Source organism: Hylemonella sp. GW821-FHT10B10 (genome assembly GCF_059415585.1).
Genome location: NZ_JBWKNN010000002.1, coordinates 54,027 through 164,108 on the forward strand (window position 1 = coordinate 54,027; position 110,082 = coordinate 164,108).

The 110,082-nt window shown below is 65.1% G+C and carries 113 protein-coding genes, 1 tRNA gene and 1 pseudogene (2 of these 115 running past the window's edge); 53 read left to right on the forward strand and 62 right to left on the reverse strand.

The genetic code is table 11. The features are described 5' to 3' along the window. A protein-coding gene (locus tag AC07NT_RS10385; protein WP_498599101.1) for a MipA/OmpV family protein crosses the window boundary here: on the reverse strand, positions 1-198 show its 5' portion. The gene continues 582 nt to the left of window position 1, outside the view; only the first 198 of its 780 coding nucleotides appear in the window; its start codon is at positions 196-198; the stop codon falls past the left edge of the window. A gap of 93 nt (positions 199-291) precedes the next feature. Here AC07NT_RS10385 and AC07NT_RS10390 point away from each other — a divergent pair, with 93 nt between their 5' ends. Both AC07NT_RS10390 and AC07NT_RS10395 read left to right on the forward strand, forming a co-directional pair. Continuing rightward, positions 292-1,551, forward strand: coding sequence for a putative Na+/H+ antiporter (locus AC07NT_RS10390; protein ID WP_498599100.1), 1,260 nt, complete (start codon positions 292-294; stop codon positions 1,549-1,551). Between the two features lie 23 nt (positions 1,552-1,574). Continuing rightward, entirely contained in the window at positions 1,575-2,000 is a 426-nt protein-coding gene (locus AC07NT_RS10395) for a VOC family protein (RefSeq protein WP_498599099.1), read from the forward strand. Here AC07NT_RS10395 and AC07NT_RS10400 read toward each other — a convergent pair. From AC07NT_RS10400 to AC07NT_RS10415, 4 genes are all read right to left on the reverse strand, one after another. After that, complete coding sequence (locus AC07NT_RS10400; RefSeq protein ID WP_498599098.1) at positions 1,997-2,302, reverse strand: hypothetical protein; 306 nt, start codon at positions 2,300-2,302, stop codon at positions 1,997-1,999. The genes AC07NT_RS10395 and AC07NT_RS10400 overlap by 4 nt on opposite strands. Positions 2,303-2,358: 56 nt before the next feature. Then, positions 2,359-2,922 carry a restriction endonuclease gene (locus tag AC07NT_RS10405; protein ID WP_498599097.1) on the reverse strand — a complete coding sequence of 188 codons (564 nt, stop codon included), beginning with the start codon at positions 2,920-2,922 and terminating at the stop codon, positions 2,359-2,361. A gap of 7 nt (positions 2,923-2,929) precedes the next feature. After that, a complete protein-coding gene (locus AC07NT_RS10410) occupies positions 2,930-3,745 on the reverse strand; it encodes a ZIP family metal transporter (RefSeq protein WP_498599096.1) in 816 nt (271 codons plus the stop codon). 82 nt (positions 3,746-3,827) lie between these two features. Further along, positions 3,828-4,724, reverse strand: coding sequence for a dienelactone hydrolase family protein (locus AC07NT_RS10415; RefSeq protein WP_498599095.1), 897 nt, complete (start codon positions 4,722-4,724; stop codon positions 3,828-3,830). 107 nt (positions 4,725-4,831) lie between these two features. Between AC07NT_RS10415 and dbpA the strand changes: the two genes are divergently transcribed. Next, the gene (dbpA, locus tag AC07NT_RS10420; RefSeq protein WP_498599094.1) at positions 4,832-6,223 is read left to right on the forward strand and encodes an ATP-dependent RNA helicase DbpA; all 1,392 of its coding nucleotides are present in this window, start codon (positions 4,832-4,834) and stop codon (positions 6,221-6,223) included. A 16-nt stretch (positions 6,224-6,239) separates the two neighbouring features. Here dbpA and AC07NT_RS10425 read toward each other — a convergent pair whose 3' ends face one another. The 5 genes from AC07NT_RS10425 to AC07NT_RS10445 form a co-directional block, all read right to left on the reverse strand. Further along, on the reverse strand, positions 6,240-6,629 hold the full coding sequence (locus AC07NT_RS10425; protein WP_498599093.1) for a thiol-disulfide oxidoreductase DCC family protein: 390 nt from the start codon (positions 6,627-6,629) through the stop codon (positions 6,240-6,242). After that, complete coding sequence (locus tag AC07NT_RS10430) at positions 6,626-7,177, reverse strand: DUF4166 domain-containing protein (RefSeq protein ID WP_498599092.1); 552 nt, start codon at positions 7,175-7,177, stop codon at positions 6,626-6,628. Before AC07NT_RS10430 ends, AC07NT_RS10425 begins: the two co-directional genes overlap by 4 nt. A gap of 92 nt (positions 7,178-7,269) precedes the next feature. Continuing rightward, the gene (locus AC07NT_RS10435; protein WP_498599091.1) at positions 7,270-7,512 is read right to left on the reverse strand and encodes a hypothetical protein; all 243 of its coding nucleotides are present in this window, start codon (positions 7,510-7,512) and stop codon (positions 7,270-7,272) included. A gap of 132 nt (positions 7,513-7,644) precedes the next feature. Beyond that, complete coding sequence (locus tag AC07NT_RS10440; protein ID WP_498599090.1) at positions 7,645-8,520, reverse strand: ice-binding family protein; 876 nt, start codon at positions 8,518-8,520, stop codon at positions 7,645-7,647. Between the two features lie 182 nt (positions 8,521-8,702). Further along, entirely contained in the window at positions 8,703-9,527 is an 825-nt protein-coding gene (locus AC07NT_RS10445) for an ice-binding family protein (protein WP_498599089.1), read from the reverse strand. A gap of 85 nt (positions 9,528-9,612) precedes the next feature. On the opposite strand from AC07NT_RS10445, the gene AC07NT_RS10450 reads away from it, so the two are divergent. Continuing rightward, positions 9,613-10,077, forward strand: coding sequence for a hypothetical protein (locus tag AC07NT_RS10450; RefSeq protein WP_498599088.1), 465 nt, complete (start codon positions 9,613-9,615; stop codon positions 10,075-10,077). Positions 10,078-10,207: 130 nt separating this feature from the next. Here the strand turns inward: AC07NT_RS10450 and AC07NT_RS10455 are convergent, their stop codons facing one another. The 7 genes and pseudogenes from AC07NT_RS10455 to polA form a co-directional block, all read right to left on the reverse strand. Continuing rightward, entirely contained in the window at positions 10,208-10,471 is a 264-nt protein-coding gene (locus tag AC07NT_RS10455) for a DUF3297 family protein (protein WP_498599087.1), read from the reverse strand. 16 nt (positions 10,472-10,487) lie between these two features. Continuing rightward, positions 10,488-11,509 (reverse strand): annotated as a pseudogene (locus tag AC07NT_RS10460) (LLM class flavin-dependent oxidoreductase). A 59-nt stretch (positions 11,510-11,568) separates the two neighbouring features. Further along, on the reverse strand, positions 11,569-12,267 hold the full coding sequence (locus tag AC07NT_RS10465; protein ID WP_498599086.1) for a lytic transglycosylase domain-containing protein: 699 nt from the start codon (positions 12,265-12,267) through the stop codon (positions 11,569-11,571). A 142-nt stretch (positions 12,268-12,409) separates the two neighbouring features. After that, the gene (locus AC07NT_RS10470; protein WP_498599085.1) at positions 12,410-12,886 is read right to left on the reverse strand and encodes a DUF2269 family protein; all 477 of its coding nucleotides are present in this window, start codon (positions 12,884-12,886) and stop codon (positions 12,410-12,412) included. Beyond that, positions 12,883-13,251: a DoxX-like family protein gene (locus AC07NT_RS10475; protein WP_498599084.1), complete on the reverse strand. Its 369-nt coding sequence runs from the start codon at positions 13,249-13,251 to the stop codon at positions 12,883-12,885. Before AC07NT_RS10475 ends, AC07NT_RS10470 begins: the two co-directional genes overlap by 4 nt. 26 nt (positions 13,252-13,277) lie before the next feature. After that, positions 13,278-14,399, reverse strand: a complete 1,122-nt coding sequence (locus tag AC07NT_RS10480) for a saccharopine dehydrogenase family protein (RefSeq protein ID WP_498599083.1) — start codon at positions 14,397-14,399, stop codon at positions 13,278-13,280. A 49-nt stretch (positions 14,400-14,448) separates the two neighbouring features. After that, on the reverse strand, positions 14,449-17,232 hold the full coding sequence (polA, locus tag AC07NT_RS10485; RefSeq protein ID WP_498599082.1) for a DNA polymerase I: 2,784 nt from the start codon (positions 17,230-17,232) through the stop codon (positions 14,449-14,451). Between the two features lie 53 nt (positions 17,233-17,285). Here polA and AC07NT_RS10490 point away from each other — a divergent pair, with 53 nt between their 5' ends. The 3 genes from AC07NT_RS10490 to AC07NT_RS10500 are packed head-to-tail and all read left to right on the forward strand — an operon-like array spanning position 17,286 to position 19,400. Further along, entirely contained in the window at positions 17,286-17,621 is a 336-nt protein-coding gene (locus tag AC07NT_RS10490) for a hypothetical protein (protein ID WP_498599081.1), read from the forward strand. 4 nt (positions 17,622-17,625) lie between these two features. Further along, positions 17,626-18,615 carry a homoserine kinase gene (locus tag AC07NT_RS10495; RefSeq protein WP_498599080.1) on the forward strand — a complete coding sequence of 330 codons (990 nt, stop codon included), beginning with the start codon at positions 17,626-17,628 and terminating at the stop codon, positions 18,613-18,615. Beyond that, a complete protein-coding gene (locus AC07NT_RS10500; RefSeq protein WP_498599079.1) occupies positions 18,612-19,400 on the forward strand; it encodes a BPSS1780 family membrane protein in 789 nt (262 codons plus the stop codon). Before AC07NT_RS10495 ends, AC07NT_RS10500 begins: the two co-directional genes overlap by 4 nt. Before the next feature lie 14 nt (positions 19,401-19,414). On the opposite strand, the gene AC07NT_RS10505 is transcribed toward AC07NT_RS10500, so the two are convergent. Further along, positions 19,415-20,251: an IclR family transcriptional regulator gene (locus AC07NT_RS10505; RefSeq protein ID WP_498599078.1), complete on the reverse strand. Its 837-nt coding sequence runs from the start codon at positions 20,249-20,251 to the stop codon at positions 19,415-19,417. A gap of 178 nt (positions 20,252-20,429) precedes the next feature. Here AC07NT_RS10505 and AC07NT_RS10510 point away from each other — a divergent pair, with 178 nt between their 5' ends. Next, positions 20,430-21,572 carry an ABC transporter substrate-binding protein gene (locus AC07NT_RS10510; RefSeq protein WP_498599077.1) on the forward strand — a complete coding sequence of 381 codons (1,143 nt, stop codon included), beginning with the start codon at positions 20,430-20,432 and terminating at the stop codon, positions 21,570-21,572. A 150-nt stretch (positions 21,573-21,722) separates the two neighbouring features. After that, positions 21,723-22,436, forward strand: coding sequence for a YebC/PmpR family DNA-binding transcriptional regulator (locus AC07NT_RS10515; protein WP_174251519.1), 714 nt, complete (start codon positions 21,723-21,725; stop codon positions 22,434-22,436). A 74-nt stretch (positions 22,437-22,510) separates the two neighbouring features. Here the strand turns inward: AC07NT_RS10515 and AC07NT_RS10520 are convergent, their stop codons facing one another. Genes AC07NT_RS10520 through AC07NT_RS10530 form a run of 3 tightly spaced genes read right to left on the reverse strand, consistent with a single transcriptional unit; the run spans position 22,511 to position 25,541 of the window. Further along, a complete protein-coding gene (locus tag AC07NT_RS10520) occupies positions 22,511-23,356 on the reverse strand; it encodes a citryl-CoA lyase (RefSeq protein ID WP_498599076.1) in 846 nt (281 codons plus the stop codon). Beyond that, the gene (locus AC07NT_RS10525; RefSeq protein ID WP_498599075.1) at positions 23,353-24,555 is read right to left on the reverse strand and encodes a CaiB/BaiF CoA transferase family protein; all 1,203 of its coding nucleotides are present in this window, start codon (positions 24,553-24,555) and stop codon (positions 23,353-23,355) included. The genes AC07NT_RS10520 and AC07NT_RS10525 overlap by 4 nt, the downstream gene beginning before the upstream one ends. A gap of 5 nt (positions 24,556-24,560) precedes the next feature. Continuing rightward, entirely contained in the window at positions 24,561-25,541 is a 981-nt protein-coding gene (locus AC07NT_RS10530; RefSeq protein ID WP_498599074.1) for a Bug family tripartite tricarboxylate transporter substrate binding protein, read from the reverse strand. A gap of 143 nt (positions 25,542-25,684) precedes the next feature. Between AC07NT_RS10530 and AC07NT_RS10535 the strand changes: the two genes are divergently transcribed. Then, positions 25,685-26,407, forward strand: coding sequence for an IclR family transcriptional regulator (locus AC07NT_RS10535; protein ID WP_498599073.1), 723 nt, complete (start codon positions 25,685-25,687; stop codon positions 26,405-26,407). Between the two features lie 121 nt (positions 26,408-26,528). Here the strand turns inward: AC07NT_RS10535 and AC07NT_RS10540 are convergent, their stop codons facing one another. From AC07NT_RS10540 to AC07NT_RS10550, 3 genes are all read right to left on the reverse strand, one after another. Beyond that, positions 26,529-28,931 carry a UvrD-helicase domain-containing protein gene (locus AC07NT_RS10540; protein WP_498599072.1) on the reverse strand — a complete coding sequence of 801 codons (2,403 nt, stop codon included), beginning with the start codon at positions 28,929-28,931 and terminating at the stop codon, positions 26,529-26,531. A gap of 43 nt (positions 28,932-28,974) precedes the next feature. After that, positions 28,975-29,202, reverse strand: a complete 228-nt coding sequence (locus AC07NT_RS10545) for a hypothetical protein (protein ID WP_498599071.1) — start codon at positions 29,200-29,202, stop codon at positions 28,975-28,977. Positions 29,203-29,428: 226 nt separating this feature from the next. Next, on the reverse strand, positions 29,429-30,286 hold the full coding sequence (locus AC07NT_RS10550; protein WP_498599070.1) for an alpha/beta hydrolase: 858 nt from the start codon (positions 30,284-30,286) through the stop codon (positions 29,429-29,431). An 87-nt stretch (positions 30,287-30,373) separates the two neighbouring features. Here AC07NT_RS10550 and AC07NT_RS10555 point away from each other — a divergent pair, with 87 nt between their 5' ends. From AC07NT_RS10555 to AC07NT_RS10570, 4 genes are all read left to right on the forward strand, one after another. Continuing rightward, the gene (locus tag AC07NT_RS10555) at positions 30,374-31,243 is read left to right on the forward strand and encodes an NAD(P)-dependent oxidoreductase (RefSeq protein ID WP_498599069.1); all 870 of its coding nucleotides are present in this window, start codon (positions 30,374-30,376) and stop codon (positions 31,241-31,243) included. 138 nt (positions 31,244-31,381) lie between these two features. Continuing rightward, positions 31,382-31,858: a VOC family protein gene (locus tag AC07NT_RS10560; protein ID WP_498599068.1), complete on the forward strand. Its 477-nt coding sequence runs from the start codon at positions 31,382-31,384 to the stop codon at positions 31,856-31,858. Positions 31,859-32,081: 223 nt separating this feature from the next. After that, entirely contained in the window at positions 32,082-32,462 is a 381-nt protein-coding gene (locus tag AC07NT_RS10565; RefSeq protein ID WP_498599067.1) for an ArsR/SmtB family transcription factor, read from the forward strand. Beyond that, the gene (locus tag AC07NT_RS10570; protein ID WP_498599066.1) at positions 32,459-32,899 is read left to right on the forward strand and encodes an SRPBCC family protein; all 441 of its coding nucleotides are present in this window, start codon (positions 32,459-32,461) and stop codon (positions 32,897-32,899) included. The genes AC07NT_RS10565 and AC07NT_RS10570 overlap by 4 nt, the downstream gene beginning before the upstream one ends. Positions 32,900-32,967: 68 nt before the next feature. Here AC07NT_RS10570 and AC07NT_RS10575 read toward each other — a convergent pair whose 3' ends face one another. The 11 genes from AC07NT_RS10575 to AC07NT_RS10625 all read right to left on the reverse strand — a co-directional run bounded on the left by AC07NT_RS10575 (position 32,968) and on the right by AC07NT_RS10625 (position 44,644). Continuing rightward, positions 32,968-33,312 (reverse strand): P-II family nitrogen regulator, encoded by a 345-nt coding sequence (locus tag AC07NT_RS10575; RefSeq protein ID WP_498599065.1) that lies wholly within the window; start codon positions 33,310-33,312, stop codon positions 32,968-32,970. 12 nt (positions 33,313-33,324) lie between these two features. Beyond that, on the reverse strand, positions 33,325-36,411 hold the full coding sequence (locus AC07NT_RS10580) for an efflux RND transporter permease subunit (protein ID WP_498599064.1): 3,087 nt from the start codon (positions 36,409-36,411) through the stop codon (positions 33,325-33,327). 4 nt (positions 36,412-36,415) lie between these two features. Then, on the reverse strand, positions 36,416-37,567 hold the full coding sequence (locus tag AC07NT_RS10585) for an efflux RND transporter periplasmic adaptor subunit (RefSeq protein WP_498599063.1): 1,152 nt from the start codon (positions 37,565-37,567) through the stop codon (positions 36,416-36,418). A 19-nt stretch (positions 37,568-37,586) separates the two neighbouring features. Then, positions 37,587-38,885: a TolC family protein gene (locus AC07NT_RS10590; protein WP_498599062.1), complete on the reverse strand. Its 1,299-nt coding sequence runs from the start codon at positions 38,883-38,885 to the stop codon at positions 37,587-37,589. A gap of 92 nt (positions 38,886-38,977) precedes the next feature. Next, positions 38,978-39,376: a hypothetical protein gene (locus AC07NT_RS10595; protein WP_498599061.1), complete on the reverse strand. Its 399-nt coding sequence runs from the start codon at positions 39,374-39,376 to the stop codon at positions 38,978-38,980. Between the two features lie 121 nt (positions 39,377-39,497). Then, the gene (locus tag AC07NT_RS10600) at positions 39,498-40,208 is read right to left on the reverse strand and encodes an ABC transporter ATP-binding protein (protein WP_498599060.1); all 711 of its coding nucleotides are present in this window, start codon (positions 40,206-40,208) and stop codon (positions 39,498-39,500) included. After that, positions 40,205-40,774 (reverse strand): hypothetical protein, encoded by a 570-nt coding sequence (locus tag AC07NT_RS10605; RefSeq protein WP_498599059.1) that lies wholly within the window; start codon positions 40,772-40,774, stop codon positions 40,205-40,207. The genes AC07NT_RS10600 and AC07NT_RS10605 overlap by 4 nt, the downstream gene beginning before the upstream one ends. After that, a complete protein-coding gene (locus AC07NT_RS10610; RefSeq protein ID WP_498599058.1) occupies positions 40,774-41,532 on the reverse strand; it encodes an ABC transporter ATP-binding protein in 759 nt (252 codons plus the stop codon). The genes AC07NT_RS10605 and AC07NT_RS10610 overlap by 1 nt, the downstream gene beginning before the upstream one ends. Beyond that, positions 41,529-42,500, reverse strand: a complete 972-nt coding sequence (locus AC07NT_RS10615) for a branched-chain amino acid ABC transporter permease (RefSeq protein ID WP_498599057.1) — start codon at positions 42,498-42,500, stop codon at positions 41,529-41,531. Before AC07NT_RS10615 ends, AC07NT_RS10610 begins: the two co-directional genes overlap by 4 nt. Further along, positions 42,493-43,413 carry a branched-chain amino acid ABC transporter permease gene (locus tag AC07NT_RS10620; RefSeq protein ID WP_498599056.1) on the reverse strand — a complete coding sequence of 307 codons (921 nt, stop codon included), beginning with the start codon at positions 43,411-43,413 and terminating at the stop codon, positions 42,493-42,495. Before AC07NT_RS10620 ends, AC07NT_RS10615 begins: the two co-directional genes overlap by 8 nt. Positions 43,414-43,441: 28 nt before the next feature. Next, positions 43,442-44,644, reverse strand: coding sequence for an ABC transporter substrate-binding protein (locus AC07NT_RS10625; protein ID WP_498599055.1), 1,203 nt, complete (start codon positions 44,642-44,644; stop codon positions 43,442-43,444). Between the two features lie 75 nt (positions 44,645-44,719). On the opposite strand from AC07NT_RS10625, the gene AC07NT_RS10630 reads away from it, so the two are divergent. Beyond that, positions 44,720-45,433 carry a hypothetical protein gene (locus AC07NT_RS10630; RefSeq protein WP_498599054.1) on the forward strand — a complete coding sequence of 238 codons (714 nt, stop codon included), beginning with the start codon at positions 44,720-44,722 and terminating at the stop codon, positions 45,431-45,433. A 53-nt stretch (positions 45,434-45,486) separates the two neighbouring features. Beyond that, positions 45,487-45,562: transfer RNA gene (locus AC07NT_RS10635), tRNA-Ala, on the forward strand. Between the two features lie 64 nt (positions 45,563-45,626). On the opposite strand, the gene AC07NT_RS10640 is transcribed toward AC07NT_RS10635, so the two are convergent. Beyond that, positions 45,627-46,646: a LacI family DNA-binding transcriptional regulator gene (locus AC07NT_RS10640; RefSeq protein ID WP_498599053.1), complete on the reverse strand. Its 1,020-nt coding sequence runs from the start codon at positions 46,644-46,646 to the stop codon at positions 45,627-45,629. A gap of 304 nt (positions 46,647-46,950) precedes the next feature. Here AC07NT_RS10640 and AC07NT_RS10645 point away from each other — a divergent pair, with 304 nt between their 5' ends. The 5 genes from AC07NT_RS10645 (at position 46,951) to AC07NT_RS10665 (ending at position 53,911) form a co-directional block, all read left to right on the forward strand. Continuing rightward, positions 46,951-48,225 (forward strand): ABC transporter substrate-binding protein, encoded by a 1,275-nt coding sequence (locus tag AC07NT_RS10645; RefSeq protein ID WP_498599052.1) that lies wholly within the window; start codon positions 46,951-46,953, stop codon positions 48,223-48,225. A gap of 154 nt (positions 48,226-48,379) precedes the next feature. Then, positions 48,380-49,369, forward strand: a complete 990-nt coding sequence (locus tag AC07NT_RS10650) for a carbohydrate ABC transporter permease (RefSeq protein ID WP_498599051.1) — start codon at positions 48,380-48,382, stop codon at positions 49,367-49,369. 11 nt (positions 49,370-49,380) lie between these two features. Continuing rightward, the gene (locus AC07NT_RS10655) at positions 49,381-50,436 is read left to right on the forward strand and encodes a carbohydrate ABC transporter permease (RefSeq protein WP_498599050.1); all 1,056 of its coding nucleotides are present in this window, start codon (positions 49,381-49,383) and stop codon (positions 50,434-50,436) included. A 17-nt stretch (positions 50,437-50,453) separates the two neighbouring features. Continuing rightward, positions 50,454-51,455: an ABC transporter ATP-binding protein gene (locus AC07NT_RS10660; protein ID WP_498599049.1), complete on the forward strand. Its 1,002-nt coding sequence runs from the start codon at positions 50,454-50,456 to the stop codon at positions 51,453-51,455. Between the two features lie 35 nt (positions 51,456-51,490). Further along, positions 51,491-53,911, forward strand: a complete 2,421-nt coding sequence (locus AC07NT_RS10665; RefSeq protein ID WP_498599048.1) for a glycoside hydrolase family 31 protein — start codon at positions 51,491-51,493, stop codon at positions 53,909-53,911. A 43-nt stretch (positions 53,912-53,954) separates the two neighbouring features. Here the strand turns inward: AC07NT_RS10665 and AC07NT_RS10670 are convergent, their stop codons facing one another. Further along, a complete protein-coding gene (locus AC07NT_RS10670) occupies positions 53,955-54,563 on the reverse strand; it encodes a glutathione S-transferase family protein (RefSeq protein WP_498599047.1) in 609 nt (202 codons plus the stop codon). Positions 54,564-54,676: 113 nt separating this feature from the next. On the opposite strand from AC07NT_RS10670, the gene AC07NT_RS10675 reads away from it, so the two are divergent. Beyond that, positions 54,677-55,648, forward strand: a complete 972-nt coding sequence (locus AC07NT_RS10675) for a helix-turn-helix transcriptional regulator (protein WP_498599046.1) — start codon at positions 54,677-54,679, stop codon at positions 55,646-55,648. Here AC07NT_RS10675 and AC07NT_RS10680 read toward each other — a convergent pair. Genes AC07NT_RS10680 through AC07NT_RS10705 form a run of 6 tightly spaced genes read right to left on the reverse strand, consistent with a single transcriptional unit; the run spans position 55,634 to position 61,948 of the window. Beyond that, complete coding sequence (locus AC07NT_RS10680) at positions 55,634-56,716, reverse strand: CobW family GTP-binding protein (RefSeq protein ID WP_498599045.1); 1,083 nt, start codon at positions 56,714-56,716, stop codon at positions 55,634-55,636. The genes AC07NT_RS10675 and AC07NT_RS10680 overlap by 15 nt on opposite strands. Then, the gene (locus AC07NT_RS10685) at positions 56,709-57,962 is read right to left on the reverse strand and encodes an LVIVD repeat-containing protein (protein ID WP_498599044.1); all 1,254 of its coding nucleotides are present in this window, start codon (positions 57,960-57,962) and stop codon (positions 56,709-56,711) included. The genes AC07NT_RS10680 and AC07NT_RS10685 overlap by 8 nt, the downstream gene beginning before the upstream one ends. A gap of 43 nt (positions 57,963-58,005) precedes the next feature. Next, complete coding sequence (locus AC07NT_RS10690) at positions 58,006-58,983, reverse strand: Bug family tripartite tricarboxylate transporter substrate binding protein (RefSeq protein ID WP_498599043.1); 978 nt, start codon at positions 58,981-58,983, stop codon at positions 58,006-58,008. A 59-nt stretch (positions 58,984-59,042) separates the two neighbouring features. Beyond that, positions 59,043-59,465, reverse strand: coding sequence for a cupin domain-containing protein (locus AC07NT_RS10695; protein WP_498599042.1), 423 nt, complete (start codon positions 59,463-59,465; stop codon positions 59,043-59,045). A gap of 30 nt (positions 59,466-59,495) precedes the next feature. Further along, a complete protein-coding gene (locus AC07NT_RS10700; protein ID WP_498599041.1) occupies positions 59,496-60,872 on the reverse strand; it encodes an NAD-dependent succinate-semialdehyde dehydrogenase in 1,377 nt (458 codons plus the stop codon). Then, positions 60,869-61,948 carry an Ldh family oxidoreductase gene (locus AC07NT_RS10705; protein WP_498599040.1) on the reverse strand — a complete coding sequence of 360 codons (1,080 nt, stop codon included), beginning with the start codon at positions 61,946-61,948 and terminating at the stop codon, positions 60,869-60,871. The genes AC07NT_RS10700 and AC07NT_RS10705 overlap by 4 nt, the downstream gene beginning before the upstream one ends. Positions 61,949-62,185: 237 nt before the next feature. On the opposite strand from AC07NT_RS10705, the gene AC07NT_RS10710 reads away from it, so the two are divergent. Continuing rightward, positions 62,186-63,097 carry a LysR family transcriptional regulator gene (locus AC07NT_RS10710; protein WP_498599039.1) on the forward strand — a complete coding sequence of 304 codons (912 nt, stop codon included), beginning with the start codon at positions 62,186-62,188 and terminating at the stop codon, positions 63,095-63,097. Between the two features lie 11 nt (positions 63,098-63,108). On the opposite strand, the gene AC07NT_RS10715 is transcribed toward AC07NT_RS10710, so the two are convergent. Then, entirely contained in the window at positions 63,109-64,185 is a 1,077-nt protein-coding gene (locus AC07NT_RS10715; RefSeq protein ID WP_498599038.1) for a Kelch repeat-containing protein, read from the reverse strand. Between the two features lie 283 nt (positions 64,186-64,468). Between AC07NT_RS10715 and AC07NT_RS10720 the strand changes: the two genes are divergently transcribed. The 4 genes from AC07NT_RS10720 (at position 64,469) to AC07NT_RS10735 (ending at position 67,661) form a co-directional block, all read left to right on the forward strand. Further along, positions 64,469-65,503 carry an ABC transporter substrate-binding protein gene (locus AC07NT_RS10720; RefSeq protein ID WP_498599037.1) on the forward strand — a complete coding sequence of 345 codons (1,035 nt, stop codon included), beginning with the start codon at positions 64,469-64,471 and terminating at the stop codon, positions 65,501-65,503. A gap of 63 nt (positions 65,504-65,566) precedes the next feature. Beyond that, positions 65,567-66,397, forward strand: coding sequence for an ABC transporter ATP-binding protein (locus AC07NT_RS10725; RefSeq protein ID WP_498599036.1), 831 nt, complete (start codon positions 65,567-65,569; stop codon positions 66,395-66,397). Between the two features lie 10 nt (positions 66,398-66,407). After that, positions 66,408-67,175 (forward strand): ABC transporter permease, encoded by a 768-nt coding sequence (locus AC07NT_RS10730; RefSeq protein WP_498599035.1) that lies wholly within the window; start codon positions 66,408-66,410, stop codon positions 67,173-67,175. 6 nt (positions 67,176-67,181) lie between these two features. Continuing rightward, entirely contained in the window at positions 67,182-67,661 is a 480-nt protein-coding gene (locus AC07NT_RS10735) for a nucleoside deaminase (protein WP_498599034.1), read from the forward strand. Between the two features lie 12 nt (positions 67,662-67,673). On the opposite strand, the gene AC07NT_RS10740 is transcribed toward AC07NT_RS10735, so the two are convergent. The 3 genes from AC07NT_RS10740 to uraH all read right to left on the reverse strand — a co-directional run bounded on the left by AC07NT_RS10740 (position 67,674) and on the right by uraH (position 70,347). After that, the gene (locus AC07NT_RS10740; protein WP_498599033.1) at positions 67,674-68,666 is read right to left on the reverse strand and encodes an isopenicillin N synthase family dioxygenase; all 993 of its coding nucleotides are present in this window, start codon (positions 68,664-68,666) and stop codon (positions 67,674-67,676) included. Between the two features lie 131 nt (positions 68,667-68,797). Next, entirely contained in the window at positions 68,798-69,994 is a 1,197-nt protein-coding gene (locus AC07NT_RS10745) for a urate hydroxylase PuuD (protein ID WP_498599032.1), read from the reverse strand. Then, entirely contained in the window at positions 69,994-70,347 is a 354-nt protein-coding gene (gene uraH / locus AC07NT_RS10750; RefSeq protein ID WP_498599031.1) for a hydroxyisourate hydrolase, read from the reverse strand. The genes AC07NT_RS10745 and uraH overlap by 1 nt, the downstream gene beginning before the upstream one ends. Positions 70,348-70,425: 78 nt before the next feature. Between uraH and AC07NT_RS10755 the strand changes: the two genes are divergently transcribed. Genes AC07NT_RS10755 through AC07NT_RS10770 form a run of 4 tightly spaced genes read left to right on the forward strand, consistent with a single transcriptional unit; the run spans position 70,426 to position 75,102 of the window. Then, entirely contained in the window at positions 70,426-71,091 is a 666-nt protein-coding gene (locus AC07NT_RS10755) for a GntR family transcriptional regulator (RefSeq protein WP_498599030.1), read from the forward strand. Further along, on the forward strand, positions 71,088-72,038 hold the full coding sequence (gene puuE, locus AC07NT_RS10760) for an allantoinase PuuE (RefSeq protein ID WP_498599029.1): 951 nt from the start codon (positions 71,088-71,090) through the stop codon (positions 72,036-72,038). The genes AC07NT_RS10755 and puuE overlap by 4 nt, the downstream gene beginning before the upstream one ends. Positions 72,039-72,058: 20 nt before the next feature. Then, the gene (gene uraD / locus AC07NT_RS10765; RefSeq protein WP_498599028.1) at positions 72,059-73,828 is read left to right on the forward strand and encodes a 2-oxo-4-hydroxy-4-carboxy-5-ureidoimidazoline decarboxylase; all 1,770 of its coding nucleotides are present in this window, start codon (positions 72,059-72,061) and stop codon (positions 73,826-73,828) included. Between the two features lie 23 nt (positions 73,829-73,851). Then, on the forward strand, positions 73,852-75,102 hold the full coding sequence (locus tag AC07NT_RS10770) for a M20/M25/M40 family metallo-hydrolase (RefSeq protein WP_498599027.1): 1,251 nt from the start codon (positions 73,852-73,854) through the stop codon (positions 75,100-75,102). Positions 75,103-75,145: 43 nt separating this feature from the next. Here the strand turns inward: AC07NT_RS10770 and AC07NT_RS10775 are convergent, their stop codons facing one another. Continuing rightward, positions 75,146-75,292 (reverse strand): hypothetical protein, encoded by a 147-nt coding sequence (locus AC07NT_RS10775; RefSeq protein WP_498599026.1) that lies wholly within the window; start codon positions 75,290-75,292, stop codon positions 75,146-75,148. 71 nt (positions 75,293-75,363) lie between these two features. Between AC07NT_RS10775 and AC07NT_RS10780 the strand changes: the two genes are divergently transcribed. Continuing rightward, on the forward strand, positions 75,364-75,822 hold the full coding sequence (locus tag AC07NT_RS10780; protein WP_498599025.1) for a hypothetical protein: 459 nt from the start codon (positions 75,364-75,366) through the stop codon (positions 75,820-75,822). Positions 75,823-75,881: 59 nt separating this feature from the next. Here the strand turns inward: AC07NT_RS10780 and AC07NT_RS10785 are convergent, their stop codons facing one another. Next, positions 75,882-77,768 carry a DEAD/DEAH box helicase gene (locus tag AC07NT_RS10785; protein ID WP_498599024.1) on the reverse strand — a complete coding sequence of 629 codons (1,887 nt, stop codon included), beginning with the start codon at positions 77,766-77,768 and terminating at the stop codon, positions 75,882-75,884. A 253-nt stretch (positions 77,769-78,021) separates the two neighbouring features. Next, positions 78,022-78,591 carry an oligoribonuclease gene (gene orn / locus AC07NT_RS10790; RefSeq protein WP_498599023.1) on the reverse strand — a complete coding sequence of 190 codons (570 nt, stop codon included), beginning with the start codon at positions 78,589-78,591 and terminating at the stop codon, positions 78,022-78,024. A 37-nt stretch (positions 78,592-78,628) separates the two neighbouring features. On the opposite strand from orn, the gene AC07NT_RS10795 reads away from it, so the two are divergent. From AC07NT_RS10795 to rsgA, 3 genes are read left to right on the forward strand one after another with little or no spacing between them, the layout of a single operon-like run. Then, positions 78,629-79,939, forward strand: a complete 1,311-nt coding sequence (locus tag AC07NT_RS10795; RefSeq protein ID WP_498599022.1) for a M48 family metallopeptidase — start codon at positions 78,629-78,631, stop codon at positions 79,937-79,939. Then, on the forward strand, positions 79,936-80,262 hold the full coding sequence (locus AC07NT_RS10800; RefSeq protein WP_498599021.1) for a 4a-hydroxytetrahydrobiopterin dehydratase: 327 nt from the start codon (positions 79,936-79,938) through the stop codon (positions 80,260-80,262). Before AC07NT_RS10795 ends, AC07NT_RS10800 begins: the two co-directional genes overlap by 4 nt. Continuing rightward, positions 80,223-81,179 carry a ribosome small subunit-dependent GTPase A gene (gene rsgA / locus AC07NT_RS10805; protein WP_498599020.1) on the forward strand — a complete coding sequence of 319 codons (957 nt, stop codon included), beginning with the start codon at positions 80,223-80,225 and terminating at the stop codon, positions 81,177-81,179. The genes AC07NT_RS10800 and rsgA overlap by 40 nt, the downstream gene beginning before the upstream one ends. A gap of 2 nt (positions 81,180-81,181) precedes the next feature. Here the strand turns inward: rsgA and AC07NT_RS10810 are convergent, their stop codons facing one another. The 6 genes from AC07NT_RS10810 to rpsP all read right to left on the reverse strand — a co-directional run bounded on the left by AC07NT_RS10810 (position 81,182) and on the right by rpsP (position 85,073). After that, positions 81,182-82,153: a CobD/CbiB family protein gene (locus AC07NT_RS10810; protein WP_498599019.1), complete on the reverse strand. Its 972-nt coding sequence runs from the start codon at positions 82,151-82,153 to the stop codon at positions 81,182-81,184. A 48-nt stretch (positions 82,154-82,201) separates the two neighbouring features. Continuing rightward, entirely contained in the window at positions 82,202-82,903 is a 702-nt protein-coding gene (locus AC07NT_RS10815) for a CoA pyrophosphatase (RefSeq protein WP_498599018.1), read from the reverse strand. Positions 82,904-82,975: 72 nt separating this feature from the next. Next, complete coding sequence (gene rplS / locus AC07NT_RS10820; protein WP_498599017.1) at positions 82,976-83,350, reverse strand: 50S ribosomal protein L19; 375 nt, start codon at positions 83,348-83,350, stop codon at positions 82,976-82,978. Between the two features lie 120 nt (positions 83,351-83,470). Next, the gene (gene trmD, locus AC07NT_RS10825) at positions 83,471-84,229 is read right to left on the reverse strand and encodes a tRNA (guanosine(37)-N1)-methyltransferase TrmD (RefSeq protein ID WP_498599016.1); all 759 of its coding nucleotides are present in this window, start codon (positions 84,227-84,229) and stop codon (positions 83,471-83,473) included. A 17-nt stretch (positions 84,230-84,246) separates the two neighbouring features. Beyond that, positions 84,247-84,810, reverse strand: coding sequence for a ribosome maturation factor RimM (gene rimM, locus AC07NT_RS10830; RefSeq protein ID WP_498599015.1), 564 nt, complete (start codon positions 84,808-84,810; stop codon positions 84,247-84,249). Between the two features lie 8 nt (positions 84,811-84,818). Continuing rightward, positions 84,819-85,073, reverse strand: a complete 255-nt coding sequence (rpsP, locus tag AC07NT_RS10835) for a 30S ribosomal protein S16 (RefSeq protein WP_460488366.1) — start codon at positions 85,071-85,073, stop codon at positions 84,819-84,821. Positions 85,074-85,292: 219 nt separating this feature from the next. On the opposite strand from rpsP, the gene AC07NT_RS10840 reads away from it, so the two are divergent. Then, complete coding sequence (locus AC07NT_RS10840; protein ID WP_498599172.1) at positions 85,293-85,739, forward strand: TM2 domain-containing protein; 447 nt, start codon at positions 85,293-85,295, stop codon at positions 85,737-85,739. Between the two features lie 60 nt (positions 85,740-85,799). Here AC07NT_RS10840 and AC07NT_RS10845 read toward each other — a convergent pair whose 3' ends face one another. The 6 genes from AC07NT_RS10845 to AC07NT_RS10870 form a co-directional block, all read right to left on the reverse strand. Continuing rightward, positions 85,800-86,813: an inorganic phosphate transporter gene (locus tag AC07NT_RS10845; RefSeq protein ID WP_498599014.1), complete on the reverse strand. Its 1,014-nt coding sequence runs from the start codon at positions 86,811-86,813 to the stop codon at positions 85,800-85,802. Between the two features lie 18 nt (positions 86,814-86,831). Further along, positions 86,832-87,479 carry a DUF47 domain-containing protein gene (locus AC07NT_RS10850; protein WP_498599013.1) on the reverse strand — a complete coding sequence of 216 codons (648 nt, stop codon included), beginning with the start codon at positions 87,477-87,479 and terminating at the stop codon, positions 86,832-86,834. A gap of 80 nt (positions 87,480-87,559) precedes the next feature. Beyond that, a complete protein-coding gene (locus AC07NT_RS10855) occupies positions 87,560-87,928 on the reverse strand; it encodes a DMT family protein (RefSeq protein ID WP_498599012.1) in 369 nt (122 codons plus the stop codon). Between the two features lie 78 nt (positions 87,929-88,006). Beyond that, positions 88,007-90,592, reverse strand: coding sequence for a bifunctional aconitate hydratase 2/2-methylisocitrate dehydratase (gene acnB, locus AC07NT_RS10860; protein WP_498599011.1), 2,586 nt, complete (start codon positions 90,590-90,592; stop codon positions 88,007-88,009). A 41-nt stretch (positions 90,593-90,633) separates the two neighbouring features. Next, on the reverse strand, positions 90,634-91,713 hold the full coding sequence (locus AC07NT_RS10865; protein ID WP_498599010.1) for an HpcH/HpaI aldolase/citrate lyase family protein: 1,080 nt from the start codon (positions 91,711-91,713) through the stop codon (positions 90,634-90,636). A 19-nt stretch (positions 91,714-91,732) separates the two neighbouring features. Next, on the reverse strand, positions 91,733-92,719 hold the full coding sequence (locus tag AC07NT_RS10870) for a malate dehydrogenase (protein ID WP_498599009.1): 987 nt from the start codon (positions 92,717-92,719) through the stop codon (positions 91,733-91,735). 185 nt (positions 92,720-92,904) lie between these two features. Here AC07NT_RS10870 and AC07NT_RS10875 point away from each other — a divergent pair, with 185 nt between their 5' ends. From AC07NT_RS10875 to trpB, 17 genes are all read left to right on the forward strand, one after another. Continuing rightward, positions 92,905-93,702 carry a GntR family transcriptional regulator gene (locus AC07NT_RS10875; RefSeq protein WP_498599171.1) on the forward strand — a complete coding sequence of 266 codons (798 nt, stop codon included), beginning with the start codon at positions 92,905-92,907 and terminating at the stop codon, positions 93,700-93,702. 132 nt (positions 93,703-93,834) lie between these two features. After that, positions 93,835-94,278: a succinate dehydrogenase, cytochrome b556 subunit gene (gene sdhC / locus AC07NT_RS10880; RefSeq protein ID WP_498599008.1), complete on the forward strand. Its 444-nt coding sequence runs from the start codon at positions 93,835-93,837 to the stop codon at positions 94,276-94,278. Positions 94,279-94,293: 15 nt separating this feature from the next. Next, entirely contained in the window at positions 94,294-94,659 is a 366-nt protein-coding gene (sdhD, locus tag AC07NT_RS10885) for a succinate dehydrogenase, hydrophobic membrane anchor protein (RefSeq protein WP_498599007.1), read from the forward strand. A gap of 3 nt (positions 94,660-94,662) precedes the next feature. Further along, positions 94,663-96,459: a succinate dehydrogenase flavoprotein subunit gene (sdhA, locus tag AC07NT_RS10890; protein ID WP_498599006.1), complete on the forward strand. Its 1,797-nt coding sequence runs from the start codon at positions 94,663-94,665 to the stop codon at positions 96,457-96,459. A 22-nt stretch (positions 96,460-96,481) separates the two neighbouring features. Then, complete coding sequence (locus tag AC07NT_RS10895) at positions 96,482-97,186, forward strand: succinate dehydrogenase iron-sulfur subunit (protein WP_498599005.1); 705 nt, start codon at positions 96,482-96,484, stop codon at positions 97,184-97,186. Between the two features lie 20 nt (positions 97,187-97,206). Next, complete coding sequence (locus AC07NT_RS10900) at positions 97,207-97,485, forward strand: FAD assembly factor SdhE (protein WP_498599004.1); 279 nt, start codon at positions 97,207-97,209, stop codon at positions 97,483-97,485. 9 nt (positions 97,486-97,494) lie between these two features. Continuing rightward, the gene (gene gltA, locus AC07NT_RS10905) at positions 97,495-98,805 is read left to right on the forward strand and encodes a citrate synthase (protein WP_498599003.1); all 1,311 of its coding nucleotides are present in this window, start codon (positions 97,495-97,497) and stop codon (positions 98,803-98,805) included. 61 nt (positions 98,806-98,866) lie between these two features. Then, complete coding sequence (locus AC07NT_RS10910) at positions 98,867-99,247, forward strand: hypothetical protein (protein ID WP_498599002.1); 381 nt, start codon at positions 98,867-98,869, stop codon at positions 99,245-99,247. A 131-nt stretch (positions 99,248-99,378) separates the two neighbouring features. Next, entirely contained in the window at positions 99,379-100,302 is a 924-nt protein-coding gene (locus AC07NT_RS10915; protein WP_498599001.1) for a LysR family transcriptional regulator, read from the forward strand. Between the two features lie 27 nt (positions 100,303-100,329). Further along, positions 100,330-101,751 carry a 3-isopropylmalate dehydratase large subunit gene (gene leuC, locus AC07NT_RS10920; protein ID WP_498599000.1) on the forward strand — a complete coding sequence of 474 codons (1,422 nt, stop codon included), beginning with the start codon at positions 100,330-100,332 and terminating at the stop codon, positions 101,749-101,751. 10 nt (positions 101,752-101,761) lie between these two features. Then, on the forward strand, positions 101,762-102,412 hold the full coding sequence (gene leuD / locus AC07NT_RS10925; RefSeq protein ID WP_498598999.1) for a 3-isopropylmalate dehydratase small subunit: 651 nt from the start codon (positions 101,762-101,764) through the stop codon (positions 102,410-102,412). A 30-nt stretch (positions 102,413-102,442) separates the two neighbouring features. Beyond that, positions 102,443-103,525, forward strand: a complete 1,083-nt coding sequence (gene leuB / locus AC07NT_RS10930) for a 3-isopropylmalate dehydrogenase (protein WP_498598998.1) — start codon at positions 102,443-102,445, stop codon at positions 103,523-103,525. A 72-nt stretch (positions 103,526-103,597) separates the two neighbouring features. Next, positions 103,598-104,737: an aspartate-semialdehyde dehydrogenase gene (gene asd / locus AC07NT_RS10935; protein WP_498598997.1), complete on the forward strand. Its 1,140-nt coding sequence runs from the start codon at positions 103,598-103,600 to the stop codon at positions 104,735-104,737. A gap of 246 nt (positions 104,738-104,983) precedes the next feature. Continuing rightward, positions 104,984-107,461 carry a motility hub landmark protein FimV gene (locus tag AC07NT_RS10940; RefSeq protein ID WP_498612061.1) on the forward strand — a complete coding sequence of 826 codons (2,478 nt, stop codon included), beginning with the start codon at positions 104,984-104,986 and terminating at the stop codon, positions 107,459-107,461. Between the two features lie 31 nt (positions 107,462-107,492). Further along, positions 107,493-108,275, forward strand: coding sequence for a tRNA pseudouridine(38-40) synthase TruA (gene truA, locus AC07NT_RS10945; protein ID WP_498598995.1), 783 nt, complete (start codon positions 107,493-107,495; stop codon positions 108,273-108,275). Next, positions 108,272-108,949: a phosphoribosylanthranilate isomerase gene (locus AC07NT_RS10950; protein ID WP_498598994.1), complete on the forward strand. Its 678-nt coding sequence runs from the start codon at positions 108,272-108,274 to the stop codon at positions 108,947-108,949. The genes truA and AC07NT_RS10950 overlap by 4 nt, the downstream gene beginning before the upstream one ends. 2 nt (positions 108,950-108,951) lie before the next feature. Further along, positions 108,952-110,082, forward strand: the 5' portion of a protein-coding gene (gene trpB, locus AC07NT_RS10955) for a tryptophan synthase subunit beta (RefSeq protein WP_498598993.1). It continues 156 nt past the right edge of the window; 1,131 of the gene's 1,287 nt are visible here — the first part of the coding sequence; its start codon is at positions 108,952-108,954; its stop codon lies off the right edge, out of view.

The following is a 110,082-nucleotide window of genomic DNA, read 5'->3' on the forward strand; positions in this document are numbered from 1 at the left end:
GCTCCACTGGTAGTCGATCACGGGCACCAGCCGATCGCGCCGCTCTTCCGAACCGCGGTACTGTGAACCGGAAGTGACTGCTGCGCCTATGCGCCCGCCGTCCTGTCCCGGCGGCAGCGGCGCGAGCCGGACCGCATCGAAACTCTGGGCGTGGGCCCCGGCGCCGGCCAGACTCAGCGACAGGAACAGGGGAGGCAAAGGGGAACGCGAGCAGCTGGGCATAAGACGTGTGAAATGAGCAAAACGCCGTGGAGCTTAACCGCAAGGCCTATTCCGGGGTATCGTCGGGTCATGAGTCCCCCGACCATCATCCAGATTCTCGCTGCCGTGCTGTTCGCACTGGCCATCGTCCACACCTTCTCGACCAAGCTGTTCGAACATCTGGCGCATACCCAGCCGCGCCATGCGGGCCTGTGGCATCTGCTCGGCGAAGTGGAGGTGGTGTTCGGCTTCTGGGCCATGGTGCTGGTGGTCTGCATGTTCGCGCTCAGCGGCAAGCAGGAGACCACGGCCTATCTGGACAGCCGCAACTACACCGAACCCCTGTTCGTCTTCGTGATCATGGTGATCGCCGGCACCCGCGCCGTGCTGCAATGCGCGGGCGCGCTAGTGCGCTGGCTGGCGCAGCGGCTTCCGCTGCAGCGCGGCGTGGCGCTGTACTTCCTGCTGCTGGCCCTGGTGCCCCTGCTGGGTTCCTTCATCACCGAACCCGCCGCCATGACCCTGGCCGCCTTGATGTTGCGCGACACGCTGTTTGCCCGGGCGGTTTCGCGCCGCCTGCAGTACGCCACCGTGGGCGTGCTCTTCGTCAACATCTCCATCGGCGGCACGCTCACGCCCTTTGCCGCGCCCCCGGTGCTGATGGTGGCCGCCCCCTGGAACTGGGACCTGGCTTTCATGGCCTCGACCTTCGGTTGGAAGGCAGCCATCGCGGTACTCGTGAACGCCGCTCTGGTCACGCTGCTGTTCCGCAAGGAGTTGGGCGCCGTGGAACAGGTCGCTGACAGCCAGGGCCCCGCCGTACCCTGGACCGTGGTGCTGGTGCACCTGCTCTTCCTGCTGGCGGTCGTGCTGTTTGCGCACTACCCGCCGGTGTTCCTGGGCCTGTTCCTCTTTTTCATGGGTTTCGCCCACGCCTACGAACGGCACCAGGACCGTCTGATCCTGCGTGAGGCCCTGCTGGTGGCCTTTTTCCTGGCGGGCCTGGTGGTACTGGGTGGCCTGCAGCAGTGGTGGCTGCAACCGGTGCTCATGGGCATGGACGCCACGGCCGTGTTCTACGGGGCCATGGGGCTGACCGCCATCACCGACAATGCGGCCCTGACCTACCTGGGCTCACTGGTGCAAGGGCTGAGCGACGAGTTCAAGGTGGCTCTGGTGGCCGGTGCGGTCACCGGCGGCGGCCTGACGGTGATCGCCAATGCACCCAACCCTGCGGGCGTTTCCATCCTGCGCGGCAAGTTCGAAGACAACACGATCAACCCGCTGGGCCTGCTGCTGGGCGCGCTGCCACCCACCCTGGTGGCGGTGCTGGCTTTCCGCCTGCTTTGAAGCTGCGGCGCTAGACTGCGGACATGAAGCCGCGTATCACCGTCATCACCCTGGGCGTCGAGGACCTGGAACGCGCGCTGCGTTTCTACCGCGATGGCCTGGGTTTTGCCACCGAGGGCATCATCGGCACCGAGTTCGAGCACGGGGCCGTGGTTTTCATCGACCTGCAGCACGGACTCAAGCTGGCCCTGTGGCCGCGCAGCAGCCTGGCGCGGGACAGCGGCCTGCCTCTCACCCCGCCCTGCCCCACCGGGCTCTCGCTGGGGCACAACGTGGCCTCACGTAGCGAGGTGGATGCGGTAATGAAGCGGGCAGCGCAGGCCGGCGCGGCCATCGTCAAGCCCGCTCAGGTCACCTTCTGGGGTGGTTACGCCGGTTATTTCCAGGACCCGGACCAGCACCTGTGGGAAGTGGTGTGGAACCCGGCGTTGGAGAACGCTTCGGGCTAACGCCCCAAGCGGTCCGAGGCTGGGCCGTCGACCTGGCGCGATTCAACGTCGATCACGTCTACGTCCTGCGAGGACTGCCCCGCTCCCGGGCGGTAAAAGCGTTGCCATTGCGCACGGCGCAGGAGGGTGAAGACCAGGGGCTGCACGGGCCGGCCTGTGAGCCGGGCCCAGAGCGCGCGCAGGCCCCAGAAGATCAACAGCAGCAGACCCGCCGCCAGCAGGCTGAGCAGGAACACCAGGCCCATGAGCGCCAGCACGATGCGCAGCAACAGGCCCAAAATCGTCTTGAGAATGGAAGTCATGGTCGTCTGTCGCAAATGGGTGTGATCACCGGGCTTGCAAGAGCCTGTGTATTTCTTTACTTCACCAGCAGCAGCGCCAGGTCCTGCCCGCACACCAGCTGCAGGCCCTGCGCCCGGGCATAGGGCTCAGCCGCATCCGAGACAGGGCTCAGGCTCAGGTACACGCCACGCGCACCCTGCTTCTCGCAAGCCGCCTGCAGCAGACGCAAGGCCTCCACACCATGGGTGGCTGCCTTCCAGCGGCGGCAGCTCAGCAGGCTGGCCTGGTCCTGACGTTCGATACGGAAATCCGCTGCCTCGCCTTCCAGGCGCGTGACCGTATAGCCCTGTTGCGTGTAGACCTGCTGCACCCAGGCCGAGAAGTCACGCCAGTTCATGGCCGCGGCGCTCGCCAGCGCGGCGTCGAGCCGGGCTGCGCCCGGTGCACGCCACTGGCGCCAGGCCGCGACAGCCGCCACGACCAGGAAGGGAAAGGTGCCCAGCGTCACCACCATCGCGTACTCGCGCGACAGCAGGGCAAACGCGACCGTGGACATGAGCAGGGAGATCAGCAGGCTGACCCACCAGGGCGAGCGCAGCAGCACCGCGAAGAGCGAGCGCTCGTTCATCTTGAATTTCATGCGAGCCTCAGTGTGCGTGCGCCAGCGCGCTGGCCACGGTGACCAGCAGGATGCCCGCGAACAGCCAGGCGATCTGGGCCAGAGTCTCGGACAGGCTCAGGCGCTTCTGCAACTGGGGGATCAAATCCGCCAGGGCCACGTAGATGAAGCTGCTGGCCGCCACCACCAGGAAGTAGGTCAGGTAGTCGCGCAGCAGGTCCACCAGCCAGTAGCCCACCAGGCCGCCCAGGGCGGTGATGGCGCCGGCCAGCGTGACCTTGAGCAGCGCCGCCTGACGCGTGCCGCTGCTCTTGCGCAGCACCATGAGATCGCCCATATGGTGCGGCACCTCGTGTGCCAGCACGGCCAGCGCTGCGATCACGCCCAGGCGCAGATCGGCCATGAAGGCCGAGGCGATCAGGATGCCGTCGCCAAAGCAGTGCACGCTGTCACCGGCCAGCACGGTCCAGCCGCCAGCCATGCGCTCCGGTGCATGGCCGTGGTCATGGTGGTGACCGTGGTGGTGCGCGTGAGCATGGTCATGCGCATCGGCCGCCTCGTCGTGGTGGTGCTCATGCCCGTGGTGCCAGAGCTCGGCCTTGTCGAGCAGGAAGAAGAAGACCACACCGACCAGCAAGGTGAGGAACAGCGCCTGCGGTTCGAGACCGCTCTCGAAGGCTTCGGGCAGCAGGTGCAGAAAGGCCGTGCCCAGCAGGGCACCGGCCGCCAGGCTGAGCATGTGCTGGGTGTAGCGTGCCAACACGCCGAAGCTCAGGGCCGCGGCCAGCCAGACGCTGCCGATGCCGGCCGCCAGCGTGCCGAGAAGGATCGCAAGAAGAGTCATGTTCCGATTCTCGCAGACGTGTCAAGGAGCCCCGGAACACGCAAGAAAAGGGCCGCGCGTGAACGGCCCCTGCAAGTGAGTGCTATACGCCGTGCTGCTTGAGCCATGCCAGACAGCGCTTCCAGCCATCGTCGGCAGCCTCCTTGCGGTAGCTGGGGCGGTAGTCGGCGTGGAAGGCGTGGGGCGCGTCCTTGTAGACCACGAACTGCGAGGCCCGGGCAGCGGCATTGCCTGCGGCCAGGGCGGTCTTCATCTTCTCCACGTCGGCCAGCGGGATGCCGGTGTCGGCCTCGCCGTAGAGGCCCAGCACGGGGCCGTTGATGACGCCCGCGATGTCGATCGGGTTCTTCGGCGTCAGATCATTCTGGTTGCCGGTGATACGCCCGTACCAGGCCACACCGGCCTTGATGGACTTGCTGTGCGCGGCGTAGAGCCAGGTCTGGCGGCCGCCCCAGCAAAAGCCCGTGACGCCCACACGTGCCAGGTCACCCCCGTTGGCGCCGGCCCAGGCCACGGTGGCGTCGAGGTCACCCAGCACCTGGGCATCGGGCACCTTGGAGACCACCTCGGCGATCAGCTTGGCGATCTCGCCGTAACTCTGCGCATCGCCCTGGCGCACAAAGAGCTCGGGGGCAATGGCCAGGTAGCCGGCACGCGCGAAGCGGTTGGCCACGTCGGCAATGTGCTCGTGCACACCGAAGACCTCGGACAGCACCAGCACCACGGGCAGGTTCCTGCCGCCGGCTGGCATGGCGCGGTAGGCCGGCATCTTGTAGCCCTTCACATCGATGGTGACCTCGCCCACGGTCAGGCCGTCCGTCGGGGTCTTGATCGCGGTCTGCGCCATGATGGGCATGACGGAAGCGGCATATCCCACGCCCAGCGCGGTCTTGAGAGCGGTGCGGCGCGTGGCGCCCGCCTCCGTGCTCTGGCCCGGCAGCAGGGCCTTGAATTCAGTTTCCAGATCGCGGTTCATCATCAGGGACTCCTCGTGTCGGTTTTCGGAAGGTCGTAGTCTAGGGGGCCCGCCGCTTCATTGCACAGGGCTTGTGCAATCCCCCACGCAGCGAAGCCCGATAATCGGGCATGTCCACGCCCAACGCCTTCAGCACCCTGCCCCTGAGCCCCGCCATGCTGGAGAACCTGCAACAGCTGGGTTACAGCGCGATGACCCCGATCCAGGCCGCCAGTCTGCCCCTGGCACTGATGGGCAAAGACCTGATCGCCCAGGCCCAGACCGGCAGCGGCAAGACCGCCGCCTTTGCCCTGGTGGTGCTGACCAACCTGAACCCGCGCCGTTTTGCCGTGCAGTCCCTGGTGCTGTGCCCCACGCGTGAGCTGGCCGACCAGGTGACCGTGGAGCTGCGGCGCCTGGCGCGCGCGCAGGACAACATCAAGATCGTCACCCTCTGCGGCGGCGTGCCACTGCGCATGCAGAGCGCCAGTCTGGAGCACGGCGCCCACATCGTGGTGGGCACGCCGGGGCGCATCATGGACCACCTGCAGCGCGGCACCCTGGACCTGACCGCCCTCAACACCCTGGTGCTGGACGAAGCCGACCGCATGCTGGACATGGGTTTCTTCGACGACATCGCCACCGTGGCCAAGCAGTGCCCGAAGGAGCGGCAGACCCTGCTGTTCTCGGCCACCTACCCCGAAGGCATCGCCAAGATCGCGACCCAGTTCCTGCGCGATCCGCAGCAGGTCAAGGTGGAAACGAAGCAGAGTGCCCCCAAGATTGAGCAACGCTTCTACGAGGTGACGCGTGCGAATCGCCTGCAGGCCGTGGCGCAGCTGCTGCTGCACTTCCGCCCGGTCAGCACCCTGGCCTTCTGCAACACCAAACAGCGCTGCAAGGAACTGGTGACCCTGCTGCAAGACCAGGGCATCAGCGCGCTGGCGCTGTACGGCGAGCTGGAGCAGCGCGAACGCGATCAGGTGCTGGCCCAGTTTGCCAACCGCAGCTGCTCCGTGCTGGTGGCCACCGACGTGGCCTCACGCGGGCTGGACATCACACAACTCGAAGCCGTGATCAATGTGGACATCTCGCCCGACCCCGAAGTGCACGTGCACCGCATCGGCCGCACCGGCCGCGCGGGTGAATCCGGTCTGGCCCTGAGTCTGGCCAGCATGGACGAGATGGGGGCGGTGGGCAAGATCGAGCAGTACCAGACGCAGGAATCCGTCTGGCACAAGCTGGACGAACTGAAACCCGCGAGCAAGGAACCTTTGCTGCCCCCCATGACGACCCTGCAGATCCTCGGCGGCCGCAAGGAAAAGATCCGTCCCGGTGACGTGCTGGGCGCGCTGACCGGCGAGGCCGGCTACACCCGCGAACAGATCGGCAAGATCAATGTCACCGAGTTCTGCACCTTCGTGGCCGTGGAGCGCAGCATCGCGAGTGAAGCCGTGGCCCGGCTCAATGCCGGCAAGGTCAAGGGCAAGAGCGTGAAGGCCCGACTGGTCGGCGCGGACTGAAGCGGCCGCAGGCTGCTCAGGGAAGAAAACGCGACGCGAATTCCGGCGCCGGCAGCAAACAGGAGTCGGAGCGACCGAACATCCAATAGCGGTTGCGGGCGATCCACCGGTACAGCGCATCGCGCAAGGGGGCCGGGACCAGCCACCCGACCCAGGCCAGGCGCCAAGGCCAGCCCAGGCCATGCAGCACCCGCAGAATGGCGGCCGTGTGCTGCCAGGTCTTCTGCCCATCCACCAGCAGCAGTGTCTGCAGGCCTTCTACCCGCAGGCCTGCCTGGGCGAGCAGCGCCTGGCCGGCCTGGCCCTGGATGGAAGCGAACTGGAACACGCCCTGGCGGTCGTGCTTCAACAGGAATTGCACCCAGCCATCGCAGAGCAGGCACTGGGCATCAAACACAACGATCACCGGCTTGCTCCCTGCTGCGCTGTAACCACAAGGTGACCACGATAACTGACGACCAGGCCGATCACAGGGACCGAGGCCTGAACGTGGAAATGGAGCCTGTCCGCTTCGCCCGTTTCCCGGGCCGTGATCTCCGGCATCAGCCAGCGCGGGCAAGGTAGGCCCCAGAAATGCAAGGTCCTCAAACGCATTTCGAGTGCTCCGGCCACCTCCACCAGTTCAAACGCCAGACGAGAAGCGCCGAGTTTTTCCGTGACGCGGATCCCGTCCTTCTTCAGAACCGAGCTCATCGTCCTGTTCGGAAAAAAGCGCGTCCAGGTCTCGGCGCCGGATTGCGCCAACAGCTCGAATCGGATGGGCCCCTGCGCAGATCGGTTCGGCGCTCCCAGGCAGATGGCCAGGAGCCTGGCTGCCCAGGAGCCAGGTGCGCGCACGTCCACCCAGCCATGCAGCTCATGGCGACCTGCCAGGCTGTGAAACCGGCGCACGGGCCCGGCCAGACGGTCAAACGCATCTCCCATCACAGCGCGGTACAGCGAAACGGAGGTCATATTCAGAGCCTTGAGTGTAAGACGACCCCAAACCTCGCCGCCATGAAAAAAGCCCGCCAAGGCGGGCTTTTCGGCAAAGACAGCAGCAGCCCTTACTTGGCGGCTTCTTCTTTCATCTCGGCCTTCTTCTTGGATTTCTTGGCCTTGCTCGACTTGCTGGCCTTGGCCTTTTTCTTCTTGTCAGCACGGGCTTCGGGCTTGGTCTCGGGCTTGGTGGGGGCCACGGCCGGTGCCGGTGCGACCGCCGGTGCCGGTGCCACGGCAGGAGCAGGAGCCTGGGCGTAAGTACCTGCGGCAAACAGGCCGGCGATCAGGGCAGCGAGCAACTTGTTCATATTCAGATTTCCTAGGGTTCAACGATGTAAACGACACATTCACTCAAGGGAATGCGTATCGCAACAATAACAGGTGCAGCCACAGGAATTGGTCAGCTTGCCGTCAGCGACAAACCGACCCCTCCAACGTGCTCAGCTCCTGCCGCCCTTGCCACCCGACTTGTCATTCCGGTCGTTGGGCTTGAACGGATTGTTGCTGTGTCCCGAGCCCGGAGCATCGCAATCGCGGTCGTGCTTGCCAGCGTCGTGCCCGCAATCGTTGGCGTCACCATGACCGCGATGGCCATGGTGATCCCTGTCGTGACACGAAGGCATCCCTGGCACCGACAGCGCGCCGCAGCCAATGATGCTGGCACCCGTCATGGTCAAGGCCACGTTGGACAAGGCCCGGCCAGCCAGCGTGCCGCGCGTCAAGGTGATGGATCCGATGGTGGCGTCCCCTGCCAGTATGTTGCCCTTGAGCGCCGAATCTGTCAGGGTTGCGGCGCCGCTGGGCGCCCAGTAAACGTTGCAAGGCTGAGCGCCACCGGCCATGGCAACCGAGAAGTTGGTGCCGGTCAAGGCCCCATTCACAAGAATGATCCAGACGCCGTTGGCAGGCCCGGTAAGTGTCAAGGTACCCGCCTTGGCGACTGCATCGGTGCAGTAGACACCGGGCGCGAGGTTCTGGTTCGCCAGATTACCGGGCACCTGGGTGCACGCCTGGGACTGGAGCGCAGCATAGGCGCTCAGGAAATCCGTACGTGCCTGGACTGCTGCCGCATTCGTCGCGGGAGGTATCGCCCCCGTCACGGTACAGCCGGTATTGGTGTAAGGAACTGCACTGCCGGGGGAAACACCGATGTCGCCGGTGACCACACCTGCGGTGCAAGTGACGTTGGTGCCGCCAAGCACGGAGAAAGCCGCAGCGCTTCCCAGCGAGACCTGGGCCCATGCAGGGCTGACTGCCGCAAGCAGCGCGCCGGTGGCCATGCAAATGGCCGAAAGAGACTTCCGAAGATGATTCATGATGCGTTTCCTTTGGTGATGACAACAATGTGCAAGACGTTTGTAGGCCTTGCGTGCGACGCCTGCCGTCTGCTGACGCACAGAAGCGACCGATCGGGCTGCGAGCCGTGCATGCAAGCCCATGAGAAAAGCCACTCCCTTGTGTCACAAGGGAATGGCTTGTCACTGACGGTGTGTACCGTTTACTGGGGCACGGTCACCGAAGAGAAGGTGTCGAGCACCACGCCCGCTGCGTGCGAGAACAGGCGCCCTTCCACCACGGTGGGGTTCAGAGCCGTACCGCCCAGCACCTGCACGGCGGCGCCGTTGGCGATGACCGTGCCCTTGAAGACGGAGCTCACGCCCAGCGTGGCTGCACTACCCGCCATCCACCACACGTTCTTGGCCTGCGCGCCACCGGTCAGGGTGACTGTGCTGCTGGTCCCCGTGGTCAGGGCAGCACCGGTCTGGAAGATGAAGACCGCGTCCGGATTGCCACCCGCGTTGAGGGTGATGTTGAAGGTGTTGCCTACACCGATCGGGTTGGCGGTGCGATACAGCCCCGGCACATAGATGGGACCGTTGGTCACGCCCGCACAGGCAGCCTGGGCGTGGGAGAGTTCGCCGTCGACGATGGCGCAGGCATTGGTGCTGCGGTTGGCGGCATCGATGTAGGCCGCGTTGAAGGCGGTTTGCGCGTCAATCGCCGCTTGGTCGCCGTTGTGCACCACGCCGTTGAGCACCGTCACACCGACCACGCAGTTGTTGCAGGCACCGGCCGGGTTCAATCCCACATTGCCATTGACCGAAGAATTCGCAGCGAGGGTGATCGCCGCGCTGCTGGCAAAAATGCCGTAGGTGCCCGCCGTGCCGAGGGTCGGGGATGCGCCTGCTGGCCCGGAATTCACCGGGGTGGCGGGCGTGGAACTGCTGTTGCTGCCTGCCCCGCACGCGGCGAGCACGGCAGCCGCCAGCGCGGCCATGAGCCAATGCGCAGCGGGTCGGTTTGCGTTTTCGAATCTGTTCATTTTCTTCCCCTGGTGGGTTGGACCGGAAAGTCCCGGCAGACGGTGCGTCGGCACCCCGGGCTTGTCCTTCCAGGGGCACATCCGGATGAACTGGGAACAAACCATTCATCGATGTCTCACTCTGCGCCGCTTGGCGAGATTGATCTGTGCGCTGACAAACATACCGGGGAAAGATGAAAGATCTTCTCCATCTATGTGGGCAAACAGACAGATCAATTCGCTTGAAATCGAAAAGATGAAATGGACGTCATGCCATGGCGTGCATCTCGAAGCTCTCTCTCCATCTGAAAGATATGAAATGACTCTCAACGAAACCAAAAACCACGACACCACTTCCGCTCAGACTGCGCAACAGCATCACGTGCAGGCCGCCGACCACCTTGAGCAGGCAGCCAAGTGCCACAAGGATGCCGCCCGACTGCTGGGTTCCGGCGACCAGACGGGTGCCCAAACCCATGTTGAAAAAGCCAAGACCCATACCGTGCAGGCTACCGAGCATGTGATGCAGGCAGCGAAGAAAACCGTCAGCAAGGACAAGGCCCCCGCCTGAGGCGACCTTTCCCCGCGCTGCCGGCTTATGGATGCCGGCAGCGCGGAGTCATATAAAAAAAGAGGAGCGTGTATCACGCTCCTCTTTTTTCTTGCCGCAACCTTTTGCGACGGCGGGTGCAGGGGATGGTTCAGCGATAGAAGGCCTCGACCTTGCCTTTGAGCTTGAGCATCAGCGGGTTGCCCTTGCGGTCCAGCGTCTTGCCAGCGGGCACCTTGACCCAGCCTTCACTGATGCAGTACTCCTCCACGTCCTTGCGTTCCTTGCCGTTGAAGGTGATGCCCACGTCGTGCTCGAACACGGCCGCCACATAGTGCGGACTGCGCGGATCGATGGAGAGGTGGTCGGGCAGCTCGGGGCGCTGCGTAGCCTGGGATGCGGTGCTGTCGTTCATGGGGACGTATTGTGCTTCAAGCCGCCACGGGGGCCAGGCTGCGGGCCGCGGCCGCGATGTCCAGCGAGCGCAGACGCAGATCCGCATCGTAGACGTCCGACACCAGGATGAACTCATCGGCCTGCGTGGCCTGGGCCAGTTGCTCGAAGCCGGTGCGCACGGTCTGCGGCCCGCCGATCACGGCCATGGCCAGGAAGTCGGCAATCGCCGCGCGCTCCTGCGGGTGCAGCTGTTCCATGAAATGCTCCACCGGTGGCGCCAGGCGGCCGCGCTTGCCCGTGATGATGCCCAGCACACGCTGGTAGGTGCTGCTGGCCAGGAACTCGGCCTCCTCGTCGCTCGGCGCGGCGATCACGGGCACACCGATGGCCACATGGGGCTGCGCCAGCGTGGCCGAGGGGCGGAACTGGCTGCGGTAGATCTCGATGGCCTGCAACAGCAGGCGCGGCGCGAAGTGCGAGGCGAAGGCATAGGGCAGGCCCTGCTCCGCCGCCAGGCGCGCGGAGAACAGGCTCGAGCCCAGCAGCCAGATCGGTACGTTGGTGCCGGCACCGGGCATGGCGATCAGGCGCTGGCCGGGCTGGGCTGGGCTGGCCCCAGCAGGCGCTGCAGCTCGGCCACGTCACGCGGGAAATCTTCTTCGGTCTCCACGCGGTCACGACGCAGCGCGCGCATGGTCATGGGGTCGGTGCCGGGCGCGCGGCCCAGGCCCAGGTCGATGCGGCCCGGGTAGAGCTCGGCGAGCGTCCCGAAAGCCTCGGCCACCACCAGCGGCGCGTGGTTGGGCAACATGATGCCGCCCGAACCGACGCGGATGCGCTGCGTGCCCCCCGCGATATGCCCCACCAGCACGGCCGTGGCCGAGCTGGCGATGCCAGGCATGTTGTGGTGCTCGGCCAGCCAGTAGCGCGTGAAGCCCAGGGCTTCGGCGTGCTGCGCAGTACGCAGGGCGATGCCCAGCGCGTCGGCCACCGTGCCGCCTTCGCGCACGGCCACCAGGTCCAGCATGGACAGGGCAATGTCGTTCAGTGATTTCATGGGCCTATTTTCGGCCAGGGACGATGCCCGTGCTGGGCCGGGTCTTTTGGCCGCAGGCCTCAGCTCTGGGGGCTGCTCTTGTAGCGCTGGTGCAGGATGCGCACGCGCTGCACATAGACCTGGGTCTCGGCATAGGGCGGCACGCCCGCGTACTTCTGGACGGCCTGGGGGCCGGCGTTGTAGGCGGCGGTGGCCAGCATCACGTCGTTCTTGAACTGGACCAGCAAGTCAGCCAGGTACTTCGCACCGCCATGGATGTTCTCGCGGGGCACCCGGGGATTGGCCACGCCCAGCACCTTCGCCGTCGCGGGCATGAGCTGCATCAGGCCGACCGCGCCCTTGGGCGAACGGGCATGCACGTTGAAACCCGACTCCGCGTGGATCACGGCGCGCACCAGGGCCGGGTCGACCTTGAACTGGTGCGCGGCCACGTTGATCTCTTCTGTGAATGCATCGCGGTACAGGCGGGTGGCATGCCAGTCCACCGTGGACGTGGGGCTGCAGGCAAAACACTGGGGGCGAAGCACCACATAGGCCCCGTGGCTGGGCGGCCGGTCCGAAAACGAGGTGGTGCCGCCCGCGAGGGACTTGTAGATCCTGGTGGCGGGCTTGGGCAGGTCCATGGGGGGGACACCGTCGGCAGCCGAACCGGGCTCCAACGCAGCGGCCGGGACCGACCAGGCCAGCAGCAGAGCGGCCACGACCACCCACGCGGCCCGTGCGGGGGCGGCGCAGGCCTGCTGGAGTCGGTGGGGCATGAGGGGACGCATAGAAAGATTCGGGCGTTCCGCTGAATTGTCCTGCCAAATGGCCTCAGCTACCAAGCCCGTTAAGAGGAGAAAACAGACCGTTCAGTGCGCTTTATCCCGGTTCGACCCCATTTCCGGACTTGAACGACGCTCATGCGCCCAACGCCGGCTTGACCACCATCAGATAGAACACCACGATCATGGCCACAAAGGCGGGGTAGCCCAACCACTCCCAATAGCGGCTGTAGCGCCAGTAGAGCAAAGGCAATTCGGTGTGCGTCTCCAGCGCCACCCGGGCCATGGCCGCCATGCGCAGCTGCAACCAGACCACGGGCAACCAGCAGGCCCCGGCAAGAAAGAACAGGGCCAGTGAGAGGGCCAGCCAGGGCGTCCACAAGGACCAGCCGGCCAGATGCGCCAACAGCAGGCCGGTGCCCATCTGGATGAAAACGGTGGGGGTGGTGAACCACCAGTCCGCGCGCACCACGAGCCGGGAAACGACAGCCTGCGCCGCAAGGTTGTGGCTGCGGTTGACGAAAAACATGTAGAAGGCCGAGCCAAAACCTGTACCGACCAGCAGGACGCTGGAGAGGATGTGGATCCACTTCATCGTGAGGTACAGGTTCATGCGGTTTTCCTGGCCAGGACGAGGAGCACGGCCGCGATGGGCACGTTCTTGGTCAATGGCCCCAGAGGATGCAGCCACAGCCATGGGCTCAGGACCGTCGCGACGAGGGTCATCAGGAGCATGACAAGCAGGGCCGCCAGATAGATCACCCTGTTCGGCTTCAGCCACAGGGCCAGACCCAGCGCCGCATCCACACCAGCCCCGCTCAGGATCAACCAGGATGCAGAGGCCGCGTCCAGGCCCTGGACCCCGACCAGCAGTTGCGCGCTTTGCCCATGCAGCTCCAGCACGCTGACCAGCGCCGTGGCCAGCCAGACAAAGATCAGGCTGTAGCGCAACAGCTTCTGGTCGCGTGATGTGAGCATGTGTTGATCCCTTCGAAGGTTGGCGTTCACGCGCCGTGAACCGCGACCTCGTCCATTGTTTCCGTGACCATGCCCCAGCGAGCAAACTCCGGCTCGAATTCTGCAAGCTGCAGCAGCCCCATGCAGGCGTGGGCCCCTAGAAGTAGCGCTTCCCCGCGCGCGAGCTTGCGTGCCAGCAGGATGGCGGCCATGCAGGGGATCTCCGGCCCATGGTCATGTCCCGCCGTGACATGCCATGCGCGATGCACCGTTCGCCCGGCAGCATCCAGGCCCTGGACACGGACCACCATGCCGCCGTTGGCCGTTCCCAGAAAATCCAGTGCAGGCGCCGTGGCATTCAACAGCCCGGCCAGGCGCGAGGGTTGCGTCAACACACCGGCGGCCCGCAGACCGGCCAGCGCCGCCAGCACCCTTTGCGTCAGACCGACCTCCAGCGCCGCCCTGAACATGACGCGCTGGCGAACGCGGTACCGCGCAGGGAACAACTCCAGATCCGGGATGTCGCACAGCGCGCCCAGCCGGGGACGCAATTGCGCGAAATGGACGGTCTCAGGCCGGGCCCAGCCACGCCGGGTCTGCCATCGCCCCTGGTCCCACACCTGTATGGGCCCACCGCAATAACTCAGCACCGCAGCCAGCGTGGCCTTGCCCCTGGGGGCCGTCTGCGCCGGGGCGATGCAGGTGTCGATCGTGTCGATGTTTTGCCAGCCCTGGCACAGCTGGTCGATGACCGCCGAGGACAGGGCCGGTACGGTGCTGGCGCCGCAGATGGCGGTCAGCCCCGCGGCCCTGAAACCCGCATCCATGGCGGCCGGGAAATCACAGACAAAACGGCGACCATCGGACAGGTCGATGTAGTGGGCTCCCGCTGCAGCGGCCGCCTGGGCCACGCCATAGGCCTGTTGCTGGAAGGGACCGGCCGTGTGGACCAGCAGCTGCACCCCGAGGCCACGCAGCGTTTGCGAGAAGTCTGGAGCCGACAAATCGATGGCCACGCCTTGCACTCCAGCGCCCAGTTCAAGCGCCAGTGCCTGCGCGCGCTGCAGGTCACGGCCGCCAATCAAGAGCTTTATCGTGGAGTCCCTGGCCAGGGCACGGCAGATCCGCGCACCGAAGTTGCCATAACCGCCCAGCACCAGCGTCTTCAAGCCGACCTCCCTGCCCTTGCGTTTTATCGGATCGCGTGAGCGACGGCCATCAATGCGCCTTGTCCCAGTTCGGCCCCACGCCCACCTCGGCCAGCAACGGTACCTTGAGCTGGGCCACACCGGCCATGATCCTCGGAATTTCGTGGCGCAACCAGGTGACCTCGTCCTCCGGCACCTCGAAAACCAGTTCGTCGTGCACCTGCATGATCATCTTGGTCTTGCGGCCCTCGGTGTCGAGCACGCGTTGCACCTCGTTCATGCTCATCTTGATGAGATCGGCCGCCGTGCCCTGCATGGGCGCGTTGATGGCGGCGCGTTCGGCGCCGCTGCGGCGCGGGCCGTTGGGTGAGTTGATCTCGGGCAGGTAGAGGCGACGGCCGAAGACGGTTTCCACATAACCGCGGGCCTTGGCCTGCTGGCGCGTGTCGTCCATGTAGCGCTTCACACCGGGGTAACGGTCGAAGTAGCGCTCGATGTAGTTCTTGGCGGCCGTGTTGTCGATACCCAGGCTGCGCGCCAGGCCGAAAGCACTCATGCCGTAGATCAGGCCGAAGTTGATGACCTTGGCGTAACGGCGCTGCTCGCTGCTGACCTGGCTGGTCGGCACGCCAAAGACCTCGGAGGCCGTGGCGCGGTGCACGTCCATGCCGTCGTGGAAGGCCAGCAGCAGGGCCGCATCACCGCTGATGTGGGCCATGATGCGCAACTCGATCTGCGAATAGTCGGCGCTCGCAATGACACTGCCCGCAGGGGCGACAAAGGCCTCGCGCACGCGCCGGCCTTCGGGCGTGCGGATCGGGATGTTTTGCAGGTTCGGGTCGTTGCTGGACAGGCGCCCCGTCACCGCCACGGCCTGCGCGTAATGCGTGTGCACGCGGCCGGTGCGCGGGTGGACCATCAGGGCCAGCTTGTCGGTGTAGGTGCCCTTGAGCTTGGACAGGCCGCGGTGCTCCAGGATCTTGGCCGGCAGGGGAAAGTCCTCTGCCAGCTTCTCCAGCACTTCTTCGTCCGTGCTGGGTGCGCCAGTGGCGGTCTTCTTCACGATGGGCAGGCCCAGCTTGGTGAAGAAGATCTCACCGATCTGTTTGGGTGAACCGAGGTTGAAGGGCTGGCCGGCCAGCTCGTGCGCTTCCTGTTCGAGTTGCAGGATGCGCTGGCCCAGCTCGTGGCTCTGGTTGGCGAGGGTGGGCGCGTCGATCAGCACGCCGTTGCGCTCGATGCGGTAGAGCGACTCGGAACTGGTCATCTCCAGCTCGTAGATGAACTTCAGTTTCTCGTCGGCCTGCAGCAGCGGCCACAGCACGCGGTGCACGTCCAGGGTCTGGTCCGAGTCTTCGCAGGAGTATTCGGCCGCCTTGTCGATGGCGACCTGGCTGAAGGAAATCTGCTTGGCGCCCTTGCCGCAGAGGTCTTCGTAGTTGATGCCGCTGCGCCCCAGGTGGCGTTCGGCCAGGCTGGCCAGGCCGTGGGGTTTGTGCACTTCCAGCACATAACTCTGCAGCATGGTGTCGTGCGCGTAGCCCTGTACCTCGATGCCGTGGTTGGCCAGCACATGGCGGTCGTACTTGACGTGCTGGCCCAGCTTCTTGTGCGCGGGGTTTTCCAGCCAGGGCTTGAGTTTGGCCAGCACCTCGTCGCGCGGCAGCTGCGCGGGTGCGTCGGGGTAGTCGTGTGTGAGCGGGATGTAGGCGGCCTCGCCCGGCACCACGCTGAAGGAGATGCCCACGACCTCGGCCACCATCTCGTCCAGCGAGGTGGTCTCGGTGTCCAGTGCCACCAGCTCGGCGGCCTGCACTTTCTGCAGCCAGCGGTCAAACGTCTCCCAGTCGAGGATGGTGTCGTACTTGAGCTGGCTCACACGTGGAGCCGCGGGTGCCGCAGGTTCGTCGAACAGACCTGGGTTGCTGCTGTCGGCGGCCTTGGTCTTGGCCGCAGGTGCGGGCGGCGCTTCACCTCCGATGGCGCGCGCCAGGCCCTTGAAACCGTACTTCTCGTAGAAGTCCTTGAGCGCCGCCGTATCGGGCTCACCCACCACCACGGCGTCCAGCGCCGGTAGGCCGGGCACCCAGCCGTTGAGATCGCAATCGGTCTTGATGGTCAGCAGCTGTCGGCCCGTGGGCAGCCAGTCCAGCGCCTTCTTGAGGTTCTCGCCGGCCGCGCCCTTGATGGCGTCGGCGTTGGCCACGATGTTGTCCAGCGAGCCGTATTCCTGCAGCCACTTGGCGGCGGTCTTGGGCCCGACCTTCTGCACGCCGGGCACGTTGTCCACGGCATCACCCACCAGGGTCTGGTAATCGACCATCAGGTGCGGGGGCACGCCGAACTCGGCCTCCACGCCCGCCACGTCGCGGCGCTTGCCGTTCATGGTGTCGACGATGGTGATGTGGGGCGTGACCAGCTGGGCCAGGTCCTTGTCGCCGCTGCTGATGATCACTTCCACCTCATGGCTGGCCCCGGCCACGGCCAGGGTGCCGATCACGTCATCGGCCTCTACGCCGGGCACGTCCAGCACCTTCCAACCCATCAGGCGCACCACCTCGTGGATGGGTTCGATCTGCGCACGCAGGTCATCTGGCATGGGCGAGCGCTGGGCCTTGTACTCGGGGTAGATGGCGTCGCGGAAGGTCGGGCCCTTGGCGTCGAACACGCAGACCGCGTAGTCAGCGGGCACTTCCTTGCGCAGGCTCTGCAGCATGTTGATCATGCCGCGGATGGCGCCGGTGGGCGGACTCGTCGGGTCCCCCGGCACGGCGCGCAGGTCCGGCATGGCGTGGAAGGCACGGTACAGGTAGCTGGAACCGTCGACCAGCAGCAGGGTTTTCTTGTCGCTCATCCGGCCATTTTGCCTGTGCCAGGCCTGAACCCCTCAGGTCCTACAATTGCAGGATGCCCGCTCTCCTCCCCCGTCTCCTGCGCACCCTGCTGGCCCTCTCCTGCCTGGCCGCAACTGCTGCCCTGGCCCAGAAGCCGGCGGCACTGCCGCGCGACGTCGCCCCCCCCTCGACCGGCGCCACCGAACAGAAGATCGAACGCATCCGCCACGAAGACGCGGGCTCGCGCATCGAGGAATTGCGCGTGGGTGGCGAAACCAAGCAGATCACCGTCCAGCCCAAGGGCGATGCCCCGGCCTACCAGGTCGCGCCCGAAAGCAATAACCGCAACCCCGCCAGCACCGACCGCGAACGCAGTGGTACCGGCGGCTGGAATATTCTCAAGTACTGACCCGATGGCCGTTTTCACCGAAGTCTCTTTCGACGAGGCCAGCGTCCTGCTGCAAGGCCTCAAGCTCGGCCAGCTGCAGGAACTGCGCGGTATCCAGGGCGGCATCGAGAACACCAACTACTTCGCCACCACGGACCAGGGCGAGTACGTGCTGACCCTGTTCGAGCGCCTGAGCTTCGAGCAGCTGCCCTTTTACCTGCACCTCATGAAGCACCTGGCGCTGCAGGGCATCCCAGTGCCGGACCCGGCCGCCAATGCCGACGGCGACATCCTGCACCGACTCAAGGACAAACCAGCCGCTGTGGTGAACCGCCTGCGCGGCAAAAGCGAGCTCTCGCCCACACCGGCCCATTGCGCCGCCGTGGGCGCCATGCTGGCCCAGATGCATTTGGCCGGGCGCGACTATGCACGCCGCCAGCCCAATCTGCGCGGCCTGCCCTGGTGGAACGAGACCGTGCCCCTGGTGCTGCCCCACATCGACGCCGAGCAGGCCGCCCTGCTGCGCAGCGAACTGGCCTTCCAGAACCACGTGGCTGCCTCGTCTGCCTACACGGCCCTGCCGCGTGGCGCCATCCATGCCGACCTGTTCCGCGACAACGTCATGTTCGACGGCCCGGCCGATGCGCCCGAGCTCAGCGGTTTCTTCGATTTCTATTTCGCCGGCATCGACACCTGGCTGTTCGACCTGGCTGTCTGCCTGAACGACTGGTGCATCAACCTCTCTACCGGCGAGACCGACCTGGAACGCAGCGCGGCCTTTGTGCAGGCCTATGCCACCGTGCGCGCCCTGACGGCGGCCGAGCGCCAGCTGCTGCCAGCCATGCTGCGTGCTGGCGCGCTGCGTTTCTGGATCTCCCGTCTGTGGGATTTCCACCTGCCGCGAGAGGCCAGCATGCTGCAGCCACACGACCCCGCACATTTCGAGCGCGTGCTGCGCCAGCGCGTGCTGCATCCGTTGCACGCGGCTGAACTCCTCGAAGCGACGCCCGCATGAAACTCAACATCGTTCCCGCCCGCACCGGTTTTGCCTGGGCACGCGCCGGTATCCGCACCTTCTGGCGGCAGCCGCTGGCGCTGGCGGGCCTGTTTTTCATGTTCATCACGCTGATCTCGGTGGCCAGCCTGTTGCCCTATGTGGGCAGCGTGCTGGCCCTGGTGCTGCTGCCCGCCGCCACCCTGGGGCTGATGGCCGCCACACGCGAGGCCGCCCAGGGCAAGTTCCCCATGCCCACCATCCTGATCAGCGCCTTTCGCGCGGGCCGCCAGCAGGCGCGGGCCATGGCCGGGCTGGGCGCGGTCTACGCCCTGGGTTTCCTGGCCATACTGGGCGCCTCCGCCCTGGCCGACGGCGGCGCCTTTGCCCGCATGTACCTGGTCGGTGGTGAGCTCACCCCCGAACTGCTGCAATCGGCCGCCTTCCAGAACGCGATGTGGATCGCCATGGGCCTGTACCTGCCCTTCTCCATGCTGTTCTGGCACGCCCCGGCCCTGGTGCACTGGCACGGCATCTCCCCGGGCAAAAGCCTGTTCTTCAGCTTCGTGGCCTGCACGCGCAACTTCGGCGCTCTCACGGTCTACACGCTGGCCTGGATGGGCCTGTTCATGGGCGTGGGCATGCTCGTGATGCTGGTCGCCGTCCTCCTGGGCCAGCCGGGCCTGATGCACACGCTGATGTTCCCCACCGCCATGTTGCTGGCGGCCATGTTCTTCAGCTCGATCTGGTTCACTTTCAGCGACAGTTTTGTCACCGATGAGCCGCCCGCCGCGCCAGCGGCCTGAGCGCACCGGGCCGCTCAGCGAGCCGACCCTCCGTACCCGACGCCTGTTGCCTGCAGCTTGCGCACCAGCGTCAGCAGCCTGGGCCTGGCCTCGTCCATCAGGAATGCCGTCGAGAGACTGACACCGGGCCCGCCGCAACTGATGACCATCAGCGGGCCGCCCTCGAGCCGCAGCGGCACTGCGATCGCGTTGACATCCTTCTGCCAATCTCCAAACGAGGTGCAGCAGCCGTGCTCCAGGTAGGCGGTCGCGGCCTGCGAGATGCCACGGCGCAGCCGCGGCCAGGCCCTCTCGTCCTGGTGTCGCAGGCGCTCGAACAGGTCGTCGCGCTCCACCGGACCGCAGGCTGCCAGATAGGCGCGGCCCATGGCGCTGTTGGCCAGCGGCAGGCGCGAGCCGACATCCAGGCTCAACGTCAGTGCGGATTCGCTGCGGCAGTTCTCGACGTAGATCATGCTCAGCCGGTCGCGCACGCCCAGCGAAACCATGGCCTGCGTGCTGTCAGCCAGGTCCTGCATCAGGGGACGTGCGAGCGCGCGTACGTCCAGACGCGCCAGCATGGCCCCGCCCAGCGCCAGCACGGCACTGCCCAGGCGGTAGCCGCTGGCCCCCTGGCCGTCCGTAGCCGGTTCGAGATAACCCTCGCGCGTCAGGGTGTAGGTCAGCCGCGAGATGGTGGACTTGGGCAGGCCGCAGCGGCGTGCCAGTTCCTGGTTGCCCAGCATGCGGTCACGCGAGCGGAAGGCGCTCAGCACGTCCAGGCCGCGCGCCAGCGCCGTGACGAAGTGACGGTCCTCCTTGGGACGGACGCCACCCTTCGCAGGTTTCGATTTCGGCTGTGTGTTCTGCACAGCAGAATTATGAACACATCCACATACCTTGCCAAGACTGTCGCCATGGTGTCATTTCTCGGGCGCCGATACGTTGATCATGATCAATCACTTACAAAATTCCTGTCCGAGGCAAGTCATTTGTTCTGCTCTGCAGAAATAATGGCCGGCCAGACTAAAAATACAAGGAGACTCCACCATGTCGAACCTATGGAACCGGGTCCTGTCGTTGGGACTCATCGCCTGCCTTGCCACAGCGCAGGCCGCCGTCACGCAGGACGAGATCGTGATCGGCCAGGTGGCGCCACTGACCGGCACCATCGCCGGTACCGGCAACGAATACGTCGCCGGGGGGGCGGCCTACTTCGCCTACGTGAACGACAACGGCGGCATCCACGGCCGCAAGATCCGCGTCGTCGTCAAGGACGACAGCTACAAACCTGACCAGACCCTGGCCCTGACGCGTCAGCTGCTGGCGGAGGACAAGCCGTTGGCGCTGTTCGGTTTCATCGGTACAGCCAATGTGCTGGCGCTGAACAAGAACAAAGTGCTGGAGGACGCCGGCATCGCACTGCTGGCACCCTACACCGGGGCGCAGGATCTGCGCGAGCCCATGCATCCCAACCTCTTCCACATCCGTGCCAGCTATACCGACGAAACCGCGGGCATGGTGGAGCACCTGCACACCATCGGCGTGCGCCGCATTGCCGTGATGTACCAAGACGATGCCTTCGGCAAAAGCGGGTTGGCCGGCGCCGAAACCGCGCTGAAGAGACTGGGCCTGGAACTCGCAGCCAAAGGCAGCTACGACCGGACCAAGCCTGAGGAGGTCGACGCGGCCGTGGCCGCCATCGCACCCTCCAACCCGGACGCCGTCATCATGGTCTCGGTCAACCGGGCTTCGGCAGCCTTCATCAAGAAGCTGCGCGCCCTGGGCAGCCAGGCCCAGCTGTTCAGCATCTCGGTGGTGAACTTCAAGGAGTTGCTGACCAACGCCGGGCCGGACTATGCCCGCGGCATCGGCATCTCGCAGGTCATGCCCTACCCCTACTCAGCCCGGGTGCCGGTGGTACGCGAATTCCAGACCCTGATGGCCAAGTACCAGCCCGACAAGGTGATCTCCTACGCGAGCATCGAGTCGTTCATCGCGGCCAAGATCCTGGTCGAGGCCCTGCGCCGCAGCGGCCCCGACCTCACACGCCAGAAAGTCATCACCCAGCTCGACCGGATGAACAACTACGACGTGGGTGGCTTCCGGGTGACCTTCGCACCCGACAACCACACGGGCTCGAAGTTCATGGAAGTCACGGTGATAGGCCGTGACGGGCGGCTGCTGCGCTAGCCAGCCCCCCGCCTCCGCGGGCGTGTGAACGCATGGGTGTATAACTACGCCCTTTCGAGCATGCGTCGCGACTCCACGGATTGTGCGCATGCCTACCCCCCAAAGCAGGACCGGCGCACCGATGCGCCACAACATCAAGGAACAGCGAACATGGGCGCGCAGTGGAAAGCAAAAGGCAAGGCACAGGCCGCAGATGCCCGGGGCAAGCTCTTCGGCAAACTGGCCAAGGAAATCATGGTCGCGGCCCGTGGCGGGGCCGACCCCGCCCTGAACTCGCGCCTGCGCCTGGTCGTGGAACAGGCCCGCAAGGTCTCCATGCCCAAGGACACGCTGGAACGCGCCATCAAGAAAGGCGCCGGCATCGGAGGTGATGCCGTGAATTTCGAGCACGTGATGTACGAAGGTTTTGCCCCTCACCGCGTGCCCGTGATGGTCGAGTGCCTGACCGACAACGTGAACCGCACCGCGCCCGAAATGCGCGTGCTCTTCCGCAAGGGCCAGCTGGGCACCTCGGGCTCGGTGGCCTGGGATTTCGACCACGTGGGTTTGATCGAAGCCGAACCCGCTGCCGCGGGCGCCGACCCGGAACTGGCCGCCATCGAGGCCGGTGCGCAGGACTTTGAAGCCGCCGGTGAAGACGGCGTCACGACCTTCATCACCGACGCCGCCGACCTGGATCTGGTGAGCCGCGCCCTGCCGGCCCAGGGTTTCACCGTGCTGTCCGCCAAGCTGGGCTACAAGCCCAAGAACCCCGTGGACCCGACCAGCCTGAGCGCCGAGCAGCTGGAAGAAGTGGAAGCCTTCCTGGCCGCCATCGACGCCAACGACGACGTGCAGAACATGTTCGTGGGGCTGGGCAGCTGAGGCCTGCGCCCCTGGGCAGCGGTCTCGCCCGCAGTGTCTTCCTGTCAGGAACAGGCGTTCGCGGGGTCGAGAACCTAGCGGCTGAGTGGGTCAGGAACCGTTCGCTCGGACGGGCCGTCATAGGTCCAGATGTATTGCCGCGGAATCGGCCCTTTGTTGCGCCCGCCCTGCTGACTTTGTTCCCAGGCGTGGGCTAGGATGCCGACGGAACGCGAAAGACAAAAAAGGCCTCGTGCCAGCGGGGCCGCGAATCCGAGCTCGGCATAGATCACGGCGGTCGCCCCGTCGATGTTCATCGGAATCCGCTTACCCTTGCGCGCAGCGAGCTCCGCTTCGACGGCCCGCGCGATACGCGCGTACCGGCCGCTGACATCGCCCGCAGAGGATGCTTCGTCCACGAGTTCAAGGAGGCGAGGCGCGCGCGGGTCAACCGGGTGGAACCGATGCCCGAAGCCAGAGACGAATTTGCCGTGCAGGGCGATGGATTCGTCAAGTGCTGTCTTCACAGCCGACTCCAAGCTATCACCCCGCTGGATAAGCACATCCACCGCCTCGTAAAGTTCCACTGCCTGTTCGCCAGCACCACCGTGGACGTCACCAAGCACATTGACGGCCGACGCCATTGCATTGTTCAGCCCCACACCGCAGGTCGTGGCCATGCGTGCAATTGCGATACTGGGTGCCTGAGGACCATGATCCACGGCGGCCATCAGTGCTGCATCCAGAAGAAACGCCTGTTTGTCACTCGGGAGTTCGCCGCGTGTCATGAGCCAGATCATGTGCGGCAGGCTCACACGCCCGATCAGTTGTTCGATCGGATAGCCGCGGTAGCGGATCACGCCGGGCGACATGTCGATGATCGACGTGCGCCACCAGTCGCGTACGCCCTGTTCGGCGCTCGTTTCGTTCGTGGTCGTCATACTGCGTTTTCCTCTTTCAGCAGGGCGATGCCAGCGGCGTCATAACCCAGTTCCGCCAACAGGGTATCCGTGTGCTCGCCCAGACGCGGCGGCGGTGCGGTCACTTTAGGGGCATGACCGTTGAGTTTGAAACCGGTACGAACGACGCGTACGTCACGTCCGACCCCGGGGACCTTCTCATACGTTGCCAGCATGTCGCGCCCGCTGATTTGCGGATGCTGCAGTGCCTGCGCTACGGTGTAGACGGGGCCAGCCGGCACCCCGGCCGCATTCAGCTGCTGCCACCACACCTCGGTAGACTGCGCGGAAAGAGCATCCTCCAGCAGCGCCTTCAGCTCGGCGCGGTTCTGCAGCCGGGCGTGGCGGTCTGCAAAATGAGGATGAGCGATCCATTCGGGCCGATTGACGACACGGCATACCGCCTCGAACTGCTCCTGCTTGTTGGCAGCGATGTTGATCAGGCCGTCGCCGGTACGGAACGTTCCCGACGGGCTGGCCGTGACGTTGTCATTGCCCATCGGTTGCGGTTCCCGCCCCGCGACGAGGTAATTCGACACTGCCCAACCCATGGTAGCCATCGTGGCCTCCAACATTGAGACGTCAATAAACACGGCTTCGCTGCGCTTTGAATTCGCGAGCGACGAGGCCACAGCGAACGCAGCTGTCATGCCGCCTATGGTGTCCGAAACCGGGTAGCCAACGCGCAAGGGGGCAGCAATGGCATCACCGGTGATGCTCATGACACCCGACATGCCCTGGATGATCTGATCGTATGCCGGCAGGTCGCGCAGCGGCCCCTCCTGGCCAAAGCCCGATATTGCGCAATAGATCAGCGTCTGATTTTCCTTCCGGAGATCCTCGAACCCAACGCCCAGCCGGTCCATCACGCCGGGGCGGAAATTCTCGACGACGACCTGGGCCGTACGCACAAGTCTTCGGAAGACATCCTTGCCAGCCTTGCTTTTGAGGTTGAGTGTGAGCGACCGCTTTCCAGGATTCTGCGCGAGGAACGACACACCCATGTGTGCGCGATTCAGTTCGTCGTCTGCACCGAGCTGCCTGGCGAGGTCACCGCCCTCGCGCGCCTCCACCTTGATCACATCCGCGCCCATGTGGGCCAGCTGGTGGCAGCAGAACGGGCCGGCCAGCACGTTCGTGAGGTCGAGGACACGGACGCCCTCCAGTGGCTTGGGTGCCATATGCATCAGTCCGCCTTCACCTTGGCATCGCGTACGACCGCAGCCCAACGCTGCTGTTCGACTTTCAACAGCTGTGCCGCCTGCTGCGGCGTCCCGCTTCCCGGAAGACTGCCTTCAGCAAGCAGTTTCGAGATGGCGTCGGGCTTGCCAAGCGCCTTCTCCACTTCCGCATGCAGACGATTCACGATCGATGCCGGAGTACCGGCTGGGACAACCAGCATCTTCCAGTCACCCGTCTCGAAGTCCTTGTAACCGGACTCGGCGATGGTGGGCGTATCAGGCAGGATAGGCAGGCGCTTGCTCGAGCTGACTGCGAGCGCGCGCAACTTGCCTGCCTTGACGAACTGCACGACAGCCTGGGGGGTCGCAAAGTAGTAGTTCACCTGGCCGCCAAGCAGATCCGTCGCCGCAGGACCCGCCCCCTTGTACGGGACATGCACGTGTTGGTAGCCGGCTTGCCTGGCGAAGATCTCGCCGGTGAGATGCCCCACCGTTCCGCTACCCGCCGAAGCAAGCGTGAGCTGGCCGGGGCTGGCCTTGGCCGCGGCAACGAAATCCGCGAGCGTCTTGTAAGGCGCATCGGCACGCACCACGAGCACGACCGGTTGCGACGCAACGACCGCCACTGGGACAAAGTCTTTCGTCGCGTCGTAGGGCATTTTTGCGTACAGCGCCGGGTTGATCGCCAGATTGGCCGTCTGCCCCATACCGAGGGTGTACCCATCAGGCTTGCTCTTGGCGACCACGTCCATACCGATGTTGCCGCCAGCGCCCGCCCGGTTTTCGACCACAAAAGTCCATCCGGCGCCGGTCTGGAGCTTGTCTGCGACGAGACGCGAAACGAAGTCCGTGCCACCGGCAGGCGGGAAAGGCACGATCAGCTTGATGGGCTGGCTGGCATAAGTGGCTTGCGCGAAGCTACTCAGCGGCACTGCCAAACAGGCGACAAGTGCGAGAAGGAGCGGACAACGATGCAATGGGGTCATGAGATGTCTCCAGGAAAATTCAGGACGAGGGTTGTTTTGATGGTTCTATAAGATAGAATACTGTTCTATAAATGATAAATCGATGGAATGCGTCATGTCAAGACAACGCATTTCGTGACCCATTTGTGGAAGGAATGTCAGCCTTGCCCAGGAAAGCCCTTGAGCCTTCACTTGCCGACGAAAACTCCGCGCCTGGCGGGGTCGCCGCGGTCGATCGCGCCCTCTCGTTGCTGTCAGCGTTCGAGCGCGGCGAAAGCACTCTCAGCCTGACAGACCTTGCCGCCCGGACGAAGCTCTACAAGAGCACCGCACTGCGCCTGCTTGCTTCTCTCGAGCACGCGGGCTTCGTGATCCGCAAGGGGGACGGTGCCTATGGCCTCGGTCCGGAGGTTGCGCGCTTGCATGGCATCTTCACCGGATCCTTCTCGCTCGAGTCCGAAGTGATGCCTGCTCTGCGAAATCTCGTCGACACGACGCAGGAAAGCGCTGCGTTCCATGTGCGGCAAGGTGAACAGCGGCTCTGCCTCTATCGCGTCGATTCGCCACACCTTGTGCGCGACCACACCAAGGCGGGTGACCTCCTGCCTATGGACCGGGGCTCGGGAGGTCGTGTTCTGTGCGCCTTCGGTGGCGCCAAGGGTGCGATGTACGACGCCATCCGCAAGCGAGGTTATGCGGAACTTGACGGCGACCGCGTCAAGGATCTCACCGGCATCTCGGCACCGGTATTCGGCGCGGATGGCGAGCTCGTCGGGGCGGTGACCTTGACCATGCCCACATCACGCAGGAAGCCGGGCTTCCAATTGGCGGTTCGCAAAGCGGCGGTCCGATTGAGCGATCGACTCGGCTACCGTCCACCGATCTGACGAAATTGCACATGGAAGTGGATCCTGCCTCCAACCTGCAACTCACTTTTCAGCGGAATTCGAAGGGCCCGCTTCGGAGTGGAAACATGCCCTGGGCAACGGTTGCCCAGCCGCAAAGCCTTCAAGTCACTGGCGTCAGCTTCGCCACGGACAGCGCCAACCACTTGGTGCCGTGGCGCGGGAAGTTGATCTGCGCTCGTGCGTCGTCGCCTGAACCTTCGAGCGTGAGCACCTTGCCCTCGCCGAACTTGTTGTGGAAGACCTGCATGCCGATCTTGAGCCCAGTGGCCGCTTCCTGTGCCTTGGACACCGGCGCCGGGCTGCTGCCCGTGTCGCGGCCATATCCGCCTGAGTTGCCGCCCTTCCAGCCCTCGCTCCAGCCTTCACGCTGGCGGTTGTAGCCTGAAGCCGGCGGTGCAAAGCCGCTGCCAAAGCCCTGGTTCTTGGGCGTGATCCACTTGAGGGTTTCTTCGGGCAGTTCGTCGAAGAAACGGCTGCGGATGTGGTACCGGGTCTGGCCATGCAGCATGCGGGTCTGCGAATGGCTCAGGTACAGGCGCTTGCGCGCGCGGGTGATGGCCACGTACATCAGGCGGCGCTCTTCCTCCAGGCCGTCGAAGTCGCTCATGGAGTTCTCGTGCGGGAACAGGCCTTCCTCCATGCCGGTGATGAACACGCCGTCGAACTCCAGGCCCTTGCTGGCGTGGACCGTCATCAACTGCACGGCCTCCTGGCCCTCCTGCGCCTGGTTGTCGCCGGCTTCGAGCGCGGCATGGGTCAAGAAGGCTGCCAGGGGTGACATGACTTCACCGCTCTCGTCGGGGGCACCTGGTTCGGCAGGCACCGCCGCAGCGGGCTGTTCGGCGGCCTTCATGGCTTCGGCTTCTTTGCCAAACCCTTCGATGGAGACAAAACTCTCGGCCGCGTTGACCAGCTCCTCCAGGTTCTCGATGCGGTCGGCGCCTTCGCGCTCGGTCTGGTAGTGCTCGACCAGGCCGCTGTGCTGCAACACCAGCTCGATGATCTCGCGCAGGGTCAGGCCCTGGGTCTGCTCGCGCAACACGTCGATCTTGGCGACAAAGGCGCCCAGGTTGGCGCCGGCCTTGCCCGGCAGGGCGCTGACGGCGTCGTGCAGGGAAGTGCGGGCACTGCGCGCCGCGTCCTGCAGCTGCTCGATGGAGCGTGCGCCAATGCCGCGCGGCGGGAAGTTCACCACCCGCATGAAGCTGGTGTCGTCGTTCGGGTTCTCCAGCAGGCGCAGGTAGGCCAGCGCGTGCTTGATTTCGGCGCGTTCGAAGAAGCGCAGGCCGCCATACACGCGGTAGGGCAGGCCGGCGTTGAACAGCGTGGTCTCGATCACCCGGCTCTGCGCATTGGAGCGGTAGAGCACGGCAATCTCCTTCTGGCTCATGCCCTCGCGGATGAGCTGCTTCATCTCGTCGATCATCCACTGCGCCTCGGCGAAATCGCTCGTGGCCTCGTACACCCGCACCGGTTCGCCCGCGCCCTGGTCGGTGCGCAGGTTCTTGCCCAGGCGGTGCTTGTTGTGGCTGATCAGCGCGTTGGCCGTGTCCAGGATGTTGCTGTGGCTGCGGTAGTTCTGCTCCAGCTTGATCTGGTGCTGCACATTGAATTCACGCACGAAGTCGGCCATATTGCCCACGCGCGCGCCTCGAAAGGCGTAGATGCTCTGGTCGTCGTCGCCCACGGCCAGCACGGCGGCGGCACCACCGTCGTCACGCAAGGTGCCGGCCGGGCTGTAGCCCGCCAGCAGCTTGATCCAGGCGTACTGCAGCTTGTTGGTGTCCTGGAACTCGTCGATCAGGATGTGGCGGAAACGCCGCTGGTAATGCTCACGCACGGGGTCATGGTCACGCAGCAGTTCGTAGCTGCGCAGCAGCAGTTCGCCGAAGTCCACCACACCTTCGCGCTGGCACTGGTCTTCATAGAGCTGGTAGATCTCGACCTTCTTGCGCGTGTCGGGGTCGCTGGCCTCCACCATGTTGGGACGCAAGCCGTCTTCCTTGCAGCCGCCGATGAACCAGGCCAGCTGCTTCGGGGGGAAACGCTCCTCGTCCACGTTGAACTGCTTGCACAGGCGCTTGATGGCAGAGAGCTGGTCCTGCGTGTCCAGGATCTGGAAGGTGGCCGGCAGGCCGACCGTGCGGTGGTGCGCGCGCAGCAGACGGTTGCACAGGCCGTGGAAGGTGCCGATCCACATGCCGCGCACGTTGACCGGCAGCATGCTGGACAGGCGCGTCATCATTTCGCGCGCCGCCTTGTTGGTGAAGGTCACAGCCAGCAGCCCCCCGGGCGAGACCTGGCCCGTCTGCAACAGCCAGGCGATGCGCGTGGTGAGTACGCGTGTCTTGCCCGAGCCCGCACCCGCCAGGATCAGTGCCGGCGCGGGCGGCAGCGCCACGGCCGCGCGCTGCTCGGCGTTCAGGCTGGCCAGCAGAGGGGATTCGGTGGGCGCGGAGAAGAGGGAAGAAGGGGCGTCGGAGGGCGGCAAAACAGAGGACATGCCCCCATTGTAGGAAAGCCCCCGGGCGGGCTGGGCTGCAGCCTCAGCTCAGCGGCATGCGGGCGGAAGAGGTCTTGAAATCGGTCGACGCCTTGCCGTGCATCTCGGACAGCGTTTCCAGCAGCTCGGCCTGCCGGTTCATGAGGTTCAGGAAGGCCTGGTTGGAGGGCTCGGCACAGCGGAAGCGGGCCAGCTCCAGCAGGCGCTCCGCAAGCCGGCCCATCTCGACATGGATGGCATGGCTCGCCAGCAGATACTCTTCGGGTCTCATCTTTTGTCTCGCTCTTTGTTCTATGCACAACGGCGAGGTGTCTGACGCACCTTGTCCGTTCCCACGGATTGCGAGTTTAGCCAGCGCTCTGGCGGCGGCGGGCAAGATTCTGCAAAGAAGCGAGGCACTGTTGCATCCCTGCCTCAGCACCCTCCGAGCGAGCGCGCATTTGTTACAACTGCCCCGGGTTTTCCCGGAGCGGAACCTGCCGCAGGTCAGGCCGCCGTCAGCCCTTGCCGAACACCAGTCGTATCGCCAACTGGTGCAGGTGCTGCCAGGGCGCGGTCAGGTCTTCCAGCACGCTGAAATGGTTGCGCTCGGGTATGGTCTCGCAGACCGGCACCACCTGCTTGCCCCAGGCCTGCTGGATCAGCTTGTTGTGGCGGATGAACTCGGCGCTCTCCTGCGAGCCTGCCACGGCGTAGAGCACGCCCTTCTTCGGCGCGGGCAGCAAGGCCGGGCTGGCCAGGCGCACCTGCTCGGGGGTGAGACGCAGATCGGCCTTGAGGAAGGGGGTGTGCATGATGGGCTCCAGGTCGTAGAGCCCGGAGATGGACATGGCCCCCTTCACCAGGTCGGCCGGCAGGTCCTTGCCATAGGCCGGCCACAGGCAATCCAGCAGCATGGCGGCCAGGTGGCCGCCGGCCGAATGGCCCACGACGTAGATGCGGTTGGGGTCGCCACCGAATTTCTTCGCATTGCGGTAGACCCAGGCCAGGGCCTGGACCATCTGCAGCGTGATCTGGGGAATGGTCACGGCCGGGCACAGCGCGTAGTTGGGCAGAAAGACACACCCACCCAGGTTCTTGAAAGCCGGGGCGATGAAAGAGTGCTGGGACTTGTCGAGCGCGCGCCACCAGCCACCGTGGATGAAGACCACCACCGGTGCGCCGCTCTTGTTGCTGGGAAAGACGTCCAACGTCTCCATCGGGCCCTGCCCGTAGGCGACGTTGGTCTGGCACAGGTGCGCCTCACGCGCATCCTCCGAAGCGTCGGCCCAACGGGCGAAGTGCATGGCGTGCTCGGGCACCAGGGCGCGGTTGTTGTACATGCGGTCCAGCCAGGCGGGATCGAGCTTCTTCATGTCAGGGCTCCGGATGAAAGACAATAGTGCGATTTCGCGGGGATACGGCTATCTTGGCATATCCGCAAACGCGTAGGAGGTAACAAGATGAACATCACCGTGTTGGGAACCGGCAAGATGGGCTACCCGATGGCACGACGCCTGTGCGAGGCCGGCCACACCGTGCACGTATGGAACCGCTCACGCGCCAAGGCCGAAGGCCTGGCCGCCCATGGTGCCACGGTGCACGACACTGCCACAGCCGCCGTGCAGGGCGCGGAATTCGTCATCACCATGCTGGAGCACGGCCCCGTGGTCGAGCAGGTGCTGTTCGAGACCGGCGTGGCCGGCGCCATGAAACCCGGCACCGTGCTGATCGACATGTCCTCCATCAAGCCAGCCGAAGCGCGCGCGCATGCCGAGCGCCTGGGCGGCATGGGCATCACCCACCTGGACGCACCGGTCTCCGGCGGCACCCTGGGCGCTGAGGCCGGTACCCTGGCCATCATGGCCGGCGGCAAGCCGAGCACCTTCGAGCGCGCCAGGCCGGTCTTCGCACCGTTGGGCCGCGCCACCCTGGTGGGCCCCAGCGGCTCGGGCCAGCTGGCCAAACTGGCCAACCAGATGATCGTGGGCATCACCATCGGTGCCGTGGCCGAAGCCCTGCTGCTGTGCCAGAAGGGCGGCGCCGACCCGGCCAAGGTACGCGAAGCCATCAGCGGCGGCTTTGCCGACAGTCGCATCCTGCAGGTGCACGGCCAGCGCATGGTGGAACGCGACTTCGCGCCGCGCGCGCTGATGACCGTGCAGCTCAAGGACATGCGCAACGCCATGGACACGGCCAAGGGCATGGGCTTCACCGCCCCCATCACGGCGCTGCTGGAGCAGCTCTACGCCGAGGGCGTGGCCCACGGCCTGAGCGAGCTGGACCAGTCTGGGCTGTTCGTGGAGCTGGCGCAGCGCAACGGGATGAAGTGAGCCGGTACGGCCAGGCAGCGCATTGGGCGGGATGGCCGGAACCCAGGTGACGCCGGCCTCTTCCATCAGGCAACCACTTCCGAAGGGCTTCGCCCGCCTCCACCCCTCCTGTAAGACGTTCGAGGCCAAGGAGACATCATGACAGTCAAGCGTATGGACAACGTAGGCATCGTGGTGGAAGACATCGATGCCGCCATTGCATTCTTCATCGAACTCGGCCTGACCCTCGAAGGCCGCATGCCCATCGAAGGCGACTGGGCTGGGCGCGTGACCGGAGTGCGCGGCCAGCGCGTCGAGATCGCCATGATGCGCACCCCCGACGGCCATAGTCGCATTGAGCTCTCGCGCTTCAACGCCCCCGCCATCGCTTCAGATCATCGCGCGGCCCCCGTGAATTCGCTGGGATACCTGCGTGTCATGTTCACCGTCGAGGATATCGACGACACCGTTGCCCGCCTCAGCAGGCTCGGTGCGACGGTCATTGATGAAATCGTCAACTACGAAAACATCTACCGCCTTTGCTATATGCGGGGTCCCGAAGGAATTCTCATCGGGCTCGCGCAACAGCTGGGGCAGCAGGTCTCCCGAGAGAAGCCCCTGCAGCCCAAGCGTTGAGGACCCGGGCCCTGGCATCAGACAAGCGGTCGCTCCCGCTCCTGGCCGCAGTGCAAGTCAGGTCCCAGGCTCGCATCAGGAGAACATCCGCGACGTCAAGTTGATGGACGGCCCAGAGCCTCAAGCGCTCATCGCCGGGATGGCGAACCCGGTCCCTCCCCCTCCAACCCTCTTTTTCCGACCAGGCTTGACTTTGTTTTGATCACCTCTTATATTCAACTTTATGGTTGAATATAAATCCTCCAGCAAATCCGCCCAAGCCTCTGCCTGGCTGGACGCCAGCTTCAGTGCCATGGCCGATCCGACGCGGCGCGCCATCCTGGCGCGCCTGGCCCAGGCCGATGCGCGCGTGACCGAGATCGCCGGGGATTTCCCCGTGTCGCTCAACGCCGTCTCCAAACACATCAAGATCCTGGAGCGCGCGCAGCTGGTGCGACGCACGGTGCAGGGGCGCGAGCACATCCTCACGCTCAACGCCGAGGCCATGGCCGGTGCGGCCGAGTGGATCGATTTCTACCGCCAGTTCTGGGAAGACCGGCTGGCATCCCTTGAAGCCTTTGTCACCCAGCCGCGCAAAAGCGCAAAGAAAGGAAACCGCACATGAGCGCCATCGCCAACGTCCCCACGGTCACTGTCAAACGCAAAATCGCCGCCCCGGCGAAAAAGATCTTCGCCGCCTGGCTGGACCCGGCCTCCCTGGCCGAATGGATGCGCCCCTGCAGCAGCGGCACCCAACGCTCTGACGCCCAGGTGGATGCGCGTGTCGGCGGTGCCTTCGAGATCGTGATGCATGTGCCCTCAGGACCCGTGCGCCACACCGGTGTCTACCAGACCATCGATGCCCCGCGCCGACTGGTCTTCACCTGGAACTCACCCTACGCTGGGCAGCACGACTCGCTGGTGACGGTGGACTTCCTTCCCGACGGCCAGGCCACCGAAGTCGTCATCACGCACGAGCGCCTGCCTGAAGACACCCGCGCCGGGCACGAAGCCGGGTGGACCGAGATCATCGATTCGCTGGCGCAGACCATCGCCGCCTGAGGCACATTGAACTCGAGGCAAAAAAAGAGCCCGGCATGCCGGGCTCTTGGGCTACGGATGCGTCTGCCCTACTCCGCCAACATGTCCGAGCCATTGCGCACACGGTGCATGCTGGCGATGGGCACGGTCCAGACCAGGCCGTCGCCGATCTGGCCGGTGCTGCAGGCCTTGATGATGGTGTTGCGGATCTCCGCCACCATGTCCTCATCGGCCACCACCGTGACCATGATCTTGGGCGAGTAGTCGATCAGTTCCTCTTTCACCGTGCGTTTGCCCACGGCGGCCGGGGCCGTGAAGCCCTCCGCCTTCATTAGCGTGAGCCCGGGGAAGTTGGGGATGTCATGCAGGGCATCACGCAGCTGCGAGAGGCGGCTGGGGCGCACGATGGCGCGGATTTCCATCATTGTTTTCATATCGAGACTTCCTCAGGCTTCAATAGGGCTTTCGTCGAACCAGCGGTACAGCGCCGGCACGACCACCAGGGTGAGCAATGTAGACGAGATCAGGCCGCCTATGACCACGATGGCCAGGGGCTTCTGCACCTCCGAGCCCGGACCTGTGGCGAACAGGAAGGGCACCAGGCCCAGCAGGGCCACGGTGGCCGTCATCATGACCGGACGGAACCGCGCCACGCAGCCTTCACGCACCGCCTCCATCACGGCAATGCCATCCTCGCGCAGGCGGCGGATGTAGCTCACCAGCACCACGCCGTTGAGCACGGCAATGCCCCACAGCGCGATGAATCCCACCGAGGCCGGCACGCTGAGGTACTCACGCGTGACAGCCAGGCCGATCAGACCGCCGATGGACGCAAAAGGCAGCACCAGGATGATGAGCGAGGCCAGCTTGAGCGAGTTGAACAGCAGGAAGAGCAGGAAGAAGATGGCCACGATGGTGATGGGCACGATGATGGTCAACGTGGCCATGGCGCGCTCCATGTTCTCGAACTGGCCGCCAAAGACGAAGTAGAAACCTTCGGGCAGTTTCACTTCCTTGGCGATGCGCTGCTCCACCTCCTGCACAAAACCACCCAGGTCGCGCCCTTCGACGTTCGCGCCCACCACCACCCTGCGTTTGGCGCTCTCGCGGCTGATCTGGGCCGGTCCGTCACGCAGCTCGATGGTGGCCACCGAATGCAGGGGCACCAGGGCACCGTCGGGCGCGCGCAGCAGCATGCTGCGGATGGATTCGATGCTGCTACGTGACTCCTCCGGGAAACGCACGGCGATGCCGAAACGGCGCTCGCCCTCGTAGAGCTGGCTCACCTCCTTGCCGCCGATGGCGGTTTCGATGAGCTTGTGCACCTCGGCCACGTTGATGCCGTGGCGCGCGATGGCCTTGCGGTCGATGTCGATGGTCAGGGCCTGCTGGCCCGAGAGACGCTCGATACGGATGTCGCGCGCCCCCGGCACGCTGCGCAGCAGCTTGGCCACCTGCTCGGACACCCGGCGCAGATCGCCCAGGTCATCGCCAAAGATCTTCACGGCCAGCTGCGAACGCACGCCCGTCACCATCTCGTCCACCCGCTCGGAGATGGGCTGTGAGAGCACGATCTGCACGCCGGGGATGGAGGAAAGCCGTTGACGTATGTCCTCGTCGATCTCGTCCTGTGTGCGGTCGCTGTTCGGATCGAGCAGCACGATGGGATCGGACTCGTTGGGGCCGGCCGGATCGGCCGGCGATTCACCACGGCCCAGCTTGGAGACCACACTGCGCACACCCGGTACTTCGGCGATGGCTTTCATGGCCCCCATTTCCAGACGGATCGATTCGTCCAGTGAGATGCTGGGCACACGGTTGATCTGCGGCGTGAGCGCCCCCTCCTTCATGGTCGGCATGAAGGACTTGCCCAGGAAAGGGAACAGCGCCAGCGAGAACAGCAGCAGGACGATGGCCACCACCAGCGTTCCTTTCTGATTGCCCAGGGCGCGGTCCAGCAGCTTGAGGTAAGCCCCCTTGAGCACGGCGATGACCTTGGTATCGTGGTCGGCACCGCCCTTGAGGATGTAGGAGCACAGCACGGGCGAGAGGATCAGCGAGACCAGCAGGGACACGCCCAGCGCAATCACGATGGTCAGCGCCAGCGGCGCGAACATCTTCCCTTCGATGCCCTGCAAGGTCATGAGTGGCAGGAACACCAGCATGATGATGACGATGCCGAATACCGTGGGCGTGGCCACCTCCTGCGTGGCTTCCAGGATCAGGCGTACGCGCGAAGCCCCGGCCTTGGCCTGGCCCAGGCGGTGGAAGACGTTTTCCACCACCACCACGGTCGCGTCCACCATGAGGCCGATGGCAATGGCCAGCCCCCCCAGCGACATCAGGTTGGCCGAGATGCCGTAGCGGTTCATGAGGATGAAGGTGGTCAGCGGCGCGATGATGAGCGTGGCCACCACGATCAGGCTGGAGCGCACATCACCCAGGAAGATGAAGAGCACCACCACCACGAGGAAGATGCCTTCGATCAGCACCTTGCCCACGGTCCACAGTGCGGAGTCGACCAGTTCGGTGCGGTCGTAGTAGGGCACGATCTGCAGGCCACCGGGCAGCATGTGCTTGCTGTTGATTTCGGCCACACGCTGCTTGACGCGGGTGACGATCTGCTTGGCGTTGCCGCCGCGCATCATGAGCACGATGCCCGAGACCGATTCGGTGTAGCCGCCCTTGATGATGGCGCCCTGGCGCACCTCATGGCCCAGGGTCACCTCGGCCAGATCACGCACATACAGCGGCACGCCGTTCTTCTCGCGCACCACGATGTTGGCGATGTCCTCCAGCGTGCGGATCAGGCCCACGCCGCGGATCAGGTATTGCTCCGAGCGCTGGGGCAGGATGCCACCGCTGGCGTTGGCATTGTTCTTGGCGATGGCCTCGAAGACCTGGTCGATGGCCACGTCATGGTGCAGCAGACGTTCGGGTTTGGCCAGCACCTGGTACTGGCGCACATAACCGCCCTGCGAGTTGATCTCGGCCACACCGGGAATCGAACGCAGCAACGGTCGCACCACCCAGTCCTGCACAATGCGGCGCTCGGCCAGCTCGGCCGGCGTGAGCGCACGCTGGCCATCGTCCGGGTGGTCCAGCGTGTACTGGTAGACCTCACCCAGGCCGGTAGAGACTGGACCCAGCACCGGGGTGATGCCCACGGGCATGCGCGGTGTGATCTCGATCAGGCGCTCTGTCACCAGCTGGCGCGCGAAGTAGACGTCGGTGGTCTCGGTGAAGACCAGGGTGATGATGGACAAACCGCTCTTGTTGAGCGAACGCATCTCGACCAAGCCCGGCAGGCCGGTCATGGCGATCTCCAGCGGCACGGTAACAAAACGCTCGATCTCCTCGGGCGAGCGACCCGTGGCTTCGGTGGCGATCTGGACCTGCACATTGGTCACGTCGGGGAAGGCGTCCACCGAGAGGCGGGTGGCTTCCCGCAGGCCGAATGCGCAGAGCACCAGGGCCAGGGCAACCACCACCAGCCGCTGGCTGAGCGCGGCGCGGATCAGGGAACCTAGCATGGGATTACTCCAGTTCCGCGCGCTTGCGCTCGTTGTTCAGGTGGAAGGCGCCCTCCACCACCACCGGCGTGCCGGCGGTCGGGCCCTTGAGCAGCGGACGCAGGCCGCGCGAAGCGGGGGCAAGCTCCACCGGCGTGAGGCGGAACTGGCCGGGGGCGGTCTGCACATAAACATGGTCGCGGTCGTTGTCACGCACCACGGCGGCCTCGGGCACGGCCAGCTGCTGGCGCGCCTGGCCGATGATGCGCAGCGTGGCCAGCATCTGGGGCTTGAGCGCACGGTCGGCGTTGTCGACCTGGGTGCGCACGGTCAGGCTGCGTGTGTCGGGCGAGATGGTGTCACTGACGAAGACCACCCGGCCGCTGAACTGGCGCTCACCCAGGGCTGGCACCTTGATCTCGACCTTCTGCCCCATCTTCACGGCGGCGGCGTCCTGCTCGGGCAGGGCGCCCACGACCCATACCTTGGAGAGGTCGGCCACGGTGAACAGCGGATCCCCCGGCTGCGCGACCTGGCCCTGAGAGACCTTGCGTTCGATCACCACACCCGAACGCGTGGCGATGATGCCGGCAAAGGAGCTGAGTTGCCCCTTCTCGCGCAGGCGATCGATCTGCCCGTCGGGAACGCCCAGCAGGTGCAGTTGGTCGGCGGCGGCGCGCAGCTCGGCGCGGGCGATGGACAACTCGGCCTCACGGCGTTGCAGTTCGGCCGTGCCGATGACGTCGGCCTGGATCAGCAGACGGGCGCGTTCCACCGCGCGCTCGGCCTGGGCCGTGCCGGAGTGAGCGCGCAGATAGGTCAGCTGGGCGTTGGTCAGCTCCGGGCTGGTGATGCGGGCCAGCACCTGGCCGGCCTGCACGCGCGCACCCACTTCGGCCAGCACCTCGGTCACCCGACCGGTGACCGATGCACCGATGCGCGTGACGAGTTGTTCATTGGCCTCGATGCGGCCCGGCACGTCGCGTTCGGTGTCCAGGGCCTGCAGGGCCAAGGGCGCCACTTTGAAGTTACGCGCCATCTCGGCGTTGACGACGACCAGGGCGGGGTCGACGTCGGGTGTGGCGGCGGTAGCCTGGTCCTTGCCCTTGCCGCAGCCGGTGATCAGCAGGGCAGCCAGCAGCGCGAGGGCTGGCAATCGGTAAGTCTTGTGCTTCATGGTGTTCATTCCCGGAAATTCAGGGTTGGACGGCGTCACGGCCGGTCAGGAGATCGATTTCGATGACGGCAGCCTGCTGCTGGAAACGCGCCTGCAGCAGGTCGGCGCGCACGGTGCGCAGCACACGCTGCGCGTCCAGCACATCGAGGATGCCGCGCTCGCCGAAACGGTAGGCAGCTTCGGCCACGCGCACGGCGGCCTCGGCGTCGCGGATGGCGCCGGTGCCCAGGGCCTCGACGCGCAGGCGCGCCATCTCCAGCGTCATCACCGCGGCGTCGAGCTGCAGCTGCAACTCGACCTGGCGACCTTCGAGCCGGGTGCGCGCACGCAGCTGCTCGGCCTGGGCCTCGTCACGCGGGCCGCGCTTCTGGTCGAACAGGGGCACCTGGATGCTGGCCCCCACGATGCTCTGCTGGTTGTCGGGCTCGCGTGTGTCGCTGTAACGCAGCTCGACGCCGGGCCAGCGGCTGGCGCCGGCCTCGCGCACGCGCGCCTGCTGGCGTTCCTGCTCGGCGCCCAGGGCCTGCAACTCGGGGTTGTGCGCCAGCATCAGCTCGCGCAGCAGGCTGGGGTTCAGGGGCGGCAAGGTGTCGCCCAGGTCGGCGTTGAGGCTCCAGCCCGCGGGCAGCTGACCGGCGGCCAGCTGGTTCAGGCGGATGCGCGCCTGCTCCACGGCCAGCTGGGCGCTTTGGCGGCGCTGGCGTGCGCTGATGAACTCGGCCTCGGCCTTGATGATTTCGTAGCGCGCGGCCTCGCCGCTGCTCACGCGCAGGCGCACACGCTCGCGGGTCTGCTCCAGCAGCACCAGCTCGTCCGCCGCGGCGCGCGCCTCCTCGATGCGCAGCAGCAGCTCGTAAGCGCGCAAGCGCACCTGGGCGACCACTTCGCTGCGTGTCATGCCCACCTGGGCCTCGCTGCTGCGCAGGCCCTGCTCGGCCGCGTCGACACGGGCGCTGCGCAGCCAGGGGTTCTCGAACATCTGCGAGACGCCCCAGGCGCTGACCTTACCGCTGCTGCCGCCATTGTTGGGGCGCAAACGGCCGTCGCTGAATTCCAGGCGCGGATTGGGCAATGCGCCGGCCGTGCGGATGCCAGCCTGCGCCTGCTCGCGCGAGCGCTGGGCCATCTGCAGCGTGGGGTTGTGGGTGAGCACGATGTTCACCAGCTCACCGACGCCGTAGGCCGGGCCGACCGGGGCCACGGCCACCGGGGTGGTGATGGGGAGCGTCGCGGGCGAGGCCACGGTCTGCGCCATGGGGCCGGTAGCCGGCCACAGTAGCAAGCCGCTCACCCAGGGACGCAAGGTCGTCAAGTTCATCAAAAAATCCTCGAAGCATGCGGATGGCGCAGCCCGACCCTGGCCTGGAGCCGGCCGGTCGCACCACCCGTCGAAAACGGAAAACGAAGAGTTCAGCCCAGAGCGGCTGGCGGACGCAGCAGGGGCTGTTGTCCGGCCTCGGGCAGGATGTGCTGTGGACCGGGCGCGGGAGCGGCATGCGTCAGCACCCGGCAGATCTGCCAGTGCAGGAGGACGGCCTGGTCGACCTCATGAAGCAGTAGTTCGGCCGCCGGGGACTTGGGTGATGCCGGCTTGCGGCAGCTCACTCCCATCTCCAGCTCGGCCACGGACTCCTGCGCCTCGGCGACTTCCACGTCGGTCATGAGTAAAGCCGGCTCACTGTCCAGGGGCCCGGCCTGGGCCAGGTTCAAGGACCAGAGCAGACCCAGCAAGCCCAGCCACACCAGCGCCTGCACCAATGCCGACCGGCGCGGGGCCGGGCTGGAAAGGACGTGGGCTGGGTGGGACATGGCGGCTTGCTTGTGCATCAAGACTTGGGCTTGATTCGCAAGAATTAGGCCACATCAGTGTTTTCCCTAGGTGAAGAGGGGACTACCGATTTGTAAATCCGACGCGAGGCAGAACGAAAGTTCAGACGCCCAGGTAACGATGCCAGAGGCCGGGGTCGGCCGCCAGCTGGGTCGAGGAACCCGCCCAGACCACGCGGCCCCGCTCGATGATGGTGTGGCTGTCGGCCAGGGCGATGAGGCGCTGCACGTATTTGTCGATCACCAGGATGCTGAGGCCCTGCGCGCGCAAGTCACCCAGGCAGGCCCAGATCTGCTCGCGGATCAGCGGGGCCAGGCCTTCACTGGCCTCGTCCAGGATCAGCAACTGCGGATTGGTCATGAGCGCGCGGCCGATGGCCAGCATCTGCTGCTCGCCCCCCGAGAGCTGGTTGCCCATGTGGCGACGCCGCCCCACCAGCGCCGGGAAGAGTGCGTAGACCCGTTCCAGCGTCCAGGGCTGGGAAGAAGCGCGACGGTTCGCCGCAAAGGCCCGCAGGTTTTCCTCCACCGTGAGGTTGGGAAAGATCTGCCGGCCTTCGGGCACCAGGGCCAGGCCTATGCGTGCGATGCGGTCCGGGCTCAGGCCGTCGATGCGTTCACCAAGGAAGCGCACCACGCCAGTGCGCGGCGGTGTGAGCCCCAGGATGGACCGCACCGTGGTGGTCTTGCCCATGCCATTGCGCCCGAGCAGCGTGGCCACACCACCCGACTCCACCTTGAAGCTGATGCCGAACAACACCTGGCTGGAACCATAGGCGGTCTGCAGGTTCTCGACTTCGAGCAAGGCGCTCATACCAGCCCCCAGCGCCGCAGCGTTCGCCGCTCCAGCCAAAGGACCAGGACGGTCAGCAAGAGGATGGCACCCCCATGCCACTCCATGGCGCGCTGGGCATCCCGCGCGGCCGCTTCATAGCTGGCCTTGAATTCGGCAAAGACCCGGTGCACGGGGCCGCAATGCAGCTCCCAGATGCGGAAGCGCTCGCCCCGCACCCAGCGCACAGGCACGCCCAGTACATAACCCATGCAGCCCGGCAGGCTGTCCCGCTCCCCGGCTTCGTCCAGTGGCGTGTGCGCAGTCGCGAGCAGGGCCGCCGACACCGGGAACTCCATGCTGCGCTGCGTTTCGTCAGCCAGCCGTACCTGCAGATGTGGCACGCGGTCCTGCACGCGCAGCACCTCGACCGGGATCTGCACCAGCTGTTCGGGTTCGGGAACCGGGTTGAGCGGGTCCACACACAGGAGATACGCGAGGTGCAGTTGCAACACGAGACCGATGAACAAGGTCAGGGGATGGAAACGCCACCAGGAACGGCGTGAGGACCGCTTTGCAGCCAACGGTGACATCGTCTGCTGCACCATCACGCGGACTCCCCGACTTCGTCACCCAGATAGGCGCGCCGCACTTCCGCATCGGCACGAATGAGGGCAGGTGCCCCGCTGGCAATGATGCGGCCGGCCACCAGCACCGAGATGGTGTCGGCCAGGCGGAACACAGCGTCCATGTCATGCTCCACCAGCAGCAGGGTCAGCTCACCACGCAGGCTTTGCAGCAATGCCACCATGCGCTCGGACTCTTCGGGCCCCATGCCGGCCATGGGTTCGTCCAGCAGCAAGAGCTTCGCGCCCGTGGCCAGGGCGATGCCCACTTCCAGCTGGCGTTGCTCGCCATGCGAGAGCGCCCCCGCCGTTTGCGCCAGCCGATCCCCCAGGCCCACGCGGACCAGCAGGGCTGCGGCCTGCTCGTAACGCCGGGCCTCGTCTCGCGCAGCAGACCAGAAACGCAGGCTGCTACCGCTGCGCGCCTGCAGGGCCAAGGCCACATTGTCGAGCACCGAGAGGCGCGTGAAGATGCTGGTGATCTGGTATGACCGTGCCAGGCCGCGGTGCACCCGCTCGTGCATGGACAGGGGCGTAATGTCGGCCCCATCGAAGGTGATGGACCCGGCATCGGGCGCCAGCGCGCCCGAGAGCTGCTGGATCAGCGTGGTCTTGCCCGCGCCGTTGGGGCCGATGAGCGCGTGGATCTCGCCGGCGCGCACGCCCAGCTCGAGATGGTCCGTGGCGACCAGGCCGCCGTAGCGTTTGACCAAGCCCTGCACTTGCAAGAGACCGCTCATGCGCTCTCCTTGCGCCTGAACAGGCTCATCAGCCCGTTGGGCGCGGCCAGCACTACGGCAAGCAATGCAGCCCCCAGCACGAACTGCCAGTAGATGGTGTAGTGGCTCAGCACCTCTTCCAGCAGCAGGAAGACCACGGCGCCGATCACACCGCCCCAGAGATGCCCTACCCCACCAAGGATGACCATGACCATGAGCAGGCCGGACTGGCTCCACTGCATGGTGGAGGGGCTGACAAAACCACCCAGGCTGGCCAGCAGCGCGCCGGCCAGGCCGGCCAGGGCCCCGGCAATGACAAAAGCGGCCAGTCTGTGACCGTAGACCGCGAAACCCACGGCCTCCATGCGTTGCTCGTTCTCGCTCATGGCCTGCAGGGCGTGACCGAAGCGTGCGTTGAGCAGGCGCCAGACAAACAGCAACGCCAGCGTGGCCAGGGCCAGCGTGGTCCAGTAGAACGTGCGTTCGTTGGCCAGGTCCAGCCCGGCGCCCAACGTGCCGCGCGCGGAGAGCGACAAGCCGTCGTCGCCGCCATAGGCCTTGGTGGAGATGGCCAGGTAATAGAGCATCTGCGCGAAGGCCAGGGTGATCATGATGAAGTAGACACCCCGCGTGCGCAGGCTGATGGCGCCGATCACGGCAGCAAACAGCGCGGACACGAACATCGCGGCGGGCCAGAGGACCCAGGCGGAAGTGATACCGGCTTGCAGCAGCACACCCGCCGTGTAGGCACCCACGCCCACGAAGGCCGCGTGGCCGAAGCTCACCATGCCCCCAAAACCCAGGATGAGATTGAGACTGGTGGCCGCCAGCGCAAAGATCAGGATGCGCGCGGCCAGCCCCAGGTAGAAGTCGCCACCGATCAAGGGCGTGATCAGCGGCAGGGCCAGCAACAGCGCGAAGAGCGGCAAAGCCCAGCGCCAGCCCAGGGCATGGTCCAGCAAACCGCGCGACACGACAGGATCAGCCATGGGCGGGGAAGAGGCCACGCGGCTTGAAGAAAAGCACGGCGGCCATGAGCACATAGATCAGGATGGATGCCACGGCCGGAACGGCGTTGTCGGCCGCAGCGGGCCCCAGCACGGCACCGAAGAGCAAGGGAATCAGCGAACGGCCCGCCGTATCCACCACACCGACCAGCAAGGCACCCAGCAAGGCGCCGCGCACCGAGCCGATGCCGCCGATGACGATGACCACAAAGGCCAGGATGAGGATGCTCTCGCCCATGCCCACCTGCACCGCCAAGAGCGGGCCCAGCATGCCGCCCGCCACCGCGCACAAAGCTGCGCCCAGGCCGAACAGCGCGGTGAACAGCGCGCGTACCGGCACACCCATGGCCAGGGCCATCTCGCGGTTCGACGCGCCGGCGCGCAGCTGCATGCCCAGGCGCGTGCGCGTGATGAGCAGCCACAGGCCCAGGGCCACGGCAAGACCCACGCCGATGATGAGCAGGCGGTAGGCCGGGTAATAGAAACCACTGAGCAATTCGACCGGGCCCGAAAGAGACTCCGGCGGGCTCAGCAGCACCGGCTGCGAGCCCCAGATGAAACGCACGGCTTCGTTGCACATGAGCAGGATGGCGAAGGTGCCCAGCACCTGCGACAGGTGGTCACGTGTGTAGAGGCGGCGCAGCACGATGAGCTCGAGCAGCACACCGAAGACAGCCGCGCCGACGATGCCGGCCCCCAGGCCGATCCAGAAGGAACCACTGGCCGTGGTGGCCGCGGCCACCAGGTAGGCCCCCACCATATAGAGGGAACCATGAGCCAGGTTGATCATGTCCATGATGCCGAAGACCAGGGTGAGCCCGGCGGCCAGCAAAAAGAGCATGAGCCCGAACTGCAGGCCGTTCAGGGCCTGCTCCAGGATAAGAAGACCGGTCATCGCCTACCGAAACACGCGGGCCGCCAGATCAGAGCGCCGGCATCTTGCACTGGGCGGCGTAGGCGTCGGCATGGTTCTTGAAGATGGTGCCGATGGTGCGGTTGGTCACGCGGCCCTTGCTGTCGCTGGTGATGACGCGCAGGTAGTAGTCCTGGATCGGGAACTGGTTGCTGTTGAACTTGAAGCTGCCGCGTACGGAATCGAACTTGGCGGCCTTGAGCGCTTTTTGTACAGCGGCCTTGTCGTCCAGTTTGCCCTTGCTGTCGCGCACGGCCGCGCCGATCAGCTGGGCGGCGTCGTAACCCTGGGACGCGTAGAGCGTGGGCAGGCGGCCGTATTCCTTCTCGAAGGCAGCCACAAACTTCTGGTTGGCCGCGTTGTCCAGGTCATGCGCCCACTGCGAGCTGTTGAACATGCCCAGCATGGGATTGCCTACGGCGCGGATCACGTCCTCATCGCCCGAGAAGCCGGGGCCGAACAGCATCATGTCCTTGGACAGGCCGGCGCCGACGAACTGCTTGATGAAGTTGATGCCCAGGCCGCCCGGCAGGAAGATGTAGACCGCGTCAGGTTTGGCTGCGCGCAGCTTGGACAGCTCGGCACCGTAGTCCAGCAGGTTCAGCGGTGTGTAGCTTTCGGAGACGATCTCGCCGCCCTTGTAGAAACGCTTGAAGCCGGCCAGCGCGTCCTTGCCCGCGGGGTAGTTGGGGGCGATCAGGGCCACGCGCTTGAATCCCTTGTCGGCCACGGTCTTGCCCACGGCTTCGTGCTGGTTGTCGTTCTGGTACGAGGCACTGAAGAAATAGGGGTTGCACTGCTCACCCGCCAGCTGCGAGGGGCCGGCGTTGGCGCTGATGTAGAAAGTCTTGGCGGCAAAGGTGGGCGCGCCCACGGCGAGCATGACGTTGGAGAAGACGATGCCGGTCATGAAGTCCACCTTGTCGCGCTTGACCAGGCGGTCCGCCGTCTGACGGCCCACGTCCGGGCTGGCCTGGTCGTCGGCCACGATGACCTCGGCCGGCACCCCGCCGAGCTTGCCGCCATTGAGCTTGACCGCGAGCTGGAAACCGTCGCGGATGTCGATGCCCAGGCCCGCGCCCGGACCGGAGAGCGTGGACAGCAGACCGATCTTGACATTGTCCGCCGCCAGCGCCGGCAAGGCCAGCAGGGCGGAAACGGTGGCCGCGAAAAAGCTGCGGCGCAGCAGGGCAAAGGGCACGTTGGATTTCATGGTCTTTCCTGTTCGGGGTGGGGCTGCAGAAATAGGCTGCCAGAATGATAGCGCCCAGACACCGGAGCTTAGTTCATGAACCTCACCCGCCGAAAACTCAGCCTGGCCCTGCTGGCCCTGCTGGCCCTGCCCGCCGGCTGCGCCTACCAGCCTCTGGCCGGATTGCGCACCGAAGCCGCGGCCGCGCCGGCCCAACCGGTCGGCGTGCGAGCACCTGCCCCGGGCCAGCGCTGGATCTACCGCAAGTACAACGGCTACAACAGCACGCTGCTCGCCACGGAAACCCACGAGGTGACCGCCCTGGAGCCACGGGTACGCATCCGTATCCGCAGCGATGCCGACGCAACCGAACAGGAAGAGGTGCAGCAACCCTGGGGCCAGGTGCAACGTGAGTACGGCTGGGACACGGTGCTGAACTACGAGCAGGCCATGCCTCTGTGGCCGGCAGAACTGAGCCCCGGCAGCCGCAGCGTGTACAGCACCCACTATCGCATCGACAACGACTCCTTCCGCTACTGGATCACCCAGCACACCACAGTGCCGGGCTGGGAAAACGTGATGCTGGTCAGTGGCCCTATGCACGCCCTGCGCGTCGAGAAGCTCACGCGCCTGCAGCACCGCGATGTATCACGCACGGAAACCATACGGCGCGACACCGTGTGGCTGGCACCGGGCATCGGCCGTTGGGTGGCACGCGAAGTGACGGGCGAGTACCGCATTGCCAACAGCCGAGGCTTCAGCTGGCAACGCGAAGACTGGCACCGCTGGGAACTGGTCTCCTGGGTCTGAGAGACTGCCCCCACTGGCCGAGCGGGCCTTGGCTTGCTAGAATTTCTGCGTGTGGGGGGGTAGCTCAGCTGGGAGAGCGTCGCGTTCGCAATGCGAAGGTCGGGAGTTCGATCCTCCTCCTCTCCACCACCGTTTTCTCAGGCATCGTGGACGCATGCTTCGGCCCGTTCATATCACGCCTCATTGCCAACGGCTATCTCTCGAGCGAGACAACCATCCGGTGCGGCATCAGATGTTCCCGGGGCGGCTCACCGCCCCAAAGGCTGATCAAAAGCTCGACGATGTGCGGCCCGAAATCCTTGTGCGGTATCTCCACCGAACTCAGCCAGGGCGCCAGCCAGGCGTTGGTCGGATTGCCATCGATGCCTACGATTTCGACATCGGACGGTACCCCCAGGCCGCTCTCGCGTGCATACCGGTGCACGCCGTAGGCAACCTGATCGCTGATGCACATGATGCCGCGCGGCCAGCTGCGAGGGGCGGCGAAATGCCGGGCTGCAGCGTAGCCGCTTTCCAGATGTGAAAGGCCGGCCCCCTTGGCCCTGAGGATCCGCTTGGCCGGGATGCCTCTGGCGACGAAACGCTCCGTGAAGCCCAGCACCCGTTCGCGGGTGGTGGAGGACTCCTTGGACGGGAAGACCACCGCCGGGTCCTCGATCCCCCGCTCCAGCAGATAGTCGGCCGCGGTAGCGCCCGCCGCCAGATTGTCAGGACCGACAAAGGAGCAGGTGCCGAAGGGGCTGCGCCGGCTGACGAAGACCATGGGTGCGCCGCGGGTCACGAACTCCTGCAAGCCGGGGCTGGGCTGGCTGGCCACCATGACATACCCATGCACGACCTGCGAGCGCATCGCGTTCAGGTAGTCGTCCTGCAGCTCGGGCTGATCGTGCGTGTCGCAGAGGATCATCACGTAGCCGGCTTTCCTGAGCGCCGCTTCCGTGGAAGCCGCGATGGTGGCCATCACGGGGTTGTGCAGGTTGGACACCAGCATGGCGACCAGCTTGCTCTCGCGGCTGCGCAGCGCACGGCCCAGCTGGTTCGGGTGGTAACCCACGGCCTTGATGGCCTGCCGGACCCGCTCCACCGTCGCGGGCGACGCGCGCCGGGTTTCGCCATTCACGATGCGAGACACCGTGGCGATAGAAACGCCCGCGTGTGCGGCGACCGTGGCCAGCGATACCGGGCCTACGCCGGGCCTACCCGCATCTTTCATGGTTCTCCTCAGCCTTTTTGTCCATCACCGAACTCCGCTTTGCACCTGGCCCGCGGTCTGTCCCGGGGTCATACCGAGGGCGCTGGCCATTGTCGCAGTGCGGGCGCACAAACCTTGGGCTGGCCCCCTGCCTCGGGTTTTCCCGAACCGGTTCCGAAATATTTTGACATTTAAGGCAAACGTTTGCCATAATATTTTTTCGGTGGCGAAAAAGGCTCAAAGAATGGCCTGCGTCCCGAGCGGCGAGCAGACGAAAGCCTGAGGCCGAGCCGAGCACATCCACACCCAGAATGAAGGACGACATATGAAACTCCCATCCCGACTCCTGTCCGCGGCTGCCCTGGGCGCCGGTCTCCTGAGCCTGAGCAACGCAGCGCTGGCCGAGATCCGCGTCATGTGCTATCAGGACGGCAATGAATGCGACGTGACCGCCGACCTCATCAAGCGCTACGAGGCGCAGAACCCCGGCATGAAGGTCACCCTCGACACCGTGCCCTACAAGACGGTGGTTGAGCAGCTGCCGATCCAGCTGGCCGCCGGCCAGGGCCCGGACATCGCACGCGTGGCCGAGATCGGTGGCCTGTCGAAGAACTACATCGACATCAGCCCCTATGTGAAGGACACCAAGTACTGGGAAGCCAACTTCGGCAGCACCTTGCCCTGGATGCGCAACAAGACCGGCGACAAGGGCATCTACGGTTTCATGTCGCAGATGACCATGACCGGCCCCTTCGTCAACAAGACCCTGTTCGAACAGGCCAAGGTGCCGATGCCCGGCCCCAAGGCCACTTGGGAAGAATGGGCCGAGGCCGCGCGCAAGGTGGCCAAGGCCACACAGACGCCCGCCGCGATGGGCTGGGACCGTTCGGGCCACCGCTTTGCCGGCCCGGCCGTCAGCTACGGCGCAAAGATCTTCGACGCCAAGGGCAATCTGGTGGTGGACGAAGGCTACAAGACGGCGATCAGCAAGTTCGTCGCCTGGCACAAGGACGGCACCATCCTCAAGGACGTCTGGGGCGGCTCGGGCGGCTCCAGCTACGCCGACACCGTGGGCGAATTCAAGAACGGTCGCCTGGTGATGATCCTGTCGGGCTCCTGGCAGATCAACCGCCTGCAGAAGGAAATCGGCAACGCCTTCGACTGGGTTGCCGTGCCCAACCCCTGCGGCCCCGCAGCCTGCTCGGGCATGCCCGGCGGCGCGGCCTGGGTGGCCCTGAAGACCACCAAGTCGCCCAGGGAAGTCGGCAAGTTCCTCGACTTCATGGCGCAGGAAGCCAACGTGGCCGAGTTCGCCTCGCGCACCAACAACATCCCGGCCCATGCCGGTGTGGCCAAGAAGGGCCTGAGCTACCCGAGCGCGGGCCCCGCCGCGCAGGCGGCACTGGGGGTCTTCACCAGCGGCACATCCACCCTGGCCCCCGCAGCCTACGCACTGCAGGGCTACAAGTACAACCGCGCCCTGATGCTGCCCACCGTGACCCGCGTGACCCAGGCCATCGTGGGTGAGATCAGCGTGGACGAGGCCGTCACCAAGATCAGCGCCGACATGACCGAGGCGGTCAAACAGGCTGAGAAGTAGCACACCCCGGGGCGCGCGCTGCGTGCGCGCCCCCACCTTGCAGGGGGCGATACCTGCGGCCTGGCATAGCCAGCTCCGTGGTATCCCTGGCTAAAACCGTGATGTAGCGACGGCGCGGTTGGGCCATGCGCAGGGACAGTAGATCGGAGTCGGTATGTCAGTCTTGTCGGCCTTTCTGGGCCTTTTCTTCAACCTCTTCGAGCCGGTGTTCCGGCTCGGCCAGAAATGGCTGGGGGCGTCACGCCTTGGCTGGCTCTTTGTCGGGCCCAATCTGGTGATCATCAGCATCTTCACCTTTTTGCCCATCGTGGTGAATCTGGTGTATGCCTTCACGGGTGGTGTGAATCTGCTACCCACGCAGCGACCCTTCACCGGCGTGGAGAATTTCTCCATCCTGCTGGAATGCCGTGACTACGCGGACCTGCAGAGCTGCCGCACTGACATCTTCTGGCGCTCCATCTTCAACACCGTGAAATTCAGCGCCATCCAGGTGGCGCTGATGGTGCTGTTCTCGCTGGTTACAGCCCTGGTGCTGAACCGCAGGATCATCGGCCGCGGCTTCTGGCGCGGGGTGTTCTTCTACCCCGTGCTCCTCTCGCCGGTCGTGGTGGCACTGATCTGGAAATGGCTGCTGCAAAGCCAGGGCGTGTTCAATGCCGGCCTGGTGAGCATGGGCGCCGAACCGGTGAACTGGCTGCTGGACCGGCACTGGGCCTTCTTCTGGGTCATCGTGGTGTCCATCTGGGCGCACATGGGTTTTTACACCCTGATCCTGCTGGCCGGCCTGCAGGCCATCCCGCACGACGTGTACGAGGCCGCGGAGATGGACGCCGCACCGCCCTGGCGCGTGCTCACACGCATCACCCTGCCCCTGCTCATGCCCAACCTGATCGTGGTGCTGGTGCTGGTGATGATCCGCGCGGTGCAGACTTTCGACGAGGTCTTTGTGCTCACGGGGGGCGGCCCGGGCTCGGCCACCACCTTCATAGTGCAGTACATCTACCAGACCGGCTTTGCCGAGCAGATCCACCTCTATGGCCTGGCGGCGGCGGCCTCGCTGATACTGGCCCTCGGCCTGATGGCACTCACCCTGGCGCAGCTGAGGCTGTCCAGGGCCAGCGAAGCCGGCAAGGTCAAAAAATAGGAAACGCGGCCATGGCAAATTTCCTTACCCGTACCCGGGGCCGCGCACACGGCGGCCTGTACCTGCATTGGACGGATTGGCTGTCCTATGTCTATCTGCTGGCCGGCCTGGTCGTCATGTTCGGCCCGGTGCTCTGGCTCATCATGTCGTCCTTCAAGACCGAAAGCGCCTTGAGCCAGTTCCCGCCGAGCTTCCTGCCCTACAGCCAGAAAGAGGTGCGGGTCGAGGGTCATGACAAGCCCCTGCCCCTGTTCCTGGCCAAGGATGAACAGGGGCAGGTCCGCGAGCTGGCCCAGGTGCGGCGTATCGGCATCGTAGCCACCATGGTCGACCCGGCAGCGCCGCAGACCGAGCTGCGCATCAACATCAACGACCGCCAGCCCGTGAACGAACTCAAGTTCGCCAGCGGCAACTACACCGAACTGTTCGGCAAATTCGCTTTCGGCAGCTATCTGTGGAACAGCGTGTTCATCACCGTGGTGGCCACCCTACTCACGCTGCTGTTCAACTCCATGGCGGCCTTTGCACTGTCCAAATACCAGTTCACCGGTCAGAAGACGGTGTTCGTGCTGATCATCGCCACGCTGATGATCCCACCCACCATCATCCTGGTGCCGGCCTTCCTGGTGATCTCGGAACTGAACCTGCTGAACAACCTCTGGGGCGTCATCCTGCCCGCGGTGGCCACACCCACCGGCGTGTTCCTGCTGCGCCAGTACATGCTGACCATCCCCGACGAGCTGCTCGAAGCCGCACGCATGGACAACGCCAGCGAGTGGCGCATCTACTGGAAGATCATCCTGCCATTGTCGGCGCCGGCCATCGCGGTGCTGGCCATCTTCTCGCTCATGTGGCGCTGGAACGATTTCCTCTGGCCGCTGATCGTGCTATCGAAATCGGAGCACTTCACGCTGCAGCTCGCGCTCAACGCCTTCCAAGGCGAACTCAACACGCAGTGGCACTACCTGCTGGCCATGACCGTGATCACCCTGATCCCGATCAGTCTGGTCTTTGCCTTCCTGCAGAAATACATCGCCACTGGCATCGCCAGTGCCGGTGTGAAATGAACCGATAGGACTACCCCGTGGCCACTCTCGAACTTGCCCAAGTCGTCAAGACCTTTGACAAGAGCACCATCATCCATGGTGTAGACCTGACCGTCTCCGACGGAGAATTCGTGGTGTTTGTCGGCCCTTCGGGTTGCGGCAAATCCACCTTGCTGCGCATCATCTCCGGGCTAGAGCCGGCCAGCAGCGGCGACATCCGCATCGACGGGCAGCGCGTCAACGACGTGAGCGCCGCGCACCGTGGCTGTTCCATGGTGTTCCAGTCCTACGCGCTGTACCCGCACATGAGCGTGTACGACAACATGGCTTTCGGCCTGGAAAACCTGGGCGTGGAAAAGTCGGTGATCGAGAGCAAGGTCAATGCCGCCGCCGCCATGCTCCAGCTGGCGCCGCTGCTGCAGCGCAAGCCCACCCAGCTCTCCGGCGGCCAGCGCCAGCGTGTGGCCATCGGCCGCTCCATCGTGCGCGAACCCAAGCTTTTCCTGTTCGACGAGCCGCTGTCCAACCTGGACGCCGAACTGCGCGTGTCCATGCGCGCCGAGATCCGCGATCTGCACGCCCGGCTGAAGGCGACCATGATCTACGTGACCCATGACCAGGTCGAGGCCATGACCATGGCCGACAAGATCGTGGTGCTGCGCGCCGGCCGTATCGAGCAGGTGGGCTCTCCGCTGGAGCTGTACAACCGGCCCTGTAACCAGTTCGTGGCCGGCTTCATCGGCAGCCCGCGCATGAACTTCGTACCGGTGGCCCTGATGCCCGGCGCCAGGGCCGGCACCAGCACCGTGGGCATCCGACCCGAACACGCGCAGCTGTCCGACCACGGCCCCTTGCAGATGAAGGTGTCCCAGGTCGAACAGCTGGGCAGTAGCAGCATCCTGCATGGCCATGTGGTGCCCGACGCGCCCTTTGAAGTCATCCTGAGCGGCCAGACCCGCATCCAGCGCGGCGACACCGTGAGGGTCACCGCACCTGCAGAGCATCTGCACTATTTCGACCAGGCCGGACTGCGTCTCTGAACCCCGGGTCCCCACGCCATATGAAACAGTCGACCATGCGCCTCGACCAAGCCCCTGTCTTCGCCCTGCAATCACACAGTGGCAACCACCTCGTCCTGCACAGCGGCGGCGACGCCTTGGCCCATATCTGGGTACTGGAGGAGGACATCGTTCGGCTGCTGGTGCTGCCGCAGGGCCGGTTGCAGATGCCGCGCAGCTGGACAGTGGCGCCCGGGCTGGAGGACCTGCCGGTCGAGGGTCGTGACCGCTTTGATCTCAGTGGCTACACCCTGCCCGCTTTCGATCTCCAGCAGGACGCAGGGCAGTTGCAGATCACCACCGGCGCGGTACGCCTGACCATCACGCTGGCCGGCTTCTTCTGCCGCTGGGAGAGCCAGCACCATGGCCAATGGCAGACCACCGCCGCCGACCGGCCGACCCAGAGCTACAACTTCGGCTGGTGGGACCAACGCGTCTACCACTACCTGCAACGCGATCCTGGTGAAGCCTATTTCGGCCTGGGTGAACGCGCAGGCGACGCCAACCGCGCGGGTCAGCGCTACCGCATGTGCAACCTGGACCCGATGGGTTACAGCGCGCGCAGCACCGACCCCCTGTACAAGCACATCCCCTTCTACATCACCCGCAAGGGCGGCGCGAAGGATGCGGGCCTGTGTTACGGCCTGTTCTACGACACCCTGTCCGACTGCAGCTTCGACATGGGCCGCGAGATGGACAACTACCACGGTCACTACCGCTACTTCGTGGCCGACCATGGTGACCTGGACCTGTACTACATCGCCGGCACCGATCCGGCCGCTATCACGCGTCGTTACACCTGGCTCACGGGCCGGCCCATCTTTCCGCCGCGCTACGCCCTGGGTTATTCGGGCTCGACCATGAGCTACACGGACGCGCCCAACGCCCAGGAACGCATGGGCGAGTTCATCGCCCGTTGCACCGAACACGACATCCCCTGCGACTCCTTCCACCTGTCCTCGGGCTACACCTCGATCGGCCCGGGTCGTTATGTCTTCAACTGGAACCGCGACAAGTTCCCGGACCCCGCCGCCTTCGTGCAGAGCTACCTGGAGCACGGTGTGCGCCTGGTGCCCAACATCAAGCCGGCCCTGCTGCGCAACCATCCGAAATACGAGGCCGCGCAGCAGGCCGGCCTGCTGGTGCGCGACCCGGACGGACGGCCCACCGCCGTGCAGTTCTGGGACGGTACGGGCGCCTATCTGGACTTCACCAACCCCGCCACCATCGCCTGGTGGAAGCAGCAGGTCACCGAGCAGTTGCTCAAGCTGGGTATCCCCGCCACCTGGAACGACAACAACGAGTTCGAGGTCTGGAGCGACCAGGCCCTGGCCCACGGTTTCGGCAGCCCGCGCCCGGCACGCGAGGCGCGGCCCCTGCAGACCCTGCTGATGATGCAGGCCTCGCACGCGGCCCAGACCGAGTTCGCGCCACAGGACCGGCCCTACCTGGTGTCACGCTCCGGCGCCGCCGGCATGCAACGGTATGTGCAGACCTGGTCAGGTGACAACTACACGTCCTGGGAGACCCTGCGCTACAACATTCGCATGGGCCTGGGCCTGGCGATGTCGGGCGTGTCCAACACCGGGCACGACATCGGCGGGTTCTCGGGTCCCGCGCCCGGCCCCGAGCTGCTGCTGCGCTGGGTGCAGCATGGCATCTTCCTGCCGCGCTTCAGCATCCATTCCTGGAACGACGACCAGACCGTCAACGAACCCTGGATGTACCCAGCCATCACGCCACAGATCCGTGCGCTGATTGTTTTCCGTTACCGGCTCCTGCCCTATCTGTACGACCTGGTGTGGCGTTACCACAGCGCCTACGAACCCATCATCCGACCGACCTACCACGACTACCCCGGCGATGCGCGCTGTCTGGAAGAGAACGACGACATGCTGCTCGGCCCCAACCTGCTGGCGGCCGCGGTGGTCGAAGCAGGCCTGCGCGAGCGCCGGGTGTGGCTGCCCGGCACCGGGGGATGGTACGAGTGGCACAGCGCGCGGCATTTCAAGGCCGGCCAGCACGTGACGCTGGACGCACCGCTGGATGGCCCGCCGCCCCTGCTGGCGCGTGAAGGCTGCGCCATTGCGATGAATGTTGGCGACATCCACTTCGGCCGAGTCGAGGATAAGCGCGGCTTCCAGGTGTTTCCCTGCGTGGGGGACGGCACCTTCGAGACGACCTGCTTCGAGGACGATGGCCGTACCCAGGCCTGGCGCGACGGCGCCTACGGTCAGTGGCGGCTGCGGGTGCGCTGCACGCCGCAGCACTTGCGGTTTGAAGTGCGGCGCGAAGGCCAGCGCCCTCCTGCGCAGGACACGCTGGTCCTGCGCCTGCCTGCCGCCGATCGCCGCGCACTGGACTTCAGCGGCGCAACGCTGGTGGACGACAAGGCAGACGGTCACTGGCGCCAGCTGACGCTGAAACTGCTCCCCTGAGCATCGAACGGCTCGGGCCGCCCTGGAGACCGGCGGATGGGCCCTATGCCTGGTGCTCCACCTGCATGGCGGGGCGTGCCTGGACTCGCGCCAGCCAGGCTTGCACATGGGGATGCCGGTCTACCGGCGCACCGATGTAGACGCTGTAGCCGATCACCGAGCCTACCGACAGGTCCACCAGCGAGTAAGTGTCACCCAGCATCCAGGGCTGACGGGCCAGACGGGCGTCAAGCAGGGCCAGCAACTGGTCCAGGGCCTGGTGGGCTGCGGTGCCATGGGCGTCATCGGGTGTACCCATCGCGCGCGCGGCTTGCAGTCGCACGAGCTGGGCGCCGTAGGTGACGTAGGCCCAGGTGCACCATAAGTAGGCCTGCATCTGCGCCGGCGTTCCCGGGGCTGGCCACAGGCCGCGCGCCACACCATAACGATCGCCCAGCCAGAGCTCGATGGCCAGCGCCTCGAACATGGGCGCGCCGTCCAGGGTCAGGGTGGGCACCTTGCCATTGGGATTGAGGGCCAGGTATTCGGGGCGGCGTTGTTCGCCGGTCGTGATGTCGACCTTCACACGCTCGTGCGGCACGCCGAGATCGGCGAGAGCGCAGGCAATGGGGGTGGCGCTGGACATGGGGTGCCAGTAGAGGACGAGGGACATGGAAAACTCCTGGTTGAAGGTGAAAGCCGGTCCGGCACGGCGCCGGACACGTGTTGTCACTGTCTCAGCAATTGCGGACATATTCAGTCCTCAATAAGAGCTACATTAAGGCCATGCTGTCTTCCTCCTCCCGCCTGTTGCGCGTGCTCTCGCTGCTGCAGACCCGCAGCCATTGGGCCGGTGCAGAACTGGCCGAGCGCCTGGGCGTGACCCCGCGCACCCTGCGCCGGGATATCGATCGCCTGCGACAACTCGGTTATGCCGTCCACGCCAGCAGCGGCGTGGCCGGCGGCTACGCATTTCGTGCCGGCCAGGCATTGCCCCCGCTGCTGCTCGACGACGAAGAGGCGCAGGCCGTGGCCATCGCGCTGCAAACGGCAGCCGCCGGTACGGTGCATGGCGTGGAAGAAGGTTCGCTGCGCGCGCTGGTCAAGCTCGAGCAGGTGATGCCCCTGCGCTTGCGCCGCCGAATCGCCGCGCTGCGCTCGGTGATCCTGCCGCTGGAGAGCGTGCAGCCCACCGTCGACGCATCCGCGCTGGCCAGCCTGGCCGTCGCCTGTCGCGACCAGTTGCGCCTGGCTTTTGCCTACCGCGACAGCCGGGGGCAGGCCACGACACGCGAAGTGGAACCTCAAGGCCTGGTGCATACCGAGCGTCGCTGGTACCTGGTGGCCTGGGATCCGGCACGCGAAGACTGGCGCACCTTTCGTGTCGATCGCATCGAAGGTACGTTCACCCTCGGCGGACATTTCGCGCCGCGTGCCGCGCCTGAGGGCGGCGACCTGCGCGCCTACGTCTCGCGTTCCATCGCGGTGTCATCGTATGCCGAGCAGGCGCGGGTGGTGCTGCACCAGCCGCTCGAAGTGATGGCACGGCGCATCCCACCCTCGGCTGCAAAGCTGGAGCCGCTGGACGAAGCGCGCTGTCTGATGTTGTGCGGCGCGAACCAGCTTGAATCGGTGGCCTACTGGCTGCTGATGCTGGGCACGGAGTTCGACGTGCTGGAGCCGCCGCTGCTCAAGGATCTGCTGCGCAAGGCGGGCGAGCGCGTGGCGCGCAGCCTCGCGCGCTCAGACGGGGCTTGAGCTTGCCCCGATCCCGCCGACCGCCTGGAACAGGGCCCGGATCTTGTCGGCATCGATGTTGCGCGTGATGAAGACGATGCGGCTGCCCTGGTCTGCGCTGGGCCAGCGGTCCAGCGTCACTGGTGGATGGAACACATGGCCCACACCCTGCACCACCACAGGTTTTCCTTCGACGTTCACGATGCCTTTGACGCGCAGCATGTCCTGGCCCCGCAGGGAGATCAGCAGCTCCATGGCCGCGGAAAAAGCAGGCCAGGAAAAGGGCGTATCGAAGCGCAGGGACAGGTTGCGCACGGAGGGGTGGTGCCGGCCCGGCAGGCGCCCCGCCAGGTAAGCGCCCTCCCCCGAGGCCGTGCCCTCCCCAGAGACAGCCTCGCCCAGGAAACGCAGGGTGTCCTGCCCGGCGCGTTCGCTTTGCAGGCCCAGGCCGATCAGGTCGCGGGGATGCAGTTCGCCCTTGACGCAGCGGCGTATGTCAGCCCGTGTGTTGACCGCGGCGATGTCGACCATGAGGTCGTCCACGTCCTGGGCAGACGCGAGGTCACTCTTGGTGATGAAGATGCGGTCGGCCAGCGCGATCTGCTGCTGCGACTCCGGCTGGTGGGCCAGCTGGTCGCGGGCGTTGACCGCATCCACCAGCGTGACCACGCCGTCCAGCCGGTAGTGCGCGCCCAGCATGGTGTCGCTGGACAGCGTCTGAATCACCGGCCCGGGATCGGCCAGGCCGGTGGTCTCGATGATGACGCGGTCGAAGTCGGGGATCACCCCCGCGCGGCGGTCACCGAAGAGCTCGCGCAGGGTGTCCTGCAGATCGGTGCGCACCGAGCAGCACAGGCAGCCATTGGCCAGCAGGCTCACGCTCTCGGTCGACATCTTGACCAGGTCGTTGTCGATCCCGATTTCGCCGATCTCGTTGATGACCACCGCCACCCGGTCCATGTCCGGATGCCGCACGAGCTTGCTGATCAGCGTGGTCTTGCCCGCACCCAGGAAACCGGTGATCAGCGTGACCGGGATCTTGCCGGCCAGCGCGTCACGCCCGCTGGAAGTCGCAGACCACTCAGACATTCATTTCGAGGATGTAGAGCCCGCCGCTGAAGCGGTCGACCGTGTAGACCAGCTTGCGCTCGTCGACATAGACGTCGTTGAGCTGCACCGCACCGCGCGAGGACAGCGCAGGTGTCGGCGGCACGTAGTAGGCCACTTCCTGCACCTGGTAGGGGTTGCTGGTGTCGTAGACGCGCACGCCAGCGTTGAAGAAGGTGCCGATGAACAGCGTCTCCGAACGGAAGGAACAGGGCACGGGCAGGTTCTCGTGCAGGTTGTGCGCGCCGAAACGGCCGCCGCGCTTGGCGAAGGTGTCGTAGGGCGGGGCCGGGAAGGTGCCGATGGGCAAGGGATTCGCATCGGTACGCGAGTCCACCACCCAGACCAGCTTGGGCCAGTCCTTGCCGTCATCCTGCACGCACTCGTCGGAGACGATCCACAGATTGCGCTCGAACAGCGGCAGCACCGTGTGGGTGAAGCCGTTGAAAGGCGGCGAATGGTTCCAGTGGGACACCATCTTGATGTCCGCGGGATTGCCGATGTCGAGGACGATGGCGCCGCCGTCGATGTAACCCACATAGGCGCGGTCGGGCCGCTGCGGGAAGACATTGGTGTTGTGCGCGCGGAAGCCCGTGTCGAACTGGGCCGGCAGGCGCGCCGGCGGGGGCGCCACATCGCCTTCACGCGTACCGGGGTACCACCACCGGCCTTTCTCAAAAGGCTTGGTCGGGTCCGAGATGTCGATGATGCGGTAGATCTGGTCGTCCTTGGGATTGCGCGGCTGGAAGTCCGGCGCGCCCGAGGAGATGTGCACGGTCTTGCCGTCCACGAACCACACGGCGTGTACACCGCGCGAGTACGGGCCCGAGCAGTCGAAGTGGGACAGCAGGCGCGGCTCTTCGGGTTTGCTGATGTCGTAGATGTTGAGGCCGGCCGGCTTGGCCCCGAGCTCCTTGACCTGGCTGGCCACGACCATGATGTTGCCCACCACGTCCAGCGAGTTGGAACGCACCTTCATGTGCGGCAGCTCGGTCTGCACGATCACGCGCGGGTTCTTGGGGTCGGTCACGTCGACGCCGGTGAAGTTCTTGGGCGCGGACTCGTGCGCCATCCACAGGATACGCCGGCCGTCGTCGGCCAGCTGCATGGCGATGCCCTCGCCCATGCCGCCAAAGCCCTGCAGCTCGTTGTGCGAAATCAGCTTCATGTTGTGCGCCATGGGCTGGTCGGCGCGGGGACGCAGGGTCGTCAAATCAGGTTTGTTCATGCTCTACTCGAAAAAATGCACGGATGGGCAATGCGTCAAGGCATCACTCGGGCTTGATGTTCTTTTCCCTGACCAGCTTGCCGAACTTGGCGTATTCGGCACGCACGTATTTGCCGAAATCAGCGGGCGTGCTGCCCACCGGCTCGGCGCCTTCCTTGCCCAGACGTTCGATCACGCCGGGCTGCTTGAGCACCTTGGCGGTGTCGCGCTGCAGCTTGTCCACGATGGCTGCGGGTGTGCTGGTCGGCACGAAGAAGCCGAACCAGGAAGAGATCTCGAAGTCCTTGAGGCCGGATTCCGCCAGGGTGGGCAGCTCCGGGGCCGCTGCCGAGCGGTGCGAGGAAGTGACGGCCAGGGCACGGATGCGCCCCGACTTGACCTGCGGCAGCACCGCCACCATGGGCGCGAACATGATGTCGATCTCACCTGCGAGCAGGGCGTTCACGGCGGGGCCGGCCCCGCGGTAAGGCACATGGGTGATCTGGGCCCCGGTGGCCATCTCGAACAGCTCGCCCGCCAGGTGGCTGGGCGCGCCCTTGCCGGCTGAGCCGTAGTTCAGGCTGTTGGGCTTGGCCTTGGCCAGGGCGATGAGTTCCTGCACGGTGTTGGCCGGCACCTTGGCGTTGATCACCAGGATGTTGGGCACCTCGGCCACCAGCGTCACCGGCTTGAGGTCACGCAGGGTGTCATAGCTGAGCTTCTCGTACATGTGCGGCGCCACGGCAATGCTGGTGGACTGGCCCAGCAGCATGGTGTAGCCGTCACCGGCGGACTTGGCCGTGATGTCGGCGGCGATCGTGCCCGAGGCACCCGAACGGTTGTCCACGATCACGCTCTGGCCCAGCGCTTCACCCAGGCCCGGGCTCACGACACGCGCGAGAAAATCGGCACCACCGCCCGGCGAGGCCGGCACGATCAGGCGGATCGTCTTGCTGGGATAGTTGTCGGCCAGGGCCAGGCCCGTGAGGGCCAGCAGGGCCGCGCCGCTCAGGAGGCGCAGACAGTTTCGGCAGAAGATCATTGTTGTCTCCATATTGTTGAGGTTCATCTGGCCAGAGCGGTGCTGCGGCCTTCAGGAAATCACTTGCTGTGCTCGACGGCCACCATGCGGGTCTCGCCGGTTTCGGTCAGGGTGCGGGTCGCGTTGGGCGAGGCGTAGATCCAGAGGATCTTCATGGGCTCGGTGCTCGACATATTGCGGAAACGGTGCGACACATTGGGCGGGATCCAGGTGGTGTCCAGGGGCTTGAGCACATGGGACTCCTGCCCGGCGACGTCCATGATGGCGTCGCCCGCCAGCAGCATCACGCTCTCTTCGCAGTTGTGGCTGTGGAAGGGGATGGCCGTGCCGGGTGCGAACTCGGTGATGCCGTTGATGAAGCTCTGCGCCCCAACCGCCGGTGTCACCAGCGGCGTGGTACGGGCGCCGCCACCACGGTCATGGCTCTTGATCTGGTCGGGCTTGAGCACGGTCGGATTGCGTGCGGGTGTTGCGGTACTCATCGTTTTCTCCTTTGAGCTAGGCTTTCAATTTCAGGTTGTAGCAGGTCCGGTCCAGACCGTCTTGATGTTCATGAACTCATGCAGACCCAGGTGGCCGAGCTCGCGGCCGTAGCCGGATTGCTTGGTGCCGCCAAAAGGCAGGCGGGGGTCGGAGGCCACCAGGCCGTTCACGAAAACGGCACCGGCATCGATGCGCCGCGCCAACTGTCGCGCACGGTCGAGGTCACGGGTCCAGAGCGATGCGCCCAGGCCGAAGGGGCTGTCGTTGGCCACGGCGATCGCCTCGTCCGCCGACACCACACGCAGAATGGCGGCTGCAGGGCCGAAGGTCTCTTCCATGGCCACGGTCATGCCGGGTGTGACGTGGTCCAGGATGGTCGGCTCGTAAAAGGCACCGGGACCCTCCACCGGCTGGCCACCGATCAGGACTTTCGCACCCTCTCGCACCGAGGCCTTGACCTGGGTGTGCAACTCATCACGCAGCTTGCCGCGCGCCATGGAACCGATGGTGGTCCCGGCCTGCAGGGGGTCGCCAATCACCAGCTTGCGGGCGCCGGCCACGAACGCTTCGGCGAAACGGTCGGCAACGGTCTGCTCGACGATGAAACGCTTGGCCGAGATGCAGCTTTGCCCCGTGTTGGAGAAACGCGCCTTGACGGCGACTGCAGCCGCCGCCTCGATATCGGCATCGGCCAGCACGACAAAGGGGTCCGAGCCGCCGAGTTCGAGCACCTGCTTCTTGAGCGCCTGGCCAGCCTGTGCGGCGATGCTGCGCCCCACGGGTGTGGAACCGGTGAAGGTCACGGCGGCAATGCGGTCGTCCTGGATCAGCCCCTGCACGGCCGAGGACTCGACCAGCAGCGTGGTGAACAGGCCCTCGGGCAGGCCCGCGTCCTTGAACACATCTTCGAGCGCCAGCGCACATTGCGGCACATTGCTGGCGTGCTTGAGGACCATGCCGTTGCCGCCCACCAGCACTGGGGCGGCCGCTCGCATGACCTGCCAGAAGGGGTAGTTCCAGGGCATGACGGCCAGCACCAGGCCCAACGGGTCGTAGACCACGCGGCTGTCCGAAGCCGAACTCGCGATGACCTGGTCCGCCAGGAAGGTCTCGCCCTGCTGCGCGTAGTAGTCGAAGTTCCAGGCGCATTTCTCGATCTCGCCCAGCGACTCGCTCAGGGGTTTGCCCATCTCCAGCGTGATCAGCAGGGCCAACTCCTGCTTCTTGCGACGCAGCACGGCCGCGACCTGCAACAGGTAGGGCGTGCGCTGCCGCACGTCCATGCGAGCCCAGGCTTTCTGTGATTGCGCGGCCACACGCAGGCGGTTCTCGATGGCCTGGCCGTCGTGAATGGAGAACTTGCCCAGCAGGGCATCGGTGGCCGGGTTGAAGGAGTTCATCATCATGCGGCACTCCCCTGGGCCAGCGGCCGTATGCCGAGTTCCTTGGCCAGACCCTCCAGGTCCTTGATCAGGCTGTTGGCGATGGGGATGCCGGCCTGGTAGCTCTGCCGGCGCTCATGGCTTTGTTCACCCGGCAACCAGATGCGCTCCACACCCGGCAGGCGGTCGCTGTTGCGGATGTCCTTGACCAAGGTATCCACGGCGCCCTTGAAGACCCCTACGTCGCCAAAGGCGCTCAGGTCGATCACCAGGATGGCTTGGCCGGTGTTGGTGACGCTGACGTGGTCGGCATTGAAGTCGATCACGTCCTTGCCCATTGCGGCGCCGCCCAGGGTGCCGGCCAGCAGGCCGACCACCAGCGCCAGGCCGTAGCCCTTGTAGTCACCGATGGGCAGCAGGAAACCTTCGCTGGCGCGGTTCGGATCGGTCAGGGGCTTGCCCTGGCGGTCGATCATCCAGCCCTCGGGCATCATCTCGCCGCGTTTGGCCTTGGCCTTGACCTTGCCATAGGCCGCCACCGTGGTGGCCATGTCCAGCACCACGGGCGGTTCCGCACCGGCAGGGATGCCGGCGGCGATCGGATTGGTGGACAACAGCATGTCGGTACCGCCCCATGGCGGCAGGTGGTTGGCATTGCCCACGGCGAAGTACAGGCCCAGCATGTCGTGCTGCAGGGGCTTGCGCGCATACAGGGAGGCCGGGCCGGCATGGTTGCTGTGGCGCGCGCTGACCCAGGCCACGCCACAGGTGCGCGCCTTCTCAATGGCCAGATCCACGGCCAGAGACATCACGAGGTGTCCCATACCGTTGTCACCATCAAGCACCGCCATGCCGGGACGCTCGCGCACCACCTTGATGTCGGGATGCTTGTTGATGCCACCGGCGCGGATGCGCTTCATGTACTGCGGCAGGCGGATGACACCGTGGCCGTCCGAACCCTGCAGATCGGCCTCGGCCATGAGGGAGGCGATGGTGCGGGCGTCCGCTTCCGGGAAACCCTGGCTCACAAACGCGGACTGGATGAAGTCGCGCAGGGTGCCGGGCAGGACCTGCGTGAAATTGGGGTTGGGCGCTTTCAAGTGATGTGCTTTCTTCGGGTCAGGAGAAGAACGCGGGGGCTGCATGCATCCGCGTGGAATCTCAATCGGTTATCGATAAGCTGGCTGGGCCTGGCTGTCTGGGACGGATCAGCGCAAGAGCGGTTTCAGGTGAGCTGGAAGTCCCGAAGTGTAGGCAGCGCCGGCGGCCCCGTCCAATACTCAATTCACGCGATGCCATATCATCGTGATATCGATTGACCGCCTTTTCCCATTCCCATGAACCTGAAGACCCTGCGCTACTTTGTCGCGATTGCCGATGCCGGCAGCCTGACCGCCGCCGCCGCCGCCATCTCGATCGCCCAGCCGGCCCTGACACGGCAGTTGCGCGAACTGGAAGCCGATCTGGGCGTGCCGCTGTTCCATCGCATGCCGCGCGGCGTTCGACTCACCCAGGCGGGTGTCACGCTCTACGAGGCAGCGCAGCGCATCCTGGGCGAAGCCCAGCGTGTGCGCCAGCGCCTGGCCAGCAAGGCCGGCGACACCAAGACCACCGTGGTGCTGGGCGTCTCGCCCACGCTGGCACGCGTGCTGTTGCCGGGCCTGTTCGAGCATTGCATGCGCACCCTGCAGGACGTGGAACTGCGTTCACGCGAAGCCTTCACGCCCGAGCTGCTGGACTGGCTGGAGCGCGGCATCATCGACATGGCGGTCGTCACCAACCCGGGCATCGGCCGCTCGGTCTCGCTGCAACCCCTGCTGGGCGAGCCCTTCGCCCTGATCTCGCACGCCTCCATGGGCATGGGGCCCATCGTCTCGCTGGCGCAGCTGGCCAAGATCCCGCTGCTCATGACCAGCCTGCACCGCGACATCGTCGAACGGCAATTGCTGCCGTTGGGCAAGACCCTGAACGTGCAGGCGGTGCTGGACTCGGTGGACTCCATCCGCGCGCTGGTCCAGAAGGGGCCCTGGGCCACAATCATGCCGGTCTCGGTGTTCAAGGAAATCGGCACGTCAACGGAGATCGTGATGTCGCAGATCACCGGCATCCAGCTCACCCGCCTGCTGGTGCTCGCCACCCGCCTGGAGCCCGAGGGCAAGCTGGCCATACCGGTGGTTCAGGAAATGATCGAAGCCGAGTTCTCGCGCCTCATGCGCGAAGGGGTGTTCACCTTCACCACCGCCCCCTGAAGTCGGGGCCGTTAGGCGAGACTGAAAGCCTCGTTGATCGCGCTCTTCACGCCGCCACCCATCTGCGGCCCGCCACCGGCGACATAGATCGCGTCACCCACCACCACCGCGCCCATGCCATGGCGCGGCGTGAGCATGGGCGCGCAGGCTTCCCAGCGGTCGGCGACCGGGTCCCAGGCCTCGTTCTGGCCGTAGACCCGTTGCCAGCCCTCACCGCCCATGACGAAGACCTTGCCGCGGTAAAGCACACAGCCGTGACCAGAGCGCGCGGTGGGCATGGGGGTACGAGCAGTCCATTGGTCGGTCTGAGCATCGTAAGAGTGGTGCAGAGTGCTGTTGGTGTGGAAGCTGTCCACGCGACCTCCGATCACATGGATCCGCTGGTTCACGACGACGATACCCGTGTGATCGCGCCCCACCGGCAGGGGCTGGCGACGCTCGTAGCGGTCGGTCTGCGGGTCATAGACCAGGTGCCAGTCGATGGAGCGGCGCCAGTCACTGCCGATGGCGCCACCGATGAGGTGGATGCGCCCATTGAGCGCGATGCAGGCGATGGCACCGCAGGCCTCGGGCAGGCGCCGGATGGCAGTCCACTTCTGGCCATCGAAGTAGAAGGCCTCGTCGTGCGGCGTACGGTTCTGCTCGATGAAACCGCCAAAGGCGTAGAGGCGGTCGCCCAGCGTGGCCACCCCCACGTGGTTGGCACCGCGTGGCAGCGGCGCCAGTTCGTCCCAGCGGTCGACTGCGGGGTCATAGGCGTGGTGGTAGGGCCGGTCCACCCGCTGCTCCGCATAGCCTCCGACCAGATGGACACGGTTGCGGTAGGCCACGGCCCAGGCCATCTCCGTGCGCGGGATGGGCAGGGGCGCACGTGGGGTCCAGCGGCCCTGTTGCGCCGCCTTGGGCGCGGGACTGGCGATGTCGGCCTGGCGCGCATGCATCTCGGGCAGGCCCATGCGGCCCGGCTGGTTCAGGCGTTCGAACTGGCCATCGTGGTGTCCGAAATGTTGGGCACGTGTGAGTGCGGGCAGGCTCAGGGCCGGGGCCGCGAGAGCGGCGGTGAGCACGCGACGACGGGAAGCAGACATAGGCTCAAGCTCCAAGAGTCGAAAAAGATTCTAGGCCGGCACTCGGCATTCCGTCATCGCAATTTGCACCATCCCTGTGCAACGCACCGCCGTTGTGCGCACCTTTTAGGGTTTGTCTGAATATCTGGAGTCCAAATCGACCAGACAATCTGTATACAGCTCTGTTTTCAATCCCGCATCCACGGAATCCGAACTGGCACCCTTTTTGCTCAAGTCATAGTACCGTGATGGCTGCCATCACTTTCATTCATTGCCTGCAGGCAGGCTTACCCAGGAGATCTCCATGTCCAAGCGCCACCTCCTCAAGACCGTCGTCGCTCTCGCATTGACGGCCGGCTTCGCCACGGCCCAGGCCCAGACCAAGCCCCTGAAGTTCCAGCTCGACTGGCGCTTTGAAGGCCCGGCCGCCTTCTTCACCCTGCCGGCTGCCAAGGGCCATTTCAAGGACGCCGGCCTGGACGTGACCGTGGACAGCGGCAACGGCTCGGGCGGAACGGTCACGCGCGTGGCCTCGGGCACCTACGACATCGGTTTCGCCGACATGGCTGCCCTGATGGAGTTCCACGCCAACAACCCCGACGCCCCCAACAAGCCGGTGGCCGTCATGATGGTCTACAACAACACGCCGGCTGCCGTGATGGCACTCAAGAAGTCGGGCATCAAGACCCCGGCCGACCTGAGTGGCAAGAAACTCGGTGCACCGGTGTTCGACGCCGGCCGCAAGGCTTTCCCCATCTTCGAGAAGGCCAACAAGGTCAGCAACGTGGCCTGGACCGCCATGGACCCGCCGCTGCGCGAAACCATGCTGGTGCGCGGTGACATCGACGCGATCACCGGTTTTTCCTTCACATCCCTGCTCAACCTGGAAGCGCGCGGCGTCAAGGCCGACGACGTGGTGGTCATGCCCTACGCCGACTACGGTGTGAAGCTCTATGGCAACGCCATCATCGCCAGCCCCAAGCTCATCAAGGAGAACCCGGAGCTGATCAAGGCCTTCCTCAAGGCCTTCACCAAGGGTGCCAAGGAAGTGATGGCCAACCCGGCTGCCGGCATCGAGACCGTCAAGGCACGCGACGGCATCATCAATGTGGAACTGGAAACCCGCCGCCTGCAGATGGCCATCGACTCGGTGGTCGCCAGCCCCGATGCGCGCAAGGAAGGTTTCGGCCAGATCAACGCGGGCCGCCTGTCCCTGATGGCCTCGCAGGTGTCGGACGCCTTCGGCACCAAGACCCGCGTCGATGCCGGCGCCATCTGGAACGGTTCCTTCCTGCCGACCGCGGCCGAGCTCAACATCCTGCCGCCGGCCAAGAAGTGAGCGGTATGCTTGCTTGAATCAACTGGCCAGCATCGTCTGGCCGTTTTTTTGTATCGAGACACCATGGCGACCGAATCCACCTCCCCCCCCTTCGTCCAGTTCGACGATGTCTGGCTGGCCTACAACGACGAGTTGTTGCAGCAGAACGTCTTCGCCGTGGAGGCCATCAACCTGAACGTGCGCCAGGGCGAGTTCATCGCCATCGTCGGCCCCTCGGGCTGCGGCAAGTCCACCTTCATGAAACTGACCACGGGCCTGAAGATGCCCAGCATGGGTCGCATCCGCGTCGACGGCCAGCCCGTGACCGGCCCGCTCAAGGTCTCGGGCATGGCCTTCCAGGCTCCCTCGCTGCTGCCTTGGCGGACCACGCTGGACAACGTGCTGCTGCCGCTGGAAATCGTCGAACCCTATCGCCAGCAGTTCAAGGACCGGCGCAAGGAGTTCGAAGAACGCGCGCTCAAGCTGCTCGAGACCGTGGGCCTGGGCGGTTACGCCAAGAAATTCCCCTGGGAACTCTCGGGTGGCATGCAGCAGCGCGCCAGCATCTGCCGCGCCCTGATCCACGAACCCAAGATGCTGCTGCTAGACGAACCCTTCGGCGCGCTGGACGCCTTCACGCGAGAGGAGCTCTGGTGCACGCTGCGCGACCTGCATGCGGCACAGAAGTTCAACGTCATCCTGGTCACGCACGACCTGCGCGAATCGGTCTTCCTGGCCGACACTGTCTATGTGATGAGCAAGAGCCCGGGCCGTTTCGTCGTACAGCGCGAGATCGACCTGCCGCGTCCGCGCGACCTGGAGATCACCTACACCCCCGAGTTCACCGGCATCGTGCATGAGCTGCGCGGCCATATCGGCGCCATGCGCAAGGCCGGCGCCGTGATCAACCAGTGAGGAGCCTGACATGAAAAACCACAAGCAACTCGAACGCTGGTCCCCCCTGCTGCTGCTGGTCGCCATCGTCATCCTCTGGCAGATCATCACCTCGGCTTTCAACGTCTCAGAATTCATCTTCCCCAGCCCCCTGCGCATCTGGGAACAGACCCTGCAGCACAAGGCCGTCATCGCGGCCCATGCCTGGCGCACCTTCTGGGTCACCATGGCGGGCTTCGGCATCGCCATCGTGGTGGGGGTGCTGCTGGGCTTCCTGATCGGCAGTTCGCGCCTGGCCTACGCGGCGGTCTACCCGCTGATGACCGCCTTCAACGCCCTGCCCAAGGCGGCCTTCGTGCCCATCCTGGTGGTGTGGTTCGGTATCGGCATCGGCCCGGCCATCCTCACGGCTTTCCTGATCAGCTTCTTCCCCATCACGGTCAACATCGCCACCGGTCTGGCCACGCTGGAGCCTGAACTCGAAGACGTGCTGCGCGTGCTGGGCGCCAAACGCTGGGACGTGCTGATCAAGGTGGGGCTGCCGCGCTCCATGCCCTACTTCTTCGGCTCGCTCAAGGTCGCCATCACCCTGGCCTTCGTGGGCACCACGGTGTCCGAGATGACCGCGGCCAATGAGGGCATCGGCTATCTGCTGATCTCGGCCGGCTCGGCCATGCAGATGGGCCTGGCCTTCAGTGGCCTGCTGGTGGTCGGCGCCATGGCCATGGCCATGTACGAGCTATTCAGTTTCATCGAAAAGCACACCACGGGCTGGGCCCACCGCGGCTCGCAGGGCTGAGCGGGCATGTCTCCCGAGCAAGTCCTCCGCCACCTGCGGTGCGCCAACGAGGTGGCGCGCCGCGCGCGTGACGAACTCGGACGCCATCCCTTCGGCGCCATCCTGATCGCTCCCGACGGAGAGACCCTGCTGGCCGAACAATGCAATGTGGACACGGTCAACCACGCGGAGGCTGTGCTGGCGCGCAGTGCCGCGCAGAACTACGCGCCCGATTTCCTGTGGCGCTGCACCCTGGTCACCACGGTGGAGCCCTGCGCCATGTGCGCAGGCACCCAGTACTGGGCGAATATCGGGCGCCTGGTGTTTGGCATGAGCGAGCGGCGCCTGCTTGCGTTGACAGGCAGCCACGAAGAGAACCCCACCATGGGCCTGCCCTGCCGCACCGTGTTTGGCGCCGGCCAGAAACCTGTCGAGGTCATCGGCCCCGTGGCCGCCATGGAAGAGGAAATCGCGGCGCTGCACCGCGATTTCTGGCACACACGCTGAACGCGCCGCCGATCAATAGGCCTTGAAGTTGGCCGCCACCCGCTGCTTGAGATATTCGCCGGCCGTGATGGGCGGGTACTTGCGGGCCGGGCCTTCGATGACGGCGTTGCGGTTGGCCTGGGCGAAGAACGCAAGGCTGTAGCGCGGCCCCATGTAGCCACCCGGCTGCGGGTTGCGCACACGATGGAAGTTGCTCGGCAACTGGTCATCGCTCCAGCGCATGAGCATGTCACCGATATTGCAGGTGATGGCCTCTCCATCAGGCGGGATCGGTGTCCAGGCCTGCGCCTCCATCTCCTTGCCCGGGCAGACCTCCAGCCCGCCCTGGCCCTGCTGCTGGTAGAGCAGGGTGAGGCAATCGAAGTCGGTGTGGGCGCCTGCGCGCCAGAGTTCCAGCTTGTCCTGCACCTCGGGCGGGATCGCGTAGTAGTGCAGCAGGCGCAGCGTGCTCTGGTAGTCCGGCTGGGCCGGGTCGTGCGCACGGGTGAAGAAAGCCTCGTCAAAACCGAGCTTTTGGGCGAAGCAGGACAGCACGCGCATGCCCACAGCCCAGCTCCTGCGCTCGAAGTCCAGCATGGCGGCCTGGAAGCCGGGCAGCTCGGCCTCGGCCGGCCAGAATTCCGCCATGTGCGGGCGCGTGATCTGGTAGCTTTCTTTCTGGTCCGGCGTGCCGGTCGAGGGGCGTACCTGGGCGCGGCTCTCCCAACCCGCGTTGAGCGCCTTCTTCAAAGGGTACTGCGCCTTCACGGAATCCGGCAGGGCGAAAAAACGCTCGGCCATGGCGAAGGCCGCGTGGATCTCCTCGGGACGGATGCCGTGATTGACGAGCTGGAAGAAACCGACATCCACGGCCGCCTCCCAGAGCTGGTCGGCGATCTCGGCTTTGCGCGCCTCGAAATTGGACAGATCGATGCGACGGATCTCGCGCGTGGTGTCGAGCGCACCGATCGCGCCCATGCGCGATTCTTTTTGCAACTCGGTAAGGTCGTAAAGCTTGGCGGCCATGTGATCTCCTGAAAGGTGAATTTCAAGAGCAATTTCCGGCCGCAGCCATGCACTGACTGGGTGAACGCTTCTACTCTCGCAGAAACACTAGCAAACCCCGGGCCAGGATCGATGGAAGGCCGGGCAAGGCCTCAGTCAGCGCGGGCGCCGGCCCGGAACCACCGCGCCACCAGGGCTCGTTCGTCCTCGGTCATGCCCGTGGCATTGTTCATGGGCATGACCCGGCTCACCACCGCCTGCTGGTAGACCTGCTGAGCATGGCGCTGCAGCTCGGCCGCACTGTCCAGGCGCACGCCCTTGGACTGCAGGGCCTCGCCGTGGCACATGACACAGCGCTGCGCCACCACAGCCTGCACCTCGGCCAGACCGGCCTTGGGCGCCACCGCAACGGGGGCCACAGGTGCCGGCCGCAGCCAGACGATCAACCCCAACAGCACAGCCACCCCCGCGGCTGCATAAGGCCAGGGGTGCGCATTGCGACTCAGCTTGTAACCATGGCGCAGCACAAAGAACTGGCGGATCGCCGCACCCGCAGCCATGATGAGAATGAGGAAGACCCAGTTGTAGGCCGACGTGTAGGTGAAGCTGTAGTGGTTGCTCAGCATGGCGAACAGCACGGGCAGCGTGAAATAGGTGTTGTGCACGCTGCGCTGCTTGCCGCGCAGGCCATGGATGGGATCCACGGGCTGACCGGCCTTGAGCGCGGCCACCACCTTGCGCTGGCCCGGGATGATGCACATGGCCACGTTCGCGCTCATGGTTGTGGCCAGCATGGCGCCCACCAGCAGGAAGGCCGCGCGGCCGGCAAAGAGATGGCAGGCCAGCCAGGACGCCAGCACCACCAGCAGGAGCACGGCCAGGCCGACCTTGGCATCGCCCTTCTCCCCCCCGCCCAGGAAACGACACGCCAGGTCATACAGCACCCAGAAGACGACCAGGAAGGACAGCGCCGCCGTGATAGCAGCGGCAGGTGACCAATCCATCACCCGCGGATCGATCAGGTAGACACTGGGGCTCCAGAGATAGGACACGAGAAAGAGCGCAAAGCCGCTGAGCCAGGTGCTGTAACTCTCCCAGTAGAACCAGTGCAGGTGCGGCGGCAGCGTCGGCGGCGACACCGCGTACTTGACCGGGTGGTAGAAACCACCGCCGTGCACGGCCCAGAGTTCTCCTGTGGCGCCCTCATTGCGCAATTTGTCGTTTTCGGGCGGCGTGAGGCTGCTGTCGAGAAAGACGAAATAGAAGGAGGAGCCGATCCAGGCGATGGCCACGATCACGTGCAGCCAGCGCAGCAGCAGGTTGGCCCAGTCCAGCAGGTAGGCGTCCATCAGCTGCCCCGGTAGGTGGAATAGCTCCAGGGGCTGACGAGCAGGGGCACGTGGTAGTGCTGGGCCGGCTCAGCTACGCCGAAGTCAAGCGACACCTGGTCCAGGAACGCCGGCTCGGGCAACGCCACTCCTTTGCTCAGGAAGTAGGCCTTGACGCCGAAAACCAGTCGGTAGGTACCAGCCTTGAGCTGGTTGTTCTCGTAGAGCATGCCCTCGGGATTGCGCCCGTTGTCGTTGAGTGTGAAGCGTTTGACCAGCTCGGCCTGGGCGCCGTTTGTCGTGTAGAGCGCGACCGCCATGCCCGCGGCGGGGCAGCCGTGCATGGTGTCGAGTACGTGGGTGCTGAGGCCCATGGTGATCGTCCTTTTGAAAAACCGTAGCAGTCCACCGAAAGTGTATACAGTTTTTCCGATTGGCGATATCATTTCCCAATGGAATCGTCCAGCACACGTCACATCGTCGAGGCCCTTACACGCGCCATCGTGGAGCATCGGCTGCACCCGGGCACCAAATTGGCTGAACAGAAACTGGGCGACCACTTCGGCGTCTCGCGCACCCTGGTGCGCCAGGCCCTGTTCCAGCTGGCCCAGAACCGCCTGATCAGGCTCGAACCCTCGCGCGGCGCCTTCGTGGCCACCCCTTCGGTAGAGGAGGCGCAGCAGGTCTTTGAAGTGCGGCGCATGCTGGAGCTCGAAATGGTGCGCAGCTTCGTGCGCCAGGCCACCCCGGCCAAGATCAAGGCCCTGCGCGCGCATGTGGCCGAGGAAAAGAAGGCCGTGGCCAGCAACGACGTCCCCGGCCGCAACGAACTGCTGGGCGACTTCCACGTGCGCATGGCCGAGCTCATGAACAACCGCGTGCTGGCCGAGCTGCTGGAAGAACTGATCTCACGTTGCGCCCTGATCACCCTGGTCTACCAGTCCAAGAGCGCGGCCGAACATTCGAACGATGAGCATGTGGAGATCGTCAAGGCCGTGGCCGCCAAGGACGAGGATATGGCCGTGCGGCTGATGGACGAGCACCTCAATAACGTGATGGCCAACCTCACCTTCGACCGCAAACCGCCCACCAACGACATCGCCCTGGCCCTCGCATGATCTACGACAGCACCGCCCCTTACCCGCGTGACCTGATCGGCTACGGTCGTAATCCGCCGCACGCCCGCTGGCCCGGTGGCGCACGCATCGCCGTGCAGTTCGTCCTCAACTACGAAGAGGGTGGCGAGAACAGCGTGTTGCACGGTGATGCCGCCTCCGAAACATTCCTCTCCGAGATGTTCAACCCGGCGGCCTTCCCCGCCCGGCACATCAGCATGGAAGGCATCTACGAGTACGGTTCGCGCCAGGGGGTCTGGCGCATCCTGCGCGAGTTCGAACAACGCGGCCTGCCGCTCACCGTTTTCGGTGTGGCCACGGCACTGCAACGTCACCCCGAGGTCTGCGCCGCCTTCACAGAACTCGGCCATGAGATCGCCTGCCATGGTCTCAAGTGGATCCATTACCAGAACCTCGACGAGGCCGTCGAGCGCGCCCACATGGCCGAAGCCATGCAGATCCTCCGGCAACTCACCGGCGAGCGGGCGCTGGGCTGGTACACCGGACGCGACAGCCCCAACACGCGCCGCCTCGTCGCCGACTACGGTGGCTTCGAATACGACAGTGATTACTACGGGGACGACCTCCCCTTCTGGATGAAGGTGCGCAAGAGCGACGGCAGCGACACGCAGCAGCTGATCGTGCCCTACACGCTAGATTGCAATGACATGCGTTTCTCGCTGCCCCAGGGCTTTTCCCACGCGGATCCGTTTTTCACCTATCTCAAGGACACCTTCGACGCGCTGTATGCCGAAGGTGATCCGGCGGGCCTGGACCGCCCCAAGATGATGAGCATCGGCATGCACTGCCGCCTGCTGGGACGGCCCGGCCGCATCACAGCGCTGCAGCGCTTCCTCGATCACATCCAGACCAAGCCCCAGGTCTGGGTGGCACGCCGCCTGGACATCGCGCGCCACTGGCGCGCCACCCACCCCTGCCCTGCGGTCTGAGGTCCGGGAAAGAATCACTCATGGCCATCACGCTGGAACAACTTAACACCGCCGCACCGTCAGACGCAGCGCAGATGCTTGACGGCCTTTACGAGCACACACCGTGGATCGTGCAGCAGGCGCTGCTGCAGCGCCCGTTCGCCAGCCTCGCCGCCCTCAAGCTGGCCTGCGCCCGCGCGCTCGAACAGAGCAGCCGCGAGGCGCAGATCGCGCTGGTGCGCGCCCACCCTGAACTCGCTGGCAAGGCCATGGTGGCCAAGACCCTCACGGCCGAATCCTCAAACGAGCAGAACAAGGCCGGCCTCACGCAATGCACACCCGGGGAGTTCGCGCGCATCCAGCAGCTCAACACGGACTACAACGCGCGTTTCGGCTGGCCCTTCATCCTGGCCGTGCGTGGCCCGCGCGGCAGCGGCCTCAGCAAGCAGCAGATCATGGCCACTTTCGAGCGCCGCTTGCTGAGCCATCCCGATGCCGAGCTGGCCGAGTGTCTGCGCAACATCCACCGCATCGCCGAGATCCGTCTCAACGACAAGTTCGGTGTCGAACCTGCGCTGGGCCATCTGGTCTGGGACTGGCAGGAAAAGCTGGCGACCTACAACGAGCCGGCCTACGCCGAACGCGGCGAGCTGACCGTGACCTACCTTACCGAGGCGCACCGCGCCTGCGCCGCCGCCATCGCACAGACCATGCGCGAGGTGGGCTGCGACAGCGTGGTGATCGACGCCGTGGGCAATGTGGTGGGCCGTTACGAAGGCAGCACGTCTGGCGCGCGCGCGCTGCTCACGGGCAGCCACTACGACACCGTGCGCAACGGCGGCAAATACGACGGCCGCCTGGGCATCTATGTGCCCCTGGCCTGCGTGCGCGAACTGCATCAACGCGGCCAGCGCTTGCCCTATGCGCTGGAGGTCGTGGGTTTTGCCGAAGAGGAAGGCCAGCGCTACAAAGCCACCTTCCTGGGTTCAGGCGCCCTGCGTGGCGATTTCAACCCGGCCTGGCTGGACCAGGTGGACGCCGACGGCATCTCCATGCGCGCGGCCATGCAGACGGCGGGCCTGCCTGCTGCACTGGAAGCCATCACAGCGCTCCAACGCGATCCGGCGAAATACCTGGCTTTCGTCGAAGTGCACATCGAGCAGGGACCCGTGCTGACGCAGCACGACCTGCCGCTGGGCGTGGTCACCTCCATCAATGGCAGCGTGCGCCTGCTGGGCGAAGTACGCGGCACGGCCAGCCATGCCGGTACCACGCCCATGTCCATGCGCGCCGATGCCGCCGCCGCCGTGGCCGAACTCATCCTGCACGTGGAACAGGCGGCGCGCCGCCACACGGGCAGCGTGGGCACCGTGGGCATGCTTGAGGTGCCCAGCGGCTCCATCAATGTCATTCCGGGCCGCTGCCGCTTCAGCCTGGATCTGCGCGCACCCGACAATGCCCTGCGCGATGCGCTGCTGGCCGATGTGCGCAGCGGGCTCGAAGCCATCTGCGCGCGCCGGGGCGTGCAACACACGCTGGAAGAAACCATGCGCGCCAGCGCCGCGCCCAGTGCCCCCGAATGGCAGGCCCGGTGGGAACAGGCCGTGAGCGCCCTGGGCCTGCCCGTGTTCAAGCTGCCCAGCGGGGCCGGCCACGACGCCATGAAGTTGCATGAAGTCATGCCTCAGGCCATGCTCTTCGTGCGCGGCGAAAACCTGGGTATCAGCCACAACCCGCTGGAATCCAGCACCAGCGACGACATGGAACTCGCCGTGCGTGCCTTCCAGAACCTCCTGCAGCAGCTGGCCTGAGCCACCCCCCACCGAGACAAATGATGAGCACCAAACAGCATGCCGCCCTGGACCAGTGGGTGGCCGACCATTTCGCCGAAGAGACGGCCTTCCTGCAGCAGCTGGTGCGCGTGCCCACGGACACCCCGCCCGGCAACAATGCCCCGCACGCCGCACTCACGGCGCAACTCTTGCGCGCCTGGGGCTGGGAGGTGGAAGAACATCCCGTGCCCGCGCCTGAGGTGAAAGCCGCCGGCCTGGAGAGCCTGACCAACCTGATCGTGCGCCGCCGTTACGGGCCGGGCGGACCGACCATCGCCCTGAACGTTCACGGCGACGTCGTGCCTCCGGGTGAAGGCTGGACGTACCCTCCCTACGGCGCCGAGATCGTCGACGGCAAGATGTACGGCCGTGCCACCGCCGTCAGCAAATGCGACTTCGCCACCTACACCCACGCCGTACGCGCGCTGGAAGCCGTGGCCAAACCCACACGCGGCTGCATCGAATTGCATTTCACCTATGACGAGGAGTTCGGCGGCGAACTGGGCCCGGGCTGGCTGCTCAGCCGCGGCCTGACGAAACCCGACCTCATGATGGCGGCTGGCTTCAGCTACCAGGTCGTCACAGCCCACAACGGCTGCCTGCAATTGGAGGTGACCGTACAAGGTGACATGGCACACGCGGCCATCCCCGACAGCGGCATCGACGCGCTGCAGGGTGCAACCCATATCCTGGGCGCGCTCTACCGGCTCAATGCCGACTATCTGAGCGTGAGCTCGAATGTGACGGGCATCACCCACCCCTATCTGAACGTCGGCCTGATCCAGGGCGGCACCAACACCAATGTCGTGCCCGGCAAGGTGGTCTTCAAGCTCGACCGCCGCATGATCCCCGAGGAGAACGCCACCGAGGTCGAGGCCAGTCTAAGACTGACCATCGCCGCAGCGGCAGCCAGCTTCGCACCGCCGCGCGGTGGCAAGTCCCTGCAAGTGGAAGTGCGTCGCATGTTGCTGGCCCAGGCCATGAAGCCACTGCCCGGCAACCGCCCCCTCGTGGAAGCCTTGCAAAAGCATGGCGAAGCGGTCTTTGGGCTACCCATCCCCGCGGTGGGCACGCCGCTGTACACCGATGTAAGGCTCTACGTGGAACGGGGCATACCGGGTGTCATCTACGGGGCGGGGCCGCGCACTGTGCGCGAAAGCAACGCCAAGCGAGCCGATGAGCATATCGTCCTGGCCGACCTGCAAGGTGCCACCCGAGTCGTGGCGCGCACCCTGCACGACTTGCTGAACTGACATCGGGGCCCTGCCCGGCGCCCTCTGAAGTCTGCCCCCGAACTCAGATCAGGGACAGGATCACGCCCAGGACCAGCACCGCCAATACGAAGATCAGCTTGTATAGCGGGCGGCTTTGTTCTTTGCCGGCCGGCCCGTCCAACTCTGCAGGCAGAGTCAGCAGACCGGGCATGGTGGTTTCGTTGTCCATACGACGTCTTTACTTTTGAAAATCAAGCAGGGTCTTGTGCCCGCTGGCCGGTATTCTATGATGGCCTCATCATGAAATCCTACGCATATACCCACTCCGTCCTTCTGCTCGCAGGGGCTTTGCTGCTGGGGGGCTGCGCCGCGGTGAATGACGCGACCATGCGCGTGCTGGCCACGCCCTCGCCGGCATGGGCTGTGGTGGGCGAACAGCTGCTGACAGGTCAGGCCCTGCTCTACTCCGACCGCAGCGGCACGCTGGAATTGCAGACCGCGACCGAACCCGCGCTCAGTTGCATGGGCACGCTGCGCTACACCGCCACCAGCAGCGGCACCGTCAACCTGCGCTGCACCAATGGCTTGCAGGTCCAGCTGCCTTTCACGGCCCTGGGCGAGGCCAGCGGTTATGGCGGCACGGCGGGCGGCCCCGTCGGCTTCGCCTACGGGCTGGAGCCGGGCCCCGCGCGCGCCTGGCTCACACCACCGGCCGGCAAGCGCTTGGTGGTCAGCGACAAGAGCCTGCGCCTCGAATAGGCGAGAAAAAACCCGCCGGCATCGCTGCGGGCGGGTTTTGGGGTCAGATCGCCTGAAGATCAGCGCGTCGGACGCGGGGAACGCTTGGCAGCATCACGCGGCACGAAGACCTTGCCGGTACCGGTACCCGGCTTGGCATAGGAGGGCTTGCCAGCGGCCGGCTTGCGCGGCGCGAAATCACCGCGCGGTGCGGCGCCTTCACGTCGGCCATCACCCGCGAAGCGGTCATTGAAACCACCCTTGCGCTCGTAGCTGCGGCCTTCGGGCGCACCCTCATGACCCCGGTTCTGGTAACCACCACCGTCACGGGACTGGAAAGGACCGCGGGCATCGCGGTCGCCAAAGCCGCCACGCGGAGCGCCGAAATCACCACGCGGCGCACCGAAGTCACCGCGGGGCGCACCACCAAAATCGCCACGGTTGTTACCGCCACCGAAACCGCTACGGGGAGCGCCACCGCCACCGAACTTGCGGTCGCGCGAGAAGCTGTCATTGCCACCACGGCTGTTACGGCCACCGAAGTTGGAGCCGGGGCGCGACTCGGGCATGCGCTGCTTGGGCTCCATACCGGGGATGACTTCCGCCTTGATGGGTTGTTTGCTGTAGGCCTCGATGTCGAAGATCTTGCGACGGTCGCGGAACTCGGCAAAGGTGATGGCCAGACCATCGCGACCGGCGCGGCCGGTGCGGCCGATGCGGTGCGTGTAGTCCTCGGCCTTCATCGGCAGGCCGAAGTTGAAGACGTGGGTGATGGTGGGCACATCGATGCCGCGCGCGGCCACGTCGGTGGCCACCAGGATTTGCACCTGGCCCTGGCGCAGCGCCATCAGGCGGCGGTTGCGCAGGCCCTGGCTCAAGGCGCCGTGCAGCGCAACGGCGGAGAAGCCGTCCTGTTGCAGGTCGTTGGCCAGGCCGTCGCACTCCACCTGAGTGCTGGCGAACACGATGGCCTGGTCGATCGAAGCGTCACGCAGCCAGTGGTCCAGCAGCTGGCGCTTGTGCTGGGCGTTGTCGGCCCAGAACAGCGTCTGCTTGATGTTGGCATGTTTTTCCTGGGGCGAATCGATCTGCACCTTCTTCACGCCCGAACCGTTGTCGTGCATCACGCGCATGGCGAGCTGTTGGATGCGCGGCGCGAAGGTGGCGCTGAACATCATGGTCTGGCGGCGCTGGGCGGTCAGCTGGTTGACTTCGGCGAGGTCGTCGGAGAAACCCAGGTCGAGCATACGGTCGGCCTCGTCCACGACCAGGAACTGGACCTGGTCGAGCTTGATCTGCATGGAGCGTTGCAGGTCCAGCAGGCGGCCGGGGGTGGCCACCACGAGGTTGGCGTTCTGCAGCTTGGCGATCTGGAGCTGGTAGGGCATGCCGCCCACCACATTGGCGATGCGCAGGCCACGGCAATGCTTGACCAGTTCGATGGCGTCATGCGCCACCTGTTGGGCGAGTTCGCGCGTCGGGCACAGGATCAGGGCGCCGGGGGCGGCGGCCTTGAAATGGCGCGGGTTGGTCGGGTCCTGACGCTTGGGGCGCTTCGGAGCCGGTTCGCCTTTGGCGGCGGCTTCGGCAGCGGCGCGCTCGTAAGCGGCACGCTCGTTTTCAGCAGCCTGGGCCTGCTGCTGGAGCAGGGTGTGCAACACGGGCAGCAGGAAGGCCGCGGTCTTGCCGCTGCCGGTCTGGCTGGAGACCATCAGGTCGATATAACGCTGGGCTTCACCTGCCGCGCCCGAGGGCATGGCCAGGGGAATGGCGCGTTCCTGCACGGTGGTGGGCTGGGTGTAGCCCAGGTCGGCCACGGCCTGCACCAGCTCGGGTGCCAGGCCCAGCTGCACAAAGCCGTTGGGCAGGGTTTCGGTCACTTCGACCTCGGCCGCCATGGCGGTTTCGGTGGAAAGAATGGATTCGGCAGGCGCAAAGTCGCCCGTCACTTCAAAAGCGTCGGTCATTTAGATTTTTCTCACACGCGAACACCGCAGGGACTGCGGGTGTTTCGCTGATGGTTAAAAGACATCAACCATCAAACAAAACCTGCACCGGTTGGGACCGGCACCGGGGACTCATTCAGATTGACGATCGTGAAGATCGAAACCGGAGTCCGGTGTGTGAGGGGAGATGCACGAAAAGCGCCGCGTTTTGCAGCGCAAGGCGAATTATGACACAGATCAGGGTTTTCACCTAATCGCCCGTCAAACCGCTGTTTCAGCCCAGCTTGAGGAAGTGTTCCCGGTAGTGCAGCAGTTCGTCGATGGACTCGTGGACATCGGCCAGCGCCGTGTGCTTCTGAGCCTTCTTGAAAGCGCTGTAGACCTCAGGCTTCCACCGCTTGGCCAGCTCCTTGAAGGTGCTGACATCGATATTGCGGTAATGGAAAAAGGCTTCCAGCTTGGGCATGTACTTGACAAGGAAACGCCGGTCCTGGCCAATGCTGTTGCCGCACATGGGCGCAGTGCCTTTGGGCACATACTTGCCGAGGAAGGTTATGAGCTCGGCCTCGGCCTCGGCCTCAGTGGTGGTGGAAGCCTTGACCTTGTCGATCAGGCCACTACGGCCATGTGTGCCCTTGTTCCAGGCGTCCATCTTGTTGAGGATGTCGTCGTCCTGGTGGATCACCAACACCGGGCCTTCGATGCGCTGGTCCAGGTTGGGGCTGGTCACGATGACCGCGATTTCGATGATGCGTTCTTTCTCGGGGTCCAGGCCCGTCATCTCGCAATCAAGCCAGACCAGGTTGAGATCGGATTTCTTCAGTGGGGTAACGTTGTCGCTCATGCCCCGGATTGTCGCTGATGGCCTAAACTCCCTGCCCATGACGCCTGCCTCTGCTTTCAACCCCAGCCTGACGCTGACCCTGCTCTTTGCCGCAGCCCTGCTACTGGGCCTGGCCCTGAAATTCTGGCTGGCCACGCGCCAGGCGCGACATGTAGCGCAGCACCGCGCCAGCGTGCCGCCAGCCTTTGCTGGCACCATGCCGCTGGCCGCGCACCAGAAAGCGGCCGACTACACCGTGACCAAGGTGCGTTTCGGTCTGCTGGAAACCGCTGTGGGCGCCGCCATGCTGTTGGGCTGGACCCTGCTGGGCGGCCTGGATGCCCTGAACCAGACACTGCTGACCTGGCTGGGCGGGGGCATGTTGCAGCAATTGGCGCTCATCGCCGGCTTCGTGCTGATCGGCAGCCTGATCGAGCTACCACTCACCCTGTACCAGACCTTTGTGATCGAGCAGCGTTTCGGTTTCAACAAGATGACACTCAAGCTCTGGCTGGTCGATCTCATGAAGTCCACTCTGCTGGGGGCGCTGATCGGCCTGCCCATTGCCGCCCTCATCCTCTGGGTCATGGGCGCCACCGGGACCCTGTGGTGGCTCTGGGCCTGGGGCGTGTGGATGGGCTTCAACCTGCTCCTGCTGCTGATCTACCCGACCTTCATTGCCCCGCTGTTCAACAAGTTCCAGCCGCTGGAAGACGAAACACTGAAAGCGCGCGTCACCGCGCTGATGCAGCGCTGCGGTTTCTCCGCCAAAGGCCTGTTCGTGATGGACGGCAGCCGTCGCAGCGCCCATGCCAATGCCTACTTCACGGGTTTCGGCGCTGCCAAGCGTGTGGTTTTCTTCGACACCCTGCTGTCCAAGCTCAGCCCGGGCGAGGTGGATGCCGTGCTGGCCCACGAGCTCGGCCACTTCAAGCACAAGCACATCCTCAAGCGCATCGTGATCCTGTTCGCCCTGAGCCTGGCTGGCTTCGCCCTGCTGGGCTGGCTGGCCACACAGGCCTGGTTCTACACCGGCCTGGGTGTCACGCCCAGCCTGCAGCTGCTGGTGCCCGCGCTCGGCGCGGCAGGTGCCGTTCCCAACGACGCACTGGCCCTGCTGCTCTTCGTGCTGGTCTCGCCGGTGTTCAGCTTCTTCATCGCCCCCCTCATGGCCTTGTCCTCGCGCAGGCACGAGTTCGAAGCCGACGCCTACGCCGCGGCCCAGACCAACGGCCCGGAGCTGGCCAGTGCCCTGCTCAAGCTCTACGAGGACAACGCCTCGACCCTGACTCCCGACCCGCTCTACGTGGCCTTCTACTACTCGCACCCGCCGGCGAGCCAGCGTCTGGCACGACTGGGCATGGCATGAACAGCGCGCCGCAAGCCCCCGCGCGCCGGGCCCTGGGCCCGACCGAGATCGTGACCCAGCTGGCCCAGCACCCGGGCTGGGCCCTGCAGGGCGACGGAGCGGAACTCGCGATCAGCCGGCGCTACGAGTTCGCCAACTTTCATGAGGTCATGGCCTTCGCCAATGCCGTGGCCTGGATCGCGCAGCAGCGCGACCACCATCCGGACCTGCTGCTGAGTTACCGGCACTGCACGGTCAACTGGCGCACGCACGATGCCGGTGGCATCACGCGCATCGATTTCGAGTGCGCGGCCCAGGTCGATGCGCTGCGAGGCAGCGCTTGAGCAAGACACCCGGACTCGAACGCGGCCTGGTCGTGGCCAGCCATGGCCGCCACGTGGTGGTGGAAACACCGGAAGGCCGGCAACTGATCTGCCACCCGCGGGGGAAAAAAAGCCATGCCGTCGTGGGTGACCGTGTGCTCTGGCTGGCCAGCACTGACGAAGGCAGCATCGAGAAGGTGGAGGAGCGGCGCAACCTGTTCTACCGCCAGGACGAACTCCGCACCAAGAGTTTCGCCGCCAACCTGGACCAGGTGCTGATCCTGATTGCGGCCGAACCCGAATTTTCCGAAAGCCAGTTGGCGCGCGCCCTGATCGCCGCCGAGGCCGAGCGCATCACGCCGTTGATCGTGCTCAACAAGAGCGATCTGACCGAACTTTTTGCGCGCGCCTGGACCCGGCTGGAACCGTACCGGCGCATGGGCTACACCGTGTTGCCGCTGGGCCTGAAGGCGCAGGGCGACAGCGGGTTGGCAACGCTGCAAGCGCAGTTGCAGGGACGCGCCACCCTGGTGCTGGGTCCTTCGGGCGCGGGCAAAAGCACGCTGATCAACCGCCTCGTACCAGGCGCGCAGGCACAGACCGGCGAGATCTCGACCGCGCTAAATTCCGGCAAGCACACCACCACCAGCACCCGCTGGTACTGGGTGGATGGCGAACGCAGCACGGCGCTGATCGACTCGCCAGGTTTTCAGGAATTTGGCCTGCAGCACATCGAAGCCGCCAAGCTGGCGAGCCTAATGCCGGACCTGCGCGCGCATACCGAGTGCCGCTTCTACAACTGCAGCCACCTGCACGAACCCGGTTGCGGTGTCATCGCGGCCGTGGACAAGAGCGCAGGCGGCTCGGGCATCAGCCCCTCACGCTATCGAATTTACGGCGAACTCCACGCCGAGCTCTCGCAGGCGCCGCGTTACTGAAATCAACCGATCAAGCGCGCCAGGGTGAGCAGCGCCAGCAGGAGCATCCACAGCACCACCGAGCGCCAGACCAGGCCCACGATGCTGCGCAGATGGGCCAGCTGCGGCTCGTAGCGGGCCGAGGCGGCCGGCATGTCGGACTGGGCCAGGGTCTCTCCCTGGGCCATGGCCGTGGTGCCCAGGCGCACATTGATGGCGCCGGCCGTGGCCGCGACGATCAGGCCATCGTTGCCCCCCGGACCTTCGCTCTCGGGCAGGGCAGCATAACGACGCCAGTTGTCCACCGCATCCTCGAAACTGCCCACCACCGCAAAACCCAATGCGGTGATGCGTGCGGGCAGCCAGTCCAGCCATGACCAGGCGCGTGCGGCGGCAGCACAGGCCGCTTCGCTGACGGCCGGCGCCTGGCGCCGCGAGACGTGCGGCCAGTAGCGGGTGACGAACTCCCCAAGACGGTAGAGCACCGCGCCGGCCGGGCCCAGGCCCAGGACAGCCAGCACGATGAACCAGCTCAGCACACCGAAGACATGGCGGTGGGCCGCCAATACGGAAAACTCGATGACGTGGCGGATGATCTCGCGCGGCGGCAGCTCGCTGGCGTCGATCTGACGCCACTCGGCCAGCAGACGGCGCGCCTCCTGCTCATTGCCGGACTCAAGCGCGTCGCGAATGCTGGTGAAATGGTGACTGAACTGGCGAAAACCCAGGGTGACGTAGAGCACAGCCACGTTCCAGAGCATGGCCAGCGGCCAGCCCACGAAGGTGCACAGCAGCCAGTAGACCAGCAGGGCGATCCCACTGGGCAGCAGCACGGCAAAACCCCAGGCCAGCCAGCCATGCGAGCGTTCGCCGGCGTCGAGCTTGCGCACCACCCAGCGCAACCAGCTGCGCATGCCGGTGTGCACCGCATTGCCGCGGGCCAGCGGACGCGCCTGTTCAATCAGCAGGGCCAGCAGGATGGCAAAGAAACTCATGCTGCGATCATAGCGGCGGCAAACTGACGCGCGGCTTGCGGCCTGCGCTCAGGCGGCCATGAAACGGTAAAAATTGCGCAGCATGCCGGCCGTGGCGCCCCAGATGTAGCGCTCGGTACTGCCGTCCTGCCAGGGCATGGAGAACCATTCGCGACGCAGCCCCTCGAATTCGAAGGCGTGACGTCTGTGGTTGGCCGGATCGAGCAGGAAGGCCAGCGGCACTTCGAACACATCGGCCACCTCACCCTCGTTGGGCCTGAGCGTGAAGCCGGGCCGCACCCAGGCCACCACCGGCGTGATGATGAAGGCCGTGCCCGTCGTATAGACGGGCAGCGTGCCCAGCACCTGCACGTAGTCACGCGTCAGTCCCACCTCCTCTTCGGCTTCGCGCAAGGCGGCATCCACCACGTCGATGTCGGTCGGATCGACCTTGCCGCCGGGAAATGCGATCTGGCCCGAGTGGTTCGCGAGATGGCTGGTGCGCTGGGTCAGCAGCAAGGTGGGCTCGGCCCGGGCCACCAACGGCAGCAACACGGCGGCCTGCACCGGCTTGCGCTGGGTGAAACGCGGCTCGGCGCGGACCTCGGGCTCCCAGGCGGGCGGGGTCTCGAACCGCTGGCGCAGGGCCAGAGCCTGCAGGCGCGCGGCCGGAACCCGGGGCAGCTCGGCGTCAACCCCGATCACCGGTACGGTGCGCGGATCGAAGTTAGGCAGCTTGGAGAGAGGGGTGATGTGATCGGTGGAAGACATCGGTGCGAAGCAGAAATTAAAAAGCCGCCCGGGCGAATGCGAGGGCGGCTTGTTCGGGCAGCGGGCCGGAGCTTATTCAGCGGCGGCGGTCTTGCTGACCAGTTTTTCCTTGATACGGGCCGACTTGCCGCTGCGGTCACGCAGGTAGTACAGCTTGGCACGGCGCACGTCGCCGCGGCGCTTGACTTCGATGCTGGCGATCAGCGGGCTGTAGGTCTGGAAGGTACGTTCCACACCTTCGCCGCTGGAGATCTTGCGCACGGTGAAGCCGCTGTTGAGGCCACGGTTGCGCTTGGCGATCACCACACCTTCGTAGGCCTGCACGCGCTTGCGGGTGCCTTCAACCACGTTCACGTTCACGATGACGGTGTCACCGGGGGCGAATTCGGGGATGCTCTTGCCCAGGCGGGCGATTTCCTCTTGTTCGAGGGTCTGGATCAGGTTCATATTTACCTCTAATGATCTTGTCCGCGCATACGGTTCGCAAGGAACCAAAGTCAAACCACCATGGTCTGCCAGCCGGCCAGAGGATCGGGGAGCCTTCAATTATAGCAGGAAGCGCCTGCTTCAGGCCAGGGGCTTGGGCAGCGTGGCCAGGAAGGCTTCGTCCTGGCGGTTCAGGCGGCCGGCGGCCCGGGCCTGGGCGATCAGCTCGGGCCGCAGCCGGGCCGTCAGCGCCAGGCGCTGTTCACGGCGCCAGCGCTCGATCTGGCCATGGTGGCCGGACATCAGCACCTCGGGCACACCCCGCCCTTCCCACACTTCGGGCCGGGTGTAGTGCGGGTTGTCCAGCAGGCCGTCCAGGGCCGGGTTGAAACTGTCCAGAGCGTGGCTGTCGGCGTCACCCAGCACGCCGGGCTGCAGGCGGGCCACGGCATCCAGCAGGGCCATGGCCGCGATCTCGCCGCCCGAAAGCACGAAGTCGCCCAGGCTGATTTGCTCGTCCACATAGGCATCGATAAAGCGCTGGTCGATGCCCTCGTAGCGTCCGCAGACCAGCACAGCCCCCTCGCTGCCAGCCCAGCGCTCCACCTGAGCGTGATCCAGAGGCCGGCCCAGAGGAGAAAACAGCACCACCGGCGCGCGCGCAGCCCGCTGGGCCTGGGCCTGCTGCAGACAACGCGTGAGCGGCTCCGCCATCATGAGCATTCCGGGACCACCGCCAAACGGCCTGTCGTCGACCCGGCGGTAGTTGCCCTCGGCGTGGTCACGCGGATTGTGCAGGTGCACCTCGACCTGGCCGGACTCATAGGCGCGACGCGTGATGCCGCTGGTCAACAGCGGGGCAAACAGTTCGGGGAACAAGGTCAGGACGTCAAAGCGCATGGGGCAGACGTCCGGTCTCAGTAATCAGGCTGCCAGTCGACGCGGATGCGGCGCGCCGGCAGGTCCACCCCGTCAACGTAGGCGGACACAAAAGGAATCATGCGCTCGGCCGGCTTGCCATCCTGCTCGTAGGCGATGACCAGCACGGTCTGCGGCCCGGTAGACAGCAACTCCTGCACCGTTCCCAGATGCAGGTCTTCACGATTGACCACGTCCAGGCCGATAAGGTCGACCCAGTAGTATTCGTCGGTCTCAGGCGTGGGAAAACTGGAACGGGCAACGAAGATGCGTGCACCACGCAGGGCCTCGGCGGTATCGCGGTCGGGCACGTCGTTCGACGTGGCAACCACCGAATCCGAGTGCTCCTTTGCTTCCTTGATGGAAAGCTGCACCGGACCGGTGAAGGTCTTGGCACCTTTTTCGGACGGCAGCAGGAACCAGCGCCTGGAAGAAAACAGCGCCTCCGGAGAGGCGCTGTAAGGCTGAACCTTGAACCAGCCCTTGATGCCCCAGGCATCAAGGATGCGCCCGACTTCGATCGCGTCCGCCGGCAATGCGGCGGCTTCGAGTTCGAGCGCCATGGGCCGTCTTAGGCGGCCTTCTTGGCAGCCGACTGCTTGATCAGGCGCTCCACGGTGGGAGAAGCCTGGGCACCGACGCCCAGCCAGTAGGTCAGGCGATCCTGAGCAATGCGGATGCTTTCCTCGCTGGCGGTAGCGATCGGGTTGTAGAAACCGATGCGCTCAATGAAGCTGCCGTCACGACGGTTACGCTTGTCGGTCACGACGATGTTGAAGAACGGACGGGCCTTGGCGCCGCCGCGGGAGAGTCGAATGACGACCATGATTTGTCCTTTGGGTCGTGTGGCCTGCCTAGATAGCAGCAGGCCACAACGCGGTGACGCTTGCGCGTCGGATTTCTTCCGGTGTTTGAGACACGCAACTGACCACCCGGCCAGCGGCACACCGAAGAGCCTGCGATTATAGCCTGTGCGGGCCGGCCTGCGCTATAAACTGGCCCGTCAGCCCAGAAACGCCCCCATTCCCGGCACAATAAGCCCATGCTGAAACACAAGACCCTGGCCGCCTGGCTGGCTTTTCTGGCCGGCCCCCTGGGCCTGCACCGCTTCTATCTGCACGGCTTCTATGACCTGATCGGCTGGCTCTTGCCCATCCCCACCGCCCTGGGTCTCTACGGCATCGAACGCGTGCAGCTACACGGGCTGGATGATTCCTGGAGCTGGGTGCTGATCCCCCTGCTGGGATTCACCATGGCTGGCTGTGCGCTCAACGCCATCGTCTTTGGCCTGATGACGCAGGAGAAATGGAACGCCCGCTACAACCCGCAGGCCCCGGCCGACGCACCGGCCGGCCGCACTGGCTGGCTGACGGTGGGCGCTGTCGCCTGCGCCCTGCTGGTGGGCACCACGGTGCTGATGTCCAGCATCGCTTTCAGCTTCCAGCGCTATTTCGAATACCAGATCGAGGAAGCCCGCAAGATCAGCCAGTGAGCCGGTGCTTCCCCATGAAAAAAGGGCCCGAGGGCCCTTTTTTCATGACACCGTGACAACTCAGAACAGTCCGAGGCTGATCCAGTAGGCCACGATGGCCACGAAAGCGGTGGCCGGGATGGTGAAAATCCAGGCCCACACGATGTTGCCGGCAATGCCCCAACGCACCGCGCTGGCGCGCTGGGCCGACCCCACACCCACGATGGCGCCAGTGATGGTGTGGGTGGTGGACACCGGGATGCCCAGCGCAGTGGCCAGGAACAGGGTCAGCGCCCCGCCCGTCTCGGCGCAGAAGCCGCCCACCGGCTTGAGCTTGGTGATTTTCTGGCCCATGGTCTTGACGATGCGCCAGCCGCCGAACATGGTGCCCAGACCGATGGCCAGATAGCAGCACACCACCACCCAGGAGGGCGGCGAGGCATCGGTCGACGTGACGTAGCCGGTGGCGATCAGCAGCATCCAGATGATGCCGATGGTCTTCTGCGCGTCGTTGCCGCCATGGCCCAGGCTGTAGGCACCGGCCGAGACCAGCTGCAGGCGGCGAAACCAGCCATCCACGCGAGAAGGCGAACTGCGGCGGAACAGCCAGGCCACCAGCAGCATCATGAGCGAGCCCAGCAGGAAACCCAGCAGCGGCGAAACGAAGATGAACACCACGGTCTTGAGGATGCCGGCAGACAGCAGCGCCTCAGTACCAGCCTTGCCTATCACAGCGCCCACGATGCCGCCGATCAGGGCATGCGAGGAACTGCTGGGAATGCCGTAGTACCAGGTGATCAGGTTCCAGGTGATGGCGCCGATCAGGGCACCGAACACCACGTGGGTATCCACGACCCCCGGCTGCACGATGCCCTTGCCCACCGTGGCCGCCACGCTGAGGTGGAAGATGAAGATGGCCACGACGTTGAAGAAGGCCGCAAACAGCACCGCCTGACCGGGCTTCAATACCCCGGTGGAAACAACGGTGGCAATGGAGTTGGCCGCATCATGAAAACCGTTCATGAAGTCGAAGGCCAGCGCCAGGAACACCAGCAGGATGATCACCCAGAGGGCGACTTGGGGGATGTTTTCCATGGAAGGAACGCCCTCGCTTCAGGCGTTTTCGAGGACGATGCCCTCGATCACATTGGCCACGTCCTCGCACTTGTCGGTCACCGTCTCGAGCAGCTCGTAGATGGCCTTGAGCTTGATGACCTCGCGCACGTCGGGCTCCTCGCGGAAGAGCTTGCTCATGGCCGTACGCATCACGCGGTCGGCATCGGACTCCAGGCGGTCGATCTCCTCACAGGTCTTGAGCGCCGCTTCAGCCGTCTTGGCCTCGCCGATATTGCCCAGCAGCGACACGGCATCCTTGACGCGCTCGCAGCACTTCACGCTGAGTTCAGTGAGGCGGATGATCTCTTCGGTCATGTGGCGCACGTCGTACAGGGCCATGGTCTCGGTCGCATCTTGCAGCAGGTCGGCCACATCGTCCATGGTATTGATCAGCGTATGGATCTGTTCGCGGTCGATCGGGGTGATGAAGGTCTTGTGCAGGGCCTTGTTGACCTCGTGGGTGATGCGGTCAGCGGCGCGTTCCGCGCTGTCCACCTCGCGGGTGTACTGCTCGCGCAGGTTGTGATCGCCGTAATGGGCCACCAGCTGGGAAAAGGCATGCGCCGCTTCCACGATGCGATCCGCATGCTGGTTGAACATCTCGAAGAAATTGCCGTCGCGCGGCATCAGTTTTCCAAACAGCATGGGGCACTCCTGATTCTGGTTCGGTCGTTGGACTGGATTGGCGTGGAGTTTAACCGGGGACCTCTGCGGCCTGCGGCGCCTCAGGCCGAACGGAAGATGAAATACACCGCGCCCACCATGCACAGCGCCGCCCACAGGTAATCCAGCTTGAGCGGCTCCTTGAGGTACATCACGGCAAACGGAACGAAGACGCTGAGCGTGATGACCTCCTGCACGATCTTGAGTTGGCCAACCGTATAGCCCGCCTGCTGGAAGCCGATGCGATTGGCCGGCACCTGCAGCAGATACTCGAACAGGGCAATGCCCCAACTGGCCAGAGCCGCCCAGTACCAGGGCGCGGCAGCCAGGTTCTTCAGGTGCCCGTACCAGGCAAAAGTCATGAAGACATTGCTGCCGATCAGCAGCAGCACGGTCTGCAGCGAGAAGGGGATGGACTGGAAGGTGTTCATGCCCCGAATTATCGTAGGACCCATGAAAAAAGCCCTGCAGCTTGCGCCACAGGGCTTCGGATCAACAGCCCGCGTGGATCAGGCGGTGACCTTGTCGGCCACGTCCTTGTACTCGCTGATCTGGTCGAAGTTCAGGTACTTGTAGACCTTGTCACCATTGGCAGACAGCACGCCCATGTCGGCCTGGTACTCGGCCTTGGTCGGGATGCGGCCCAGCTTGGAGCAGATGGCAGCCAGTTCGGCCGAACCCAGGTACACATTGGTGTTCTTGCCCAGGCGGTTGGGGAAGTTGCGGGTGCTGGTGGACATCACGGTGGCGCCCTCTTTCACCTGAGCCTGGTTGCCCATGCACAGGCTGCAGCCCGGCATTTCCATGCGGGCGCCGGCCGCGCCGAAGACGCCGTAGTGGCCTTCCTCGCTCAGCTGCTGTGCGTCCATCTTGGTAGGCGGAGCCATCCACAGCTTGACCGGGATGTCCTTCTTGCCTTCGAGCAGTTTGGACGCAGCACGGAAGTGACCAATATTGGTCATGCAGGAACCGATGAAAACTTCGTCGATCTTGCTGCCTGCCACGTCGGACAGGGTCTTGGCGTCGTCCGGATCGTTCGGGCAGCAGACGATGGGCTCGGTGATCTCGTTGAGGTCAATCTCGACCACATGGGCGTACTCGGCGTCCTTGTCGGCCCTGAGCAACTCGGGCTTCGCCAGCCAGGCTTCCATGGCCTTGATGCGGCGGCTGATGGTGCGCTCATCGTGGTAACCATTGGCGATCAGGTTCTTCAGCAGCACGATATTGCTGTTGATGTACTCGATGATCGGTTCCTTGTTCAGCGCCACCGTGCAGCCGGCGGCCGAACGCTCGGCGGAGGCGTCGGCCAGCTCGAAGGCCTGTTCCACCTTCAGGTCCGGCAGGCCCTCGATTTCGAGGATACGGCCGGAGAAGGCGTTCTTCTTGCCCTTCTTCTCGACCGTCAGCAGGCCCTGCTTGATGGCGTACAGCGGGATGGCGTGCACCAGGTCACGCAAGGTGACGCCGGGCTGCATCTTGCCCTTGAAACGCACCAGCACCGACTCGGGCATGTCCAGCGGCATGACGCCGGTGGCGGCGGCAAAGGCCACCAGGCCGGAGCCGGCCGGGAAGGAGATACCGATGGGGAAGCGGGTGTGACTGTCGCCGCCGGTGCCCACGGTGTCGGGCAGCAGCATGCGGTTAAGCCAGCTGTGGATGATGCCGTCGCCGGGCTTGAGCGAGATGCCGCCGCGGTTGCTCATGAACTCGGGCAGTTCGTGGTGCATCTTCACGTCCACCGGCTTCGGATAGGCCGCGGTGTGGCAGAAGGACTGCATCACGAGGTCGGAGCTGAAGCCCAGGCAGGCCAGGTCCTTGAGCTCGTCGCGTGTCATCGTGCCGGTGGTGTCCTGCGAGCCGACCGAGGTCATCTTGGGTTCGCAATAGGTACCAGGCAGCACGCCCTTGCCTTCGGGCAGGCCACAGGCGCGACCGACCATCTTCTGCGCCAGGGTAAAGCCCTTGCCTGTGGCCTTGGGCACTTGGGGCAGGCGGAACAGAGTGCTCGGGGGCAGGCCCAGCGCCTCGCGCGCCTTGCCGGTCAGGCCGCGGCCGATGATCAGCGGAATGCGGCCACCAGCGCGCACCTCGTCGAACAGCACCTCGCTGCGGACCGTGAATTCGGCGATGACCTTGCCGTCCTTGAGGGCCTTGCCTTCATAAGGACGCAGTTCGATCACGTCGCCCATGTTCATCTGGCTCACGTCCAGTTCGATCGGCAGGGCACCGGCGTCTTCCATGGTGTTGTAGAAGATCGGAGCGATCTTGGAGCCCAGGCAGACACCACCGAAACGCTTGTTCGGAACAAAGGGAATGTCCTCGCCAGTGAACCACAGCACGGAGTTGGTGGCGGACTTGCGGGAAGAACCGGTGCCCACCACGTCGCCGACATAAGCCACCAGGTTGCCGCGCGCGCGCAGGTCCTCGATGAACTTGATCGGGCCGCGCTTGCCGTCTTCCTCGGGCGTGATGCCGTCGCGCTTGTTCTTCAGCATGGCCAGGGCGTGCAGCGGGATGTCCGGGCGGCTCCAGGCGTCGGGCGCGGGAGACAGGTCGTCGGTGTTGGTCTCGCCAGTCACCTTGAGCACGGTGAGCTTGATGCTCTTGGGCACTTCGGGGCGGCTGGTGAACCACTCGGCATCAGCCCAGCTCTGGACCACGGCCTTGGCGTTGGCATTGCCCTTGGCAGCCTTCTCCTGCACATCATGGAACTGGTCGAACATCAACAGGGTCTTCTTCAGGCCCTCTGCGGCAACCTTGCCCACCTGGGCGTCGTCCAGCAGATCGATCAGCGGGGTCAGGTTGTAGCCACCCAGCATGGTGCCCAGCAGTTCGGTGGCCTTCTCGCGCGAGATCAATGCGCATTTCTCGGTGCCATGGGCCACGGCGGCCAGGTAGCTGGCCTTGACCTTGGCGGCGTCGTCCACACCGGCGGGCACGCGGTGCGTGATCAGCTCGACCAGGGTGGTCTCCTCGCCCTTGGGCGGGTTCTTCAGCAGCTCGATCAGCTCGCCAGTCTGCTTGGCCGTCAGCGGCAGCGGGGGGATGCCGAGTGCGGCTCGTTCAGCGACATGGGCGCGGTAGGCTTGCAACATGGTGACTCCTTCTTAGCAAAATTCAAAAATAGGCTCCCGCCTCAGGCGGGAACAGCGGGGGTTTCTCGGGCGACCGGGGTCGCGAAATAAGCTTGCACGGCAGCGGGCAGTGCGCGCCCGGTCTGGTGGGCGCGCTCCAGCACCTGCCAGAAATAACGGTAGCTGGCACGGTCGTGCAGCTGTCCCTCAAAACTCACGGGCGCCCATTGCGCCTGTTCGGCCGCCTGGACAATGGCGGCCGCGCGCTCGATGTCGGCTCCACTGGGCGCCAGCGCCTCCAGGATGGGGCGGATCTGGCTCGGGTGGATGCTCCACATGCGCGTGTAGCCGAACTCGCGCGATGCCTTGCGGGCAGCGGCCTTCATGGCTTCAGTGTCGCTGAATTCGGTCACCACACAGTGAGAAGGCACTTTGCCGTGGGCATGGCAGGCGGCGGCGATCTCCAGCTTGGCGCGCAGCACCAGCGGGTGCGTGAACTGGCCCAGCTCGCCCGTCACGCGGTCAGGCCGTGAGCTCATGGCGCTGTCGGGAATGGCACCGCCATGGGCCGAGACAAAGTCCATCAGCCCGAAGCTGATGGACTGCACACGGGGATGCGCGGCGATGTCAAACGCACGGTGCACCGCCGCCGGCGACTCCAGCAGCACCTGCAAGGGCAGCGGATCGGCACGGCCGGCACTGCGGGCCGCCGCATCGACCGCCGCCACGGCGCGCTCGACATCGGCCACCGTCTCGACTTTGGGGATCATGAGATGGCACAGGGCCTTGCCGGCACCGCCAACGATGGTCGCCACGTCGGCTTCGAAGGCCGCATGGTCCACCGGGTGCACACGCACCGCAATACGCGGCACGGCGGGCAGGCCCGCCTTGTGCGCGGAAACCTGCGCCTCCTTGGCCAGCGCCACCACCATCTGGGCATGGTCGCGCTCGCCGCCGACCGGGGCGCCATCCTCGCAATCGAGCGAGACATCAAACACGCAGGCACCGAACTCAGCCGTCATCTCGGCCTGCAGTTGCAGGCTCTTGCGCATGCGCGCCTCGACGCCACTGTAATGGTCGCAGACCGGCAGAAAACCGGCCGCGGCCTGGGCGCCGAGGAGAATGTCGCGCGGATGGGCCATGACGTCAGGCGCTCAGGACTTACAGCAGGTGCTTCACGCCGTCCTGTTCACCCACCAGTTCGGCCAGGGTCTTGTCAATGCACTTCTGGCTGAATTCGTCGATGGCCAGGCCTTCGACCAGCTTGTACTCGCCGCCTTCGCAGGTGACCGGGAAGCCGAACATGACATCCTTGGGAATGCCGTACTGGCCATCCGACGGAATGCCCATGGTGACCCACTTGCCATTGGTACCCAGGGCCCAGTCGCGCATGTGGTCGATAGCGGCATTCGCAGCCGAAGCGGCGGACGACAGACCGCGCGCCTCGATGATGGCGGCACCGCGCTTGCCCACGGTGGGCAGGAAGACGTTGGCGTTCCATTCCTGGTCATTGATCATCTTGGCCACGCTTTCACCCTTGATGGTGGCGAAACGGTAGTCGGCGTACATGGTGGGCGAATGGTTGCCCCAGACAGTGAGCTTCTCGATGTCGGCCACGGCCTTGCCGGTCTTGGCGGCAATCTGGCTCGCGGCGCGGTTGTGGTCCAGGCGCAGCATGGCGGTGAAGTTCTTGCGCGGCAGGTCCGGGGCGCTCTTCATGGCGATGTAGGCGTTGGTATTGGCCGGGTTACCGACCACCAGCACCTTGACCTTGCGCGAAGCCACGGCGTTCAGGGCTTTGCCCTGGGCCGTGAAGATGGCGCCGTTGACGGCCAGCAGCTCGGCGCGCTCCATGCCCGGACCGCGCGGACGCGAGCCCACCAGCAGGGCGTAATCGGTGTCCTTGAAAGCGGTCATCGGGTCGCTGTGGGCTTCCATGCCGGCCAGCAGGGGAAAGGCGCAGTCTTCCAGTTCCATCATCACGCCCTTGAGCGCCTTCTGGGCCTTTTCGTCGGGAATTTCCAGCAGCTGCAGAATGACGGGCTGGTCCTTGCCCAGCATCTCGCCGGAAGCGATACGGAACAGCAGGGCGTAACCGATTTGACCGGCGGCGCCGGTGACGGCGACGCGGACGGGCTTTTTGCTCATGGTGGAACTCCAGATAGTGATGAGGAAGGGAGGACTGCGGAGCCCCGCCGCACGACGGGTCGGCGGTACCCCATATGTTCCCCGCGAGTGTAGCGCGAAAACCCTGATTTATCAATTTGTCTTATGTCTTATATAAGATATGATTCGACATGTATGGACCCCCTTCCACGCCCCTGGTCATCCGCATGAACTCCAGCGCAACGTCCCTCGCTGACGGCACCCCGACCCCCGTCGACGCCGGGGCAGGAGGGCTGCCGACACCGGCCTTCAGCCCCCTGTATCAGCAGATCAAGGGACTGATTCTGCAAAGCCTGCAATCGGGTGAATGGAAACCGGGGGAAGCCATCCCCAGCGAGATGGACCTGGCAGCTCGCTACCGCGTCAGCCAGGGCACCGTGCGCAAGGCCATCGACGAACTCGCTGCGGAAAATCTGCTGGTACGCCGCCAGGGCAAGGGCACCTTCGTGGCCACCCACGCCGAGCAGCATGTGCAGTACCGCTTCCTGCGCCTCATGCCCGACCAGGGCGACCGCCAGAGCGAGGGCCCGGCCGAACGCAACATCATCGACTGCAAGCGTCTGCGCGCCAGCGCCGAGATCGCGCGCGCCCTGGCACTGCGCACCGGTGACAGCGTGCTGCAGGCCCGGCGCGTGCTGTCCTTCGCCGGCACCCCCACCATCCTCGAGGACCTGTGGCTGCCCGGCACCCCGTTCAAAGGCCTGACGGCCGAGCGCCTGAGCCAGCACCATGGCCATATGTATGAACTGTTTGAAACCGAGTTCGGTGTGCGCATGGTGCGCGCCGAAGAAAAGATACGCGCCGTCCTGCCCGACGCAGCCCAGAGCGCCCTGCTCAAGGTGGCCAAGAACACCCCCCTGCTGAGCGTGGAACGCATCGCCTACACCTATAACGACGTGCCCATGGAACTGCGCCGCGGCCTCTACTTGACCGATACTCATCACTACCGCAATGTGCTGAGCTGAGAAACTCGGTTACGACCATAAGCTCGAACAATGAATTTTTCGATACAAGCTTATGGATGCTGCATTGCAATAGAATTTGACTCCGACAACGCCTGAAAATTACAAGGCGGTTACATCCATCGAAAGCCCATCATGTCCGAACTTGCCACGCCCTCCCGGGCTCAGCGCCCCGAGTTCCGCAACATCCACGCCCTCAAGGATCTTCCCAGTTATCGCCTGCCCCCGGCCGGTTGGGTTTCCATCCTGCACCGCGTCAGCGGCGCGCTGATGTTCCTGCTGCTGCCCTTCATCATCTGGCTGTTCGATACCTCGGTCACCTCCGAATATTCCTACGCCCGCTTCAGCGCCCTTTTCTCGGTCGGCCTCGGTTTCGTGCCGGGCTGGTTCTTCAAGCTGGTGGCGTTGGCCCTGATCTGGGCCTTTCTGCACCACATCGTTGCCGGCCTGCGCCATCTGTGGATGGACGTGGCCCACGCAGTCAGCAAGGAATTCGGCCGCAGCTCGGCCATCGTCACCCTGGTCCTGAGCATCGCCCTGACGGTGGTGCTCGGTGCCAAGCTGTTCGGCATCTATTAAGAACAAGGAGCAAGCATGTCTGTCAACTTTGGCTCCAAGCGTATCGTCGTCGGTGCGCATTACGGCCTGCGCGACTGGCTCAGCCAGCGCATCACCGCCATCCTCATGGTCCTGTTCACCTTCGTGGTGCTGGCCCAGGTGCTGTTCACCCGCGGCCCCATCGGCTACGAAGCCTGGGCCGGCATCTTTGCCGCCCAGTGGATGAAGGTGCTGACTTTCTCCATCATCGTTGCACTGGCCTGGCATGTCTGGGTTGGCATGCGCGACATCTGGATGGATTACATCAAGCCGGTCTGGCTGCGCCTGTCCCTGCAGGTATTCACCATCGTCTGGCTGGTCGGCTGTGCCGGCTGGGCCATCCAAGTCCTGTGGAGACTCTGAGTCATGTCCTATTCCATCTCCAAGCGCAAATTTGACGTTGTCATCGTCGGGGCCGGCGGCTCCGGCATGCGCGCCTCGCTGCAACTGGCCCGCGCCGGCCTGAACGTAGCCGTGCTGTCCAAGGTCTTCCCGACCCGCTCGCACACCGTCGCCGCCCAGGGCGGCATCGGCGCGTCCCTCGGCAACATGTCCGAGGACAACTGGCACTACCACTTCTACGACACCGTCAAAGGCTCCGACTGGCTCGGCGACCAGGACGCCATCGAGTTCATGTGCCGCGAAGCCCCCAAGGTCGTGTACGACCTGGAGCACATGGGCATGCCCTTCGACCGCAACCCCGATGGCACCATCTATCAGCGCCCCTTCGGCGGCCACACGGCCAACTACGGTGAAAAACCCGTGCAGCGCGCCTGCGCCGCGGCCGATCGCACCGGGCACGCCATGCTGCACACGCTGTACCAGAAGAACGTTGAGGCCCGCACGCAGTTCTTCGTGGAATGGATGGCGCTGGACCTGGTCCGCGACGCCGAAGGCGATGTGGTGGGCGTGACCGCCCTGGAGATGGAAACCGGCGACCTGCATGTGTTGCACGCCAAGACCGTGCTGCTGGCCACCGGCGGCGCGGGCCGCATCTTCGCCGCCTCCACCAATGCCTTCATCAACACCGGTGACGGCCTGGGCATGGCGGCACGTGCCGGCATCCCGCTGCAGGACATGGAGTTCTGGCAGTTTCATCCCACCGGCGTGGCCGGTGCCGGCGTGCTGCTGACCGAAGGCTGCCGCGGCGAAGGCGCCATCCTGCGCAACAGCAATGGCGAGCGTTTCATGGAGCGTTATGCCCCGACGCTCAAGGACCTGGCGCCGCGCGACTTCGTCTCGCGCTCCATGGACCAGGAGATCAAGGAAGGCCGTGGCTGCGGTCCGAACAAGGACTACATCCTGCTCGACATGACCCACATCGGCGCCGAGGACATCCACAAGCGCCTGCCCTCGGTCTACGAGATCGGCCACAACTTCGCCAACGTGGACATCACCAAGGAACCGATCCCCGTCGTGCCCACCATCCATTACCAGATGGGCGGCATCCCGACCAACATCAACGGCCAGGTGGTGGTTCATGACGGCAGCAGCAACAAGGTCGTCAACGGCCTGTACGCCGTGGGCGAATGCTCCTGCGTCAGCGTGCACGGCGCCAACCGCCTGGGCACCAACTCCCTGCTCGACCTGCTGGTCTTCGGCAAGGCCGCCGGCAACCATATCGTCGAATTCGCTTCCAGGAACAAGGAGCACAAGCCCCTGCCCAAAGACGCCGCCGACCGGACCCTGGCCCGCCTGGCGCGACTGGATTCCGCCACCACGGGCGAGTACGCCCAGAACGTGGCCAACGACATCCGGGCCACCATGCAGCAGCACGCGGGCGTGTTCCGCACCCAGGCCAGCATGGACGAAGGCGTGAAGAAGATCGCCGCCCTGCGCCAGCGCAGCCTGCACATCGGCCTGAAGGACAACTCCAAGGTCTTCAACACGGCGCGCATCGAGGCACTGGAAGTCGAGAACCTGATCGAGTGCGCCCAGGCCACCATGGTCTCCGCTGCTGCTCGCAAGGAATGCCGCGGTGCCCACACCGTGTACGACTACGAGCGCCCGGCCGACGACCCGGTCTCGCCGCTGGGCCGCGACGATGCCAACTGGATGAAACACACCCTGTGGCACAGCGCGAACAACAGCCTGAGCTACAAGCCGGTCAACCTCAAGCCGCTGACGGTCGAGTCCGTCCCGCCCAAGGTCCGTACCTTCTAAGACGTCACGCCGAGAGACCATCATGACCCTACGCACGTTCCAGATCTACCGCTACGACCCGGACAAGGACGCCAAGCCCTATATGCAGACCATCGAGGTCGAACTCGACGGCCATGAGCGCATGCTGCTCGACGCCCTGGTCAAGCTCAAGGCCGTGGACCCCACCTTGTCGTTCCGCCGTTCCTGCCGCGAAGGCGTGTGCGGCTCTGACGCCATGAACATCAATGGCAAAAACGGTCTGGCCTGCCTGACCAATATGAACACGCTCAAGGGCACCGTGGTGCTCAAGCCCCTGCCCGGACTGCCGGTGGTACGCGACCTGATCGTGGACATGACGCAGTTCTTCAAGCAGTACCACTCGATCAAGCCCTACCTGGTCAACGAGGATGTGCCGCCCGAAAAGGAACGCCTGCAGAGCCCCGAAGAGCGCGAAGAGCTCAACGGCCTGTACGAATGCATCCTGTGCGCCAGCTGTTCGACCAGCTGCCCCAGCTTCTGGTGGAATCCGGACAAGTTCGTCGGCCCGGCCGGTCTGCTGCAGGCCTACCGTTTCATCGCCGACAGCCGCGACCAGGCCACCGGCGAACGCCTGGACAATCTGGAAGACCCCTACCGCCTGTTCCGCTGCCACACCATCATGAACTGCGTCGACGTCTGCCCCAAGGGCCTGAACCCGACCAAGGCCATCGGCAAGATCAAGGAAATGATGGTCGCCCGCGCGGTGTAAGGCAGCTGACAGTACATACCGTGGACAATGATCTGATCGATGAGAGGGCGCTGAGCAAGCTGAAATGGCGCTGCCGCCGCGGCCTGCTCGAGAACGATCTCTTCATCGAACGGTTTTTCCGCAAGTTCGAGTCCTCGCTGACGGTGCGTCAGTCGCAGGGGCTGAACGCGCTGATGGATCTGAGTGACAACGACCTGCTGGACCTGCACCTGGGTCGCAAACCGCTGGCTGAAGTCAGCCCCGAGCTGAACCGCGCGGATGTGCAAGAAGTTTTGAAAATGTTGAGAACCACCTCCTGAAAGGCCCCCATGAAACTCGCTGACAACAAAGCCACCCTGTCGTTCAGTAACGGCATGCCCAGCATGGAGCTGCCGGTCTACCAGGGCAATATCGGCCCGGACGTGATCGACATCCGCAAGCTGTACGGCCAGACCGGCATGTTCACCTACGACCCGGGCTTCCTGTCCACGGCGTCGTGCCAGTCCGCGATCACCTACATCGACGGCGACAAGGGTGAACTGCTGTATCGCGGTTACCCCATCGAGCAGCTCGCCACCCAGTGCGACTACCTCGACACCTGCCACCTGCTGCTCTACGGGGATCTGCCCAACGCAAAGCAGCAGAAGGATTTCCACAAGCTCGTGACCAACCACACCATGGTCAACGAGCAGATGCAGTTCTTCCTGCGCGGCTTCCGCCGTGACGCCCACCCCATGGCCGTGCTGACCGGCCTGGTCGGCGCGCTGTCGGCCTTCTATCACGACAGCACGGACATCAACAACGCGGAACACCGCAACATTGCGGCCATCCGCCTGATCGCGAAGATGCCCACGCTGGTCGCCATGGCCTACAAGTACGGCATCGGCCAGCCCTACATGTACCCGCAGAACAACCTGTCCTACGCAGGCAACTTCCTGCGCATGATGTTCGGCACGCCCTGCGAAGAGTACAAGGTCAACCCCGTGCTCGAGCGCGCGCTGGACCGCATCTTCATCCTGCACGCCGACCACGAACAGAACGCCTCCACCTCCACCGTGCGCCTGTGCGGTTCCTCGGGCACCAACCCCTTCGCCGCCATCGCGGCCGGCGTGGCCTGCCTCTGGGGTCCGGCCCACGGCGGCGCCAACGAAGCGGCGCTGAACATGCTGGGCGACATCCAGAAGAATGGCGGCGTCGAGAAGATCGGCGAGTTCATCAAGCAGGCCAAGGACAAGAACTCCGGCGTCAAGCTCATGGGCTTCGGTCACCGCGTCTACAAGAACTACGACCCGCGCGCCAAGCTCATGCAGGAAACCTGCAAGGAAGTGCTGCAGGAAATGGGTCTGGAAAACGACCCCCTGTTCAAGCTGGCCATGGCCCTGGAAAAGATCGCCCTGGAAGACGATTACTTCGTGCAGCGCAAGCTCTATCCGAACGTGGACTTCTACTCCGGCATCGTGCAGCGCGCCATTGGCATCCCGGTGAACCTGTTCACCGGGATCTTCGCCCTGGCCCGCACCGTGGGCTGGATCGCCCAGCTCAACGAGATGATCAGCGACCCCGAGTACAAAATCGGCCGTCCGCGCCAGCTCTTCACCGGCTCGCCGCGCCGCGACGTGCCGCCGCTGGCCAAGCGCTAAGCCGCGCCGAACAACCCGCCGCACGGCAACGTCGGCGGGTTTTTTCATTTCAGCCCCCACCATGAAACTCATCCAGCACGCCGCTGAACTGCGCGCCCTGCAGACCGAGGCGCCGGGCGAGCAGCCCTGCGCCTGCGGCCTGGCCGTGTACACCGGCTGGACCAGCCTGACCGAAGAACGCTGGCCCGCCGCGCTCATGACCCAGCTCGCCACCCTGCGCGACCCTGAGGTCCATGAGCCCACCTTCGAGGAATACCACCCGACCGGCACGCGCTACGACGATCCCACCGCCCCGGTGGCCCTAGCCTGGTTCCCCTACAACCGCAGCGATGTCTGGCGTTGTGGAACTTGCCGGCGTCTGGTGCTGCGCTACACCGAGTTCGGTGGTTATTACGTGGACCACCGCGTGCGCCTGCTGAATCCAGCCTTGATCGTCGACTGAGCCCTTGCGCCCGGGACCGGCATCACCTGCAGGGCAGCACAGCCATCGCAAAACACGATGGCAAGACCCAGCTTCATAAGGGAAAATGGAAACCTCATCGCCAAACGCGACGACAAATCCTGATCCACCCGATGAAAACCGCCGACCGCAGCTTTGCCCGCCGCATGGACCTCACGTCCCTGCAGCTTTTCGTGGCCGTCTGCGAACTCGGCAGCATCGGCAAAGCGGCTGAACGTGAATTCATCGCCGCCTCGGCCATCAGCAAGCGTCTGGCCGACCTTGAAACCACGCTCGGGACCCCCCTGCTCTACCGCCACACGCGCGGCGTAGACCTCACACCGGCCGGCGAAAGTCTGCTACACCATGCCCGCTCCGTGCTCTACAGCCTGGAGAAGATGCAGGGTGAACTCAGCGAGTACGTGGACGGCGTGCGTGGCCATGTGCGTGTGCACGCCAGCATTTCCGCCATCGTGCAGTTTCTGCCTGAAGACCTGGGCGCTTTCATCCGCGAGCATGAGCAGGTCAAGATCGATCTCGAGGAGCACCTGAGCACCGAGGTCGTGCGCGCCGTACAGGAAGGCGCCGCCGACCTGGGTATCTGTAACGCGGGGGTCGGCACGGGGGAGCTGCAGACCCTGCCCTACCGACAAGACCAGCTTGTGCTCATCGTGCCCCGGGGCCACGCGCTGGCCGCGGGCGGTGCCATCGATTTCGTGCAGTCCCTGGACTGGGACCATGTGGGCCTGCACGCCACCAGCTCCATCTACCTGGCCATGCGCGCGGCCGCCGCGACCGCGGGTCGCAGCATCCGCCTGCGCATCCACGTCACGGGCCTGGACGCCATGTGCCGCATGATCCACAACGGCCTGGGCGTGGGCGTGATGCCGCGCCGCGCCTTCGAACTCATGCAAGGCGTGGGTGCCCTCGCCTGCGTGTCCCTGAAGGACGACTGGGCCCGCCGCCGCATCGAGCTTGTTGCCCGCGATTTCTCCACCCTGCCCGTCACCGCACGGCTGCTGGTGGACCACCTCACGGCCCCAGCGGCCACCGCCTAAAATTCAAGACCTGCGAAGGAAAACACCATGGGACGCACCCTCTACGACAAGATCTGGGACGAACACGTCGTCCACACCGAGGAAGACGGCACCGCCGTCCTCTACATCGACCGCCACCTGGTCCATGAAGTGACCAGCCCGCAAGCCTTCGAAGGTCTGCGCCAAGCCGGCCGCAAGGTCTGGCGCGTGAGCTCCATCGTGGCCACTGCCGACCACAACACCCCGACCACGGGCTGGGAGCAGGGTTACGACGGCATTGCCGATCCGATCAGCAAGGAACAGATCACCACGCTGGACGCCAACATCAAGGAATCGGGCGCCGCCGCCTTTTTCCCCTTCCTGTCCAAGCGCCAGGGCATCGTGCACGTGATCGGCCCGGAGAACGGCGCTACCTTGCCCGGCATGACCGTGGTCTGCGGCGATTCGCACACATCTACCCATGGCGCCTTTGGCGCGCTGGCGCATGGCATAGGCACCAGTGAGGTCGAGCACGTGATGGCCACGCAAACGCTGCTGGCCAAGAAGGCGAAGAACATGCTGGTCAAGGTGGAAGGCGCGCTGGCCAAGGGCGTCACTGCCAAGGACATCGTGCTGGCCATCATCGGCAAGATCGGCACCGCCGGCGGCACGGGCTACACCATCGAGTTCGCCGGCTCAGCCATCCGCGCCCTGTCCATGGAAGGCCGCATGACGGTCTGCAATATGGCGATCGAGGGCGGCGCACGTGCTGGCCTGGTCGCAGTGGACGACAAGACCATAGAATACGTCAAGGGCCGTCCGCTCTCGCCCACCGGGGTGGAGTGGAATCAGGCCGTGGCCTACTGGAAAAACCTCCAGTCCGATCCTGACGCCAAGTTCGATACGGTGGTTGAGCTCGATGCCACGCAGATCCTGCCGCAGGTCACCTGGGGTACCTCGCCCGAAATGGTGCTGGGCATCGATGGCCGCGTGCCCGACCCCGACAAGGAAAAAGACGCCAACAAGCGCGGCGCCATCGAGCGCGCCCTCACCTACATGGGCCTGGAGCCTGGCAAGCCGCTGGCCGACATCAGCATTGACAAGGTCTTCATCGGCTCCTGCACCAACAGCCGCATCGAGGACATGCGCGAGGCAGCGGCTGTGGTCAAGAAGCTGGGCCAGAAGGTCGCCAAGAATGTCCGTCTCGCCCTGGTTGTACCTGGTTCAGGTCAGGTCAAGGAGCAGGCTGAGCGCGAGGGCCTGCACGAGATCTTCAAGGCCGCCGGCTTCGAGTGGCGCGAGCCTGGCTGCTCCATGTGCCTGGCCATGAACGCCGACCGCCTGGAACCGGGCGAGCGCTGCGCCTCCACCAGCAACCGTAACTTCGAAGGCCGTCAGGGCGCCGGTGGCCGCACCCACCTGGTCAGCCCGGCCATGGCTGCCGCCGCCGCCGTGCATGGCCATTTCGTCGACATCCGCAAGTTCTCCTGAGAGGTCCACCATGCAGAAATTCACCGTGCACAAAGGCCTCGTGGCTCCCATGGACCGCGAGAACGTCGACACCGACGCCATCATCCCCAAGCAGTTCCTGAAGTCCATCCGCAAGACGGGCTTCGGTCCCAACCTGTTCGACGAATGGCGTTACCTGGACCCCGGCTATCCGGGCCAGGACCCGGCCAGCCGCAAGCCCAACCCAGACTTCGTGCTGAACCAGCCCCGTTATGCCGGCGCCTCCGTGCTGCTGGCGCGCAAGAATTTCGGCTGCGGATCTTCGCGTGAGCACGCGCCCTGGGCACTGGACCAGTACGGCTTTCGCGCCATCATCGCGCCGAGTTTTGCCGACATCTTCTTCAACAACAGTTTCAAGAATGGCCTGTTGCCCATCGTGTTGCCCGAGACCGTCGTGGCCCAGCTGTTTGACGAATGCCTGGCTTTCCCCGGTTACCAGCTGACCATCGATCTGGAACGTCAGGTCATCGTCAAGCCACAGGGCGAGGAGATTGCCTTCGATGTACAGGCCTTCCGCAAATACTGTCTGCTCAACGGCTTCGACGACATCGGCCTGACCCTGCGTCACAAGGACAAGATCGCCGCCTTCGAAGCCCAGCGCCTGGCGCAGAAGCCCTGGCTTGCTCACACCATGCTCGGCTGACCGCTCTCAATTCAATAGCAAATCAATATCATGAAAATCGCAGTTCTGCCGGGTGACGGCATCGGTACCGAAATCGTGGCCGAGGCCGTCAAGGTCCTCAAGGTCCTGGACCTCAAGTTCGAGATGGAAACCGCCCCCGTCGGTGGCGCGGCCTACGAGGCTGCGGGCCATCCCCTGCCCGATGCCACGCTGAACCTCGCCAAGGCGTCCGACGCCATCCTTTTCGGTGCCGTCGGCGACTGGAAATACGACAAACTCGAGCGCGCCCTGCGCCCCGAGCAGGCCATCCTGGGCCTGCGCAAGCACCTGGGCCTGTACGCCAACTTCCGCCCGGCCATCTGTTACGAAGAACTCGTCGGCGCCTCCAGTCTCAAACCCGAGCTGATTGCCGGCCTGGACATCCTGATCGTGCGCGAACTCACGGGCGACATCTACTTCGGCCAGCCGCGCGGCCGCCGCACCGCAGTCGATGGCCACTTCCCCGGTGCGGAAGAAGCCTTCGACACCATGCGCTACAGCAAACCTGAAATCGAGCGCATTGCCCACACCGCCTTCCAGGCGGCGCGCAAGCGCAACAAGAAGGTCACCAGTGTGGACAAGGCCAATGTGCTCGAGACCTTCCAGTTCTGGAAGGACGTGGTCACCGAGGTGCATGCCCAGTACCCGGACGTGAAGCTGGAGCACATGTACGTGGACAACGCCGCCATGCAGCTGGTCAAGGCACCCAAGAGCTTTGATGTGATCGTCACGGGCAATATGTTCGGCGACATTCTCTCCGACGAGGCCGCCATGCTGACCGGCTCCATCGGCATGCTGCCCTCGGCCAGCCTGAACAGCAGGAACCAGGGCCTGTACGAGCCCAGCCACGGCAGCGCCCCGGACATCGCCGGCAAAGGCATCGCCAATCCGCTGGCTACAATACTGTCTGCTGCCATGATGCTCCGCTTCTCGCTCAACCAGACCCAGGCTGCCGACCGTATCGAGTCGGCCGTCAAGAGCGTGCTCGCGTCCGGACTGCGCACGGCAGACATCTGGTCGGAAGGCACACGCAAGGTCGGCACCCGCGAGATGGGCGACGCGGTGGTCGCCGCCATTACGAAAACCAAGGGCTAGACAGCTCTCGGTTCGTCACGCCCACCCGGCCGACGAGCCGGGCAAACAGGATTTGACTTGAAAGGGCATGTGATGAGCAAAGTAGGCAATGTGGTGGGTCTCGTCGGCTGGCGAGGCATGGTGGGTTCGGTCCTCATGGACCGGATGCAGGCCGAAGGGGACTTCGGCCTGATCGAGCCCGTGTTCTTCTCCACCTCCAACGCCGGCGGCAAAGCCCCGGTCCAGGCCAAGAACGAGACCACACTCAAGGACGCCAACAGCATCGAGGACCTCAAGAAGTGCGACATCGTCCTGACCTGCCAGGGCGGTGATTACACGAAAGAGGTGTACCCGAAGCTGCGCGCCGCCGGCTGGAAGGGCCACTGGATCGACGCGGCCTCGGCCCTGCGCATGGCCGACGATGCCGTCATCATCCTGGACCCGGTCAACCGCCATGTGATCGACCAGTCGCTGACCAAGGGTGGCCGCAACTGGATCGGTGGCAACTGCACCGTGAGCCTGATGCTCATGGGCATGGGCGGCCTCTTCAAGGCCGGCCTGGTCGAGTGGGTCAGCGCCATGACCTACCAGGCCGCCTCGGGCGCCGGTGCGCAGAACATGCGCGAGCTGCTGAGCCAGATGGGTGCTCTGCACGATGCCGTCAAGGCCGAGCTGGCCGACCCGGCTTCGGCCATCCTGGACATCGACCGCAAGGTGGCCGCCACCATGCGCGGCGCCAGCTTCCCCACCAAGAACTTCCGCAACACGGCCCTGGCCGGCAGCCTGATCCCCTGGATCGACGTGCCGGTCGAGCATGGCCAGAGCAAGGAAGAGTGGAAGGGCGGCGCCGAGTGCAACAAGATCCTGGGCAACCCGGCCTTCCGCAGCGCTGGCAGCATCCCGATCGACGGCCTGTGCGTGCGCATCGGCGCCATGCGCTGCCATTCGCAGGGCCTGACCGTGAAGCTCAAGAAGGATGTGCCCCTGGCGGAGATTGAAGGTTTGCTGGCCGGTGCCAACGACTGGGTGAAAGTGGTCCCCAACCAACGTGAGATCACCGAGCGCGAACTGACCCCGGCTGCCGTGACCGGCACGCTGACCGTGCCGGTGGGCCGTCTGCACAAGCTGGCCATGGGCAATGACTACCTGGGCGCCTTCACCGTGGGCGATCAGCTGCTTTGGGGCGCTGCAGAACCCCTGCGCCGCATGCTGCGCATCCTGTTGCAGGCCTGACATCCTTCGGGCCTCGCACTCGTTGCCATTGAACAACAAATGAGGCCCGAGGAAGGCTGACCGGCTTAGGCCAAGAAGGTTAAGCGCTTTCTCAGCTTGTCAGGCTAAAGTATTGATGTTAAGGTACTTTTCCAGATTCAAGGGTCATGAAAGGCAGGCTGCCGGGCATGACCAATTTTGCTATTTGTCGCCCGATCATCGGAGGCCCCTAAATTGATTTCCAAAACACGCTGGCAAAGAACCGCCTTGGCCCTGGCCTCTGCCTCGGTTCTCGGTTTGTGGGGGTCACAAGCTGCTGCGCTATCGCTGGGACGCATCATGGTCCAGTCAGCGCTGGGTGAACCGCTGCGCGCCGAGATCGAGATCCTGGAAATCAGCGAAGACGAAGCCTCTTCGCTCAGGCCCCGTGTGGCCCTGCCAGACACCTTCCGTGCCAGCGGCATGGAATACAGCTCGGCTCTCAACGGTCTGCAGATCTCCCTGCAGAAGCGCGGCAACGGGCAGCAGTACCTGCGCCTGAGCAATGTACGGGCCGTCAATGAACCCTATGTGGACCTGATCCTCGAGGCCAACTGGTCTTCAGGTCGCATCGTGCGCGACTACACGATGCTCTTTGATCCGCCGGTTCTCAGCGCTGCCCAATCTGCAGCTCCGCAGGCACCGCAAGTCAGCTCGGTGCCGATCCGTATTGCACCGCCCCCCGCACCCGTCGAGGCTGCGGCGCCGGCCCCCGCACCGGTAGCACCAGCGGCCGAGCCGGCACCGGTGCCACCCGTTGCTGAAGAGGCGGCCAAACCTGCCGCTGAAACAGCCAGCGCCCCCGCGGCTGCCGAACCCAGCCCGCCCCCCATGGCTGCCACCGAGCCCGCGAAGAACGCGATGCCAACGCCGCCTGCCGTGGCAGGCAGGCAGTCCGTGACGGTCAAGGCCGGTGATACCGCCGGCAAGCTGGCACTGGCCCAAAAATCTGCCGAGGTGTCCCTGGACCAGATGCTGGTCGCCATGTTGCGCGGCAACCCGGAGGCTTTCATCGGTGGCAACGTCAACCGGCTGCGCAAGGGCGCTGTGCTGGACATGCCTGGCACGGAAGAGGCGCAAGTTACGCCGGCCGATGAGGCCCGCCAGATCCTGCAGGCCCAGAGCAAGGACTTCAACGAATTCCGGCGGCGACTTGCCAGCAGTGCTCCGGCCAGCCCGGAGGCAGGCGCCGACCGCAAGACCGCGGGCGCCGTGCAACCCCAGGTCGAGGAAAAGAAGCCGGCCACCGTGGCCCCCGACAAGCTGACCCTGTCCAAGGGCGCCGTCCAGGCCAAAGCCCCGGAAGACAAGCTGGCCAAGGAACGCAGTGCCAAGGATGCAGCGGCCCGGACCGAAGAGCTATCCAAGAACGTGGCCGAGCTGGAAAAACTCAGCAAGGCCGCCGCGCCGGCTCCGGCACCTGCTGCGCCGGCCGCCAAGCCTGCTGCACCGGCGGTACCGGCACCGGCTCCGGTTGCTTCGGCACCAGCAGCAACGCCTGCTCCGGCCCCCCAGGTCGCCGCCGCACCCGCGACACCGCCGGCCCCAGCACCGGTCGCCGCCGCATCGGCTCCCAAGGCTGCTGCACCGGCACCGCGTCCCGCGGCCTCGGCACCTGCGCCAACGCCTGCCGTCGAAGAGCCCTCACTGCTCGACGAACTGATGGACAACCCGCTGATTCCGGCTGCCGCCGGCGGTCTGGTGGCCCTGCTGGCCGGACTGGCCTTCTACCGCAGCCGTCAGCGCAAGAATTCGGGACAAGTCGACAGCGCCTACTTGGAGAGCCGTCTCCAGCCAGACTCTTTTTTCGGAGCAAGCGGCGGACAACGAGTTGACACCAATGACAATGGTGCCAGCAGCAGTTCCTCGTCCATGGTCTACTCGCCCAGCCAGCTTGATGCTGGCGACGATGTCGACCCCGTCGCTGAAGCCGATGTCTATCTCGCTTATGGCCGTGACCTGCAGGCCGAGGAAATCCTCAAGGAAGCGCTGCGCAACCACCCGAGCCGCGTCGCCATCCACCAGAAGCTCCTGGAAATCTACGCCAAACGGCGTGATGTGAAGAACTTTGGCGTGATCGCCAAGGAAGCCTACAAGGTGACCGGTGGAAACGGTCCTGAATGGGATCAGATCTGCGAACTCGGTCGTGGTATCGATCCGAACAACAGCATGTACCAGGGCGGCGAACCGCCGGCCTCCGCGCCGGCCCCCCTGCAGGCCACCCCCAGCAGCAGCTATGCAGCCACGCAGCCGGTGCGACAGGCGGCGCCAGCCGCCGCCCCGGCCGCGGCTGGTGGCGGCATGGACCTGGATCTGGACCTCGACTTCTCGCTTGACGAGGCCGAATCACGCGCATCCTCGCCGTCGGCCTCCACCGTCCCCGCACCGATCGCGTCGGCCCCGGACAACAGCTTGGCTTTCGAAGCACCGCCTCTGCCCCAGATCAGCAGCCCGGCAGCATCGGCCCCGGCCGGGAACAACCTGATGAATTTCGACATGGGCGGGCTCTCGCTCGACCTCGGCACGCCTTCCGTGGAACCCGGCACCGACTCGGACGACCCGCTGGGCACCAAGCTGGCACTGGCCGACGAGTTCAAGGCCATCGGCGACACCGATGGTGCCCGCGCACTGATCGAAGAAATCATTGCCGAAGCCTCTGGCGACATGAAGGCCCGCGCCCAGAAGGCCTTGGCTCAACTCGGCTGATCCGGCCGGACCCGGCCATGCAGGACCTGTCGTGAGGGTCGCCCTTGGCGTCAGTTACGACGGCCACTCTTACGACGGCTGGCAGAGTCAGCCCTCGGGCCGCACGGTCCAGGACCAGCTTGAAAAGGCGCTGGGCCAGTTCGCCGACCAACGCATCTCCACCCTCTGTGCCGGCCGCACCGACGCCGGCGTGCACGGCCTCATGCAGGTGGTGCATTTCGACACCACGGCCGAGCGCACACCCTATGCCTGGGTCCGCGGCAGCAACAGCTTCCTGCCACGCGATATCGCCGTGCAATGGGCACAAATCGTCCCGCAGGAATTCCACTGCCGCGCCAGCGCCAGCTCGCGCCGCTATGCCTACCTGCTGCTCGAATCCCCTGTGCGCCCCAGTGTCGACGCCCACCGCGTCGGCTGGGTCTTCCAGCCTCTGGACCTGGCGCGCATGCAAGAGGCGGCCCGGCACCTGTTGGGCGAGCACGACTTCACTTCCTTTCGCGCGTCGGCCTGCCAGGCCCTCTCACCCATCAAGAACCTCATGCGCGTGGAGATCAGCCGGCGTGGTGCCTATTGGCGCTTCGAGTTCGAGGCCAATGCCTTCCTGCACCACATGATCCGCAACCTCATGGGCTGCCTCATCGTCATTGGTCAGGGCAAGCAGCCCCCGGACTGGATGGCCGAGGTCCTGGCTGCGCGCAGCCGCGATGCAGCCGCCCCCACCTTCGCGCCCGACGGCCTGTATTTCCTCGGACCGCGCTACGAGGCCCGCTGGGGCCTGCCGGATCGAACGCCTGCGTATGATTGGCTGCCATGAGCACCTCAACCCGCACCCGGATCAAGATCTGCGGCCTGACGCGCGAACAGGACGTGGAGGCGGCCGTGGCGGCGGGCGCCGATGCCGTGGGTTTTGTGCTTTACGAAAAGAGCCCCCGCCACGTGACGGCCCAGCGCGCCGCCGAAATGGCGCGCCGCCTGCCCCCCTTCGTGACGCCGGTGCTGCTGGTGGTCAATGCCGGCCCGGAGGCCGTCCGCAGGGCCTGCGAGCGGCTTCCCAACGCCACCCTGCAATTCCATGGTGACGAGACTCCCGAGGAGTGCCTGGCCGCGGCCGGTACCCGATCTTTTCTGCGCGCCGCCCGTATTCCCATGGGAGAAGCCGGGCGGCGCTTTGACCTCGTAAAATACGCTCTGGATTACTCGGCCGCCCAGGCCATCCTGCTCGACGCCCATGTCGAGGGCTTCGGGGGCGGCGGCAAGGCATTCGATTGGTCACTTCTTCCTCCAAGCGTCGACTCTCACCTCGTCTTAAGTGGTGGGCTCACGCCTGCAAACGTAGCCGATGGCATCAAGCAGTTGCGGCCGCGCTGTAAATCGCTGGCCGTCGATGTGAGTTCCGGCGTCGAAGCCTCCAAGGGCCTTAAGGACGCCATCAAGATCCACCAGTTCGTCGCTGCCGTACGCGCGGCTGACGCACAACTCGCAGGCTAAACATGTTTGACTACCAGCAGCCCGACCCCTCGGGCCATTTCGGCATTTACGGCGGCAGCTTCGTCAGCGAGACGCTGACGCACGCCATCAACGAGCTGCGCGCGGCCTACGCCAGGTACCAGCACGATCCGGCCTTCATCGCCGAGTTCAAATACGAGCTGGCCCACTTCGTCGGCCGCCCCTCACCGGTCTACCATGCTGCGCGCATGAGTCGCGAACAGGGTGGCGCGCAGATCTTCCTCAAGCGCGAGGACCTCAACCACACCGGCGCGCACAAGATCAACAACACCATCGGTCAGGCCATGCTGGCCAAGCGCATGGGCAAGACACGCATCATTGCGGAGACCGGCGCCGGCCAACACGGTGTGGCCACGGCCACCATCTGCGCGCGCTACGGCCTGGAATGCGTGGTCTACATGGGTTCCGAGGACGTCAAGCGCCAGAGCCCCAACGTCTACCGCATGAAACTGCTGGGCGCGACCGTGGTACCTGTCGAATCAGGCAGCAAAACCCTCAAGGACGCGCTCAACGAAGCCATGCGCGACTGGGTCGCCAATGTGGACAACACCTTCTACATCATCGGCACCGTGGCCGGTCCGCACCCTTACCCGATGATGGTGCGTGACTTCCAGAGCGTGATCGGCGAAGAATGCCTGGTGCAGATGCCCGACATGCTTCAGCGCACCGGCTGCACGAGCGCTCAGCCCGACGCCGTGGTGGCCTGCGTGGGCGGTGGCTCGAATGCCATGGGCATCTTCTACCCCTACATCCAGCATGAGAAAACCCGACTGATCGGCGTCGAAGCCGCCGGCGAAGGCATGGACTCCGGCAAGCACTCGGCCTCGCTGCAACGCGGCAGCCCAGGCGTGCTGCACGGCAACCGCACCTACGTGCTGCAAAACGAGGATGGCCAGGTGACGGAGACCCACAGCATCAGCGCCGGCCTGGACTACCCCGGTGTCGGCCCCGAGCACGCGTACCTCAAGGACATCGGACGCGCCGAGTACGTAGGCATCACGGACAAGGAGGCGCTCGAAGCCTTCCACTACCTGTGCCGCACCGAAGGCATCATCCCCGCCCTGGAATCCAGCCACGCCGTGGCCTATGCCATGAAGCTGGCGAAGGCGATGCGA

Excerpts from the sequence above, each read along its gene's own strand:
- trmD (WP_498599016.1), bottom strand. The coding sequence starts at position 84,229 with ATGCGCTTTGACGTCCTGACCTTGTTCCCCGAACTGTTTGCCCCGCTG.
- AC07NT_RS10575 (WP_498599065.1), bottom strand. The coding sequence starts at position 33,312 with ATGAAAACAATGATGGAAATCCGCGCCATCGTGCGCCCCAGCCGCCTC.
- AC07NT_RS10720 (WP_498599037.1), top strand. The coding sequence starts at position 64,469 with ATGTCCAAGCGCCACCTCCTCAAGACCGTCGTCGCTCTCGCATTGACG.
- AC07NT_RS10525 (WP_498599075.1), bottom strand. The coding sequence starts at position 24,555 with ATGGCACCCAAGCCACTGGAGGGCGTCCGTGTCCTCGACCTCACGAAC.
- AC07NT_RS10400 (WP_498599098.1), bottom strand. The coding sequence starts at position 2,302 with ATGACTTCCATTCTCAAGACGATTTTGGGCCTGTTGCTGCGCATCGTG.
- AC07NT_RS10590 (WP_498599062.1), bottom strand. The coding sequence starts at position 38,885 with ATGAACTTGACGACCTTGCGTCCCTGGGTGAGCGGCTTGCTACTGTGG.
- AC07NT_RS10490 (WP_498599081.1), top strand. The coding sequence starts at position 17,286 with ATGCCCGCTCTCCTCCCCCGTCTCCTGCGCACCCTGCTGGCCCTCTCC.
- AC07NT_RS10870 (WP_498599009.1), bottom strand. The coding sequence starts at position 92,719 with ATGAGCAAAAAGCCCGTCCGCGTCGCCGTCACCGGCGCCGCCGGTCAA.
- polA (WP_498599082.1), bottom strand. The coding sequence starts at position 17,232 with ATGAGCGACAAGAAAACCCTGCTGCTGGTCGACGGTTCCAGCTACCTG.
- leuC (WP_498599000.1), top strand. The coding sequence starts at position 100,330 with ATGGGACGCACCCTCTACGACAAGATCTGGGACGAACACGTCGTCCAC.
- AC07NT_RS10740 (WP_498599033.1), bottom strand. The coding sequence starts at position 68,666 with ATGGCCGCCAAGCTTTACGACCTTACCGAGTTGCAAAAAGAATCGCGC.
- AC07NT_RS10700 (WP_498599041.1), bottom strand. The coding sequence starts at position 60,872 with ATGATGATGAACTCCTTCAACCCGGCCACCGATGCCCTGCTGGGCAAG.
- AC07NT_RS10620 (WP_498599056.1), bottom strand. The coding sequence starts at position 43,413 with ATGACCGGTCTTCTTATCCTGGAGCAGGCCCTGAACGGCCTGCAGTTC.
- AC07NT_RS10435 (WP_498599091.1), bottom strand. The coding sequence starts at position 7,512 with ATGAACAAGTTGCTCGCTGCCCTGATCGCCGGCCTGTTTGCCGCAGGT.
- AC07NT_RS10715 (WP_498599038.1), bottom strand. The coding sequence starts at position 64,185 with ATGTCTGCTTCCCGTCGTCGCGTGCTCACCGCCGCTCTCGCGGCCCCG.
- AC07NT_RS10915 (WP_498599001.1), top strand. The coding sequence starts at position 99,379 with ATGAAAACCGCCGACCGCAGCTTTGCCCGCCGCATGGACCTCACGTCC.
- AC07NT_RS10850 (WP_498599013.1), bottom strand. The coding sequence starts at position 87,479 with ATGCTGTTTGGAAAACTGATGCCGCGCGACGGCAATTTCTTCGAGATG.
- AC07NT_RS10775 (WP_498599026.1), bottom strand. The coding sequence starts at position 75,292 with ATGGACAACGAAACCACCATGCCCGGTCTGCTGACTCTGCCTGCAGAG.
- AC07NT_RS10595 (WP_498599061.1), bottom strand. The coding sequence starts at position 39,376 with ATGTCCCACCCAGCCCACGTCCTTTCCAGCCCGGCCCCGCGCCGGTCG.
- AC07NT_RS10665 (WP_498599048.1), top strand. The coding sequence starts at position 51,491 with ATGCGCCTCGACCAAGCCCCTGTCTTCGCCCTGCAATCACACAGTGGC.
- AC07NT_RS10675 (WP_498599046.1), top strand. The coding sequence starts at position 54,677 with ATGCTGTCTTCCTCCTCCCGCCTGTTGCGCGTGCTCTCGCTGCTGCAG.
- AC07NT_RS10415 (WP_498599095.1), bottom strand. The coding sequence starts at position 4,724 with ATGATGAACCGCGATCTGGAAACTGAATTCAAGGCCCTGCTGCCGGGC.
- AC07NT_RS10855 (WP_498599012.1), bottom strand. The coding sequence starts at position 87,928 with ATGAACACCTTCCAGTCCATCCCCTTCTCGCTGCAGACCGTGCTGCTG.
- AC07NT_RS10625 (WP_498599055.1), bottom strand. The coding sequence starts at position 44,644 with ATGAAATCCAACGTGCCCTTTGCCCTGCTGCGCCGCAGCTTTTTCGCG.
- rplS (WP_498599017.1), bottom strand. The coding sequence starts at position 83,350 with ATGAACCTGATCCAGACCCTCGAACAAGAGGAAATCGCCCGCCTGGGC.
- AC07NT_RS10640 (WP_498599053.1), bottom strand. The coding sequence starts at position 46,646 with ATGAAAGATGCGGGTAGGCCCGGCGTAGGCCCGGTATCGCTGGCCACG.
- AC07NT_RS10440 (WP_498599090.1), bottom strand. The coding sequence starts at position 8,520 with ATGAATCATCTTCGGAAGTCTCTTTCGGCCATTTGCATGGCCACCGGC.
- AC07NT_RS10530 (WP_498599074.1), bottom strand. The coding sequence starts at position 25,541 with ATGACCCCATTGCATCGTTGTCCGCTCCTTCTCGCACTTGTCGCCTGT.
- gltA (WP_498599003.1), top strand. The coding sequence starts at position 97,495 with ATGAAACTCGCTGACAACAAAGCCACCCTGTCGTTCAGTAACGGCATG.
- puuE (WP_498599029.1), top strand. The coding sequence starts at position 71,088 with ATGATCTACGACAGCACCGCCCCTTACCCGCGTGACCTGATCGGCTAC.
- sdhC (WP_498599008.1), top strand. The coding sequence starts at position 93,835 with ATGTCCGAACTTGCCACGCCCTCCCGGGCTCAGCGCCCCGAGTTCCGC.
- AC07NT_RS10950 (WP_498598994.1), top strand. The coding sequence starts at position 108,272 with ATGAGCACCTCAACCCGCACCCGGATCAAGATCTGCGGCCTGACGCGC.
- AC07NT_RS10585 (WP_498599063.1), bottom strand. The coding sequence starts at position 37,567 with ATGAAGCACAAGACTTACCGATTGCCAGCCCTCGCGCTGCTGGCTGCC.
- AC07NT_RS10685 (WP_498599044.1), bottom strand. The coding sequence starts at position 57,962 with ATGAACAAACCTGATTTGACGACCCTGCGTCCCCGCGCCGACCAGCCC.
- sdhA (WP_498599006.1), top strand. The coding sequence starts at position 94,663 with ATGTCCTATTCCATCTCCAAGCGCAAATTTGACGTTGTCATCGTCGGG.
- AC07NT_RS10600 (WP_498599060.1), bottom strand. The coding sequence starts at position 40,208 with ATGAGCGCCTTGCTCGAAGTCGAGAACCTGCAGACCGCCTATGGTTCC.
- AC07NT_RS10770 (WP_498599027.1), top strand. The coding sequence starts at position 73,852 with ATGAGCACCAAACAGCATGCCGCCCTGGACCAGTGGGTGGCCGACCAT.
- AC07NT_RS10725 (WP_498599036.1), top strand. The coding sequence starts at position 65,567 with ATGGCGACCGAATCCACCTCCCCCCCCTTCGTCCAGTTCGACGATGTC.
- AC07NT_RS10395 (WP_498599099.1), top strand. The coding sequence starts at position 1,575 with ATGAAGCCGCGTATCACCGTCATCACCCTGGGCGTCGAGGACCTGGAA.
- AC07NT_RS10545 (WP_498599071.1), bottom strand. The coding sequence starts at position 29,202 with ATGAGACCCGAAGAGTATCTGCTGGCGAGCCATGCCATCCATGTCGAG.
- leuB (WP_498598998.1), top strand. The coding sequence starts at position 102,443 with ATGAAAATCGCAGTTCTGCCGGGTGACGGCATCGGTACCGAAATCGTG.
- AC07NT_RS10780 (WP_498599025.1), top strand. The coding sequence starts at position 75,364 with ATGAAATCCTACGCATATACCCACTCCGTCCTTCTGCTCGCAGGGGCT.
- AC07NT_RS10735 (WP_498599034.1), top strand. The coding sequence starts at position 67,182 with ATGTCTCCCGAGCAAGTCCTCCGCCACCTGCGGTGCGCCAACGAGGTG.
- AC07NT_RS10390 (WP_498599100.1), top strand. The coding sequence starts at position 292 with ATGAGTCCCCCGACCATCATCCAGATTCTCGCTGCCGTGCTGTTCGCA.
- AC07NT_RS10680 (WP_498599045.1), bottom strand. The coding sequence starts at position 56,716 with ATGTCTGAGTGGTCTGCGACTTCCAGCGGGCGTGACGCGCTGGCCGGC.
- AC07NT_RS10465 (WP_498599086.1), bottom strand. The coding sequence starts at position 12,267 with ATGCCCCACCGACTCCAGCAGGCCTGCGCCGCCCCCGCACGGGCCGCG.
- AC07NT_RS10445 (WP_498599089.1), bottom strand. The coding sequence starts at position 9,527 with ATGAACAGATTCGAAAACGCAAACCGACCCGCTGCGCATTGGCTCATG.
- AC07NT_RS10565 (WP_498599067.1), top strand. The coding sequence starts at position 32,082 with ATGGTTGAATATAAATCCTCCAGCAAATCCGCCCAAGCCTCTGCCTGG.
- AC07NT_RS10510 (WP_498599077.1), top strand. The coding sequence starts at position 20,430 with ATGTCGAACCTATGGAACCGGGTCCTGTCGTTGGGACTCATCGCCTGC.
- uraH (WP_498599031.1), bottom strand. The coding sequence starts at position 70,347 with ATGGGCCTCAGCACCCACGTACTCGACACCATGCACGGCTGCCCCGCC.
- AC07NT_RS10610 (WP_498599058.1), bottom strand. The coding sequence starts at position 41,532 with ATGAGCGGTCTCTTGCAAGTGCAGGGCTTGGTCAAACGCTACGGCGGC.
- AC07NT_RS10470 (WP_498599085.1), bottom strand. The coding sequence starts at position 12,886 with ATGAACCTGTACCTCACGATGAAGTGGATCCACATCCTCTCCAGCGTC.
- AC07NT_RS10570 (WP_498599066.1), top strand. The coding sequence starts at position 32,459 with ATGAGCGCCATCGCCAACGTCCCCACGGTCACTGTCAAACGCAAAATC.
- AC07NT_RS10430 (WP_498599092.1), bottom strand. The coding sequence starts at position 7,177 with ATGACCTCCGTTTCGCTGTACCGCGCTGTGATGGGAGATGCGTTTGAC.
- AC07NT_RS10540 (WP_498599072.1), bottom strand. The coding sequence starts at position 28,931 with ATGTCCTCTGTTTTGCCGCCCTCCGACGCCCCTTCTTCCCTCTTCTCC.
- asd (WP_498598997.1), top strand. The coding sequence starts at position 103,598 with ATGAGCAAAGTAGGCAATGTGGTGGGTCTCGTCGGCTGGCGAGGCATG.
- AC07NT_RS10475 (WP_498599084.1), bottom strand. The coding sequence starts at position 13,251 with ATGCTCACATCACGCGACCAGAAGCTGTTGCGCTACAGCCTGATCTTT.
- rpsP (WP_460488366.1), bottom strand. The coding sequence starts at position 85,073 with ATGGTCGTCATTCGACTCTCCCGCGGCGGCGCCAAGGCCCGTCCGTTC.
- AC07NT_RS10520 (WP_498599076.1), bottom strand. The coding sequence starts at position 23,356 with ATGACGACCACGAACGAAACGAGCGCCGAACAGGGCGTACGCGACTGG.
- AC07NT_RS10455 (WP_498599087.1), bottom strand. The coding sequence starts at position 10,471 with ATGAACGACAGCACCGCATCCCAGGCTACGCAGCGCCCCGAGCTGCCC.
- acnB (WP_498599011.1), bottom strand. The coding sequence starts at position 90,592 with ATGTTGCAAGCCTACCGCGCCCATGTCGCTGAACGAGCCGCACTCGGC.
- leuD (WP_498598999.1), top strand. The coding sequence starts at position 101,762 with ATGCAGAAATTCACCGTGCACAAAGGCCTCGTGGCTCCCATGGACCGC.
- AC07NT_RS10815 (WP_498599018.1), bottom strand. The coding sequence starts at position 82,903 with ATGTCTTCCACCGATCACATCACCCCTCTCTCCAAGCTGCCTAACTTC.
- AC07NT_RS10615 (WP_498599057.1), bottom strand. The coding sequence starts at position 42,500 with ATGGCTGATCCTGTCGTGTCGCGCGGTTTGCTGGACCATGCCCTGGGC.
- orn (WP_498599023.1), bottom strand. The coding sequence starts at position 78,591 with ATGAGCGACAACGTTACCCCACTGAAGAAATCCGATCTCAACCTGGTC.
- AC07NT_RS10670 (WP_498599047.1), bottom strand. The coding sequence starts at position 54,563 with ATGTCCCTCGTCCTCTACTGGCACCCCATGTCCAGCGCCACCCCCATT.
- AC07NT_RS10655 (WP_498599050.1), top strand. The coding sequence starts at position 49,381 with ATGGCAAATTTCCTTACCCGTACCCGGGGCCGCGCACACGGCGGCCTG.
- AC07NT_RS10605 (WP_498599059.1), bottom strand. The coding sequence starts at position 40,774 with ATGGTGCAGCAGACGATGTCACCGTTGGCTGCAAAGCGGTCCTCACGC.
- AC07NT_RS10895 (WP_498599005.1), top strand. The coding sequence starts at position 96,482 with ATGACCCTACGCACGTTCCAGATCTACCGCTACGACCCGGACAAGGAC.
- AC07NT_RS10495 (WP_498599080.1), top strand. The coding sequence starts at position 17,626 with ATGGCCGTTTTCACCGAAGTCTCTTTCGACGAGGCCAGCGTCCTGCTG.
- AC07NT_RS10550 (WP_498599070.1), bottom strand. The coding sequence starts at position 30,286 with ATGAAGAAGCTCGATCCCGCCTGGCTGGACCGCATGTACAACAACCGC.
- AC07NT_RS10695 (WP_498599042.1), bottom strand. The coding sequence starts at position 59,465 with ATGAGTACCGCAACACCCGCACGCAATCCGACCGTGCTCAAGCCCGAC.
- AC07NT_RS10630 (WP_498599054.1), top strand. The coding sequence starts at position 44,720 with ATGAACCTCACCCGCCGAAAACTCAGCCTGGCCCTGCTGGCCCTGCTG.
- AC07NT_RS10410 (WP_498599096.1), bottom strand. The coding sequence starts at position 3,745 with ATGACTCTTCTTGCGATCCTTCTCGGCACGCTGGCGGCCGGCATCGGC.
- AC07NT_RS10800 (WP_498599021.1), top strand. The coding sequence starts at position 79,936 with ATGAACAGCGCGCCGCAAGCCCCCGCGCGCCGGGCCCTGGGCCCGACC.
- AC07NT_RS10500 (WP_498599079.1), top strand. The coding sequence starts at position 18,612 with ATGAAACTCAACATCGTTCCCGCCCGCACCGGTTTTGCCTGGGCACGC.
- AC07NT_RS10560 (WP_498599068.1), top strand. The coding sequence starts at position 31,382 with ATGACAGTCAAGCGTATGGACAACGTAGGCATCGTGGTGGAAGACATC.
- AC07NT_RS10650 (WP_498599051.1), top strand. The coding sequence starts at position 48,380 with ATGTCAGTCTTGTCGGCCTTTCTGGGCCTTTTCTTCAACCTCTTCGAG.
- AC07NT_RS10515 (WP_174251519.1), top strand. The coding sequence starts at position 21,723 with ATGGGCGCGCAGTGGAAAGCAAAAGGCAAGGCACAGGCCGCAGATGCC.
- AC07NT_RS10875 (WP_498599171.1), top strand. The coding sequence starts at position 92,905 with ATGAACTCCAGCGCAACGTCCCTCGCTGACGGCACCCCGACCCCCGTC.
- AC07NT_RS10755 (WP_498599030.1), top strand. The coding sequence starts at position 70,426 with ATGGAATCGTCCAGCACACGTCACATCGTCGAGGCCCTTACACGCGCC.
- AC07NT_RS10730 (WP_498599035.1), top strand. The coding sequence starts at position 66,408 with ATGAAAAACCACAAGCAACTCGAACGCTGGTCCCCCCTGCTGCTGCTG.
- rimM (WP_498599015.1), bottom strand. The coding sequence starts at position 84,810 with ATGGCGCTCGAACTCGAAGCCGCCGCATTGCCGGCGGACGCGATCGAA.
- AC07NT_RS10710 (WP_498599039.1), top strand. The coding sequence starts at position 62,186 with ATGAACCTGAAGACCCTGCGCTACTTTGTCGCGATTGCCGATGCCGGC.
- AC07NT_RS10910 (WP_498599002.1), top strand. The coding sequence starts at position 98,867 with ATGAAACTCATCCAGCACGCCGCTGAACTGCGCGCCCTGCAGACCGAG.
- uraD (WP_498599028.1), top strand. The coding sequence starts at position 72,059 with ATGGCCATCACGCTGGAACAACTTAACACCGCCGCACCGTCAGACGCA.
- AC07NT_RS10785 (WP_498599024.1), bottom strand. The coding sequence starts at position 77,768 with ATGACCGACGCTTTTGAAGTGACGGGCGACTTTGCGCCTGCCGAATCC.
- AC07NT_RS10745 (WP_498599032.1), bottom strand. The coding sequence starts at position 69,994 with ATGGACGCCTACCTGCTGGACTGGGCCAACCTGCTGCTGCGCTGGCTG.
- dbpA (WP_498599094.1), top strand. The coding sequence starts at position 4,832 with ATGTCCACGCCCAACGCCTTCAGCACCCTGCCCCTGAGCCCCGCCATG.
- AC07NT_RS10795 (WP_498599022.1), top strand. The coding sequence starts at position 78,629 with ATGACGCCTGCCTCTGCTTTCAACCCCAGCCTGACGCTGACCCTGCTC.
- AC07NT_RS10450 (WP_498599088.1), top strand. The coding sequence starts at position 9,613 with ATGAACTGGGAACAAACCATTCATCGATGTCTCACTCTGCGCCGCTTG.
- AC07NT_RS10555 (WP_498599069.1), top strand. The coding sequence starts at position 30,374 with ATGAACATCACCGTGTTGGGAACCGGCAAGATGGGCTACCCGATGGCA.
- sdhD (WP_498599007.1), top strand. The coding sequence starts at position 94,294 with ATGTCTGTCAACTTTGGCTCCAAGCGTATCGTCGTCGGTGCGCATTAC.
- AC07NT_RS10405 (WP_498599097.1), bottom strand. The coding sequence starts at position 2,922 with ATGAAATTCAAGATGAACGAGCGCTCGCTCTTCGCGGTGCTGCTGCGC.
- AC07NT_RS10690 (WP_498599043.1), bottom strand. The coding sequence starts at position 58,983 with ATGATCTTCTGCCGAAACTGTCTGCGCCTCCTGAGCGGCGCGGCCCTG.
- AC07NT_RS10845 (WP_498599014.1), bottom strand. The coding sequence starts at position 86,813 with ATGGAAAACATCCCCCAAGTCGCCCTCTGGGTGATCATCCTGCTGGTG.
- AC07NT_RS10645 (WP_498599052.1), top strand. The coding sequence starts at position 46,951 with ATGAAACTCCCATCCCGACTCCTGTCCGCGGCTGCCCTGGGCGCCGGT.
- AC07NT_RS10580 (WP_498599064.1), bottom strand. The coding sequence starts at position 36,411 with ATGCTAGGTTCCCTGATCCGCGCCGCGCTCAGCCAGCGGCTGGTGGTG.
- AC07NT_RS10865 (WP_498599010.1), bottom strand. The coding sequence starts at position 91,713 with ATGGCCCATCCGCGCGACATTCTCCTCGGCGCCCAGGCCGCGGCCGGT.
- AC07NT_RS10810 (WP_498599019.1), bottom strand. The coding sequence starts at position 82,153 with ATGAGTTTCTTTGCCATCCTGCTGGCCCTGCTGATTGAACAGGCGCGT.